The sequence below is a fragment of the Streptomyces sp. NPDC058773 genome (genome assembly GCF_042746015.1).
Classification (GTDB): domain Bacteria; phylum Actinomycetota; class Actinomycetes; order Streptomycetales; family Streptomycetaceae; genus Streptomyces.
In genome coordinates this window covers 1-111366 of sequence record NZ_JBHYPE010000025.1, presented here as the reverse complement: position 1 = coordinate 111366, position 111366 = coordinate 1, and the positions used below count along the sequence as shown (strand labels likewise).

Here is a 111366-nt window from a genome sequence, read left to right as displayed (position 1 = left end):
CCGAAATTGTTCCCGGTGAGGGGCCGTGCAGTAGTGGTGTGCCGCGAAGCGGCGGGATGGTTGTCGCAGAACCCTTCCGGCTCTGTGGCAACTCGGAGAACACTACGGATGGGCCCAGGCCGTGTCAACTCGCGTCAGTCAAGGTCACTCAGACGCCCGTCGGCGTCCGGCTGGGCGTCCTCGACGCGGCGCAGGAGGCGGGTCAACACCTGGCCGAGGAGCTGGCGTTCCTCGCTGGAGAGGTCCTGGAGGAGGTCCTCCTCGAAGACCGACGCCAGGCGCATCGCCTCGAGCCACTTCTCGCGGCCCTCGTGGGTCAGCTCGACGATCACGCGGACGCGGTTGGTCTCATCGCGCTCCCGGGTGACCAGACCCTCGCTGGCCATGCGGTCGATGCGGTGGGTCATGGCCGCCGGCGTGAGGCCCAGGCGCTTGGCGAGTTCGCCGGGGCCCAATTGATAGGGGGCTCCGGAGACGACGAGGGCCTTGAGGACTTCCCATTCGGCGTTGCTCAGGCCGAGTGTGCTGGTCTGTCGTCCGTAGGCGACGTTCATCCGCCGGTTGAGGCGCTGGAGCGCGGAGACGACCTGCTCCACCTGGGGGTCGAGGTCCTGGAATTCGCGCTGGTAGGCGGCGATCTGTTCCTCGAGGCTCGGCTCGGCAGCGTCGGCGGCCGCATCGGAGGGCTCAGGCATGCGGCGCAGTATGGCATGGAAGTCATTGGCGTTGAAGTTCTTCAACGTGTACTCTTTAACTTCGAACTTTAGAGTTGAAGTCTTCAGGGTGAGACTGTCCGGCCTCCGGCCCGGTCTCGCCCTGGTGTCTGTCCCGGCTCCTGGTTCTCCCCTTGTTCGTCTGACGACCTGACCTAGGTAGGTGAGTGTGACCACCGCGATGGGCGCCGCGTTGCGCCGGATCCAGCTCGGGAACGCGCTGAGTGCGTTCGGGAACGGCTTCACCGTTCCGTATCTGTACGTCTACGTGGCGAAGGTGCGGGATCTTGGTGCGAGCACGGCCGGTGTGGTGCTGGCGATGCTGGCGGTGGCCGCACTGGTCGTCCTGCCGCTGACCGGTCGGGCGATCGACCGGCGCGGACCGCTGCCGGTGGCCCTCGTGGGTGCGGTCGCCGCCGCCGTCGGTTCCCTGGGGCTGGGGCTGTCCGCCACGGAGCCGATGGTCATCGCGGCGGCCGTCGCGCTCGGCGCCGGGATCGCGGTGATCCAGCCGGCGCTGGCGACGATGATCGTGTGGTCCTCGACGACGCTGACCCGGTCGCGGGCGTTCGCCACCCAGTTCTTCCTGAACAACCTGGGGCTGGGCGTCGGTGGGCTGGTCGGCGGGCTGCTGGTCGACGAGACGCAGTCGTCGAGCTTTGTGCGGCTGTTCGCCATCGAGGCCGCGATGTTCCTGGTGCTCGGTGCGGCGGTGGCGACCGTACGGCTGCCGCGCGGGCCGAAGGTCGAGGACGCGGTGCCGACCGAGGAGCGGGCGAAGGGCGCCTGGCGGGCCCTGTTCGCCGACCGGCGGATGGTGTGGCTGTGCGTGCTGGGGTTCGTGCTGTTCTTCGCCTGCTACGGGCAGTTCGAGTCGGGGCTGGCGGCGTACGCCACCGAGGTCACCCGGATCGCGCCGGCGAGCCTGGGCATCGCGCTCGCGGCCAATACGGCGGCGATCGTGGCGGCACAGTTCGTGGTGCTCAAGCTGGTCGAGCGGCGGCGCCGTAGCCGGGTGATGGCGCTGGTCGGGATGGTCTGGACGGTGGCGTGGCTCGCCGCGGGGCTGTCCGGCCTGGTGCACGGCGCGCAGACGGTGGCGACGACGCTGCTGATCTCGACGTACGCGCTGTTCGGCATAGGTGAGTCGATGCTGTCCCCGACGCTGGCTCCGCTGGTGGCCGATCTGGCGCCGGCCTCGCTGATCGGCCAGTACAACTCGGCGTTCGCGCTGGTCAAGCAGCTGGCGCTGGCGGTCGGTCCGGCGGTGGGCGCGCTGATGGTGGGGCACGGGATGTACGCGGCGTACATCGGCATGCTGGTGGTCTGCGCGCTGGGGATCACCGGGCTGTCGTGGCGGCTGGGGCGGATGCTGCGGCCGGAGCAGGACAATCCGCACCGTGCGGTGGCGGCGGTGCCCGCGGCGCGGGTGCCGGCCGAGGCGGCCGCGGTGCCCTGCGGGACCTGAGAATCCTGTGGGACCGGCGAGTCCTGAGCGAGCCTGAGGGGCACGGCCCCGGCAGCGGTCCCGTCGGGCCGGTGCCGGGGCCGTTGTCGTACGGCTAGCCGCCCGGCAGTGCGAATTCGCACCAGACGGCCTTGCCCCCGCCCGGGGTGCGGCGGGAGCCCCAGGACGAGGCGATGGTGGCGATGATGGAGATGCCCCGGCCCGCCTCGTCGACGGGCTCGGCGCGGCGGCGGCGCGGGAGGTGGTCGTCGCCGTCGGTGACCTCGACGATCAGCCGGCGGTCCGTACGGCGCAGGCGGAGCCGCATCGGCGGGGTGCCGTGCTGGAGGGAGTTGGCGACCAGTTCGCTGGCGGCCAGGACACCGAGGTCGTGCAGCTCGGGGGAGAAGCGCCAGGAGGCGAGGACGCCGGAGGCGAAGGCGCGGGCGCGCGGGGCCGCTTCCGTGCCGCCGTGGAGTTCCAGGGCGGCGTTGTGGAACAGCTCGGCGTCGTGGCCGGTGCGGGCGGGGTGCTGGAGGACGAGGATGGCGACGTCGTCGTCATGGGTGGCGGTGATGCCCAGGGAGCGCAGCAGCCGGTCGCAGACGATCTCGGGGGCGCCGGCGGCGCCGGCGAAGGCGCGCTCCAGGGCCTCGACGCCGTGGTCGATGTCCTTGTCGCGGCGCTCGACGAGGCCGTCCGTGTAGAGGACGGCGCTGCTGCCGGGGCCGAGCGGCACCGATCCGGAGGTGTGCAGCCAGCCGCCGGTCCCCAGGGGCGGACCGGTCGGCTCGGCGGCGCGGCGGACCGTGCCGTCGGGGTCACGGACGAGGATGGGCAGATGGCCGGCCGAGGAGTAGACCAGGCGGCCCTCGTTGGGGTCGTGGACGGCGTAGACGCAGGTGGCGATCTGGCTGGCGTCGATCTCGGCGGCCAGGCCGTCCAGGAGCTGCAGGACCTCGTGCGGCGGGAGGTCGAGGCGGGCGTAGGCGCGGACGGCGGTGCGCAGCTGGCCCATGACGGCGGCGGCGCGCACCCCGCGGCCCATGACGTCGCCGATGACCAGTGCGGTGCGGCCGGCGCCGAGGGTGATGACGTCGTACCAGTCGCCGCCGACCGCGGCGTCCGTGCCGCCGGGCTGGTAGGTGGCGGCGACGCGGAGGTCGTCGGGCTGCTCCAACTCCTGGGGCAGCAGGGAGCGCTGGAGGGTGACCGCGGCCTCGCGCTGGCGGGCCTCGCTGGCGCGCAGCCGCTCGGCGGACTCGATCTGGTCGGTGACCTCGGCGCCGAAGACCAGGACGCCCTTGTGCGGGGCGACGCAGGCGACCTCGGGGTCGGGGGCCGGGCCGCTGGCGGCGACCTCGATCGGGGTGCAGGTGAAGGTGTAGTAGGCGTCGCGGGTGCGGTCGCCGCCGGCGCCGCCGGGGACCTTGCGGGACTTGACCGTACGGGGTTTGCCGCTGCGCAGGACCTGGTCCATCAGGGGGAGCAGGCCGAGGGCGTCGAGTTCGGGGAGGGCTTCGCGGGCGGTGTGGCCGGCCGGGCGCGGGCCGAAGACGCCGGCGTAGGCGCCGTTGACGTAGGCGAGGCGGTGCTCGGGGCCGTAGACGACGGCGACCAGGGCGGGGATGGTGCCCAGGATGTCGTGGACGGAGAGCGCGTCGACGGTGGGCGGCAGGGTCGCGGGGATGCGGTCCCGGGCGGGGGCCGGATCGGTGTGTTCGGCGCGGGCCGCGGGGACGGAGCCGGTGGTGGCGGCCGTCGGGGCGGACGGGGGTGCCGCGTCCGCCGCCGGGGGCGTGCCGGGCGGCGTCGGGGCGGCCGTGGTCGGGGTGGCCGGCGTGCCGGGTGCGGCGCGGTCGGACCGGGCGGCGGCGCGCCGCTGTGTGCCGGGGAGTTTGGCGCTCCAGCGCGTGAAGATCACGGAGGGGTACCTCTTACTTCGCGTCGTCGCGCGGGATCGGGCCGTCGGCATGGCGGGACCTCCCGGCCGGGTGCCGGGGGACGGTCGGCTGGGGACGCTCTCGGCGCCCTTTTGCGGAATGCAGCAAACGTCCTGAATCCTCGTGATTGTCACTCTTTGCAGATACGAGCCCACCCATGGTCACACGTCCAGTGTGGCCGACCGGACGGACATCCGTCAGACGCCGGGGTGCTGCTGTGGAGTTCCGCGCTCCGGAACATCCGGCCGCTCCAGGGCCGATGGCACGTCAACTCGTGTGGGGGTACGGCGCGTCAACTGGCTTCGTTGTGCCGGCCGGTCCCCGCGGCGAGTTCGAACTCGGCGCGCGGGTTCTCCAGGGAGCCGAGCGAGACGATCTCGCGTTTGAACAGGCCGGCGAGGGTCCATTCGGCGAGCACCCGGGCCTTGCGGTTGAAGGTCGGCACCCGGCTGAGGTGGTAGGCGCGGTGCATGAACCACGCCGGGTAGCCCTTCAGCTTGCGCCCGTAGATGTGCGCGACGCCCTTGTGCAGCCCCAGGGAGGCCACCGAGCCGGCGTATTTGTGCGCGTAGTCCACGATCGGGCCGCCGCGCACCGACGCCGCGATGTTCTCGGCGAGGACCTTGGACTGACGGACGGCGTGCTGGGCATTGGGGGCGCACAGGGGGCGGGGCCCGTCGGAGCCTGCGGGCGGCTCGGCCGTCACGTCGGGGACCGCGGCCGCGTCCCCGGCGGACCAGGCGTGGTCGACGCCGTCCACCTGGAGCGCGGGGGTGCACCGGACGCGGCCGTGCTCGTTGAGCGGCAGCTTGGTCGCGGCCAGGATGGGGTGCGGTTTGACGCCCGCGGTCCACACCAGGGTCCGGGTCGGGAACCGGGAGCCGTCGCTGAGCTGCACGATCCGCTTCTCACAGGACTCCAGCCGGGTCTCCATCCGTACGTCGATGTTGCGGGCCCGCAGCTCCCGTACGGCGTAGCGGCCCATCTCCGGGCCCACTTCGGGCAGGATCCGGTCCGTCGCCTCGACCAGAATCCACTTCATGTCCTCGGGCCGGATGTTGTGGTAGTAGCGGACGGCGTAGCGGGCCATGTCCTCCAGTTCGGCCAGCGCCTCCACGCCCGCGTAGCCTCCGCCGACGAAGACGAAGGTCAGCGCGGCGTCGCGGACGGCGGGATCGCGGGTGGAGGAGGCGATGTCGAGCTGTCCGAGGACGTGGTTGCGCAGGCCGATGGCTTCCTCGACCGTCTTGAAGCCGATGCCGACGTCGGCCAGTCCGGGGACGGGCAGGGTGCGGGAGACCGAGCCCGGCGCGAGGACCAGTTCGTCGTAGACCACCTCGATGGCGCCGTTGCCGGTCTCCTCGGCGGCCAGGGTGGTGATGGTCGCCCGGTGGTCGTCGTGGTCGATGGCGGTGACCTCGCCGATGACGACCGTGCACTGCGGCAGCACCCGGCGCAGCGGTACGACGACATGGCGCGGGGAGATCGAACCGGCCGCGGCCTCGGGCAGGAAGGGCTGGTAGGTCATGTACGGCTCGGGGTCGACCACGACGACCTCGACGGTGCCCTGCCGCAGTTCCTGCTTCAGCTTCCGTTGCAATCGCAGGGCGGTATTCATCCCCACGTAGCCACCGCCGACAACGAGAATGCGCGTCACGTCTTCCGAAGACAGGGTCTTCACAAGCTTCTCCTCGCGGTGTCGACCAGTCCCGGGACGGCACCGAACCGCACGCCGGCCGGCCGCGCGGCGGCTGCGGGTGCCGCGCCCCCGGGAAAGCACAGCACTGTTCCATGACGCACCTCCGGAGCGTCTTTGTCCACAGGCCCGTCGAAATGTATGACCGGGCGCGGCGCCGCCGTCGGAACCGCGCATTCCGCGGATCCGGGGCGAGCTGCGCTGGTCAGGGGGTGCGTGGCGGCGGAAAAGCGGGGGCGGATTCGGGGCGGATCAGACACCTTGGGCCGATCGGGGGGCGCATTGCGCGGAACGCCCCCTTCATTCTTGACCCCGGCTCAACTATGTTCGTATCTCGTTGGGGTGCACCCTCTCGTCGGTACGCCCTGACTGTCAGGGCGGGGAGTCTCCGGGGGGAGACGTCATTACCGGGGGATCACTATGCACATTCAGGGCTCTCAATGGCCGTCCACCGTCGCGGTGGCGCATGCCTCCGACGGCGCCGGGAGCGGCAGCGAGCACCACAGGCCCCACAGCAACGGCACCGCGATGACCAACGGCGCCGGCACGGGGACGGGCGGCCGCAGCACACCGCTGCGGGTGGACGCCCAGCGCAATCTGGAGCACGTACTGCGCGCCGCACGCGAGGTGTTCGGCGAGCTGGGGTACGGCGCGCCCATGGAGGACGTGGCGCGGCGGGCCCGCGTCGGGGTCGGCACGGTCTACCGCCGGTTCCCGAGCAAGGACGTACTGGTCCGCCGGATAGCCGAGGAGGAGACCTCCCGGCTGACGGACCAGGCGCGTACGGCACTGGGCCAGGAGGACGACCCGTGGTCGGCGCTGTCCCGCTTCCTGCGGACGTCGGTGGCCTCGGGGGCCGGGCGGCTGCTGCCGCCGGGCATTCTGCGGGTGAGCGCGGCGGCCGAGGCGTCCGCGCAGCCGGCGGCGGAGGGCGCGGAGGCGCCCCGGGTGCCGGACGGCCTGGGCGACGCCCGGGTGCCGCAGCAGCGCACGGCGCCCGGTACGGACGGGGTGACCGCCGAAGTCCGGCGGGCCGAGCGGCCCGAAGCCCAGGAGGGCGGGCCGGACGGCGCCGAGGGGACGAGCGGGGCGGATGCGCTGCTGGAGGTCGTCGGGCGGCTCGTGGAGCGCGCCCGGGCGGCCGGGGAGCTGCGCGCCGATGTGACGGTCTCGGACATCCTTTTAGTGATCGCCACGGGCGCGCCCACGCTGCCCGGGCCGGGTCAGCAGCAGGCCGCGTCCGCGCGGCTGCTGGAAATTCTGCTGGAGGGGCTGCGTTCGCGCCCGGCCTGATGAGGTCAGGCGGCCGGCTCCGCCCGGGTGGACCCCGTCGACGGGTCCCCGGGGCGGGGCCGGGCCGCCGCGTGCCCCGGTCCGCGGACCGGGGCGTCCGCTGTCCGCGCGCCAAGGGACGCGTACGGACGCCGCGGGCAACAGCGCCCGTACGGGGTCCGCGCACGGTATCGGCCGTCTGCGCGGCATGGCCCGTACGGGTGAACGCCCGTGCGGTCGTCTGCGTGTGCACCCCGGATGAGTGGATGGCGGTCCGTGCCCACAACCGCCGGGGTCCGGTGTGGCACTCTGGCGCGGTATTCCGTTGGGAGAGCTTCGGGAGCCTCGGCGATGGGTGTTGACGGGCGGGACGAGCGGCGCGACGGCGCGGCCGGGGTGGGCGAGCGGGGCGGGACGGAGGCCGCGCAACTGCCCGGCCGGAGCGGGCGCGCGCCCGCCGGGGGTCCGGCGGACCCGGGGCCCAGCGTGCCGTCGCAGCGGGACCCCTCCCGGGGTGCGGGCCCGGCCGGCGGCGCCGGGGACGGCGATCTCCCGCCGTCCGACGCCCAGTTGCTCTCCGCGCTGCGGGCGGGCGACGACAGCGCGTACGAGGAGATGTACCGCCGGCACGCCGCGGCGGTCCGCCGCTATGCCCGCAGCTGCTGCCGGGACGTGCACACCGCGGAGGACCTGACCGGCGAGGTCTTCGCCCGCACGCTCCAGGCGGTGCGCGGCGGGGCGGGGCCGGAGACCGCGGTGCGGGCCTATCTGCTGACGACCGTGCGCCGGGTGGCCGCGGCCTGGGCGCAGACCGCACGGCGGGAGCAACTGGTCGAGGACTTCGCGGTGTTCGCGGTCTCGTCGGCCGGTGCGCCGGGCGACGACGACGCCACTCTGGACCTGGGTGCGGACGTACGCGCCATGCAGGAAGCCGAGCGGTCGATGGCCGTGCGGGCGTTCCGCAGTCTGCCGGAGCGCTATCAGACGGTGCTGTGGCACACCACCGTCGAGGACGAGTCGCCGAGCGAGGTCGCCCCGCTGCTCGGGCTGACCGCGAACGCCACCGCCGTATTGGCGCACCGGGCCCGCGAGGGCCTCAAGCAGGCCTATCTGCAGGCGCATGTCAGCCAGTCGCTGACCTCGGGCGGCGACTGCGCCCGGTACGCGGACCGGCTCGGCGCCTATGCCCGCGGCGGGCTGCGGATGCGGGCCGAGCGGGGGCTGCGCAAGCATCTGGACGGCTGCGCCCGGTGCCGGCTGGCCGCGCTGGAGGTCGCGGACGTCAATCAGCGGATCGGTGCGCTGCTGCCGGTCGCGTTCATCGGCTGGCTCGCCGCCGGGTACGCCGTCAAGACGGCGGTGGCGGGTGCCGCGGGTGTGGCGGCCGGTGCGGCCGCGACAGCCGGGAGCGGCGGTTCCGGTGCGACGGGCAACGCCGGTGCCGCCGTGGGCAAGGGGCTGAGCGGGGTGGTCAAGGCCGGCATCGGGGTCGGCGCCGCGGTGGTGGCGGGCGCGACGCTCTCGCTGGCGCTGACCGCCGCTCCGGAGCCGGCGCCGAAGGCACGGGCCCAGGCCCCGCGGCCGGCCTCGTCCGCGCCGCAGCACCCGGCGCCCGGTGCGTCGCGTCCCGCGCTGCCGCCGGCCGTCGGTGCCGTGCCGGAGCCGGACCCGACGCACCGTCCGGACGCGGACCACGAGCCGGCCCCCCGTCGGACGGCCACGCCGACCGCGGCCCCCCAGGAGCCGACGCCCACCCGGACGCCGCCTGCGGCCCCGGAGCCGACCGGCGAGCCCACCCCGGCGAAGCCCACCCCGGCAGAGCCCACCCCGCCCCGGCCCACCTCACCGGCGCCCACCGCGCCGCACCCCACCGCGCCGCCGCAGCAGCCCGCCCCGACCGCCTACCGGGTCAGCGGGCTCACCCACGACTTCACGGGCGACGGCAGCAAGCCGGAGGTGCGCACCCTGGGGAGCAGCTGGCTGTGGCAGCGGCAGGCGCCGCAGATCGCCGGCCGGACGTATCCGCACGGGGTGAGCGTGCCGGCGCGGTCCTCGGTGACCATCGACCTCAACCGCCCGTGCACCGCTTTTGACGCCGTGGTGGGCGTCGACGACCTCGGAGCGGCGTGGGGCGCGGTGCGCTTCTCGGTCCAGGCCGACGGCGTGGAGCTGTGGCGGTCGCCGGTGGTGCGCGGCGGGGATCCGGCCGTACCGGTCCATGTCCCGCTGACGGGCCACAGGACGCTGCGGCTGGTGACCGACACGGCGGGCCCCATGGGTGCGGCGGCGCCGGCGGACTGGGCGCAGTCGACGATCAACTGCCACTGAGGCGCGGACGGGCTCCCGTGGACGGTGCGGGCGGGGTTCAGCGGTAACGGGCCACGGGCTCAGCCCAGCCTCGCCCGGGGCACCACTCCCCCGGCGACCGCCTTCTGGCGCGGCGCCCCCGCCCCCGTCCAGCACGAGCCCCGCCGGGCCACCAGACGCCGCAACCACAGCTCCGTGGAGACCAGTTCGGCCAGCCCGTCCAGGGGCAGCGGCGCGCCTTCGGCCGCCGACCGCAGTGCCCGGCGGACCACCCGCGCCTCCACCAGGCCCGCGTCGGCCAGCAGTGGCGCGTCGAACAGCCGCACCAGGTCGGCGACGGCGCCGCGCAGCCCCGCGCGTACCGAGGCCGCCTGGGTGAGCTGCGAGGCGGCCCCCCAGCCGGGCGGCAGGTCCCGGACCCCGGCGCCGGCCAGGACGGAGCGCAGCACCGCGGCCCGCGCCCCCGGCTGCACCCGCAGGGTGTCCGGCAGGGCGCGGCAGGCGAGCACCACCTGGTTGTCGAGGAACGGGGCGTGCAGCCGCTGGCTGCGGACCTCGGCGGCCTGCTCGAAGACCCGGTGGTCGGCGGCCTGGCGGGCCAGCGCGGCGCGGGCGCGGCGCTCGCCGGGACGGCCCACCGCGGGCGAGCGGTGCGCCGCATCGCTCAGCCGAACCGATACTTCAGCCAGCGCCTCGCCCGTGAGCCAGCGCGCCGCGGGCCCCGGCCGGCACCAGGCCAGCGCGGCCAGTGAGGCGTCCACGGCCCCGCCGGCCACCGGCTCGTCGGCGAACTGCCGCTCCAGGAGGCGGCGCGCCGTATCGGCGATTCCGGTCGCGTAGGGCATACGGGCGAGCCGGCGGGCCGCACGGTAGACGGTGAACGGCACCAGGACGGACTGCGCCGAGGCGCCGTCCGCTTTGGCCAACGCCGTGACCGGGCGCAGCAGATGGCGTCGGCGGCGGTCCATGAGGAGGTCGGCGAGCCGGGCCGGGTGGGCGTCGAGGACCTGGCGGGCGCCGTGTCCGACGAAGTGGTCCGCGCTGCCGGCCAGCAGCCGCCGGCGGTGGCGGCCCGCGGTGACGAGGGAGGGGCCCGGCTCGTCCGTGAGCGGGCCGCTTTCGAGGTCCGCATACGGGAGGGCCTCTTCGCCGGCCGCGACGACGACATGGTGCAGCCGCGGGTTGTCGGCGAGGGTGCGGGCACGCTCCAACTCGGCGTCCCGGCCGTCCTGTCCGCCCTGGGTGGCACGGTCGTTGAAGGTGACCGCCAGGAGGCGTGCGCCGTGACCGTTGAGCCGTCCTGGCCGGCCGGGGAGGCCGGCGGCCAGCAGGGCGAGGGTTCCGGAGGCGCTTCCTCCGGAGAGGTCGGCGCCGACACCGGGGGCCGGTGCCCCGCGCGCCGCGCGCCGCTCGGCGGGTCCCATCCCGGGCACCGGGCCGGGGTCGAGGCCGTCGAGCGCGTCCGGATCGGGGACGTGCCGGGGCCCGGCCAGCCGGGCGCGGACGGCCTCGACCAGGGCGTCGCGGACGCCCTCCACGGCTTGTTCCGGGGCGAGTTGGGGCGCGGCGACGGCGAGCGAGGCGGTCGGCTCGAAGGAGGTGAGGTCACCGGCGCCGCCGCGCAGCACCAGCGCGTGGCCGGGCGGCACCCGGCGGACCCCTTCGTACGGCGTGCCGTCGCCGAGCGCCTCGGGGACGTCCGGGCAGGCCAGCAGCGCGGCGAGGTGGCCGATGTCGAGACCGGCCTCGACGAGGTCGGCGAGCGGCAGGGCGGCGGTGGCGTACGCGGTGCCGCCGGCCCAGGGCGTGTGGAATACGGGGCGGGCGCCGGCCAGGTCGCCGGTGACGGTGATCCGCCGGCCCACCTGGACGACGGCGGTGTAACTGCCGGGCCAGGCCGTGAGATGCCGCAGGGCGCCGCCGCGCGCCGCGAACAGGCCGACCTTCAGCTGGTCGTCGGTGGCGCCGCAGACGCCGAAGACCGCGAGCCGGGTCTCCGGGTCGGCCTGGACGACGCGGACCTCGTCAGGGCGCCAGTCGCCGACCGCCCAGAGGGGGTCGGGGCCGGGCCAGAGGAGCTGGGCGCCCACGGGGAGGACCGTATGGCTCTCGTCGCCGGCCGCCGGTCCCGTGGCGGCACTGCTCCACCCGACCAACCAGCGCATCGCCGCCTCCACCCGATTCCCCGTGCGCCGGCGCCGACGGCCGCCCGGTCAGCGGACCGCCCGGCCGTCACCGAGCTGTTGTGCGGACCATGCTGCCATGACAGGGGCACGAAGAGGTGCCGGAGCGGGCCTGTATATGGGCAGTTCGCGGGCGGGCGGCCATCAGGGGCCACCGGCGGGCCCATGGGAGGTGTCACGGACCGCCGTGCGGACGGGCCGGGCGCGGCCGGGCGGAGGCGGCGGAGCGCCGGCGGGGCGGCCGCGCGGGCCGGCCCGGCGGCACACCCGCGCGGTGGGCGCGGGCACTCCGCCGCATCGGCCCCGGAAGGCCCCCCGTGTGGCCCCCGGGGCGGCTCCGTGGGGGCGGCGGCGCGAATTCATCGCCCGTCGTTTTTCGGCCAAAGTCCGTTCCATACAGCCCAGTTGACACTTTCCGGCGCCGCGTCAACCGGCGGCCCGGCCGGTCGGCGTCACGTCCGTGCGACGGTCCGGGAGGCGGGCTGCGCCCCCCGGACCGGACCGTCACCCGCGGGGAATTGAGGTGACGGTATCCCCCAGCCCACTGGATCCAGTGCAGCGGGCCGACCCACGCAGAAGCCATGGAAGCGCTCCCGAATGCGGGCGGCCAGCGCGCACGCACGGGCGCACGGGCACACGTACCCGGAGCACATGCCAATTCCCGCACCCCTGTTTGAACACGAATCTCGCCATCCGGGACACCGGCACTTAACGGTCGGGATGCGGCGAACTACTCTGGGTGGACGCATGCCCCGGGGTACCGGGGCGGCCGTCGCTGTGTCGAGGGGTGCGCATGTCCAGGGATATACGCGGGCCGAACGAAAAGCTCGGCACCGTTCTCGCCCTCGCGGGTATCAGCAATGCCGGACTGGCGCGCCGGGTCAACGACCTGGGTGCGCAGCGCGGGCTGACGCTTCGTTATGACAAGACGTCGGTGGCGCGCTGGGTCTCCAAGGGGATGGTGCCCCAGGGCGCCGCGCCCCATCTGATCGCCTCCGCGATCGGCAGCAAGCTCGGCCGTCCGGTCCCGCTGCACGAGATCGGGCTGGCCGATGCGGACCCGGCACCCGAAGTCGGCCTGGCCTTCCCCCGCGACGTGGGCGCCGCGGTGCGGTCCGCGACCGAGCTCTACCGTCTCGATCTGGCCGGGCGGCGGGCCGGCGGTGGCGGCATCTGGCAGAGCCTGGCCGGATCCTTCGCCGTCAGCGCGTACGCCACCCCCGCCTCGCGCTGGCTGATATCCCCGGCCGACAGCTCGGTGGCGCGGGCGGCGGCCGAGGCCCGGGACAAGGACGCCGCGGCGGCCGGCGACGCCGGCATCCCGCAGCACGTGGGCCACAGCGATGTCAGCAAGCTGCGGGAGGCGGCCGAGGACGCGCGCCGCTGGGACTCCAAGTACGGCGGCGGGGACTGGCGTTCGTCGATGGTGCCGGAGTGCCTGCGGGTGGACGCCGCGCCGCTGCTGCTCGCCTCGTACAGCGACGAGGTGGGCCGGGCGCTCTTCGGGGCGACCTCCGAACTCACCCGTCTCGCAGGCTGGATGGCTTTCGACACGGGCCAACAGGAGGCCGCGCAGCGGTACTACATCCAGGCGCTGCGGCTCGCCCGCGCGGCCGCCGACGTCCCGCTGGGCGGCTATGTCCTGGCCTCGATGTCCCTGCAGGCGACCTACCGCGGCTTCGCCGACGAGGGCGTCGACCTCGCCCAGGCCGCCCTGGAACGCAACCGCGGACTGGCCACGGCCCGCACCATGAGCTTCTTCCGCCTGGTGGAGGCGCGGGCACAGGCCAAGGCCGGCGAGGCGCGCGCCTGCGAGGTGGCGCTGAAGGCCTCCGAGGGCTGGCTGGAGCGCTCCCGCGGCGGCGATCCCGACCCCTCGTGGCTGGACTTCTACTCGTACGAACGGTTCGCGGCCGACGCCGCCGAGTGCTACCGCGATCTGCGGCTGCCCCGCCAGGTCCGCCGCTTCACCGAGCAGGCGCTGTCCCGGCCCACCGAGGAGTTCGTCCGCTCGCACGGTCTGCGCCTCGTCGTGTCCGCGGTCGCCGAACTGGAGTCCGGCAATCTGGACGCGGCCTGCGCGGCGGGCACCCGCGCGGTCGAGGTGGCCGGGCGGATCTCCTCAGCCCGCACCACCGAGTACGTCCGCGATCTGCTGCACCGGCTGGAGCCGTACGGCGACGAGCCCCGGGTGGTGGAGCTGCGGGAGCGGGCGAGACCGCTGCTGGCGGCGCCCGCCTAGCGCGGGGGCGTCGGGACGTGGTCGGCAGGCCGGCACGGAGCGGGCCTCCGGCCGCGCGGTCCGCGTACGGGCCCGGCCGGAACCGGCCTCCCCGGCCCGCCCCGATCGGCATTGTCAGTGCCGGGCGTCATGATGGGATACGTCGTCGGCGATGATGCGCAGGTCCGTGGCGACGGGCCGGCCTGCGGTCATGCGGTTGGGGAGGTGCAGTGGCGGCGTACGACTGCGACGTGCTGGTGATCGGTGCCGGCATCGTCGGACTCTCTACGGCCTACGCGATCACGCGTGCCGCGCCCGGTACGCGCGTGGTGGTCCTGGAGAAGGAGTCCGGCCCGGCCCGCCATCAGACCGGGCGCAACAGCGGCGTGATCCACAGCGGCATCTATTACCCGCCCGGTTCGCTCAAGGCCCGCTTCGCCCTCCAGGGCTCGGCCGAGATGGCCAAGTTCTGCACCGAACACGACATTCCGCACGAGGTCACCGGCAAGCTGATCGTCGCCACCGACCGCAGCGAGCTGCCGCGGCTGCACGGCCTCATCCAGCGCGGCCGGGAGCACGGCCTGCCGGTGCGCGAGCTGGGCCCCGCCCAGATAGCCGAGTACGAACCCGAGGTGCGCGGCCTGGCCGCCATCCATGTCGGCACGACCGGCATCTGCGACTTCGGCGCGGTCGCCCGCCGCTTCGCCCACCTCGCCGAGGACGCCGGCGCCCGGATCCGGTACGGCTCCGAGGTGACGGCGATCGGCCGCCGCCCCGGCCGGGTGGCGGTGCGTACGTCCGACGGCACGGTCCACCGCGCCCGCGCCCTGGTCAACTGCGCCGGACTGCACTGCGACCGGATCGCCCGGCTGGCCGGCGACGCCCCGGGCATGCGGATCGTCCCGTTCCGCGGCGAGTACTTCACCCTCGCCCCGGACCGCGCCTCCCTGGTCCGTGGCCTGGTCTACCCGGTCCCCGACCCGGCCTTCCCGTTCCTCGGCGTGCATCTGACCCGCGGCACCGACGGCGCCGTGCACATCGGCCCGAACGCCGTCCCCGCCCTGGCCCGCGAGGGCTACGACTGGCGCACGGTCCACCCCGCCGAGCTGGCCGGCACCCTCGCGTACCCCGGCTCCTGGCGGATAGCCCGGCGCCACTGGCGTTACGGCGCCGGCGAGCTGCACCGCTCGGTCTCCCGGCGCGCCTTCGCCGACGCGGTCCGCCGCCTGCTCCCGGCCGCCCGCGAGGAGGACCTCGTGCCGTCCCCCGCCGGCGTCCGCGCCCAGGCCGTCCTCCCCGACGGCACCCTCGTCGACGACTTCCTGATCGCCGACTCCCCCGGCATGATCCACATCCTCAACGCCCCGTCCCCGGCCGCGACGGCTTCGCTGCCCATCGGGCGGGAGGTGGCGCGGAGGGTGCTGGGGGTGCTGGGGACGGGGCGCGCGTAACGCGGAGCGGCTCCCGGCCTTCCGCATGTCCCGGAGTTCGGGAGGTCGGAGGGCCGGGAGCCGGGAGAGCCGTGGTGTCGGGGACCGTCAGCTGGTCGGTGCCTTGAATGCCTGGATGCTCGACTTGTCGTGGCTGAGCCCCTCGCCCTGGATGAAGAGCGTGTTGGTGTGTCCGTCCCAGGCCAGCGACATGAGGTCCGGGGAGCCCAGGGCGTGCTTCGGGTCGTAGAGCGTGCCCAGCACCTTCTCCTTGCCGTCACGCAGACCGAGCGACACCAGCACCGGATCCCGGCCGGCGGGACCGGTGGCAGGCGCCGTGGCCACCGCGATCAGCCCGTCGGTATCCAGCGCGGCGGCTGCCGCGCCCGACTTCTTCCACAGCAGCTTCCCGGTCTTGAGGTCCATGGCCGCCATGCCGCCCGAACCGTAACCGGACACCAGCACGTTCTCGTCCTCGTCGACGAAGGTGTCGCGGGGCTCCAGGCTCAGGTCCTTCAGTTCGCCTTCGAGTTTGAACGTGTGGTCCGGCTTCCCTTCCTCGGTGTAGGTGGAGAGGGAACCCTCGGCGTCGATCGCGTCGGCCTCGGCGCTCATCCGGATCGTCAGGGGCCGGTCGGACAGAATCTGCCCGACCGCCCGGTCCTCGCCCGACACCGTCGAGTGGATGCCGCTGTACTCCAGGTCCTGGAGGGCCAGCTGCTTCTTCGGCTTCGCGTCGGAACAGACGCTGCCCACGGCCCGGTACTGCGGGCTCAACCCCACAGTGGTGGTGCAGTCATGGCCGCGCGCGGTCAGCTCCCAGACCTTCGCGCCGCCGGTGATGGTGAAACCGGCGTAGGTGTCCCCGATCGCGACGGCGACGACCTTCGAGTTCACCACCATCTGCGGGCTGTCCTCGGTGCTCTCGCCCTTGAGGTTCTTCGACCAGAGCGTCCGGCCGGTGTCCGTGTCGACGACGGAGAGGAAGGAGCAGTCGTCGCCGCCCGCGTCGAAGACCACGGCGCCGACGCCGTCCTCGCTCGGCTCCTTGGACATGGCGCAGAGCTCACCCGCGCCCTTGGGCGTCTTGACCTTCCACTGCTTCTTGCCGGTCTTGCGGTTGTAGGCCCGCACGCCCTCGCCGTCGCCGAGGATGATGTCGTCGTTGTTGAACCACAGCGAGCGCAGGTTGTTCTCGTCCTGTCCCTCGCGCTCGGACACGGGCGACGGCGCTTCCCAGATCCGCGGAATGGCGTTCGCGGGCCGGTCAGCGGCCGGGTCGGCGGAGTCGTCCCCCGACAGGAGGAAGTACCCCCCGACACCGGCCCCGATCAGCACGACCATCGCGATCGCCAGGATGAGCGGCACGGGAGCCCCGCTGCGCGCCGGACCGGGGGACTGGCCCGGCCCTTGCGGGAACGGTCCCGCCGTGGGCCCGCCGGGGAACGGCGCCGGTCCGGGCACCTGCCCCTGATTCTGGGCGTACGGCGGGGGCGGCTGCTGGCCTCCCTGCGGCCCGGCCGGCCCGGGGTAGCCCTGCTGCGGCGGCCCCTGGGGCTGGCCCATGGGCGGGGGGAACTGCGCGGCACCCGGACCCGGCTGAGCGGGCGGAGCGCCGTACGGCCCGGGGGCGCCGTACGCTCCCGGACCGGCGGGCGGCTGGCCGGGCTGTCCCGGGGCGGGATATCCGGGGGCTCCCGCGGGCGGACCGGGCTGCTGGCCCTGGGGCGGGACGGGCGGCGGTGCGGCCTGACCCGGTGTCGGCGGGCCGGCGGGCACCGCCCCCTGGCCGGGCGGCTGTGATCCCTGCGGATTCCCGGTGTATCCCTGGCCGCCCTGCGACACGTTGAACCAACCCCCCTGTTTGTTTTGCCCACGTCAGCCCCGCATCGTATGCGGGGCGCTACACACCGCGCCAACCTCCCTTTCCGCAAAGGGTCCGGCCCGTCCGCCCCGTCCGGCGCCGCGGCTGCTCGGGGGTGAGCCTCGGCCCTCCTCCCGCCGGACCCGCGCCCCGTAGAATCGACGCACTGTGTCCGAGAACCCCGTCACCCCCGCCACCGCCGCCACGGAACCAGACGTTCCGGCGGCCGTCGCCCCGGCCTCCGCCGCGCAGGAACCCACCGCTCCGGAAACCCCCGGCCTCGGGGCCACCGCCGTCTCGGCGGCCACCCCACGGCGCGGGGAGCCGATGTTCCCCGACGGGACAGGTCCCGCGGCCGACCCCGCCGGCTCCCACCACGAGCGGCGGATCCGCTCCTTCCAGCCCCGCCGCAGCCGGGTCTCGCCCAGTCAGGCCGACGCGCTGCGCCGCCGGTGGGCGACCTGGGGGCTGGACATCGACGGGCTCTCCCGGATCGATCTCGACGCCTTCTTCGACGGGCGGCCGGTCGTGCTGGAGATCGGCTTCGGAATGGGCGAGGCCACCGCGCAGATGGCCGCCGCCGACCCGGACACCGGCATCCTCGCCTGTGATGTGCACACCCCCGGGCAGGGCAATCTGCTCGGTCTCGCGGAGCGGAACGGCCTGTCCAACATCCGGGTGGCCAACGGCGACGCAATCATCCTGCTGCGCGAGATGCTGGCCCCCGCCTCCCTCGCCGGCCTGCGCATCTTCTTCCCCGACCCGTGGCCGAAGAAGCGCCACCACAAGCGACGCCTGGTCCAGCCGGAGTTCCTCGCCCTGGCGACCACCCGGCTCGCGCCCGGCGCCCTGGTCCACTGCGCGACCGACTGGGAGCCGTACGCCGAGCAGATGCTCGAAGTGCTCTCCGCCGAGCCGACGCTGGAGAACCTCCACCCCGGTTTCGCACCGCGTCCGGACTTCCGCCCCCTGACCAAGTTCGAGGGCCAGGGCCTGGACAAGGGGCATGTCGTCCACGACCTCCTCTTCCGCCGCCGCGACACGTAAGGGCAGCCCTTAGGGTCGACGGGTGTACCCGTCCCAGCCGCCCCCGCACCCGCCGTACGCGCCCGCCCCTCCCCCGTACACACCGCACACCCCCGGGCACTCCGGCCCGCGGCGCCGCCTGCTGACGGCGCCCTGGCGCAGCAAGACCCTCCGCGCGGTCGCGCTGGTGTCGCTGCTGGCACTCTCCGGCGTGCTCATCGTCGGCATGGTCCGCCAGGAGACCGGCACCGAAGGCTTCCTGGTCGGTCTCGGCCTGGCGGTCTTTCCGGTGCCGCTGCTGGTGGCGGCGTTCTGCTGGCTCGACCGGGTCGAACCGGAGCCCTGGCGCAACCTCGCGTTCGCCTTCACCTGGGGCGCCTGCGCCGCCACCCTGGTCGCGCTCCTCGCCAACGGCTTCGCGACCGACTGGCTGGCCGCCAACATCGCCTCCACCTCGCCCTCCGAGGCCGAGGCCTGGGGCGCCACGGTGATCGCCCCGGTCGTCGAGGAAGTGGTCAAGGCCGCCGCCGTGCTCTTCCTCTACCGCTTCCGGCGGCGCGACTTCGACGGCATCACGGACGGCATCGTCATCGCCGGCATCACCGCCACCGGTTTCGCCTTCACCGAGAACGTGCTCTACCTGGGCAACGCCTTCGGTGAGGATCAGTCCCTGGGCCACTCCGGCCTGGACTCACTCACCGCCGGCACCTTCTTCCTCCGCATCATCGTCTCCCCCTTCGCCCACCCGCTCTTCACCATCCTCACCGGCCTCGCATTCGGCATCGTCGCCACCCGCTACCCCCGCCGCCGCGCCGCCCGCTTCGCCCTCGCCCTCCTCGGCCTGCTGACCGCCGTCCTCCTGCACGCCATCTGGAACGGCGCCTCCGCCCTGGGCGACCTCGGCTTCCTCATCGTCTACGGGCTCTTCATGGTCCCCGTCCTCATCGTCCTGACCTGGCTGGCCATCTGGGCCCGCAACCAGGAACTGCTCTCCCTGCGCGGCTACCTCGCCCCCTACATCACCGCCGGCTGGCTCACCCCCACCGAACCCACCGCCCTCTCCTCCCCCAGAACCCGCGCCCTGGCCCGCACCCTGGCCCGCCGCACCCAGGGCCCCGCCGCCGCCCGCGCCGTCACCGAATACACCACCGTCGCCACCGCCCTCTCCTTCCACCGCCGCCGAGCCCACCTCATGGGGCCCGCCCCGGACTTCGCCCTCCGGGAACGGCATTTGCTGGAGCATTTGCGGGGGTGCCAGGCGTGGGGGCGGGCGGCTTTGGTGGAGGCGTGGCACGACAGCCGACACAGGTAGGAAAGGGGCTGTCCTTGGTGATCGCAGCGGTGTCACGGGGGCTCCCCTGAGAGCCGCAGAGCAGGTCCGGCCACCCCTCACATGCGCCGCGGCCCCCGCTAGGCTCGGAGATGTGCCCGATGACAGTGAATGGACAGCGCCAGAGGGCTCATGGGCCTCGTCGGCTGCACGCCGCCGCAACATGCAGGCGATCCGCAGTCGCGACACCAAGCCTGAGCAGCGGATCCGCCGTCTGGTCCATGCCCAGGGGCTGCGCTACCGCGTCTCTGCCCGCCCGCTGCCGGACCTCCGGCGAACCGCCGACATGGTCTTCCGCCCGGCGAAGGTCGCCGTGTTCATTGACGGCTGTTACTGGCACGGCTGTCCAGAGCATTACGTCCCGCCCAGGACGAATTCCGGTTACTGGTCAGAGAAAGTAACCAGAAATGTCACCCGGGACCGCGATACCGATCAGCAGCTGACCAGCGCGGGCTGGCTCGTACTCCGGTTCTGGGAGCACGAGCCAGCGGAACTATGCGCGGATAAGATCGCCGCGACGGTCATCCAGCGACGCTTCAGCGGGCGCAACTGACACTTCCAGCACCTCGGCAATCTCCGACTGCTGGAAAGCGCGCTTACCCCTCTTCGCGCCCAGCCGCTCGATCTGCAGGCCCTCAAGCAGCTCTTCACGATGCTCGGGCTGCAGCACGGAAGCAATAGCCTGACCAACAGCCTGAGCCACCGGCGGAGGGAAGGCATTCCCCACCTGGCGGTATTGCGCTGTTTTGCCGCCCTGAAATTCCCAGGTCGGCGGGAAGTGCTGGATGAGGGCAGCCTGCTGGACAGTCAACATCGGCCCTTCGGGACGAAGGAATTCGCGCTCAAGATGCTTGTCCCGGTCGATGCGCTTCACGCTGTCGATATCGTCTGCAACCCCCAGGCCATTGACACCCAAGGCGCGCCAGGCAGCCTTAGCCCTGCTCGGCCCCAGGTCAGCGCCACCGTGCTTCTTAGACCCACCGACGAGCGTGGGCGCTACAGCCCCCGGCTGGTCTGCCTTGTCACGCCACGCTTCGTAGGCATCCTTAATCCGGTCGACGTCACCCGGAAATTCTTCGATCAGACGGTCGCGGCGATACTCCATCGTCTTCTCGAGCGCCTCGAAGACATTATCCTTCCGCTCCGTTACACCGACTGGCCACGGGAAGTCATCAAGCCCCAGCCCCGCCCGCTTTCGATCCTCTTCACGAATAGCCACGAAGATCGAACGCGGCCGCAGCTGAGGAACGTTATAGTTGCGCGCCTCAAGGAGATGCCAGCCGCAGAACCAGTAATCCATACCTTCAATGCTCTTGATGATCGAATTGCAGTATTCGTCGAACTTTGCGTCCATGATGCCGCGGACATTTTCGATCATCACGGCTCGGGGCTTGAGGGCATCGATCAGTCCGACCATGCGCGGGAACAAGTCGCGCTCATCGTCGCCGCCGAGCTGCTTCCCGGCCACCGAGAAGGGCGGGCATGGCACCCCTCCGGCCAAGAGGTCAAGCTCATTTTCTTCAAGCCCTCTGCCGCCAAGAGCAGCCATCGCTCGATGGGCATCGAACTCTGATACGAGATCCTCATTCAGCGCCTCACAGCCACCCCACCCTTCGTCCTGAGAAAGGTTCTTCTGAAGGGTGGCGTGCGCGTACTTGTCGATCTCGACTAGGGCAAGGTGCCGGAATCCCGCCCCATGCAAGCCGAGTGCCTGCCCCCCTGCTCCTGCGCAGATCTCGATCGAGGTCAGCGAAGCGCTCTCGTCACGGCTGCTCGCGCCCATGGGCGTCGGTCCTCCTGGTGTGGCTCAAAGCAGATTCTCAAGTGTCGCAGAGTTCTCGGCTGCCGCTCACGAATCGCAGCTGCCCGGTGGTCTGCTGTCAGCACCAGAAGTTTCCCAGCACAGGTCAAGTCCGCTCCTGGCAGGGCCTCCTGCCAGGAGCGGAACTCTCCTGCGACAAAGCGCTAGCCGCGGCCGATGTGCTTGAGCATCGCCCGGATATCCTGCGCGTCCAGGCCTCCGGCCATGGGCGGTGCCTCCTGCAGATCCGCGAGCTGCTGGACGGACGGGTCATCCAGCACCCTGGCCATGAAGTCCAGCTTCTGCTGTAGACGGACCGCCACCACTTCGTCCACCGTCTCCTGGGCCGCGAGAACGGTAACCCGGGTCTCGACACCGGGCTCCAGTCCAAGCCGGTGGATCCGGTCGAGACTCTGCAGATACCGGCCCGCCATGAAATCCCGGTCCACGTAAACGGCGTCATGGCATACCTGGTGCAGGCTGATGCCCTCTCCGAGCGTGGCCGGATTCGACACCAGCACCATGCAGTCCGGGTCCTCACGGAACCGTCGCAACTGCTCCTCGCGATCGGGCGTCCCGCCGTGGACAATCGCCGGCTCGAAGTTCTCCAGCAACCTGCCCAGCGACGTCAGGCTCCGCACAAACGTCGACCACACCAGCGTCTTGCGTCCCTGCGCCGCGTTGGCCGCCACAATCCTCGCGGCTTCCGTGTACTTGGGGGCCAGCTCGTAGCTGGGGAGTTCCTTCAGCAGCTCGTAGAGGGAGTCATCCTGCGGTATCTCCAGCGGGGGAAGGCGGTACTCCACCGGTTCGTGCTTGCTGCTCCCTTCGAGGAGCAGCGCCGGATTGGTCGCCGCCATCAAGAGCCGGAGGGCGGACTTGCCGAGGGCGGCGAAGTCATCAGCGGAGGGCTCGGCCCGCGCCGACATGTCGCCGACAAGCGCCTGGTAAATCTCCCCGTGGAGCGGAGACATCGTTACGGGAACCATCACCGGCTCCAGCGGCGGAAGCTCCAATTCGTGCTTGGTGGTCCGCGTGAAAAGCGGGCGGAGCGCGGAACTCGCATGCGCCAGGTCGCCGTCCGCAACCGCCTGGGCAACGGAGCGCTGTCCATAACCAGGCCAGACGAAGCCCAGGAGGTTCTCCAGATCCTTGGCGCCGTTCGGTGCCGGCGTTCCCGTCAGGATCAGTCGTCGCCTGGCCAGCGGCCCCAGGGTCATGCATGCGGCACCGTACGTGCCCCGTGAGCCAAGCTTCATGCGGTGCGCCTCGTCCAGAATGATCATGGAAGGGGCGTCCTGCAGCCAGGCCGCGAGAAACGGCAGCGAGCGGTCCAGCCGTTCGTAATTGACGATGAGGATCTCGGCCCACTGATCGCGGGCAGACTCCAGAAGCATCGGGCGAGGGCGGTTGCGGAAGCACGCGCCACTTTCGTAAAGCCACGACTCGTAGGCCGACTTCGGACTGACGACCATGAGCCGGCTCACCTCGCCCTGCTCCTTCATCGCGGCGTAGACAGCCAGCCCGACCCGGGTCTTCCCGGCCCCCGGAACGCTGAAGTTGGCGCCATGCCGGAGTGACAGCAGCTTCGCGATGTCCCGCTGCTGGAATTCTGTAAGCGGAGCGGCCCAGTTGCTGCCCAGCAGGTCCGCGACCTCATTCGCGGCCAGCCGCTGCTGGGCGTCCGGCGCTTCCAGCTCCTTCCGTACCGTTTCCGCGTCCTGGATGCTGGAGGCAACTAGGTGCCTGAGCTCTGGTTCCCAGCTGACCCCCTGAGGGTCGGACCAGCTGCCGACGGCGCTGAGATGAGAAAGAAGGTCATCGATCTCAACGATCACAGCGAGGGGGCCGAGCTGGCCGCCCGAGCGAAATCGGGCAGCCAGCTGGACAAGTTCGGAGCGGTAATCTTCAGTCGTCCTCAGGACGACCTTGGTGTGTGACGTATCGAAACCGAGGTGCAGCGAGACGCCGCTGCCCATCTCCGGCATCAGTGACGCCCCGCAGACGCGGCCTCAAGCAACCACCTGACGCCCTCTCCGGGCTCGTGGGAGCCACGGCCGGCCTGCTGCGCCAGCTGCCGAAGGCTGTCCCTCAACTTGAGGGCCGCTTCGTCAAAGGCCGGTTCATCCAGGCTGTGCGAGGCGCGCGCCTTCACCAGCTCGCCCACGCAGAGTTCGATCGCGGCGCAAGCATCCATCAGCCGCTCGGGCGCGATCTGCTTCCGCTTGCGCAGTCGCGCGTGACGTCCGGCCCGGTCGATGGCCTTGTCGAAGGCCGTGTGCACATCATCCTGCAACTGCTGCGCCTCGCGCTTCTCCTCCTCGCTCGTCTCCGACGCCGCAACACACGCCTTGGCCTGGAGGACACGCCTGTTGAGCTCACGTGCAGCGGACACCTTCGAAGAGGCTCCCGGGACAGAAAGACCCAGACCGGGTACCGAAATGCTCTCCTCCTGCTCCGCCTCTGGCACGAGACGAGGAGGAAGCACGGACGACAGATAGTTCTCCTGGAATCCTTCCTCGATGTGCCGGACATCCGTCTTGGAGAACCCCAGGGTGATCGCTGCCATCCGGGTTTCCTTGAGGATTTCCGCCCGGTCAGGATCGGATGCGGCGAGCTTGCTGAAGTCGCGGTGGAGCTCTTTCAGCTTCTCCTGGTGGTCCTCGAAATCGACCAGCCGCAGCGCGGCTGCCCCGCTCTCACTGCGCTCGATCTGATCACGGACCACCCGCAGGATCCACCGCTCCTGGTCGTACGTCTTGACCTGGATCCGGAATGCCTTCGCGATAGCTTCAGGCGTGCGTCCCAGGCTCGCCTGCTCTTCCATGGCCAGGAGCCGGTTGATGTACGAGTAGTCGCGGCGGTGGTCCTTGCGCAGCTGCAATGACAGTTCCACCGCGTTGATGTCAGCCCAGGTGAACGACTCGGGCAGGACGCCCACACGCATGGACGCCTCACCAAGCTCGTTCAGCGCTGCTGCCCGGGTGTTGCCATTGACCAGGATGCCCTGGTGAGTGATCAGCCCCGGGTCGTTCTGCCCGTATTCCTTCAGGCTCTCCTTGAGCTTGTCGAAGGCAGGGTCGCGCCGGGTCGGATCGGCCGGCTCGGCCTTCAGCAGCGTCTCGAGGTACGCCTGCCCGGTCTGGCTCCAGGGCTCGTCCTGAAGCGTCATGTTCTTCTTGGCGTCATGAGTCCGCTGTGCGCGGATTCGATGGGTAGCCGGGTTGTAATAGAGCCCCAAGAGAGGCAGATCGATGACCTCGACGTTGAGCGGCTGACCGTTCCAGTCCACCGTCACGGTCTCCCGCGTACCCCCAGAGTTCTTCACCTCCTCCAGGCGCTTCTTGATCAGGTCGTTGAACTCGGCCGCCTTCGGCGGCGGCGGGAATTCCTGCATGGTGTACCCCAACCCCTCTACTGGCTCTCGCCGCAAACCGCCTGCTTGACGGCTCCCCGTGCCTCCGCCGGCAACGTCCGGTACGTTCCCCACAGCTTCTCAAGCAGGCTGTACGTGCGCTGGTCCGCATCGATCCACTGAGCGAGCACCTTCCGCTCAACAGGGCCGAGGCTCTCCACGCTCCGCATCAAGGCAGCCACGTCAGCTTCGCTGCCCCGGTTCCCCACCCGGCACCGGTTGCATTCAGTGACCAACTGCTGCTCTGCAGAACCATTAACGAGCATTACCTGACGGCGCGCGATGTCCAGCTGAGCGGTTCCGTGGCCATCGCCGAAGGTCTCGCCAGCCCCCACTCCACAGCTGCGGCACAGATAGCTGTCGGCCCTCATCGCATCACTGCGCTGAGTAGCGTTCAGGCGGGCCTGCGGCTTCGCCTTCCCCTTGCCCGGCAACCACACCGGCTCGCCCTCCGCCACGAAGCGATGTTCGTTGCTGTGGAGACTCGGGTCCTCGCGGTTCGTGTCAATCACCCAGCCTGCCTCACGGAGATCGCGCATGCGGCGGTCGATCTGTGCGACGCCGGGAAACGCCTCGCGCATAGCCGCCTTCGTGAACAGCTGCCCCTCACCGACCACTTCTACGAGCCACCGCGCCACACGGATCTTGCTTCCATACGACGTGTCCTGCCAGGACGGCACGTTCATATTGGTCCCACCCTTCTGCTGGCAACAAAGCCCCACTCGACCGCTGCGGAAGAACTACGGCGGCCGGTGCGTGGCTTCCATATCAGCGGCCACGGCCCGCGATTGCGAGCAGACGGCAGAGTTTCCCGGACAAACGCAACAATGGAATTTAGTCTTGCCCCCACTGGCACTACGACGAAGGCGGGGACGCATGGCACGACAGGGGCGTCGTGTGGCTGCGATCGACCCGGGGCTGCCTGCTGGCAACAAGAAGCTCGCTGAAGCGCTCCGGGCAATGCGCCCGATGCTGCCGCCAGGCCTGGAGACCTACACCGCGATCGCCACCCAGGCCGCCAGGGATTGCAACAGCGAACGCTTAAGCAAGACGACCATCTCCCGCTACTTCAGCGGCAAGCTGATAGCGCCCGGATGGTTCATATGCTGGTTACATGCGGCGATACAGCCCGGACAGTCCGGTGGGCGCACTCCTCCCCAGCTCGACGAGCTGCTGGCTCTGCAAAGGTCAGCAAACAATCCAACCGACTGCTCCGGATGCAACAGCCTCATCAGGGAACTCGGCCGCAGCGAGGCGGAACGCCTGACAGCTACGAGCCGGAGATGGCATCTTGAGCGCACCCTCGCCGAATGCCTGGACAGGGGCCGCAGAGCTGTTTCAGGAGCCGGCGACCAAGCCCGTCCGGCCTCACGCCGCAGGCCGCGCATTACCCTGCCGGTCCCCTACCACCGCGCGGACCGGCAGGATGAAGTGAACGACATCCGCGCCGCCGACAACATCACCATGCGTGTATCCGCGCTTGCCAGCCAACAGAATCACCATGAAGCGGCCGCGACACTCAGCAATGCTGCCGCGGCGTTACCGCCAGCGGAGGTAGCAGCCTTGGTTGTCTTCCTGCGCGGCCGGGAAGTCCATGACGAGGCGGAGACCCTCCTCAAGGGGTACGCACGAGATCAGTCCGCCACCGACGTCATCGGCCTCGCCTGCGGCCTGCTGAAGTACGGGCTCTCGTCTGACGCTGAAGTACTGCTCCGCGCGGCGGTCAAGTAGCTGCGGCAGAAGCCGGCCGGCCCGTCTCAGACCGCCAGCGACCCGCGCACAGTCCGCTGGCTAGAGTCGACGGAGTTGCCCTGATGCGGAGGTTGTACCGATGGCCCGGATTCCCACAGCTGCGATTGCCGCCACCGGCCTACTAGGCGGCTACGCCGTAGCCCGCTGGACCAAGAAGCGCCCCCTCGGCGGGGTCGCGCTCGCCGCTGCCGGGGCCGTGGCGGCGCGGGGGTGGCAGCAGAAGGCGGGGAATGCGACGGCGGCTGCGCTGGGTGGGATGTACGTGGCCGCGTTTGCCGGGTCGCATCCGTTGGCGAAGAAGATCGGGGCGTGGCCTTCGGTGTGCGCGGTGGCGGGTGGGATGGCCGCCGCGTCGTGGGCCGTGGTGGATCGTCGGAAGTAGGACGGAGAAGAGGACGGAAAAGGGGAGGGAGGAGGAAGCAGGCCGGCCGTGGAGCCTCGCTTCCTCCCCGTAGGCGCTCGCTTCCTCCCCGTACGTTTACGGGTCAGGCCGAAGCCTCCGCCAGCAGCGTGAGTTCCTTCTCCGTCAGGGTCACCTCGGCCACCGCCATCAGGGCCGGCAGCTGGGCGATCGTGCGGGCGCTGGCGATGGGGGCCGCGACGGTCGGCTGGGCGGCGAGCCAGGCGAGGGCGATGGTGGCCGGCTCGGCGGCGTGGGCGGCGGCGACGGTGTCGAGGGCCTGGAGGACGCGGCGTCCTCGGTCGGTGTCCGCGTAGCCGGCGGCGCGCCCGGAGCGGGCGCTGTCGACGTGGGTGCCGGGGCGGTATTTGCCGGTGAGGAAGCCGGAGGCGAGGGCGTAGTACGGCACCGCGGCCAGGCCGTGGCGGGCGGCCACCTCGGCGAGTTCGCCCTCGTAGGTGTCGCGGGAGACCAGGTTGTAGTGCGGCTGAAGAGCGACATAGCGGGCCAGGCCCTCGCGGGCGGAGCAGGCCAGGGCCTCCTCCAGGCGCTGCGCCGAGATGTTGGAGGCGGCGATCTCACGGACCTTGCCGGCCCGGACGAGGTCGTCGAGGGCGGTGAGGAACTCCGCGACCTCGAGCGACTCGTCGTCGTAGTGGGTGTAGTAGAGGTCGATGTAGTCGGTGCGCAGACGGGTGAGGGAGGCGTCGACCGCGGACTTGATGGTGGCGGGGGACAGGCCTTTGTGGCCGGGGAGGGCGCCGACCTTGGTGGCGATGACGACGTCGGAGCGGTTGCCGCGGGAGGCCAGCCAGTTGCCGATGACGGTCTCGGATTCGCCGCCCTCGTTGCCGGCGACCCAGTACGAGTAGGCGTCGGCGGTGTCGATGAAGTTGCCGCCGCCCGCCACGTACGCGTCGAGCACGGCGAAGGACTCCGCCTCGTCGGCCGTCCAGCCGAAGACATTGCCCCCGAGGGACAGGGGGGAGACGGAGAGCGAGCCGAGGGGCCTACGGGTGCTACCGGTGCTTCGGGCGGTGCCTGGGGTGCTGTGCGTCGCGGTCATGCGTCGTTGCAACGTCGGGGGAGGAGGAGTTATTCCTTCCTCTCATCCCCGACGGCAACGTCCGTCAGTCCCTTACGGGTTGACGGTGAAGAGCATTTCGGGCCCCGGGCCCCCGGTCAGACGCTTCGGGCCCCGGTCAGACATTGAGCCCGTGTTCACGCAGCCAGGGCATCGGGTCGATCGGGTCGCCGGCGTCCGGGCGTACCTCCAGGTGGAGGTGGGGGCCGGTGACGTTGCCGGTGGCGCCGACGCGGCCGATGACGTCGCCGGTGTTGACCTTGCCGGAGGTCTTCACCATCGAGGAGAGGTGGCAGAACCAGAGTTCCGTGCCGTCGTCGAGGGTGAGGACGATGCGGTAGCCGTACGACCCGGCCCAGCCGGCCTGGGTGATGGTGCCGGAGTGCACCGCCTTGACGGGGGTGCCGGTCGGCGCCGCGAAGTCCTGTCCCGTGTGGTCCGCGGCCCAGCGGTCACCGGCCTGGCCGAAGCTGGCGGTGAGCGTGTAGGAGGCGACGGGGGTGATGAAGCTCCTCGCCAGTTTGGCGAGGCGTTCGGCCTCGGCCTTCCTGCGAGCCTCTTCCTCGGCCTTGCGCTTGGCCTCCAACTCGGCCGCCCTCTTGGCTGCTGCGGCCTTCTCGGCCGACTTCTGCTGGGTGGCGGCCTCCGTTGAGGCCTGGTGGACGGCGGCCTCTTCGGCGGCGTCGCGGGCCTCCTGCTCGGCGGCGCCCTGCTGCGCGTCGGCCTGCTGGAGGATGCGGCTGCGCAGCGCCTCGCCGGCGCCCGTGCCGTTGCCCGTGTCCGCACCCGTCGTCTGCGAGAGCGGCCCGGAGACCGCAGGCGCCGCGCCGTCGGCGAGGGCCGAGGCGGTATCGGCGGAACCGGCGTCGTCATCGGATATGAGATCACCGATACCGGGCAGCGACTTGGCGTCCGGCAGCTTCTCGGAGAGGTCGTCGGCCATCCCGCCGACATCGGGCATCGAGATCGGCACCGGCGGACGGCTCTCGGCGGTGGCCATTCCGCTCGCCCCGACGGCCGCGATCACACCGACGCCGAGGACGGTGCCGCTGCGGGCGAGTCCGCCCGAGCGCTGCTTGGCCACGCGGTGCTTGCCACGGGCGGAACGGGTGGACTCCTCGGTGGGATTCCACTCCTCCCACGGTCCGTCGTCGTCACCACCACCGGGACCCGCGAAGGCACCTCGGTCGTCGAGCTCGTAGGGGGACGGGGACTCGGGGGCAGGCCTGTTGGACGCCACGGGGGCGCACTCCTTTCCTTCCTTCTCGCCTACCGGGTTAGCTGACGGGTTCGGAGCAGGAAGGTCTCCTACGGACGCCCACTGGCGGAGGGCGTCCGATTCACCCCAAGGAAGTGGTTCCCCGGTTCCCTTGGTGCCGTTCGAAGTGCTTGGGGGTGCGTGAAAAGCGCGTGCGGGATTCGGCGTCGGCGCGCGGTGCCGCCTCTTGCGACGGCTGGGACGACCGCGCTGCGTTATCGGACAGTAATAGAGATGGCGACTGAATTCCAAGCGTTCCCACGAAACCTTGTCCGCGCAGCACAACCCGCGGCATGGGCCTTTCGGCCACCGTGGCCGTAAACCGGGCGAGTTGACCACCGGCCGCTAAACGATCTCCCGGGGATTGTGCACCAGTCGTTATGCGGAGGGGCGCCTCCCGATTACGGAAAGTGAGAGCGTAACGTCGGATCATGGTCGTCAACGTCGGGAACACCGGGCACGCCGGACGTGCTGCCGGACTTGCGTGGGGAGTGGCGGAGCGGTACCGGGAGTTCTCCTGGCGGGAGGCGCGGGGCCGGTCGGAGGCGCACGAGGAGCTGACCGCGCGGATCAGCCAGGACGCCGAGTTCTGCGATCTGCTCTCCGGCTCGCTGCCCGCCGGCACCAAGCAGCAGCCGGAACTCCTGCTCGCCGCCGTCCGCTATCTCGACGGCCCGCACGCCGATCCGGGCCCGCGCGGCGCCTTCGCGTACGGACGCTGGCGCGAGTGGACGATCCGGCACTGGGACGAGGTCCGCGCGGTGATCATGCAGCGCGCCGTCCGGACCGACGAACCGGCCGGCTGCGCCGCGCTGCTGCCACTGCTCGCCCGTCTGCCGCAGCCACTGGCGCTGCTGGAAGCCGGGACGTCCGCGGGGCTGTGTCTGTACCCCGACCGCTATCGCTACCGCTACGAGGCCGGAGGCCCGGACGGGGCGGGCCACCGCACGGGCGCCCTCCGGGCCGAGCTGGGCGCCCCGGAGAGCCCGCTGCTGATCACCTGCCGTACGGGCGCAGCCGCCGGCGAGCTGCCCGTACAGCTGCCGCGGATCGTCTGGCGGGCCGGCATCGGCCCCGACCCGCTCGACCCGGTCGCCGAACCGGACGATCTGCGCTGGCTGCAGGCGCTCGCCTGGCCGGGCGAAGAGGAGCGGGCGGCGCGGCTGGCCGCGGCGGTCGACGCGGTACGGGCGGCGCCCCGGCCGCGGATGGTGCGCGGTGATCTGCTCGACGAGCTGCCCGCGCTCGCCGCCGAGGCACCGCCCGAGGCGACGCTGGTCATCTTCCACCGCGCGGTGCTGCCCTCTCTCCCGCCCGCCCGCCGCGAGGAGTTCGCCCGTCTCGTACGGTCCGTGCTCGACGGGCGGCCCGGTGGCGGCCACTGGATCGCCGACGAGCACCACTCCGTACTGCCGTCGCGCACCGCGCCCGCGCATCCCGCACACCGCCCGGACGACCCCCTGCTGCTGACCCTCGCACTCGACGGCCGCCCGGTCGCGCTCACCGGCGCGCACGGGCCGAGCCTGCAGGTTCTGGACGGGGCGGGGGACATGCCCCTATAAGCCGGCGGCCCGCCAAGCCCCTTCCGGGCCACGGCCCCTCACGCCCCCATCGGCCGCTGCACCGCCAGCAGCGCCATGTCGTCGGCCGGCCCGCCCCGCGTTCCGTTCGTGTGGCGGGTGACGTCCTCGACGAGGCTGTCCAGGAGGGCGTCCGGGCCGGGGAAGCGGCGGCCGCGCAGACTGTTCGACGGCTGGTAGCTGCGGCCGAGCAGGTCCCGGGCCGCGGTCACCCCGTCGGTGAAGAACAGCAGCAGGGCCCCGGCCGGGAAGAACGTCTCGTCCGGCCGGGTGGCCGGCTCCCCCAGTCCGAGGGGCGGCGCCGGGGTCGCGGGCGCCAGCTCGCGCAGCCCGCCGTCCGGGGTGAGCAGCAGTGGGGGCGGGTGCCCGCGGTTGAGCACCCGCAGCGCGGACTGCCCATTGGCGGAGATCTCGGCCAGCACGGCAGTGGTGAACCCCTCGGCCTGCTCCGTCCCCTCGCCCTGCCCCACGTCCGCGCGCCGCCCGCCCTCCCGTTGCAGCGCCCGCTCCAGCCGGCCCGCCACCGCCCCCAGGGTGCGCTCCTGCTCCGCCGCCTCCCGAAAGGCACCGAGGACGATCACCGCGGTCGCCACCGCGGCGGGCCCCGCGCCCCGTACGTCGCCGACGATCAGCCGTACGCCGTGCGGGGTGTCCTGCACCGCACAGAGCTCACCGCCGGGCCGGACAGCCGCCCGTGCGCCCACATAGCGGGCGGCGAGGGCGAGCCCGGCGAGCCGCTCCGGCGGTGTGGGCAGGACCGCGCGCCGGACCGCCTCCGGGACATCCCGTAAGGGGACCGGGCGGGCACCGGCCGTCCGGACGCCCCGGTTCACGGCAAGCGCCGGCAGGGCGATGACAAGGACCGTCGCGACCTCCGCCACCGCCGCGCCGTGGCCCTGTGCGGCTCCCCGGTAGGTGACGCCCCAGATCTCACCGAGCAGGGCGGCCAGGGCCGTGAGAGCGGTGCCGCGCAGCGAGTAGAGCGCCGCGGCGGCGGGCGGGGCGGCCGCGAAGAAGGGAGCGGCGGTGCAGCCGGGCGGCGCGCCCAGGCCGAGGGCGACCCCGCCGACGATCAGGAGAACGGGCAGCCACCGCACCAGCCGCCACCCGGCCCCGGCCCGCCCGGAGCCGCGCTCCCCCTCGCCCTCACGGGGCGCCGCACCTCGGAGCATCCGCACCGGCCTCTTCCCACTCCCGCCGTCCGAACGGGCACCGCCGCGCCGGTCACCACGCCGTCCCCAGACTTGCCGCTCCGGGCCGGCCCGGCGACTCCTCGGCGGCCGGACGGGTCACGGGGCCGGCCACGTCACGCACACAAACACCCACCGCCGGGACGAAAACGACAACCTCCCCGCCCCGCCCGGCGCCACCCCGTACACCCGCCTCAACCCCGCCCCGCCCAACGACACTTGAGCCGGGCAGCGGACGCGCATACGCCCGAGGGCCCGGACCGCTTTCGGTCCGGGCCCTCGGGGCGCCGTATTCGGCCGGACGGTCTTCCCGTCCGCGTCTGGTGGGCCATCAGGGGCTCGAACCCTGAACCAATGGATTAAAAGACCCGACGAACACGTGACCGACGGTCCCACGTAGTCGGTCGGTATCCGGTTTTGCCTGGTCACAGGACATATGGCTGACGCCAGGTCCAGCCTCCGACCGGCCTGTGTCACGCCGTCCGCTCACGCATCGCTCACGCATGGCGGGCGGCTGACCAGGCATTCGGCGCAGCGCCTTACGCATCGGCGTCGCAAGTCAGACAGCGACGGGTCGCCACTCGCCCGGTGTTGCCCTCGGTGGCTCGCAGCGGCTGCGACTCCGATATGCGGGACCAGGCATCTGGATCGGGGCCGGCCACCCAGCCGAACTTCGGCCCGGCGATTTCGCTGTCGGAGAGGTGGTTGCAGCCAGGCAGGTGAGCGTTCCCCGCGGGCGACACGATGATGGCGTGGGGCGGCTGCCCGTGGCGGCTGGCCTGTTTCGGTGCTTGGCCGCCAACAATGCGAGGAGCCACACCCTCGGACGGGCATGCGCACCCCGCCCCGATGATGAGATCACAGCGATCGCAGCGCTGTTCCGTCACGGCCTGTCGCCCTCCTGTCGGATGCCCGGCTCCTCACCCAAGTCCCGTGAGACGAGAGCTGATGGAGTCGGATCACCATCCCACCTTCCTCAGCCCCAGTCCGGCGATTGCTTCGTGTGCCTCCGGAACCCTCCGCCGACCCCGTAATGACTGGTTGCCAAGCAGCTTTGGCCACGCGACGCGGACCTATCCTGCGGGTGCGGGGCCGGGGTCCGGGCACTGCCCTGAGCTTGGGAATCAACGTGGTGCTCATGCCTGTCGGGTAGTGCCTGACCTGCGTAAACGTGCGCTGGTGGACAGGCTGCGGGGTGCGCTGGGACACCCGTATTGACCGCGGTTTACCCCTTGCTAGGCACGCCGAGAGCATGACCCGGCCGGGCGGCGGTTTGATGTGCTGCCGGGCTGCCCGAGTGGGCGCGGAGATGGGCGCGAGCGTGAATGAATCAATCGCAGTGTGGCTCGCGCAAGGTGCTCGATGGGGCGCTTTCGCCAGCACGCTTCCCAAGTGTTCATTGGCCAGTTCGCCCAGGGGCCGAAGGTGTAGTGACCTGCGGTGGAACAACCTCGACATCTCAGCCCGAACCAGGGGGTGGAGATGAGGGAGTGCCGTGTGGCCCTCACGTCTAGCCTCCTGAGACCACACCAGCATTGCCCTCAGAACGGTTCCCGAGAGTCCGTTGTGAGCTTCCCGGACCGTCTACCAGAGTTGTACGTGTCGCGGACCACCTTGGCAATGCCCTCGACGACTGTGCCTCCGGTGACTGCCTTGAAGCCCCGGCCCTTACCCAGGAGGCTGGCCGGTCCGCCCGCAGACTTGGAGAGCTTCCGCACTAGCGCATCGGAGTCAAGGAAAGGAAACTCGAAAAGGACGGAAGCCACTCCCAGCAGCACGTAACTGTTCGCAGCGTTAGGACTGTTACCCCAAGCATCCGTTACGATCCTCAGCGTCCGCCTGAGGAGCTGTCCTTTCTCCGATGACTTCCCGTAGATCTTTCGTAGGGCGGCGACCGCGATGATGGAGTTGCTGGAACCTGAATCTGAAATGATCCATCCGTGATCATGCGCCGCTCGAGTGATCGCCAGCGCTTCGGGATGCCCTGCGGTAACTTCGGCCATGAATTTGTATAGAGGCTGTACGCGACGGTTGTCGTTGAGTCCCAGGAAAAGCTCGGCTTCTTGCTGCGTGGTCAGTCCGCGGAATACCTTCACTCCAATCTTGGTGTCTCCGTGGTCAGCAGCGACACATAGGGCTCCACGGTTCTGTCCATCAAGCCAGATATAGGTGCCGTCTGGACGGGCGGAAACCTGGGGGACGCCAAGGCGTCCCACGTCGAACCCTTCCCTAAGTTTGCGGGCCACCCAGGCGCTGTCCACCGGTCGGGTGTTTACGTTCCGGTCGGTTGTCACTCGGTTAGGCTCGATAAGTTCAATTTCCACGGTGTGCTGGATCCTGCTACTCATTTCGCATCTTCTCCATTTTCTTCACGTAAACGTGTGACATTCTTCGGGCTTCTTTGAGTGCTTTCAGTACGTATTCGTAATGCTCCGAATCTGTCAGTTCATCGGTGATTACGCAGGATAACCCTTCGAGTGTTCCCGTGACTACATCTGCAGTGCGAATGTAGTCGAATTCCTTTTTTGGGGCGCGGCTCCCGGATCTTGAAATTCGGGCACTCCCGCCTTCTTGATGGCGATTGTCTTTGGCGTTAGTTCCTCCGTTGAGGTATGGGAAGCAAGACTCGAGCGTGTCCGGACAGATCTCCTGCAAAAGCAGCTGGTGGAGCATGCCGACAAGGGATGCCAGTGGGAATTGTGGAGGAGGGTTTTCTACAGCCTCTACCATGAGGGAAAGCGTCTTCCGGGCTTTCTCCTGCATGGCGTTCAGGGGAGGTTGTTCACCTTTTCCGGCCTTCCGGATGGTGGATCTCAGAGCCGCGTAAATCTTAGGCGGCAGTCCTGCGGCGGCGGCAGTGTGCGCGTCTCGCCTGAAGCCGTTCTCCTCCCCGACTGGAGGTGGTAGGCGATGCAGGAGGAAGGCGGCCTCCACGCGCTCAGTAACGTTCATGGGGAGCGAGTAGAGCGGATCTGGATTGTCGAAATGGCGACGCAACTCCAGCGACCCTTCTACGACATTCGAAGGGAAAATAGCGTCCACGAAATATACGTGAGCTCTTTTGCATGCTTCAAAGCGCCTGGCGCCACTCAGGAGTAGGTGATCTTTCTCTGCAACCATTACAGGTTCCCGCAGGCCGGATGTTCTGATCGATGTCGTCAGGCCATCGATGTTCTTGAACCTGGCTGGAGTGAGTTCATCAGTCTTGATGTCGGAAAGCCTGATTTTCGCCTGTTCCAATTATCTCCACCCTCGGTGTATTTGTATTCCGATTCGACCGGGTTGGTTCGTTCGCGATGTGAGGTTAGACCGACTCTTCAGGGAATGTAAATGTCGCCACCCGGATAGCCTAATATTCGTATCGCTCGCGACTTCTGAAGGTGAGCAGAATCGGCAAGCGCTCCGAGTGCGGCCCGGAACATCGGACCCTTGAGGTAATCGGTCACGGAGGCAGGGTCTGCGCAGGTGGGGCTTCTTTGGGGCACCGCAGAGCAGAGGGATAGGCTAATTCTGTCCAGTCGCCCGGCCGAAGGTACTGCACTTGGTAGCAGTCGACATGATCGGCTTCGTATTCGCGGGCGCTTTCCGCAACCGTGAAGAATGCAGACTCAGTCGAAATCTGCCCGGTTCTGGCTGCCTTGCGCCCTACAGCTGGGGGCCTCCCGCCAGTACCGTTGCGTGCTCACGCGATGCGGATACGGGACTTCGGGGGCGTTGCCCAATGGCGGGAAGCGAACTGACACTCGGTAAGACGATCGCCAAGGCGCGCAGGCGCAAGGGATGGCCGCAGCGGGACCTGGCGGCGATGATCGACCGGTCGGAGAGCTGGGTGTCTCAGGTCGAGCGGGATGTCATCCCGGTCAACAGTCTGGATGCACTGCGTCAGATCTCTGATGCCCTGGATGTTCCCCTGTCCGAGCTTCTCGCTGTCGCGCCGTCCGGGCCAGCGCCGACATCGACCCGGCGTAGGCCCACCTCGGCTAGGGTTGATCGCAATCTTGGTCCAGAGGAGGGGGACGACCCCGTGCGACGCCGCGAACTTCTGGCCGCTGCGGCGGTGGTCTTCACCACCCCCCTGGCCGGTGCCTCTCCAGCCGAGGCCAGCACCCTCGCGCCCTTGGAAGATCACCTGCTCTACGGCACTGCCAGCGTGCCGAAGCGCGGCGAGGTGTCACCGGCCGGCGTCGCTGCCGAAGTGAAGGCGTCCCGAGAGGAATTCCGAGCCGCCCGCTACGACGCGCTGGCCCGGAACCTGCCCGGCAGGATCGCGCAAGCTCAGGGCCTGGAGCCGGCGGAGCTGTCGGCCACCGCCGTCGCCGACCTCTACAACATCGCCACTCGGCTGTGCATCAAGCTCGGCGAGGACGGTCTGGTGGCCATCACTGCGGACCGTGCGCTGACCTCTGCGCGGATCGGCGGCGATGCCCTGACGACCGCCGAGGCGCACCGGATGGTGTCCAGTGCCTGGCGCCGCCAAGGCCACCTCGCACGCGCCACTGATATCGCCGTCAGGGCCGCGCAGGACGTGAGGGAGGATCGCAGCACTCCCGAGGCCGCCCGGCTGTCCGCGGGCGTCTCGCTGCTGGCCACTGCCGCGTACACGGCAGCCAAGATGGGCGATCGGCCCACCGCACACGGGCTGATCGGCGAGGCCGCCGAAGCCGCCGAAATCGGCCGGACGAGCCCCGACGCCCGCACGGACACCGGTACCCAGCAGGTGCTGCTGCACCAGCTGTCGGTCCACTACCTGCTCGGTGATGCCGGGCAGGCGATCGATCTGGCCAGGACCATCAACCCTGCGGCCCTGCCGACCGCCGAGCGGCAGGGCCGGTTCTTCACCGACGTGGCCCGGTGCTTCGACCAGTGGGGCAAGCCCGAGCAGTGCTACCGGGCGCTCCTGGCGGCCGAACGGGCCGCACCTCAGGAGATCCGGCGCGGGTCGGTCAAGAACCTGGCCAGCCGTCTGCTCCGGCATGACCGGACCCTTCCGGGCGTCCGGGCGTTCGCCGGCCGTGCGGGCGTGGCCGTCAACTGACCCACCCGCAAAGGGATTACTACCTCGCAACCCGGTTGCGGATCTGCCTGTTGCTCCGGCGGTTGACTCGTACTCAGCCGCCAGGGGCCGTGTAAGGCCGGCCTCTCCTCGCCCCTGGCGGCGGTGACTACCACCACCGTCTTCGAGGAGTTGCACCATGGATGCCACCCGTGCCGATCAGCAGCCGCTGCCGGGTCAGTTGCGCCGGACGGGCACCGACGGCATCGACCAGATCCAGGCGGACATCGCCGCAGCTCTGCGCTCCACCATCGTCCTTCCCCCGTATGACGAAATCCTCCGGCTGATCGACACCCTCAAGGGCCGTCTTGACCCGCTGATCAAACAGGCCGAGGAACACGTCCAAGAGCACCGCCCTGGCGAGGTCGCCTGGTACCGCGAACACGCCCAGATCGACAACGCACAGATCCAGCTGCGATCCGGACCTGGCGACGGGCTGGTGTCGGCCGCGCGTCGCCTTCAGTCGCTGGCCCGCTCCGTCCAGCAGCTGCTCCGCCAGATCCACCACGCACAGGGGGCGTGAGGTGACGTGGTCCGAGCACGGAGCCAGGGGCCGCCACCGCAGCGGGGAGCCGCGGCTGGACGTCTGGCTGGGGCGCCTGTGGCTGCTGGGTGCGTCGGCCACCCTCACGCTCCTGGCCGTCACCGTGCAGCAGGACGCGGACCACACCCTGACAGCCCCGGTCTCCGCACCCGACACCGACCCGGCGCCGCCCGTCTAGGCGTCCACAGATTTCCCACCGGAACCCCGGTGGGAGAACCGAAGAGAAAGGAACATGCGATGAACGACCTGATCGTCTCGAAGCGTTCCGTGCAGGCCGCCCGCAGCCAGGACCGGCTGAGCGACGGCGGCGGCACCGGCAAGGGCGATGGCAACGACTGATCGGAGCCGTAGATGACCGCCATCTCCTCGGCGGTCCGGAGCCTCGGCGGGGACTTCCCCGCCGAGGCGTTCGGCCGCACCTATCGCCTCTGGCCGCGCGTCGGCGACTTCTCGGACCTGTTTACCTGGGACGACCTCAACCAGATCATCGCCCGGCACCGTCTCGAACCCCCACGGCTGCGGCTCTTCAACGACGGCAGCCAGATCCCGCAACACAGCTACGCCCACCCTGTGGTGTCGAAGCGCCACACGGTCTGGCACCGGATCGAGCCGGCCAACCTGCACCACCAGCTGAAGGACGGCGCCTCGCTCGTCCTGGACGCCGTGGACGCACTGCACCCCGGCGTGGAAGACCTCGCGACTGCACTGGAGCGGCACTTCCGCACTGACGTGCAGGTCAACCTCTACGCCTCATGGACTCCGAAGGAAGGCTTCGGCGTCCACTGGGACGACCACGATGTGGTGGTCGTCCAACTCGAAGGCGCCAAGCGGTGGAAGATCTACGGCGCCACCCGGATCGACCCGCTGCGCGTCGACACCGAGGCCCCCGAACCACCAACCGGGGCCCCGGTCGCAGAGATCGTCCTCCAGGCGGGCGACATGCTCTATCTGCCCCGCGGGTGGTGGCACGCCGTTGCCGCCACCGAGGGCAGGTCCCTCCACCTGACCTGCGGCCTCAAGCCCACCACCGGAGCAGACCTCCTGATCTGGCTCGCGGACCAGCTGCGGGTCTCGAACACCGTCCGCGCGAACCTGCCGTACTTCGCCCCGCCGGACGAACGGACCACGTATCTCCAAGCCCTGCACAAGGAGTTCACCGACGCCCTGCACGAGGGCGTGATCGAGGAGTTCATCAACGCCCGGGGGAGCACGGATCCCGGTCGGCCGATGCCGTCACTGCCGTTCGTGGACGGCATCCCCGCGGACGAGAGCCTGAGCGTCCGGCTCACCGCTGCCGGAGCCTGGTACGGCGTGGACGAGGACGGCCACGTCGTGTTCAGCGCCGGCGGCCAGGAGTGGACGTTCAGCCGTCCGGTCCTGGCCGTGATCAAGCTCCTTCTCAACGGAACCACCGCAACCCTGGGCGAGCTGTCGGTAAGCTCCGGTCTTCCCGTCGGCAACGTCGCAGCCCTCGTCTCCGAGCTGGTCGAGGCCGGTGTCGCCGCCGTCAGCCGGAGAAGGTAGCCGACGATGTTCACTGCCCCTGAGCCTGCCGTCAGGGACCGCATGCTCTCCGCCCGCGGCCACGCCTGTGCCCTGATGGGCCTCGCCGACACCAAGGGCGGAGAAGTATGGGGATACGCGGGCAGGACGCTGTCCGGAGCCGTCCGCACGCCCACGGGTGCCGCATGGCTGCGGCTGGTCAGTGACCCCCAGGGGAAGAGCGGCGGGAAGCTGTGGGAAGGCCCCCGGGAGGCGGAACGGTCCCTGTCACCCGCGGTGCCCCGGCCCCGGCTGCTCGGTTTGCGTGACTGGTCGGCCGACGGCTGGGACTACCGGGCCGAGCACTACGAATTCGTCACGAGTCCGCCGGTGGCGAAGAGCCCGGTACTCCACCACCGCGCAGACCTGCCGGACACCTGGTGGCAGGGCCTCCACCGGACCCTGGCGGACATCGCGCTCGTCGGTACGGACCGTCAGGCGGTGCGCGAGCAGTACATCCGCCGCCGCGTACCGGAGTTCACCGGCATCACACCTGGCGAGATCACCTGGGCCACGGCCCACGGCGACCTCCACTGGGCCAACCTCACCGGCCCTGCCCTGACCCTTCTGGACTGGGAGGGCTGGGGCACGGCGCCCCTCGGCTACGACGCCGCGACCCTCTACCTCCACTCCCTGCCGACGCCGGACGTCGCCGAGCGCATCCGCAAGGAATTCGCCCACGTACTGGACACCCCGGCCGGCCGGATCGGTGAACTGACCGCCTGCACGGAAATCCTCCAGGCAGCCGCACGCGTGCCGTTCTACGCCGAACTGGCTGACGGAGTACGGCACCACCTCAGTCGGCTGAAGGACCCACGGCCCGGATCAGCGCCGTCGGGCCGGTGAGCGCTCCGAGGTAGGGAGAGCTGCTGCTGTGGAGGCCAACGCGGTGGGATGCAGCGCGGTGCTACGGGTCATGGCGGCCTGTGCACGAGGACCAGGGGCATGGCGCTGGCCTAGGCGTTGGATGCGCCAGGTTAGTGCGCGGGCGGGGTGGCGGGCGTCGTCCAGGGAGCGCTGGCTGAGCGCCTGGTCGAGAACCGTGGCCGCGTTGTGTCCCCTTGCCTCTGCCTCGGCGAGCACGGTGGCGAGTGCGTCCCAGGCCCGGTCTTCCACAATGCGCTCGGCATGTTCGGGGATGGCCTGCTGGAGGTGGTGGGCGTAGCGGTGCTTGGTCTGCTGGCCGGGAGCACTGCGGGCGAGGTTGCCGAGTACGAGTTCAGCCATTGGTTCGTATGCGGCTTGGAGGTGGACGAGAGCCTGCTGGGCTGCCGCCTCCTGCTGGGCGTGCTGGTGCTTGCGGTGCCAGTGGATCGCGAAGGCCACTGCGGTGAGGGCGGCGTCCAGCAGTATCGCCGGCCCCGACCCGTCGCCCGCCGGGTCGGGATGGCGCCAGATGGCTTGGACGCTGCGGCGCAGGACGCGGGCACTGTCGAGGTCGGCGGTGATGCGGGAGCGGGTGGCGCGCTCGAAGGCAGCTGCGGCCTGCTGCAGTTCGGCCCCCGCCGCGGAAGGGGCGGTGACCGGCAGAAGGTCCAGGGCCGCGCCGAGCGCGACCAGCTGCCCCTGAGCCACGTGGTTATCGCCGAAGGTGAGGTGGCTGGGGATGCGTTCGGTGGCGGCGGTGGCTTGGTGCCACGGATCGCCCGGGCGGACGGCGTTCGGCTCGGGGCGGGTGTCGGTGAGGCGTTGGCGGATCTTGGGCAGGGAGAGGTCGCCGGCGAGGGTGGAGCCGGAGAACCACACCGGCTCGCCATGCTTGTTGACGTCACCGGGCAGGGCGACGCTGTAGCCGAGGATGTCGCCGGAGGGCCCGGCCTTCGGCCGCACGGTCACGCCCGTCGCGTCCAGCAACGCGAAGAACTCGGCCTCGCTGGACGCGGCAGCCACTGCGCGACGTACCCGCAGGCGCAGGACCTCGCGCGCTGTGGCGTCCTGGCCCTGGCGCTTGGCCTTGAAGTGCTCCTTGCTGGTCGGGCGCTTGGCAGCGGTGCCGTCGCCGGGCTTGAGCCGCCTGAGCCCGTAGTCCACTTCGATCTTGCGGGCCTCCTTCTGGACAGCGCGTTGGTCGTAGTCGCGGCGCGGGCGCCGACCGTCCTGGCGCACCAATGTGGCGGCGATGTGGATGTGGTCGTCCGCGTGGCGCACCGCCACCCACCGGCACGCCTCCGCATCCCCGTCAGGCGCGATGCCGGCGGCGGCCACGATCCGGCGCGCCACATCCGCCCACTGCTCGTTGGTCAGGACCGGATCCTCGGGCGCGGCACGGACGGGGCAGTGCCACATGGTGAACTTCGGTGCCTTGTCGCCGAGCATCCGTATGGGCTGGTCGAGCTGTGTGGCGAGCTGGTCCGCCACGTCTTTGGGGTTGCGGTGCGGGCTGCGGCCGGGGTCGGGGGCAAATCCGTTCCAGGAGGCCACCAGGTGGGGGTCGGTGTGCTCGTTGGCTCGGCCCTTGCCGAAGAGGTAGCCAATCGTGCGGCGCGTAGCGTGTGGGCCCTTGCCAAGGATGATCTTGGGTATCACCGGCTCACCGCCCCGTGGTCACACGGTCGATGGCGGTGTCCAGCTCGGCGATCGAAGCTTCGACACGTTCCAGGAGCCGTTGAACGGTGTTGTGGTGGGGCCAGGCGCCGTCCTTGTTGAGGTGCCAGGTGAGCTGGTTGAGGTTGCTGCCGACCATGGCGAGCTGGCGGTTGGCATCCATCAGTGCCTTGACTGCGGCGCGATAGTCGGCGACCGCAGCGGTGGGGTCATCGGAGCGGGCAGCGGCGAGCGACGACTCGGCGACGTAGCCGCCGAGCGCCATGTGGCTCAGGTCAGCGGCTTCCTGGACGAGACCGAACTCGTCGTCGTTGTAGCGGGGGTGCACACGCTTCTCACGCAGCTGCGGCTCTCGCAGACGACGACGAAGGGCAGGTGTCTGCGGTGCGCTCGGCGAAGACTGACTGGCCTCTCCCTCGGTCGGCTCCCCTGGGCCGGCCGACTCCGGCGCCCCCTCGGCACCGGATGCCTCCGCCTCCCCTGGGGCGGAGGCCGGGTAAGGACTCCTTACCCGACAACTTGCTGCGTCTGAAGCTGGGGCGGTGGTCATCCGCTGCTGGGACGAGAGGAGTTCGAGTTCGTCTTTTGCGTCATGCATGTGGGCTCCTGCGAGTGGTGGTGCGTGTGAGGGCCCGCCCCTCTCGTGTTGCTGCGCGGGAGAGGCGGGCAGGGGTGACGTGGGACATGGGGTTCAGCCGGTACCTGTGGCGGCCTGGTCGAGTTCGGCCTGCAGCAGGTTCTTGACGTCATCCAGGCGGCTGCGGGAGATGCCGAATCCCTTGTCGCGGATCGCCTTTTCGATGTTGCGGCGCGAGACGCGCCCGGCCCGGCCGAGGGGGGCTGTGCGGCCGATGTCGATGGCTTCTTCCAGGGAGAGGCTTGGCTGGTTGCCTCCGGGCCTGCCGTGCTGGTGCGCGGCTTCCGCCACGTGCTCGGTGGCCGGTTCGTCCACGGTCTTGGCATTCGTGGCGGGGAGCGGTGCTGTGGCGCTAGCCGTGGTTCCCCTGGCGTGTGTCTGGCTGTTGTTGTGGCGGTGGCCCTCGGTGTCGGGCGCGGTCGGGCGCCGGGCGACGAGAAGGTAGAAGTGGACGGCTCCGGCCAGGGCGAGTGGCGCGATGGCGGAGATGACGCCGACGGTGATGTCGTCGAGGGCGAGCCCTGTGTGGCGGGCTTGCTCGTTGAGGCGGATGGCATGCAGGACGTTGGCCCAGATGCTTGTGGCGGTGGCGATGCCGACCAGCGCCGAGACGTAGAGGCGGGCGGACAGCGGGGCGGTCCGCAGGACGAGCAGGGCACCGATCCCGATGGCGATGAAGCCGTCAATGACGAGCGGGAAGGCGTAGGTGAGCGCCGGGTGGATGTGGCTGGCGGCGGCCATCTGACGCAGGGCGTCGTAGGACAGCGCGAAGGCTGCCACCGCCAGTAGTGCCACACCTGTACGGATCGCTGTGGCCAGTGTCACAGGGGACGCGGACAGGGCGGTGGACGGTGCAGGCAAGGGTGGGGCTCCAGAATGCTGGGCTGACTGATGTGGCCGTGGTCTGGGGGACTCGTCGCGACTCGTTGCACGCCTGGTCAGAGCAGGTACGGGTGCGTCGGTGATGTCGAGTCGACTCGTTGTCGGTCTCCGACTCGTCCCTGCGCTGACCTGCGTGGAGACGAGTCGCGACGAGTCGTGCCGGGTCAGGCGCCGGTCGTGGAATCCGGCGTGGACTCGGGGCAGTAGCGCGCCCAGGAGTCGGCGAACTGCAGTCGAGTGAAGCCCTTGGCCTGGACGCCGCCGTGGAAGCGACGGGTGGCCGAGCTGATCCCGTACTCCTTGAGCAGGATCTGCAGGCCGCGAGGGGTGAGGCCGCTGGCGGTGTGCTCCGGCCAGGGCGTCTCGTCGTCCTGGTTGAGGATGTAGAGGAGACGGCTGGTGCGGATAGCCGGTGGGTTCCCTTCGGTGGCGAAGGCCCGGCGGATGTCGGCCAGAAGGCGGATGCCCAGGCTGCTGCTGTCCTGGTCGTGCTCGGCCTCGTGCTTGGCCGTGACCCGGCAGGCGGTGCGGGCGAGGTCGGGCCACTGGCCTCCCGCGAGGTCGGCGACGCACACCAGCGGCTGCCAGGTATCAGCCGCTCGGTCTTCTACCGGCATGACCGGTGTCAGCTCCATCGCCTCGGCGTGGAGCGGTGCCAGCCATGCGGCGAGCCGGTCGCGGAGTGCGTGGAGGGCCGGGGTGTCGCGGAAGGTACGGAACTCCGCCACCTTCTCGCCCGGCCTGCGGCGGCGCATGCGGATGACAATCGACCTGTCCATGATCGTGTCGGGCAGGTCGCCGATGCCCGCGAGGGCCGCCATCGCGAAGGTGGGGAACTTCGCGACCTCGTGATTGGGGCCGGAGACCCGGAGGGTGGGGCGGTTGCGCTGGTGCCCCGCGTTGAGCAGGCCGCGCATCTCTTCGTTCTTCTCCGCGACCTTCACGGAGCCGAAGAGCGTGTCGGCCTCGTCGACCAACAGGGTCGGTGGGGTATCGGTGATCGACCGAAACACCGCTGCGGCCGAGGCGTTGACCGTGATCAGCGGATCGTGGACGATCTCGGTGATCACGTCGAGGAGCCGCGACTTGCCGCACCGCTTGGCCGGCCCGACGACGGCCAGCCTCGGGGCGTGCTGCCATGCGGTCTGCAGGTGGGTCGCCGCCACCCACAGGGTGACCGCCGTGAGGGCTTCCTCGCTCGGCAGCACGACGTACCGACGGATCTGCTCCCGCAGTTCTGTCAGCACCTGCTCTCCCTCGGAGACCGGGGCGGGGTCGGGTATGACGGTGGGCGGCTCTTCCGGTGACGGCAGAGCATGGGCGTTCGGCTGGCCGGGGACGGCAACAGGCGGCCATACCGGCTTGCCGGAGTCGGGGTCGGAATAGGGCTCGGCTCCCGCATGTTCCACGGGGCAGCTCCTCGTCTGGCGGTGGCGGGCTTGTGCGCCCTTGCCGCCGGGTTGGTTCTTGACGGGCCGTTCGGGGTTGCTGGGGCCTCCGGCGTTGCACCGCCGGGGGCCCGTTCGCGTCTCGCGGGCACCAGGCCATCGCGAGGGAACACGGACCGTACGTTCACACCCGCCAACAGTCCAGCGATTCTGTGTCAGCTCAACGCAGAACCGCCTGCTACGCTGCCGCCCCTTCACGCCGCCAGTCCGAGCAGATCCAGCAGATCCGCGGTCACGACCCGGTAGGCGTTGCCGAGCCGCAGGACCTTGCACGGGTACACGCCCCGCTTCGCCAGCTCGTACCCCTTACTCCGGCCGAGCCCCAGGGCACGGTTGCTGGTTTCCAGGTCAACAGCCACCGGCAGGGCCAGCAGATCCTCCCGGCTCATCCCCTCCGAGCGTCCGGCTGTGCTGTTCTCGCGCATGCGGCGTCCCTTTCGGTACAGCCCTCGGCGAACGCGGCCATCACGTCCGGCTCCAGGCACCTACCAACCAGGATCCTCAAGCTAATGTGTCCACATGACACAGAGCGGTAGGGATGATGAAGCAGACGAAGTTCCGGAGTGGGTGGACCGGATCAAGGCCAATGTGGCCGGCGAGGTCCGACGGAGGAGGAAGGAGATGGGGTGGAGCGCGCAGGAGCTGGCCGACCAGTGCGAGCAGCTCGGGCATCCCATCCCGCGCAACGTGATCGCCAATATGGAATCCGGACGCCGGGCCAGCCTTCCGCTGGTGGACGTCATGGTCCTGGCCGCCGCCCTGGAGACGTACCCGGCCTGCCTGATCTTCCCGGTCGGCTACGTCGACCGAACTCAGGAACTCCCCTTCCACGACCTCGTCCCCACCTGGGACGCCCTGCGGCGCTTCACCGGCGAAGAGGACGTGCCCGGGCACGACGCGGGCCTCGTGCCCGACTTCGAAGCTCACGCCAGCCTCGTACGCACCGCCCTGGCCGCACTCGAAGAAGAAGAACAGGCGCGGTTCGCAGCCAAGACGGCAACCAGCCGCGCCCAGCAGGAAGAAGCCGAACGCAAGCGGACCAAATACGCCGAGCAAGCCGTCTCCGCCAAGTACAACCTCCGCTACCTCCGCAGAGACCTCCGCGAGGACGGAGCCACCCCACCCGACCTCCCACCCGCACTAAATGACGTCGACCCGCCCGAAGCCGACGCCGACACCAACCCGGAGGAACGCCTTTGAAGGGCTCCACGCACCGCCGTTGCTACTGCCGTGACCCGAAGTCCGGCAAGCCGCTCGGCAAGAACTGCCCCAAGCTCACCAGCCGCAAGCACGGCTCGTACTCCATACGCCAGGAGCTCCCGCCCCGCGAGGACGGCACCCGCCGCTCCTTCAGCCGCGCTGGCTACGAGAGCCTCAAGGCCGCTCAGGCCGACCTCGACCACATTCGCGCGCTCCTCGCCCTCGTCGACCAGGACGACCCGGACAGCACTGAGCGGCTGACCGCCATGCTGGAGGAGATCGCCGATGAGAAGGCACCGCTGCCCGAGCCGGAGGAGACCCGCCGCCGACTGAGGGCCGGCCTGGCCCTGCGTGGCACCGTCACCGTCGGGGAGTGGCTCGACTCGTGGTTCGCCTCCAAGAAGCGGCGTAAGACGACGCTCAATGGCTATGCCTCGCACATCCGCGTCCACCTCAAGCCGCGCATCGGGCACATCCGCCTCGACCGTCTCCATGTCGGCCACCTGGTGGAGATGTTCGATGCCATCGCGCTCCAGAACGAGGTGATCGAGGCAGAAAACCAGGCCCGCAGTGAGCAGATCGCGCGCTGCAAGCCGAGCAAGCCGGGGCGGCCCGTGGCCGCCGAGCGAGCGCGATTGGCCGAGGAGCAGCGAAAGCTGGCCGAGATGAAGCCGTTCCGGAAGTTGAACGGCCCCGCCACTCGTCAGGCCATCCGCCGGACTCTGCGCGCTGCGCTCAACGCCGCCATCGCCCAGCAACTCATCACGTTCAACCCGGCGGCCCACGTCGAACTCGAATCCGGCAAGCGGCCGAAGCCTCTGCTCTGGACGGAGGAGCGCGTCCGCCGGTGGCACGAGACCGGCAAGCTGCCGAGTCCCGTCATGGTGTGGACACCGGCGCAGTTCGGTGGCTTCCTCGACGCCGCCGAGGGCGATCGGCTGTATCCGTTCTTCCACATCGTGGGCACACGCGGCCTGCGGCGCGGTGAGGGCGTTGGGCAGGAGTGGGCGGACATCGATCTGGAGGCGGGGCTGATCACTCCCGCCAAGGAGATCGTGGTGGACGGCTGGGCCCCGTACGAGTCCGAGCCCAAGACCGACGGCAGCGCCGGCACGATCGCCCTCGACAGCCTGAATCTGGCCCTTCTGCGGGCTCACAAGACCCAACAGGACGCGGAGCGCCTGGCATGGGGCTCCGCGTGGCAGGACACGGGCAAGGTCTTCACCCAGGAGGACGGCTCGTGCCTGCACCCGGAAACCGTCTCCGAGACGTTCCGCCGCATTCTGGCGACCACGGACCTCCCACCGATCACGCTTCGCGACCTGCGCCACGTCGCAGCCACCCTGACCCACGGAGGCGGCGGGGACATCCACACGGTGAAGGAGGTCCTGCGCCACTCCACCATCGCCCTGACCTCGGACACGTACACGAGCCTGCTGCCCGAACTCGACCGTGAGATAGCCGAGAAGGCGGCGCAGCTCATCCCGAGGGGCCGCCGGAAAGTGCCCGGCGGCGAGGGCCCCGGCGCTCCCGCTCACGCATCGCTCACGCACGGGCCGAAATCGAAACAGCGCCCCGACCGGCCTGAGCCGATGGGAGCGCTGTCTCGCAGGTCAGAGGAGGTTTCCTCGACCGATGACGGTGGGCCATCAGGGGCTCGAACCCTGAACCAATGGATTAAAAGTCCACTGCTCTGCCAATTGAGCTAATGGCCCGCACCGAGCAGCATAGCCCGAGGAGGTGCCGCAGCCCGAAGGCATTACGGATCAAGCCATCCGGCGGGGTGCCGCGGGGCCGTCCGGAGAGGCGCCGCGAGGCCGTTCCACGGGCCCGGCAGGCCGTATCGGTGTCGTACAACACACAGGGCCCGTACGGCACTTGCGTGCGTACGGGCCCCGCGGATCAGCCTCGGTGATCAGCCGTTGCGCTTCCAGCGCGGCTTGTCCTCGCGGCGGCCGAAGGAGCCGGTCGGGGCGCCACGGTGGTCGTCGCGGCGGCCGTAGGGGCGGTCGCCGGAGCGGTGGCCACCGGAGGACGGGCGGCCGCCGGAGCGGTCGTCACGGTTGAACGGGCGGTCGCCGCCACCGGAGCGGTAGCCGCCGGAGGAACGGCCGCCGGAGCGGTCGTCACGGTTGAACGGGCGGCTCGGACGGTCGCCGCGGTCGCGGTTGAAGCCACCCCGGTCGTCACGGCGCTCGAAGGAACGGCCACCGGAACGCTCGTCACGGCGGTCCCGGCCGAAACCGCCCCGGTCGTCACGGCGGTCACGGTCGAAGGAACGGCCACCGGAACGCTCGTCACGGCGGTCCCGGCCGAAGCCACCGCGCTCGTCACGACGGTCGCCGCGGTCGCGGTTGAAGCCGCCCCGGTCGTCACGGCGGTCGAAGGAACGGCCACCGGAACGGTCGTCACGACGGTCCCGGCCGAAGCCACCCCGGTCATCGCGGCGGTCACGGTCGAAGGAACGGCCACCGGAACGCTCGTCACGACGGTCCCGGCGCTCGAAGTTGCCCCGGTCGTCGCGGCGCTCGTCCGACGCGCCTGCCTGGGCCGGCACGGCGGCGGCCTCGGCGACCTCGGCGGCGGCGGTCTCGGCCGCGGCGGCGACCGCCTCGTCCGGGTCCTCACCGCGCTCGCGGGCGGCACGGGCGGTCAGCCGGTCGGCCTCCTCGCGCAGCTCGGTGGCGCGGCGCTGCAGGCGCTCCAGCTCACGGGTGAGCTGGCTCACCTCGCGCTCGGCCTGCTTGGCGCTGTTGTTGGCCGACTCGGCCTGGACCTCGGTGAGCGAGCGCGCACCGGTGATCCGGGCGACGTCCTCGTCGAAGGCACCGGAGCCGCCGACGATGTGGCGCGAGGCGTCCACGCCCGCGTCCTCCATCAGCCGGAAGATCTGCCGGCGCTGGTGCGGCAGCGACAGCGAGACGACGGTGCCGGACTGGCCGGCGCGGGCGGTACGGCCCGAGCGGTGCAGGTAGTCCTTGTGGTCCCCGGCCGGATCGACGTTCAGGACCAGGTCGATGCCGTCGACGTGGATACCTCGGGCGGCGACGTCGGTGGCGACCAGCGCGTTGACGTAGCCGTCCTTGAAGTCCGCGAGCACGCGGGTGCGCGCGCCCTGCGTCATACCGCCGTGCAGCGCGTCGGCCTTCACACCGGACTCGACGAGCTGCTCGGCGATGCGGTCGGCGCCCAGCTGGGTGCGGACGAAGATGATGGTGCGGCCCTTGCGGGCGGCGATGGCGGCGGTGACCGGCGCCTTGTCCTTCGGCTTCACGACCAGGACGTGGTGGGTCATCGTGGTGACGTTGCCCTGGGCGCTGTCGACCTCGTGGCTGACCGGGTTGGTCAGGTAGCGCTTGACCAGGGTGCCGATCTCGTTCTCCATCGTGGCCGAGAACAGCATCCGCTGGCCGCCCTCGGGCACCTGGTCCAGCAGCTCGGTGACCTCGGGCAGGAAGCCCAGGTCGGACATCTGGTCGGCCTCGTCGAGGACCGCGACCTGGACGTTCTCCAGGGAGCAGGCCCCGCGGTTGATGATGTCGCGCAGCCGGCCCGGGGTGGCGACGAGGATGTCGACGCCGCGCTCCAGGGCGTAGATCTGGTTGCCCATGGACGTACCGCCGCAGACGACCTTCATCTTGAGGCCGAGGACGTCGCCGTAGGGCTGGAGGGCGTCGGCGACCTGCATCGCCAGCTCACGGGTCGGGGTGAGGATGACCGCGCGCGGCTTCTTCTTCTCGGTGTGGCCGCCGGCGAGCTGTGCCAGGGTCGGCAGACCGAAGGAGAGGGTCTTGCCGGAGCCGGTGCGGCCGCGGCCGAGGATGTCCTTGCCGGCCAGCGCGTCCGGAATGGTCGCGGCCTGGATCGGGAAGGGGGTGGTGACGCCGTTCTGCGCGAGCTTGCGGACGACGCCCTCGGGCAGTCCGAGGTCGGCGAAGGTGACGGTGTCGGTGGCCGGTGCGTCGTCGGCCGTCGTCACCTCGGGAGCCGTCTGCTCGTCGAGTGCGGGCATGACGGACTGCTCAGTGGAAATGGACATGCGAAATGCGAAACCTTCCGGAGTCTCGGCACGCGCCCAAACTCCGTGTGTTTCACACGACCGCCTCTATGCGGTCAGCCACGGCAAGGGAGAGAACGCGCCACGCGGCGCGCTTCTGTTCTGGCGCCGGGCAAATGGGATCAAACGATCTACCACCATACGCACTCCGCCCCCCGGATGGCAAATGGCCTTCCGACCGGGCCGTCCGCCCCCGCGGACAAACCCACCCGCGCCGCCCGTAATCCCTCACGCCTCCGCGTCGTAGAGCTCCGACTCTTCCGGCTGTGACGCCATCGGCGAGACGGGGGACGGACCCGAGGCGTGGGAACTCGGCGGCGGCGAAGGGCTGCTCGGCGGCGGGGTCGGCTGCGCGGGCGGCGTGCTGGGCACGGAGGAGGCCGGCGGGGTGGCCGGGTGTTCGGGGCGGGGCGGCGAGGGCTCCGTGTGTCCGGGCCGCCCGCCGTGGCCGCCGGAACCACCGTGGCCCCCGGACGAGCCCGGCTCGGGGCCCGACGGCTGTACGGGGCGGGACGGCGTCCCGGGCTCGGACGGCTCCGGCGCCGCGCTCTTCGACGCCTTGCCCGCCTTCTTGCCCTTGCCGCCGGCCGGACGGGACTCGCCGTTGCGGCCCATCCGCCGCGGTCCGTCGCCACGGCCGTCCACGGTCACCCCGTTGGGGCCGGACCCGCCCTCCTTCCCGTCGTGCCGCGCGCTGCGGCCGGCCGGTTTCGGCTCCTCGGGATCGCTCACGTTCATACAGCCGCCCAGGGCCGCGGCCAGCGCGGAGACGGCCACGGCCACGGCGGCGGCCCGGGAGCGGGCCCGGACCGACGGCGGGCGCGACGCGGGGGCAGGGGCAGGGACGGCGGACGACGACGGGGACGGTGTCGGCGTCAGGGACGACGGGCGGTGTGTGCTCGGGCGCACGGCGGGACCTCCGGATCCGGAACGCAGGGACGGCGGCACGGACGCCCTGCCCAACTCCCGCTCCCCACCTGAGGACACGCACCCCGCCCGGCTGATCACAGCGGGCACGCCTTCCGGAGGCGGCCCGCAGCCCCTCCGGCCTCCAGGGCGCGGCTCAGCCGTAGCCCAGCGCGTGCAGCCGCTCGTCGTCGATGCCGAAGTGGTGCGCGATCTCATGAACGACCGTCACCTCGGTCTCCGCGACCACGTCCTCGCGGGTGTCGCACATCCGCAGGGTCGGCCCCCGGTAGACGGTGATCCGGTCCGGCAGCACGCCCGCGTACCACTCCCCCCGGTCGGTCAGCGGCGTCCCCTCGTAGAGCCCGAGCAGCTCGGGGTCTTCGGCGGGGGGTTCGTCCTCGACGAAGACCGCCACGTTGTCCATCAGCCGGGTCAGCTCCGGCGGGATCCGGTCCAGCGCCTCGGCGACCAGTTCCTCGAACTCCTCGCGCGTCATTTCCAGCACACCACCATTCTCCGCCACGCCGCGTCCCCACCGATCGTCGCCGCCCGCCCGTCGCACCGCAGCCCCAACCGGAAGCCGCCACTCCGCGCTTAACGGCGCCACGGTCGGGCATACGGGACCAATGGCCCGCGCAGCGCGCTCCCGGACACCGCACCCCGACCCGCCGCAAAGCCCCCTGCACCGGCTGCTCCATACCGGCCTCGACGGACTGCGCACTCTCCCCGCAGCGGTCCGCCGCGGCCACCGCTCCCGCCGTACGGCCCCCGCCGGCTCTCTGCCCGACGGCGCCCCGCACCGCCCCTGGTCCTCCGCCCTGGGCCTGAGTGCCGTCACCGTCGTGGGCGCCGGGCTGGGACTGCTCCTGATCGGCGGCATCCGGGCCCCCGTCGGCCCCATGGACACCAGCATGGCGCTGCGGCCCTCCCTGACCGGCGGCACCCGGATAGACGTCGCGCCGCTCGGCGACCTGGAACTGAGCAGCCACCACGCGCCCCTGCGGCTCGATGTCGCGGTCGACCGGCTGGACCCGGTGCGCTCCCAGGCGCTGGTCGACCACCCCGAACGGTTCGCCGGGCTGCAGTCCGAGGTCACCCGCGATGTCACCCGCGGCGCCAGGGGGCTCCTGCTGCACTCCGCGGTCGCCGTGGCCTCCGGCGCCACCGCGCTGGCCCTGGCCGTCTACCGCCGCCCGCGCCGCGCCCTGGCCGCCGGCGGTCTGGCGCTCACCCTGCTCACCGCCTCGGCGGGCACCGCGTACGCCACCTGGAACCCCGAGTCCGTACTGGAGCCGAAGTTCTCCGGACTGCTCACCTCGGCCCCGTCCGTGGTCGGCAACGCCCGGAGCATCGTCAGCGAATTCAACGTCTACCAGAAGGAGTTGGCGCGCCTGGTGACCAACGTCACCAAGCTCTACGACGCCACCTCGACGCTGCCCGCCTACCAGCCGGACCCCACCACGATCCGCGTCCTGCACGTCTCCGACGTCCACCTCAACCCCGCCGCCTGGCGGATCATCGCCTCCCTGGTGAAGCAGTACCGGATCAACGTGATCGTCGACACCGGCGACACCATGGACCACGGCTCGGCCGCCGAGAACCACTTCCTGGACCCGGCCTCCGCCCTCGGCGCCCCCTACGTATGGGTGCGCGGCAACCACGATTCACGGGGCACGCAGAAGTACCTGACCGGCCGCCGCCACGTCACCGTCCTCGACCACGGCAAGGTCACCCGGATCGCCGGCGTACGCATCGCGGGCGTCGGCGACCCGCAGTTCACCCCGGACCGCTCCGTGGTGGCGGCCGGCGACCCCGCCGAGCGCACCGCCGGCGGCCGCCTCGCCGACGCGCTGCGCACCCAGCGGCTGGCCGGCACCCCCGTCGACATCGCGCTGGCCCACAACCCCGCCGCCGTGACCGAGGCGGACGGCCTGGCCCCACTGGCCCTGGCCGGCCATGTCCACCACCGGGAGAACACCCTGCTCCCCCGGGGCACCCGGCTGATGGTCGAGGGCTCCACGGGCGGCGGCGGCCTTCGCGCGGTGCAGAACAAGAAGCCCGAGCCGGTCCTCGCGTCGGTGCTCTATCTGGACCGGACGACGAAACGGCTGCAGGCCTGGGACGAGGTCACCCTCGGCGGGCTGGGCCTGTCGCGGGCCGAGGTCAGCCGCCACCTCCCCCACGAGAACCAACCCGGCGCCACGCGTTCCCCGTCCGGCTCCCCGCCCGCCGCTGACCCGTCCGCCCGCCCGCCGTCCACCCCCTCGTCCGGCTCTCCCGGGCCCCCGGCCAGGAGCCCTTCCGACCACCGCCGCTAAACCGTTTTGGCGAACCGTCCTCCCATCCCATATGCTTCTCACGTCCCCGACGGCGCCGGTAACGACGCCAAGGTGGCCACCAGCCCTCATCGTCTAGTGGCCCAGGACGCCGCCCTTTCAAGGCGGTAGCACGGGTTCGAATCCCGTTGGGGGCACGCAACATCGTGTGTGAGAATGGCTTGCGCCGCTTTCGCACAATGCAAGGTCCTGTGGAGCAGTTTGGAGTGCTCGCCACCCTGTCAAGGTGGAGGCCGCGGGTTCAAATCCCGTCAGGACCGCTGCGGCTGGGTAGCTCAGTTGGTACGAGCGATCGCCTGAAAAGCGATAGGTCGCCGGTTCGACCCCGGCCCCAGCCACACCCTTTGAAAGAAGGCCCCGATTCGCCGAATCGGGGCCTTCTTCGTTCCTATGTGACGTCGGCCGCCTCCGGGTGTTCGTGCTTCGGCAGCCAGAAGATCAGCCCGGCACCCCAGGTGATCGCCCCCGTGCTTGCGAGGCCGAGCCCGAAACGCAGCACCCGCGCAGCGCCCTCCCAGTCGTCCGGCGCACCGAAGGCCAGCCATACGTCACAGGCGATGCCGGCGATCATCATCATGACGCCGGCTATCCGTCGCAATCCCTTGTCCATGCGGCCATCCTGACGTACCCGCACAGGCGTTCTCCCCTCTTTTCCCGGTACCGGCGCTGTTTTCCGCCTTTCCCCACCCGGGTTCCCGGCTGCACGGAATGCATGGGTACGCGGCCCTGTTCCCCGGTCCGCTCCACGGCAGGCGCCGCTGCCTGCGCGGGCCACCCGTACAGCGGCACCGCCCCGCCCGGAGGCGCGGGAGACGGGCGCGGCGGCCGGCCGGGGCCCGGCTGTCACGGCGCCCGGCCGCCGCCCGCGCGGGCAAATGGTTCGCCAGTCGTTCAGAGGAGGTGAGATCCTGGGGGACGTATGTCCAGTCAGCCTGCCTCCGCCATGCCCGACGGCTCTGCTCCCGCGCTGCCCGGCACCGCCGCTCCCGGCCTCTCCGACCTGCTGGAACGTCTCCCCGAGCTGATGCTGCGCGATCAGCAGCGGCTGGGGCGCCGGCTCGACGGCGCGCGCCGCATCCGTAAGCCCGAGGCCCGCGCCGCGGTGCTCTCGGAGATCGCCGGTGGTATCGACGAGGCGGAGCTGCGGGTCGAGCAGCGGCGCGCCGCGGTGCCCGAGATCACGTATCCGGAAGAGCTGCCGGTCAGCCAGAAGAAGGACGAGATCCTCGCCGCGATCCGCGACCACCAGGTCGTGATCGTCGCCGGTGAGACCGGCTCCGGCAAGACGACGCAGATCCCCAAGATCTGCCTGGAGCTCGGCCGCGGCGTCCGGGGCCTGATCGGGCACACCCAGCCGCGCCGGATCGCGGCCCGTACCGTCGCCGAGCGGGTGGCCGAGGAGCTGAAGACCCCGCTGGGCGAGGCGGTCGGCTGGAAGGTCCGCTTCACGGACCAGGTCGGCGGGGACACCCTCGTCAAGCTGATGACGGACGGCATCCTGCTCGCCGAGATCCAGACGGACCGGGAGCTGCGCCAGTACGACACGATCATCATCGACGAGGCGCACGAGCGCAGCCTCAACATCGACTTCATCCTCGGCTATCTGGCCCAGCTGCTGCCCCGGCGCCCGGACCTCAAGATCGTCATCACCTCGGCGACCATCGACCCGGAGCGGTTCGCCCGGCACTTCGGCAGCTTCGCGTCCGTAGGGGCGGCGCCCGACCGCGCCGGCTCCCCGGACGCCGCAGACGGCTCCGGGAGCGACGGGGAGACGAAGCCGACCGCGCCGGTCGTCGAGGTCTCCGGCCGGACGTACCCGGTGGAGGTGCGCTACCGCCCACTGCTGGAGGAGGGCGGCCAGGACGCGGACCGCGACCAGATCACCGCGATCTGCGACGCCGTGGACGAGCTGCGGTCCGCCGGGCCCGGCGACATCCTGGTCTTCCTCTCCGGCGAACGGGAGATCCGCGACACCGCGGACGCGCTCAACAAGAAGAACCTCCCGGCCACCGAGGTCCTCCCGCTGTACGCCCGGCTGTCGCACGCCGAGCAGCACCGCGTCTTCCAGCGGCACACGGGCCGGCGGATCGTGCTGGCCACGAACGTCGCCGAGACCTCGCTGACCGTCCCGGGCATCAAGTACGTCATCGACCCGGGCATGGCCCGGATCTCCCGCTACAGCTACCGCACCAAGGTCCAGCGGCTGCCCATCGAGCCGGTCTCGCAGGCCAGCGCCAATCAGCGCAAGGGCCGCTGCGGCCGTACCAGCGACGGCATCTGCATCCGCCTCTATTCAGAGGACGACTTCCTCTCCCGTCCGGAGTTCACCGACGCGGAGATCCTGCGGACGAACCTCGCCTCCGTCATCCTGCAGATGACCGCGGCCGGCCTCGGCGACATCGAGAAGTTTCCCTTCATCGACCCGCCGGACCGCCGCAACATCAAGGACGGCGTCGATCTGCTCAGCGAGCTCGGGGCGCTGGACACCAAGCAGAAGGACCCCAAGAAGCGGCTGACCCCGATGGGCCGCAAGCTGTCCCAGCTGCCGGTCGACCCGCGGCTGGCGCGGATGGTGCTGGAGGCCGACCGCAACGGCTGTGTCCGCGAGGTCATGGTCATCGCGGCGGCGCTGTCCATCCAGGACCCGCGCGAGCGGCCCGCGGACAAGCAGCAGCAGGCCGATCAGCAGCACGCCCGCTTCAAGGACGAGACCTCCGACTTCCTCGCCTTCCTCAACCTCTGGCGTCATATCCGCGAGCAGCAGAAGGAACTGTCCTCCTCGGCCTTCCGCCGGATGTGCCGGAGCGAGTTCCTGAACTACCTCCGGATACGCGAGTGGCAGGACATCTACTCCCAACTGCGGTCGGTCGCCAAGACGATGGGCATCCACCTCAGCGAGGAGGACGCGGCGCCGGACCACATCCACACCTCCCTGCTTTCTGGTTTGCTTTCGCACATCGGCATCAAGGACACCGACGCCAAGAACGAGTATCTGGGCGCCCGCAGCGCCAAGTTCGCGGTCTTCCCCGGCTCCGCGCTCTTCAAGAAGCCGCCGCGCTGGGTGATGTCCGCCGAGCTGGTCGAGACGTCCCGCCTGTGGGCGCGGGTGAACGCCCGGATCGAACCGGAGTGGATCGAGCCGCTCGCCCAGCACCTGGTCAAACGCACGTACAGCGAGCCGCACTGGGAACAGAGGATGGCCGCGGTGATGGCGTACGAGCGGGTGACGCTCTACGGCGTGCCGATCGTCGCCCAACGCAAGATCGCCTACGGCCGGATCGACCCGGAGACCTCGCGGGACCTGTTCATCCGCAACGCCCTGGTCGAGGGCGACTGGCGCACCCACCACCAGTTCTTCCATGACAACCGCAAACTCCTCGGCGAGGTCGAGGAGTTGGAGCACCGCGCCCGGCGCCGCGACATCCTCGTGGACGACGAGACGCTCTTCGACTTCTACGACCGGCGCATCCCCGCGGACGTGGTCTCCGGGGCGCATTTCGACGCCTGGTGGAAGAAGCGGCACCGCGAAGAGCCGGAGCTGCTGAACTTCGAGCACTCGATGCTCATCAACGAGTCCGCCGAGGCCGTCACCAAGGACGACTACCCGGATTCCTGGCGGCAGGGAAAGCTGAAGTTCAAGGTCACCTACCAGTTCGAGCCGGGCGCCGACGCGGACGGCGTGACCGTCCACATCCCCCTCCAGGTCCTCAACCAGGTCTCCTCCGAGGGCTTCGACTGGCAGATCCCGGGCCTGCGCGAGCAGCTGGTGACGGAGCTGATCCGGTCCCTGCCCAAGCCGATCCGGCGCAACTACGTCCCGGCCCCGAATTTCGCGGCCCGCTTCCTGGACTCCACGGTCCCCCTCCAGGGCACCCTGACGACGTCTCTGGCGGCCGGTCTGCAGCGGATGGTGGGCGTCCCCGTCGAGGCCGCGGACTTCGACGCGTCCAAGGTCCCCGACCACCTCAAGATCACCTTCCGGGTGGTCGACGAGCGGCGGCGCAAGCTCGCCGAGGCCAAAGACCTGGAGGCGCTGCGGCTGAAGCTCAAGCCGAAGACCCGGGCGGCCATCTCCAAGGCCTTCGAGCAGGCCGCCGAACGGCCCGGCCGGGACCGCAAGGGCGGCGCGGGCGACGGCGCGACGGCCGGCCCCGAGCAGCGGACCGGGCTGACGTCCTGGACGATCGGCACGCTTCCGCGCACCTTCGAGACCCGGCGGGCGGGCCAGCCGCTGAAGGCCTATCCGGCGCTGGTCGACGAGGGCAGCAGCGTCGCGGTACGCCTCTTCGACACCGAGGCCGAGCAGCTCACCGCGATGTGGGCGGGCACCCGCCGGCTCATCCTGCTGAACATTCCGTCCAACCCTGCCAAGTTCGCCCAGGGCAAGCTGAGCAACCAGCAGAAGCTCGCGCTGTCCCGCAATCCGCACGGCTCCATCCCGGCGCTCTTCGAGGACTGCGTCACCGCCGCGGCGGACCGTCTGATCGCGGCCCGGGGCGGCCCGGCGTGGGACGAGGAGTCCTTCCGCAAGCTGTTCGACGCGGTCCGGGCGGACCTGGTGGACGTCACCCTGAGGACCATCCAGCAGGTCCAGGAGGTGCTGGCCGCCTGGCAGGCGTGCGAGCGCCGGCTGAAGGAGACGACGTTCCCCTCCCTGCTGCCGTCCCTGGCGGACGTCAAGGAGCAGCTTGCGGCGCTGATGAAGCCGGGCTTCGTGACGGCGCACGGCGCCAAGCGGCTGCCGGACCTGATGCGCTATCTGGTCGCCGCCGACCGCCGGCTGCAGCAGCTGCCCACCCACGCCGAGCGGGACCGCACCCGTATGGCGAAGGTGAAGGAGATGCAGGACGAATACGCCTGGCTGCTGGAGCAGTTCCCGCAGGGCCGCCCGGTGCCGCCCGCGGCCCTGGAGATCCGCTGGATGATCGAGGAGCTCCGGGTGAGCTACTTCGCCCATGCGCTGGGGACCGCGTACCCGGTCTCCGACAAGCGCATCGTGAAGGCGGTGGACGCCGCCGCGCCGTAGGAACCCGGCCTGCCGGTAGCGAGTTCGACCGCACCCCCTGACCTGCTGTACAGTCTTGCTCGCAGCCCGCCGCAAGCGGAAAGCGAAACGCAAGGTCCTGTGGAGCAGTTTGGAGTGCTCGCCACCCTGTCAAGGTGGAGGCCGCGGGTTCAAATCCCGTCAGGACCGCATCTCCACGGCCCGCATCCCTCTCGGATGCGGGCCGTTCTGCTGCCTGGACCGGGCCGCGCCCCGTGCGCGGCCACCACCGGCCACCCGACACCCCGTCAGCTCACGCTCCACGGCCACGGTCGGCCACCACCCCGGGCCGCAGCGCCGAAACGGGCCCCGTCGGCCCTCCCCCGCGCCCCGCCACCCAGCAGTCGCACCGCCGTCCGTTTTCGGCCCCGTCGACTGCGGACCGTAGCCGGATTGCCGCCCACTGTATTGACGGGGGCACGTACCGCCGGTACTCACTGAGGAAAGCGTGGGGGCCGGGGAGGTATGCGCAATGACGACTGCGGTACGGCACGAGACCAGGGCACTGCTGCGGGCCCATCTGTCCGCCGCCGCGGGCTATCGCCATGTGATGCGGCACTGCCCCGTCTGCCATCAGCTGCAACGGCTCGCCATGGAGCCGCACACGGGCCGTTCGGGACGTCCGGCGCCCGAATCCGCCACCGCCTCGCCCGCGGCCGTCTGCGAGCCGCCGGCGGACGGGGACGGAAGTCCCGCGAGCCGGTGACCACCAGGCCCCTGCGCCGGCCCTCGCGCGGCGCCGGCCTGTGGGGTGTCGCGGGCGGAGTTCACTATCGCAGCGGAAGTATCGTCTTCAAGCATCGGACCCTGTGACGGGTGTCACCGAACAAGTTTGGCGCGATGCGGAACTTACACCCGCCCTACAACCGGTCAATTTAATATGTGCAATTGCACCACCCCCCAGACGACTTCGGGAAGGGGGCTCGGGGTCTGCGCTGAACGACCCTCACAGGCCCCGTGAAGACCCCCTGGCCGCCGTCCGGAGCGACGTCGGCGCCAGGCCGACCCGACCGCCCTGACGGGCGCTGAAGCGGGCGCACACACAAAAATCGCGCTGGACCCGGCGGAGTCCAGCGCGATCGATGACGTACCCAAGTGGAGCAGGTGAGGGGCCTGTGGGGCAGGCGCCGCGTCATATGAAGCTGTGTGAAGCGGTAGAGCTGTGGCACAAAGCGGGCGCTTTCGGGTTGGGGGCCCCGAAAACGTCCTGGTTATGCGGTTGTTCAGGCCTCGCTGCGCTGCTGCGGAATGCCCGCGAGCAGTGCGCGGACCTCAGCCTCGCGGTAACGCCGGTGTCCTCCGAGCGTGCGGATGGACGTGAGCTTGCCTGCCTTGGCCCAGCGGGTCACCGTCTTCGGGTCCACGCGGAACATCGTGGCGACCTCAGCAGGGGTAAGCAGCGGCTCGGCGTCAGGGGTGCGAGCGGTCATGAGCGGCCTCCTCGGGAGAACCGAACCATCACGGTTCTTTCCTCTAAATTCTGCACCTTGACCCACGTTGCCCGAAATGGCGGACGCGGGCCGAGTCGGTTATAGGACGAACGGCTTGTCCTCGGCACTACAACTACACCATCTGTCCAGCCACGTCGGCCAAACCGATGGAATTGCCCTCTCAGGTGTTCAACCTCGGCGGATGCCGATGGACCGTGCCATAGCGGACAGTCACCCGTCCGTGACGATCAGTCACAGCGTGATCAGCCGCCACGAGACCCCTCAAGGAACGCAATACCGATCTATCCGCCCTTAGTTGGACGGAAGGAGCCCTGGTCGGGCTCCTTGTCCTATTTTGGCACGAGGGTATGGCTTGGGAGCAAGACCCGATGTCAGTGCTTTAGGTCACGCTTGAGGCAATCGCCCGGATCAGGACCTACGTCCTTTACCGGCCGGCCACCGAAAAGCGAAGGGGACGCTTCCGCGCCACGAACCCCCGGCACCACACCACGCCTCAGCTGGAGAACTGACGCTCGCGCACCGCACGCCACCGCTGGGAAAGCTTCTCGTACGCGGCTCCGGCCCGCTCGCCGTCCCCCTCGCGCAGCGCCGCCAGCCCCTCCGCCACCTCGGCGGCGGAACGGTCCTCGGCGAGCTGCCCGTCGGGCACCGCGTGCACCAGCCCTCCGTAATCCAGCTCCACGAGCGAACGCGGATGGAATTCCTCGAGCCAGCGCCCCACATCTACCAGGCCTTCGATCAAGGGCCCCTCTTCCAGGGCGTCCCGCAGCGTGCGCAGGCCACGGGCGACCCGGCGCCGCGCCTGCACCATCGGCGTCCGGTAGCGCAGCACCGGCCCCTGGTCGCTCTTCGTGTACTCCCGCTCGCCGTCGGCGAACAGCACGAACCAGCGGACCGGGACGTGCCAGGCGGCGCCGCGGATCCAGGGCCGGGCGTCCGGGTTGCGCTCCCGCCACTGCTCGTAGTCGGTGGCCGCCTGCCGGCGCACCACCGGGGGCAGCGCCGCGTCCAGCACCGGGGCCGGCAGCAGCTCGTCCAGCGACTCCAGGGCCTGCCAGCCGCGCAGCCGGGTGCGCCAGGGGCAGACGCAGGTGACGTCGTCCACGACGGCGATGAAGGCGTCCGCGCTCTCGTGGACCGGCACGGGAACGGGTGGGGTCGGCAGCAGATCCGCCAGCGCCCGGCGCTGCTCGTCCTGTGCGGTGGGGGTCTTCTCCCGCCTGGCATAGCGTGCCCAGTGGGAGCGTTCCGGCTCCGGGAACGCAGCCAGCGGCTCGTAGACCCGCAGATATGCCATGTACGGGACCTTCACCGACGACGCCAGGGCCACGCCCGCTCCTTCAGAGGGAAGTCCACCGCCGGGAGATCCGGAGGACCCCCGCCGGCCTGCGATACGACCAGATCGTCCCATGCCCGTCCCCCGGGAGAGGGTGATCCTCAGCACCTGGCGGATCAACCGGCCGCGCAGGTCTTACGCTCTTTTCAACCGGCCCTCCCCACCTGTTAGGAGGGCGTCCCTTCGCGACTTATGGGAGTCACCACAGTGACTGACGTACGTCCGGCCTCCGCCGGCACCGACGGCGGCGTTCTGCACACCCTGTTCCGGTCGGAGCAGGGGGGCCATGAGCAGGTCGTTCTCTGCCAGGACCGTGCCAGCGGCCTGAAGGCCGTCATCGCCATCCACAGCACCGCCCTGGGCCCCGCCCTCGGCGGCACCCGCTTCCACGCCTACGCCTCCGAGGAGGAGGCCGTGCTGGACGCCCTGAACCTGGCGCGCGGCATGTCCTACAAGAACGCCCTCGCCGGACTCGATCACGGCGGCGGCAAGGCCGTGATCATTGGTGACCCCGATCTGATCAAGACCGAGGAACTCCTGCTCGCCTACGGCCGGTTCGTGGCCTCCCTCGGGGGCCGCTATGTCACCGCGTGCGACGTCGGTACGTACGTCGCCGACATGGACGTCGTCGCCCGTACGAACAAGTGGACCACCGGCCGCTCCCCCGACAACGGCGGCGCCGGCGACTCCTCCGTGCTGACCGCCTACGGCGTCTTCCAGGGCATGCGCGCCTCGGCCCAGCACGCCTGGGGCGACCCGACGCTGCGCGGCCGCAAGGTGGGCATCGCGGGCGTCGGCAAGGTCGGCCACCTCCTCGTCGAGCACCTCCTCCAGGACGGCGCCGAGGTCGTGATCACCGATGTCCGGGCCGAGTCGGTGGACCGGGTCCGCGCGAAGTTCCCGCAGGTCACCGCCGTCGCGGACACCGAGGCACTGATCCGCACCGAGGGTCTGGACGTCTATGCGCCGTGTGCGCTGGGCGGTGCGCTGAGCGACGAGTCGCTGCCGGTGCTGACCGCAAAGGTGGTGTGCGGCGCGGCCAACAACCAGCTCGCGCACCCCGGCGTCGAGAAGGATCTCTCCGACCGCGGCATCCTCTACGCCCCCGATTACGTCGTGAACTCCGGCGGTGTCATCCAGGTGGCCGACGAGCTGCACGGCTTCGACTTCGACCGCTGCAAGGCCAAGGCGGCGAAGATCTTCGACACCACCCTGGCGATATTCGCTCGTGCGAAGACCGACGGCATTCCGCCGGCCGCGGCCGCCGACCGCCTGGCCGAGCAGCGGATGGCGGAGGGCCGCCGCGGCTGACCGAGGCCGGAAATGCGGCCTTGTCGGCCGGAAAGCGACCCTTGGGCGGCCCGCCACGGGTGATCAGGGAGACATCCCTCACCACCCGTCGGCGGGTCGCCGTACGGGACAGGTTAAAATCGCAGTTGACCAGCGGGGACGGGGCACCTTGCCGGTCGTGCCGAGCGGCGGGTGATGCGGGCGACGTACCGTATGGCCGCGGAAGCAGGTACCGTTAAAGCCCTACGGGCCGGTCTCTCTGTCGAGAGCCCGCTCTGATCCATGAACGCGTGTCAAGACTCTGGGGCCATCGAGCCCCGTCATTGAGGGGGTCGACCCATGGGGCGCGGCCGGGCCAAGGCCAAGCAGACAAAGGTCGCCCGCCAGCTGAAGTACAGCAGCGGTGGGACGGATCTCTCACGACTGGCCGACGAGCTGGGTGCAACACCGTCGAACCAGCAGCCTCCGAACGGAGAGCCGTTCGAGGATGACGAGGACGACGACCCGTACGCACGGTACGCAGAGCTGTACAACGACGACGAAGAGGACGAGGGCGACTCGTCGGACCAGCGTCGTCGCGCTTGAGTCTCTGCGCTCGCGGCACCCATAACAGCATCACGGACCCGGTCCTGGGCTTGCCCGGACCGGGTTCTGTGCTGCCCGGATCGCTGAGCGGATGACCTCGGGTGCGGCCGTCGCGACGACGGCCGCACGGGCCGCCCATGGCCCGGACCACCGGGCCATGGGATAGGCGCGGTCCGTCAGCTCGCGTAGTCACCGGTCAGGGTCACTGCCTCGGCGTGAGCACCGCGCTCGACGATCTCGCCGGTGACCCAGGCGTCCACCCCGCGGTCGGCGAGCGTGGTCAGCGCGGCCTCCACCGATCCCTGCGGGACCACGGCGATCATGCCGACGCCCATGTTGAGGGTCTTCTCCAGCTCCAGGCGCTCGACCGAGCCGGCCGAACCGACCAGGTCGAAGACCGGGCCCGGCGTCCAGGTGGAGCGGTCGACGGTGGCGTGCAGACCGTCCGGGATGACCCGGGCGAGGTTGTTGGCCAGACCGCCGCCGGTGATGTGCGAGAAGGCGTGCACCTCGGTCGTACGGGTCAGCGCCAGGCAGTCCAGCGAGTAGATCTTGGTGGGCTCCAGGAGCTCCTCGCCGAGCGTGCGGCCGAACTCCGGGATCTCCCGGTCCAGGGCCATCCCCGCCCGGTCGAAGAGCACGTGGCGGACCAGCGAGTACCCGTTCGAGTGAAGGCCGGAGGACGCCATGGCGATCACCGCGTCACCCGTACGGATGCGATCCGCGCCCAGGACCCGGTCCGCCTCGACGACACCCGTGCCGGCACCCGCGACATCGAACTCGTCCGCGCCCAGCAGCCCCGGGTGCTCCGCGGTCTCGCCGCCGACCAGCGCGCAGCCGGCCAGCACACAGCCCTCGGCGATGCCCTTGACGATCGCGGCGACCCGCTCCGGGTAGACCTTGCCGACGCAGATGTAGTCGGTCATGAACAGCGGTTCGGCGCCGCAGACGACCAGGTCGTCGACGACCATGCCGACGAGGTCGTGGCCGATGCTGTCGTAGACGCCCATCTTGCGGGCGATGTCGACCTTCGTGCCGACGCCGTCGGTGGCGGAGGCCAGCAGCGGCCGCTCGTACCGCTTCAGCGCCGAGGCGTCGAAGAGGCCGGCGAAGCCGCCGAGCCCGCCGACGACCTCGGGGCGGGTGGCCTTCTTCACCCACTCCTTCATCAGGTCCACGGCGCGGTCGCCGGCTTCGATGTCGACGCCCGCGCTCGCGTAGCTGGCACCGGTGCCCGCGTGCGGAGCACGCTCAGATGATTCAGCGGACATGCTGAGAACTTTCGTGTCGGGTGGATACGAGCTCTACGGGCGACGCAGCGCGTCGGCGCCGCCGACCCCGGCCGTGAGCGTCTGGACGCCGTCCACGTCGGACTTCGCCGCCGCCGCGGTGTCCGACTCCAGGAGGTGCTTGCCCAGCAGCTCCGGGTCGGGCAGCTCCATCGGGTACTCGCCGTCGAAACAGGCGCGGCAGAGGTTCGGCTTGGCGATGGTGGTCGCCTCGATCATGCCGTCGATGGAGATGTACGCGAGCGAATCGGCGCCCAGCGACTTCCCGATCTCCTCCACGCTCAGCCCGTTGGCGATCAGCTCCGCGCGGGTGGCGAAGTCGATGCCGAAGAAGCACGGCCACTTGATCGGCGGGGACGAGATCCGGATGTGGACCTCGGCGGCGCCGGCCTCGCGCAGCATCCGGACCAGGGCGCGCTGGGTGTTGCCGCGGACGATCGAGTCGTCGACGACCACCAGGCGCTTGCCGCGGATGACTTCCTTGAGCGGGTTGAGCTTGAGGCGGATACCGAGCTGGCGGATGGTCTGCGAGGGCTGGATGAAGGTCCGGCCGACGTAGGAGTTCTTAACCAGGCCCGAGCCGTAGGGGATGCCGCTGGCCTCGGCGTACCCGACGGCGGCCGGGGTGCCGGACTCCGGAGTCGCTATCACCAGGTCGGCGTCGGCGGGTGCCTCGGCGGCGAGCTTGCGGCCCATCTCCACCCGGGAGAGGTACACGTTGCGGCCGGCGATGTCGGTGTCCGGGCGGGCCAGGTAGACGTACTCGAAGACACAGCCCTTGGGGCGGGCCTCGGCGAAGCGGCTGCTGCGCAGACCGTCCTCGTCGATGGCGACCATCTCACCGGGCTCGATCTCCCGGATGAAGCTGGCGCCGCAGATGTCGAGGGCGGCGGTCTCGGAGGCCACCACCCAGCCGCGCTCCAGGCGGCCGAGGACCAGCGGGCGGATGCCCTGCGGGTCGCGGGCGGCGTAGAGCGTGTGCTCGTCCATGAAGCAGAGCGAGAAGGCGCCCTTGACCTTCGGCAGGACGCGCGGGGCGGCCTCCTCGACGGTCAGCGGCTTGCCCTCCTCGTCGACCTGGCCGGCCAGCAGGGCGGTCACCAGGTCGGTGTCGTTGGTGGCCGCGACCTGGGTCGCGCGGCCGCCCTCGCGGGGCAGCGCGGTGACCAGATCGGCCAGCTCGGCGGTGTTGACCAGGTTGCCGTTGTGGCCGAGCGCGATCGAGCCGTGCGCGGTCGCACGGAAGGTCGGCTGGGCGTTCTCCCACACCGAGGCACCGGTGGTGGAGTAGCGGGCATGGCCCACGGCGATGTGGCCCTGGAGGGAGCCGAGGGAGGTCTCGTCGAAGACCTGGGAGACCAGGCCCATGTCCTTGAAGACGAGGATCTGGGAGCCGTTGCTCACCGCGATGCCCGCGGACTCCTGTCCACGGTGCTGCAGCGCATACAGCCCGAAATAGGTGAGTTTGGCGACCTCTTCACCCGGAGCCCAGACACCGAAGACGCCGCAAGCGTCCTGGGGGCCCTTCTCGCCGGGGAGCAGGTCGTGGTTGAGTCGTCCGTCACCACGTGGCACGGCACCGAGTCTAGGGCAGGTCGCGCATTCATCCGAACCGGGGATGCACCCGCAACTGGAGAAGTGCATGAATGCGGGGCGGTGGACAGCTGACGTGGTCACGGCAGCTGAGGCGGCGGCCGACGGGCCGGGACGCCGCTTCCGCGGGGCCGGGTGCCGCGCCCGGCGCCGCGCTGAACTGGGTTTTCTTCACCGCCGAGCGGACTGCAGCACTCCGCTTCCCACTCCCCCGCGCGCACCCGTTCCACGGCCAGGGCGTCGCTTTCCGCCGGTTCGCCGCCGCGGCGCCGTCCCGTCCGTGTGAGATACGCGACGCGGCCGTCCGGCGCCGGAAGCGACCCGGCCGGGCCCGGCGCGGGTCAGCTCATGACGGGCAGATATCCGGCGATATCGGCCCGCTCGCCACTGGCGCTGACCCGTGCCGCGGCCACCGCCTCGGCCCAGGTCGTACGGCCCGTGGCCAGCCGTATCCAGGTAAGCGGGTCGGTTTCGACGACATTCGGCGGGGTGCCGCGGGTGTGCCGGGGGCCCTCGACGCACTGCACCACGGCGAACGGCGGGACCCGCACCTCGACGGAGCCGCCGGGCGCGCGGGCCGCCAGCGCATCGGCCAGCAGCCGGGTCGTGGTGGCCAGGGCCTGGCGGTCGAACGGGATCTCCCGGCCGGTCGCCGCCGCCAGGTCGTCGCCGTGCACGACGAGTTCGAGACAGCGGGTGACCAGGAAGTCGGACAGCCGCAGCGCACCGGGGACGGCGGCCACCACCCGGTCGTCGCGCTCGGCGCCGACGCGCTCGGCGAACTCCGCCGCGGTGCGCTCCAGCAGCTCGACGGGGTCATGGGCGGCGGCCAGGGCGCGGGTGCGCTCGTCGACGGAGGCCGCGAGCGGCGCGGACGCGGACGGCCACTCCAGCAGGGTGGCCTCCGGCTGCGGTGGGGCCGGCTGCGCCATGCCCCGCGCCACCGCGCCCAGCGCCATGGACAGATGCGCCACCAGCTCGCGCACCGTCCAGTCGCCGAGCCGGGTCGGCAGCGCGAACTGCTCGGGCGTGAGGCCGCGTACGGCGTCCCGGACATGGCCGAGCTGGACCGTGACGGCTGCGCGGGTCTTCTTCGGGTCGTACTGGCGGGGGCGCGGCTTCCGGGCGACGGGAGGCATGGTGATCAGACTAGGCGGGGCCACTGACAACGTCCCCGGAATGCGGCAACGGCCCGCCCCCTGACCGGGGACGGGCCGTCGGAACCGTCGTACGGGCGGAGTGCACCGCCCGGCCGGACTCAGGCGATCAGGCCCGGGATGGTCGCCTCGTGCGCCGCCTTGAGCTCGCTCAGCGGCAGGCTGAACTGGCCCTGGATGTCGATCGCGTCGCCGTCGACCACACCGATCCGGGTGGCCGGCAGCCCCCGCGCACCGCACATGTCGGTGAAGCGGAGCTCCTCGCTGCGCGGGACGGCGACGACCGCGCGGCCCGCCGACTCGGAGAACAGCAGGACGAAGGGGTCCAGCCCGTCGGGCACGACGAGGCGGGCGCCCTTGCCGCCGCGCAGGCAGGACTCCACCAGCGCCTGGATCAGACCGCCGTCGGAGAGGTCGTGCGCGGCGTCGATCATGCCGTCGCGGGACGCCGAGATCAGCACCTCCGCCAGCAGCCGCTCGCGCTCCAGGTCCACCGCGGGCGGCAGACCGCCGAGGTGGTCGTGCACGACCTGCGACCACGCCGAACCGCCGAGTTCCTCGCGGGTCTCGCCCAGGAGGTAGACCAGCTGGCCCTCCTCCGCGAAGGCGATCGGCGTACGCCGGTTCACGTCGTCGATGACACCGAGCACCGCGACGACCGGGGTCGGGTGGATCGCCACCTCGCCGGTCTGGTTGTACAGCGAGACATTGCCGCCGGTGACGGGCGTGCCCAGGGTCTGGCAGGCATCCGCGAGACCACGCGTGGCCTCGGCGAACTGCCACATCACGGCCGGGTCCTCGGGCGAACCGAAGTTCAGGCAGTCGGAGACCGCCAGCGGCTTGGCACCGGACGCGGCGACATTGCGGTACGCCTCGGCCAGCGCCAGCTGCGCGCCCGTGTAGGGGTCGAGCTTGGCGTAGCGCCCGTTGCCGTCCGTGGCGAGCGCGACACCGAGGTCGGTGTCCTCGTCGATGCGGACCATGCCGGAGTCCTCCGGCTGCGCGAGGACGGTGTTGCCCTGCACGAACCGGTCGTACTGGTCGGTGATCCACGCCTTGGAGGCCTGGTTGGGCGACGCCACCAGCTGGAGCACCTGGGCCCGCAGTTCCTCCGCGGTCGCCGGGCGCGGCAGCTTGGCCGCGTCGTCGGCCTGGAGGGCGTCCTGCCAGTCGGGGCGCGCGTAGGGGCGCTGGTAGACCGGGCCCTCATGGGCGACGGTGCGCGGCGGCACGTCCACGATCTGCTCGCCGTGCCAGAAGATCTCCAGCTGGGAGCCGTCCGTCACCTCACCGATGACGGTCGCGATGACATCCCACTTCTCGCAGATCTCCAGGAAGCGGTCGACCTTCCCGGGTTCGACGATCGCGCACATCCGCTCCTGGGACTCGCTCATGAGGATTTCCTCGGGCGAGAGGGAGGAGTCGCGCAGCGGCACCGTGTCCAGCTCGACGCGCATACCGCCGGAGCCGGCCGAGGCCAGCTCGCTGGTGGCACAGGACAGCCCGGCGCCGCCGAGGTCCTGGATACCGGCGACCAGGTCCGCCTTGAAGATCTCCAGGGTGCACTCGATGAGCAGCTTCTCCTGGAAGGGGTCTCCGACCTGGACGGCGGGGCGCTTGGCCGGCTTGGAGTCGTCGAAGGTCTCCGAGGCCAGCACGGAGACGCCGCCGATGCCGTCGCCGCCGGTGCGGGCGCCGTAGAGGATGACCTTGTTGCCGGCGCCGGACGCCTTGGCGAGGTGGATGTCCTCGTGCTTCATGACGCCGATGCAGCCGGCGTTGACCAGCGGGTTGCCCTGGTAGCAGGCGTCGAAGACGACCTCGCCGCCGATGTTGGGCAGGCCCAGGCAGTTGCCGTAACCGCCGATTCCGGCGACCACGCCCGGCAGCACACGCTTGGTGTCGGGGTGGTCGGCGGCGCCGAACCGCAGCGGGTCGACGACGGCGACCGGGCGGGCGCCCATGGCCAGGATGTCGCGGACGATCCCGCCGACGCCGGTGGCCGCGCCCTGGTAGGGCTCGATGTACGAGGGGTGGTTGTGGGACTCCACCTTGAAAGTGACGGCGTAGCCCTGGCCGACGTCGACGACACCGGCGTTCTCGCCGATGCCGACGAGCAGTGCGTCGTTCTCGGGGGCCTTCTCACCGAACTGCTTCAGATGGACCTTGCTGCTCTTGTAGGAGCAGTGCTCGGACCACATGACCGAGTACATGGCGAGTTCGGCGCCGGTGGGACGGCGGCCGAGAATCTCCCGGATGCGCTGGTACTCGTCCTGCTTCAGGCCGAGTTCGGCCCACGGCTGGTCGGTGTCCGGCGTCTCGGCCGCGTGCTTGACGGTGTCCAGAGTCATGCGTTGACCAGCTTCTTCAGGATCGAGGTGAAGAATCCGAGGCCGTCGGTACGCCCCGTACCGATCAGCGGCTCCACGGCGTGCTCGGGGTGCGGCATGAGGCCGACGACATTGCCCGCCTCATTGGTGATGCCGGCGATATCGCGGAGCGAGCCGTTGGGGTTGCCGTCCAGGTAGCGGAAGGCGACCCGGCCCTCGGCCTCCAGCATGTCCAGCGTGCGCTCGTCGGCGACGTACCGGCCGTCGATGTTCTTCAGCGGAACGCTGATCTCCTGGCCGGACTCGTAGTCCACGGTCCAGGAAGTCTCCGCGTTCTCCACCCGCAGCTTCTGGTCGCGGCAGATGAAGTGCAGATGGTTGTTGCGCAGCATCGCGCCGGGCAGCAGGTGGCTCTCGGTGAGCACCTGGAAGCCATTGCAGATACCCAGGACGGGCATACCGGCCTTGGCCTGCTCGATAACGGTCTCCATCACCGGCGAGAAACGGGAGATGGCCCCGGCCCGCAGATAGTCGCCGTACGAGAAGCCGCCGGGCAGCACCACGGCGTCGACCTGCTTGAGGTCCTTGTCGCGGTGCCACAGCGGCACCGCTTCGGCGCCGGCCACCCGGACCGCGCGCTGGGTGTCCCGGTCGTCGAGCGTGCCGGGGAAGGTAATGACTCCGATCCGCGAGGTCATGAGTCGACCCGCACGGTGAAGTCTTCGATGACGGTGTTGGCGAGGAAGGTCTCGGCCATCTCATGGATGCGAGCGAGGGCGGCGTCGTCGACCGGACCCTCCACCTCAAGTTCGAAACGCTTGCCCTGACGGACGTCGGCGATCCCCTCGAAGCCCAGGCGTGGCAGTGCGCGCTGCACCGCCTGCCCCTGCGGGTCGAGGATCTCCGGCTTGAGCATGACGTCGACTACGACGCGTGCCACTGGCACTCCCGGTGGTGTGGTGCGTAAGGCGGTGTCCTCACAGTACCGTGTTCGAAAATCTACGCGCATAGATATACAGTGCCCCGGATCACGGTCCGGTATCGGCAGGAGTGCACCGCAGGAAAAATCCTCGAAAAGATCCGGGGTCCGGATTGCGGGAAGACACGCTGACGAAATTAACTGGGCTTCACAATGCATTGCCCATCGCTGTACAAATGAAAAAGCATTGATCCCAATCAGCCGGATCCGGAGCATCACCCCATGTCAACAAGGGGTTGCTCCCCGAAAGGACCGATATCCGTGGCGCAGCGCGTAGTAGTAACGCTCTCCGATGACATCGACGGAGGAGAAGCCGCAGAGACGGTCGCCTTCGGATTGGACGGGAAGTCGTACGAGATCGACCTCAATCCCGCCAATGCGAAGAAACTGCGCGGCGCCCTCGCTCCGTTCGTCGAGGCCGGCCGCAAGCGGGCCAAGTCCGGCAAGGCCTACCACCGGACCGCGGTGAACCCCGACCCCGCGGCCGTCCGCGCCTGGGCCCGCTCGAACCAGATGGACGTCCCCCCGCGCGGCCGCATCCCGAAGAAGGTCTACGAGGCCTTCAACGCGGCCAATCGCTGACCGAGTTGCCGGCATCCCTCGGCCAGGGCGCAGCCGACTTGCACAGCACCCCTACTGATCAGCTAGAGTCTGGAGCACGCCGAGGGGCGAGGCCGAAAGGCCGGACCTCACGGAGTCACGCGGGTGTAGCTCAGTAGTAGAGCGCCCCCTTTCCAAGGGGGAGGCGCAGTGTGCAATCCCTGTCACCCGCTCTGACAGCTCAACCTTCCCAAAGGATCAGGTACAGTAGCTGTCGCGCCGCCCGGTGAAAGCCGAGTGGATGCCTGCGGACGTAGCTCAGTTGGTAGAGCGCAACCTTGCCAAGGTTGAGGTCGCGAGTTCGAGCCTCGTCGTCCGCTCAGATAAAGAAGGCCCCGGTCATTGCGACCGGGGCCTTCTTTCTTTTGGCGCCCCGTCGCGCCGCTTCCCCTCCCCTTCCTCTGCACGCGGGCAACTGACATTTGTCATCAGCTGCGATGACAGTCCGCACTGCCCGGAACCGTGATCCGGCGGAACGCTGGTCTCATGAACAACGGGGAAAAAACCGAGGTGGGTGCGGGCCGCGGCAGCGCCGGATACGAAGCCGGTGTGATCGACGTCACCGGGCTGCGCCGGAGTTACGGCGACGAAACCGGCGGCAGGAGCCCGAGCGGGGCGAGGGAACGGAGCGGGCGGAGAGAGCGGAGCGGGCAGGGAAGCTTCGAGGCGGTGCGCGGTATCGACTTCTCCGTCGCGCGCGGGGAGCTTTTCGCGCTGCTGGGGACCAATGGCGCGGGCAAGACCTCCACTCTCGAAGTGCTGGAGGGCCTGGCCCCGCCCACGGCCGGAAAGGTCCGGGTCCTCGGGTGTGATCCCTTCCGGGAGCGCCGCGCGGTGCGGCCCCGGATCGGCGTCATGCTGCAGGAGGGCGGCTTCCCGGCCGAGCTGACGCCCGCGGAGACCGTACGCATGTGGGCGGGGTGCACCAGTGGGGCGCGCCCGGTCGACGAGGCGCTCGGCTCCGTGGGATTGGAGCGGCGCAGGGATGTACGTGTCAAGCAGCTGTCCGGCGGTGAGCGCCGGCGACTGGATCTCGCGCTGGCGCTGCTGGGGCGGCCCGAGGTGCTGTTCCTGGACGAGCCGACGACCGGGCTCGACACCGAAGCGCGCCGTGCCACCTGGGAACTGGTCCGTGAGCTGCGGGACTCCGGGACCACGATCGTGCTGACCACGCACTATCTCGAAGAGGCAGAGGAGCTGGCGGACCGGCTGGCGATCCTGCACGAGGGGCGGATCGCGGCCGCGGGGTATGTCGCGGACGTGGTCGCCGCGCATCCCGCGCACCTCTCTTTCGAGCTGCCCGCCGGATTCCACCCCGGTGATCTCCCGCCGGCGGCAGAGCTGGGCGTCATCGGCCAGGAGACGGACGGGCGGACGGTCCGGCTGCGGACGGACGAACTCCAGCGGGCCGCGACCGGCGTCCTGCTGTGGGCGCAGGACAACGGGATAGCGCTGGGACGCCTGGACGTCAGATCCGCATCCCTGGAAGAGGCTTTTCTGCACATCGCGAAGGGGCTGGAGAACACATGACTGCACAGGTGAGGGCGACCGGCGGCGCCGAGCGCGCCCAGGCACCCGCGGAGAGCGGCACCGCGGCGCGCCTTCTCGCCCTGGCGCGTGCCGAGTTGACCCTTCTCGGCCGCAACAAGGCCGCGCTGTGGACCGCGCTGGTCCTCCCGGTCGCCCTGGCGTTCGCCATGAAGGGGGCGGTCGAGAACCTCGTGTCCGGCACCGGGCTGTCGGCCGGGGCGGTGCTGCTGCCGGCGACCCTCGGTTACGTCCTGCTCTTCGCCGTCTACTCCACCCTCACCGGCGCCTATGTCGCGCGGCGCGAGGAACTGGTCCTGAAGCGGCTGCGTACGGGCGAGCTGCGGGACACGGAGATACTGGCCGGCACCGCGCTTCCGGCGGTGCTGCTGGGGCTGGTGCAGTGTGTCCTGCTCGTGGTCCTGGGCGGCCTGGTCCTGGACGCCGGTCTGCCCGGCGCTCCGCATCTCCTGATCGCCGGTGTGGTGCTCGGCACGGCCGTGGTCGTGGGGGTCGCCGCGGCGTCCTCCGTCTTCGCCAGGTCGGCCGAGGCCGCTCAGCTCACCGTGCTGCCCTTCATGCTGGTGGCGCTGGCCGGGTCCGGGATGGTCGTTCCGCCTTCCCTCCTTCCGGAGCGGGTGGCCGACGTCTGCGAACTGCTTCCGCTGTCACCGGCGATGGAGCTGATACGGGCCGGCTGGACCGGCGGCGAGGGCCTCAAGGAGACACTGGGCCACCTGCTCACCGGCTTGGCCTGGACCGTGCTCGCGTTGTTTGCTGTCCAGCGGTGGTTCCGCTGGGAGCCACGGCGCTAGGGGCGTGGGGCGACGGGGGGCGGACGGCGATGATCGACAAGCTACGGGGGATGTGGCGGCGGCGGGGTCAGATGGCCATGGTCGACGCCTACTTCCGCGGCAGTCTGTATTTCTTTCCCTGGCTTCCCGTGCTCAGCGGGTTGACCCTCGTCATGAGCAACGCGGACCGCAGCGCGTTGTCGGCCACAGTGGCCGTGGTCACCATGGGGCTGATGGTGACTCAGGGCATGCTGGCGGTCTCGCTGTTGAACCGTGCGCTGAACCGCTATCTGGAACGGGGGGCGACACCGTGCACGCTGTTGCTCGCCTCGGGTGTCCTGACCCTCGTCACCGAGTTCGCGCTGTACGCGCTGATCAGGGTCGACGGACCCGTCGACAAGGACGCGTTGAGCGCGGCGGCGCTGGCGATCGGCGCGACCCTCACACCGTTCTTCATGGCCCTCAGCCTGGTGGTGTCCAAGCGGAAGTTCCTGGCCGTGCCGGCCGGCGGGGCGGTGGTGTGCATGACGGCGCGCTATCTGCTCACGGGTTCCTGGCCGGGCGCACTGGGCCTGGCCTCGATGGTGCTCTTCGCCGGTACGTGGAGCTTTGTGCTGGCGCGGCCCACGGGCTGGATGCTTAGCGTGATCGGGAAGCTGGATGCGGCACGGCACACCGAGGCACGGCTCGCGGTCGCCGAGGAGCGGTTGCGGTTCAGCCGGGATCTGCACGACGTGATGGGCCGGAATCTGGCGGTGATCGCCCTCAAGGGGGAGCTGGCGGTCCAGCTGGCGCGCCGGGAGCGGCCGGAGGCCGTGGAGCAGATGGTGGAGGTGCAGCGGATCGCCCAGGAGGCGCAGCGGGAGGTCCGGGAGGTGGTGCGCGGCTACCGGAAGGCCGATCTCCAGTCGGAGTTGGCGGGCGCCCGCTCCGTCCTGCGGGCGGCCGGGGTGGACTGCCGTATCGAGGGCGAGGAGGGCGCACCACTGCCGCCCGAGGTGGAGTCGGCGCTCGGCTGGGTGGTCCGGGAAGGCACCACGAACGTGCTGCGGCATGCCGTGGCGGCGCAGAGCTGTGCGGTGCGGACCCGGATCGATCCGGGTCGCTCGGTACTCGTGATGACGATGGAGAACGACGGTGTCGCCCCGTCACCGGACGAGGCCGCCGGCGGCCCGGGCCCCGGCAACGGTCTCAAGGGGCTGCGGGAGCGTCTGCGCCCCCTGGGCGGGAGCCTGACATCGGGCCTGGTCCCGAACGGCGGCTACCGGCTGACGGTCGAACTCCCGGTGGGGGCGGCGCGTGGTTAGCGGGTGCGGGGCGGGAAGCATGCCGGTGGGGGTGTCCGGGGCGGGTGTCCGGCGCGGGCGGAGAGGTGGGGTGGAAGCGTGCGCGAGGACATGATCCGGGTGCTGCTCGCGGATGATGAGCACCTGATCCGCGGGGCGCTGGCGGCGCTGCTGTCGCTGGAGGACGATCTGCTGGTGGTGGCCGAGGCGGCGTCGGGGCCGGAGGCGCGGGCGATGGCCTGTGCGCACGAGCCGGATGTGGCGGTGCTGGATCTGCAGATGCCAGGGGCCGACGGTGTGGCGGTGGCCACATCTCTGCGGGGTCAGGTGCCGGGCTGCCGGTCGATGATCGTGACGAGTCACGGGCGGCCGGGGCATCTGAAACGGGCGCTGGAAGCCGGGGTGCGGGGGTTCGTGCCGAAGACGGTGTCGGCGCAGCGGCTGGCGGAGATCATCCGCACGGTGCACGCCGGAAACCGTTATGTGGACCCGGAGTTGGCGGCGGACGCGATAAGCGCCGGGGAGTCACCGCTGACCGTCCGGGAAGCGGAGGTGCTGGAATTCGCCGAGTCGGGGGCGCCGGTCACGGAGATCGCGGCGCGGGCTTCGCTGTCGCCGGGGACGGTGCGGAACTACCTCTCGTCGGCGACCGCGAAGCTGGACGCGGAGAACCGTCATGCGGCGGCGCGCCTCGCCCGCGAGCGGGGTTGGCTATAGTGGACCCCGCACCGCGCGGCGGCACCTGAAATTCCAGGAGCTTTGTGCGGGGCATGCGGACGTAGCTCAGTTGGTAGAGCGCAACCTTGCCAAGGTTGAGGTCGCGAGTTCGAGCCTCGTCGTCCGCTCAGTGAGAAAAGACCCCGGTCGGTTGACCGGGGTCTTTTCCGTCAGGCCCAGCTGAGGCCGGTGAGGCGCTGGTAGGCCTCGATGTACTTGGCGCGGGTGCTCTCGACGATCTCCTGCGGGAGGGCGGGCGGCGGCTCCTCGCCCGTACGGTCCCATTCCGCGGCGGGCGAGGTCAGCCAGTCGCGCACGAACTGCTTGTCGAACGACGGCTGGGCGCGGCCCGGCTGCCACAGGTCGGCCGGCCAGAAGCGCGAGGAGTCCGGCGTCAGGACCTCGTCGGCCAGGGTCAGCCGCTCGCCGTCGAAGCCGAACTCGAACTTGGTGTCCGCCAGGATGATGCCGCGCTCGCGGGCGATGTCGCGGGCCCGGCCGTAGACGGCGAGGGTGGTCTGCCGCAGCTCGGCGGCGACCTCGGGGCCGACCTGGTGGGAGACCTCCTCGTACGAGACGTTCTCGTCGTGGTCGCCGACGGCGGCCTTGGTGGCCGGGGTGAAGATCGGGGCGGGCAGCTCGGAGCCGTCGACCAGGCCTTCGGGGAGGGCCAGTCCGCAGACCGTACGGGTCTGCCGGTATTCGGCGAGGCCGGAGCCGGTCAGGTAGCCGCGGGCCACGCACTCCACGGGGACCATGTCCAGCGACTTGCAGACCAGGGTGCGGCCCGCCCAGTCGGCGGGGGCGCCGTCCGGGACGTCGGTGGCGAGGACGTGGTGCGGGACGAGGTCGGTGAGCTGCTCGAACCACCACAGGGAGAGCTGGGTGAGGACGCGGCCCTTGTCCGGGATCTCGGTGGGCAGCACCCAGTCGTAGACCGAGGTCCGGTCGCTGGCGACCATGACCAGGTCACCGGCGGCGTTCCGGTAGAGGTCGCGCACCTTGCCGGTGTGGAGGTGGGTGAGCCCGGGGACCTCCACCGGCTCAGGCTTTTCTACAAAACCGGGCACGCTTCCTCCGCGTAGGTTGATCCAGGAGTCCCCCCGATTCTCCCTCACGCGCGCCGGAGGTGACGGACGGGGGCCCGGGTGCGTCCCGGAACCCGGCACCGGCGTACGGCGGCCGCCGTACGGCAGGCGTGTGCCGCCGGGCTCAGTCGCGTTTGCAGATGCGGTCGAGGAGGTTGGCGGTGGCGCGCTGGATGCGCTGGTCGACATGGCCGGGCCGGTCGAGGGCGGGGGACCAGGCGAAGGTGCCGGAGGCGAAGACCCAGGCGCCGCTGGGGGCGCGGTAGAGGGAGGTCTCCTGATGGCGGAGGGTGCCTTCGCTGTCGCGGTACGGGGAGTGGGCGAGCAGGATGCGTTCGGTGTGCGCGGGGAGGCTGGTGCGCGGGAAGTAGCGGTCGGCCTCGCCGGCGACCAGGCCGGGGAGTTCATCGCCTTCGTGGGCGCCGGTGGCCTCCCACAGCCAGTGGCCGCCGTTGCGGACGACCAGGGGGGCCGGTTCGGGGACCCGGCCGGCGTACTGGATGCCCATCAGCCGCTGTTCGGGATCGCCGTTCTCCCGCCAGAGGGCGGGGCGTCCGGGGCCCTGGCGCTTGCGGCAGTGGAGCAGGGATTCCGGGCCCGAGGGCGCCGGGGAGAGATCGACCTGCCAGTACATGGTGTTGGCGGAGAGGAAGACCAGGGACGTGCCGGTGTCGCGGGCGGCCTCGACCGTACGGCGCATGGGCACCGACCAGTACTCGTCGTGGCCGGGGAAGACCAGGCCGCGGTAGCGGGACGGGTCGACCCGTCCGGCGTGCAGATCGCGGGCGTCGGCGTAGGCGAGGTCGTAGCCGTAGCGCTCGGCCCAGCGGATGAAGTCGTAGGCGTGGCCGACATGGAGGGGCAGGCCGGCGCCGGCGTAGGGGCGGTCGAAGGAGACCGTGGTGGCGGCGTCCGGCTCGCCGAGCAGGGCGCCCTTCTCGTCCCAGGCGTGGTAGAGGCTGGCGCCGGTGCGGCCGTCCTCCGGGTAGAGGTTGTAGGCCTGCCAGGTGATGTCGGGCAGCAGCAGGAGGAGGTCGGCGGGCTCGCTGTCGCGGACCGTGAAGGGGACATGGGAGCGGTAGCGGCCGTCGGCGGTGGTGAGCACGGCGACATAGGCGCCGAGCTTCCAGGACGTGGGGACCTGGAGGCGCCAGGACAGCCACCAGTGGTGGCAGGAGACCGTGCGCTCGGCGGTCAGCGGGGGCGGCTGGACGATGCCGGCCAGCCGCGGGCTGGTGGTGATCTTGGAGGCGCCGGTGCCGCCGTAGTGGCCGATGCGGTAGATGTCGATGCTGAACGGCTGGGGCGGATCGACCGAGACCCGGAAGTCGATCGCCTCGCCGGGTGCCACCGCACCGGGGCCGGCGAAGCCCTTGATCTGGCGGTGCACGTCATCGGCGGTGCGCGGGCCGTTGTGCTTGTGGGGTGCGGGCTCGCTCCGATCGCCCTGGGCGACGGCGGGGTCGACGTACCAGGGGATGATCCGGCCGGAGTCGAAGTAGTTCTCGCTGCCGCGCAGCCAGGGCAGCGGGCCCTGCCCGAACGGGTCCGTGACCGCGTGAGCGAGGGCGCCCGACTCCCAGCGCCTGATCTGATCCGTCGCCACCATCCACTCCCCTCCCACGTCCCCCATCGGCCGCGGCCCCTCGGACCGGTGCGGTGCCGGCGGGACGAGCCCGGCCGGCCGCCCCCAGCACATCACATTACGCACCCACTCCGTCACCCTTCGTCGTGAATTTAGATGCAACCGCCCCCGAAATGCGAACTGGAAGGGAACATTCAGCCGGTCGAGCGGACGGCCCGGCGCGGACGGCGCCCCGCACGCCGCCGTGGGCTCCGGTTCACACCAGCCGCACCGGCTTCTCCGGGCGGACGCCGACCGTCGTCAGCCAGCCGCGGAGCGGCTCCGCGTCGCCGTCGTCGACCAGGCTGAGCACCGGGCGGCCGAGGTCGGCCCGGCGGGCGCCGTCGACCAGCAGCGCCGGGCCGTCGAGCCAGTCCAGACCGGGGGTGGCCCCGGCGGTGTCGACGGCGGCGCAGCAGACCATGGCGGTGACGTGGTCGGCGAGCAGCTCACGGCCCGTACGGGGCGGTTGCAGCGGGAGCAGCGGGAGGCCGCCCTCGGCCAGGCCGTCGTCCCAGGCCACCCCGATCGCGGTGTCCTGCGGTGCGGCGCCGCGGGCGGCCTGGCGGGCCGCCTCCTCGCGCTCCTCGCGCTCGACCTCGGCGCCCAGCCGGGCGGCGACGAGATCGCCCGCGCGCTCGTCATGGGCGAGCCGCTCGATGACCCGGGCCAGCGTCGGGCCGGGGGCCGGTGCGGGCTGCTGCTCCTCGGGGCGGCCGCCGGCGGACGGTTCCAGGGGCGGGCCACCGGTAGCTGGGCCCAGGGACACCTCGTCGGCGGGCGGGCCCTTGGTCGGACCGCCGGTGGACAGGCCCAGGGCCGGACCGTCGGTGGCCAGGGCCACGGGCGGCTCGTCGGCGGGCGGGGGCTCCGGCGGGCCGTGGTGGGACGCTGCGTCGGCGGGGCCGGCGTACGAGAGGGGCGGGGCGGTGGCGGCGGGGCTCTGGGCCGGGGCCGGCGGTGCGGGCGGGGCGGCCGGGAGCGCGGATGCCGGGAGGTTGTCGAGTACGCGGTGGAGGCGGGCGGCCTCCAGGCGCCATTTCCGGTCCACGACCTCCTCCGGGTACTGGTTCCAGCCGACCGGTGACCAGTCGGGTCCCGGCTCGGCCGGGCCGCCGTGGAAGAGGCGGGCGGCCAGCAGCGAGGCGGCGCTGTCGATGGCGCCCGGCTCCTCCAGGAGGTCGCAGGCCGGGCGCTCGCCGAGACGGGAGGCGAAGCCGTCGGCGAGCCGGTCCCGGCGGGAGAGCTCGGTGAGCGCGGAGACCACCCCGGCGTCCAGCCGGGACGGCCAGCGGCCCATTCGCCAGGCGGGCAGCGCGACCCTGGTCAGCAGCCGGTCCCAGCCCGCGTAGGCGAGGCCGACCTGCTCCTGGGCGACGATCCGCAGGCCGTAGTCGACGGTCTGGGCACGCTCGGAGGCGGCGGTCGCGACGGCGCGTTCCATGATCGTGGCGTGTTCGCGGCAGGCCCGCAGCAGCAGCCGCGCCACCCGGCCGACACCGCGCAGCGGGAGGCCCCACAGCGGGCGCCGGGCGCGGGCGGCGACCGCCACGGCGGCGTCCAGACCACGGATGAAACGGCGGGCGGCCGCTATGTCGGGATGGGCGGACGGGCCCGTACCGGCGACGACGGGGGCCAGCAGGGCGCGCAGCTCGGCGACCCGCATCCACCACAGGAACGGCGAGCCGATGACCAGGACCGGCGCCTCGGGCGCCCGGCGCTCCCGGCCGCCCGGCCCCCTGCCGCGCCGCGGCGGCCCGTGGGCGCGGTGCGTACGGTCCTCCAGCCAGCTGTCGCAGTCCGGGGTGAGCGCTATGGCGGAGGGCGCGGGGACCTCCAGGCGGTCGGCGAGATCACGCACCAGGCGGTAGAGATCGGGGGCCGACTTCTCGGAGACCGGGACCGACGGGCTGAGGGCGGGCCGGGCGCGCGTGACGACCACGGCGACCAGCGCGGCCGGCAGCAGGCTGAGCATCGCCAGACCGCCGGCGATCCAGCAGGCGAGCTCCCAGCCGGCGCCGAGCCGGCCGGTCATCCGGCCGACGGACAGCACCACCGCCACCGCCGCGGGCAACAGTGCCACGGCCAGCGCGGTGCTGCGGATCCGCAGCACCGCCAGGGCGCGGGCACGCGCCGCCAGGACGCCTGTTTCCGGACTTGCCACGAGCCTGTACACCCCCTGCTGTCTGATGCAGCCGGACGGAGAGAACACGGGACGGACCTACGAGAATCGCGCGTTGTGCGGAGCGAGCTCACTCCACACCCACTGTGGCACCGGCCACTGACATCGCAATGCCGGTGAGCCACTTGCCGGACGCCGCCGTGATCACCGTGCCGGAATCCGGCACGGCAACCGCAGGACGCTTGCGCGGCACCCTAGTTGGGGGTTTTGGTCCCGTCAGCCGGTTACTTGGTGCGGTCACTCGATGGAATGGCTTTGGGCAAAGCCGGGAACCGGTGCCGACGGCGTATGGGCCGCGGCGGGGCGGCCCGTTCGGCACGCACCGGCCGTACCTGACGCGGCCCGGTCTGCGCCCACAGACCTGAGGCATATGCCACGGTATGTGCCATGTGTCCCAGGGGAGATGTCACCGTCCGCGGTGGGCGCGACGGGTGCGTTCCCGCGCCCGCCGCGCCGTCACCGCTGGGCGCCTTACGCGTCCGCGGCCGCGTCCGCGACCTTGGCGGCGATGTCCGTGCGGTGCTGGGAGCCGTCCAGCGAGATCCGGCCGACGGCGCGGTAGGCGCGCTGCCGGGCGGTGGTGAGGTCGGCGCCGGTGGCGGTGACGGACAGCACCCGGCCGCCCGCGCTGAGCACCGCGCCGGAGTCGTCGCGCTTGGTGCCGGCGTGCAGCACGTACGCCTTCGGCCCGTCCTGCGCCACGACGTCGGCGAGGCCGTCGATCGGGTCACCGGTGCGCGGGGTGCCCGGGTAGTTGTGGGACGCGATGACGACGGTGACCGCCGCGCCGTCGCTCCAGCGCAGCGGCGGGAAGGTGGCGAGGGTGCCGGTGGCCGCGGCGTGCAGCAGACCGGCCAGCGGGGTCTTGAGCCGGGCCAGGACGACCTGGGTCTCCGGGTCACCGAAGCGCGCGTTGAACTCGATCACGCGCACCCCGCGGGAGGTGATCGCCAGACCCGCGTAGAGCAGCCCGGAGAACGGGGTGCCGCGGCGGCGCAGCTCGTCGACGGTGGGCTGGAGGACGGTGGCCATGACCTCGTCGACCAGCTTGGGGTCGGCCCAGGGCAGCGGGCTGTACGCGCCCATACCGCCGGTGTTGGGGCCCTCGTCGCCGTCCAGCGCCCGCTTGAAGTCCTGGGCGGGCTGCAGCGGGACGACGGTCTCGCCGTCGGTGACCGCGAAGAGCGAGACCTCCGGGCCGTCGAGGAACTCCTCGATGACCACGCGGTCGCAGGCCAGCGCATGGGCGCGGGCGGCCGCGACGTCCTCGGTGACGACGACGCCCTTGCCGGCCGCCAGCCCGTCGTCCTTGACGACGTACGGCGCGCCGAAGGCGTCCAGCGCCTCGTCGATCTCTTCCGGGGTGGTGCAGACGTAGCTGCGGGCCGTGGGGACGGCCGCGCTGGCCATCACGTCCTTGGCGAAGGCTTTGGACCCCTCCAGCTCGGCGGCCTGGGCCGACGGGCCGAAGACCGGGATACCGCGGTCGCGTACGGCGTCCGCGACGCCCGCCACCAAGGGGGCTTCGGGACCGACGACGACCAGGTCGGCCTCCAGGCCGGCCGCGAGTTCGGCGACGGCTGCGCCGTCGAGGGCGTTGACCCCGTGCAATTCGGCCACCTCGGCGATGCCGGCGTTGCCGGGAGCGCAGTGCAGCGCGGTGACGTCGGGGTCGAGGGACAGAGAGCGGCACAGGGCGTGTTCGCGGGCGCCGCCGCCGATGACGAGGACCTTCACGGTGGCAGCCTAGACGAGAGCCCCGGACACCCGGACGTCGGCCGGGCCGGGCCGGCGGGCGGCGCCGGAACGGCCGGAAACCGTGCGTCACCGCGTTGGCCACTCTTTCGGGTGAGACGCCCGGTGGCCCTATACCCGATCCCGCACCACTTCCGGGCGGAAAGAGCGTGATCGTGGGGCCGACGCCAGCCGTTCGGCGGTAGGAAGGGGGGCAGTGGGCAACGGCCGTCCCGTATGTCACGCGTGCACCGCACGTATCCGGAGAGAGCGCAGAGAGGGAGTGCACGGGTGAGTCAGCCGGAGATGCAGCCCGAGGGACCCCCTCGGGAGAGCGGCCGCGCCCCACGGGCGCGCGGCGGCCGGGGCGCCGGACGGAGGGATCTCGCCGGACGTGCCTTCCCGCTCGGCGACTGGGGGGAACCGGCCGACCGCCTGGACGCGCTCTATCTCTGGACCGAGGAGGGCGCGCTGCGCGCCGCCGACTGGTATCTGCACGACCGGCTCGCCAAACGCCGCGGCGCGCGGATGCTGCGGCTGGGCGCCGCGGCCGGGGTGACCGTCGGCGGGACGCTGCCGCTGCTGGATCTCGCCGGGGTGTGGAAGGGCGGCGCGTCCTGGGGCTGTCTGTCGCTGCTGCTGGCGGCGGTGTGCGTGGGCGGCGACCGGTACTTCGGGGTGACCGCCGGGTGGATGCGGGACCTGGCGACCGCGCAGGCGATCCACCGGCGACTGGAGGCGCTGCAGTTCGACTGGGCGACGGAGAGCGTACGGGAGGTGCTCGGGCCGGCCGAGGGCACCGCGGGTGAGGCGGCGGAGCGCTGCCTGGGGGTGCTGCGGCGGTTCAACGAGGACCTCGGGGAGCTGGTACGGGCCGAGACGGCGGACTGGGTGGCGGAGTTCCGCGGCGAGTCGCTGCGCTTTGCCGCGGACCACGTTGTCGGGTCGCCCGCCGTGGCGTCGCGGCCGGAGGGGGCGGCGGGGCGGTTCGTGGTGCCGCAGCATCGGGTGCGGCCGAATATGCCTCGGCAGCGTCCGCCGGAGTCGCCTCGCTGAGGCTTCCCACGATTTCGGCTCTGCCGCCGTGGTTGTTGCTCGCCGTTTGTGGCCCGCTGCGCGGTGCGCCGGCGCTGCGCTGTGCCTCGGCGTGCGTTTTCGGCTCTGCCGCCCTGGTTGTTTGCGCGCCGTTTGTAACCCGCTGCGCGGCGCCCCCGCCGTTTCGCTGCGCTGTGGCTCGGCTGATTTTTTCGGCTGACCCGCCGTTGCTCCCCCACTGCCTGAACGGCGTGGGAGGTACCCCCACGCGGCGGGCGGTGTCCGCTGCGCGGGGCTGTCGGGGTGCGGTGACGGGCCTTTGGGGCAGGGGTGGGGGACTGCTTCGCTTTACGTCCCACACCCCTGCCCCTCCGGCCCGTCACCTCCCGTGGGATGGGTGGGAAGGAGGCCGGTGGGGGTTTCGGTGAGTGGTTCGGTGAGGGTGGGTCAGCTGAAGACGATCATGGAGCCTTGGCCGAGGCTTCGGGTGGCGGCGGCGTGGAGGCCCAGCCATACGTGGCGTTCGCGGGCGAAGGGGCTGTCGTCCAGGGGGACGGCGAGCGCGCGTTCCTCCAGGGAGGTGGGGCCGGCCGGTGGGGCGGGGGCGGCCGGGGGATTGGCCGGATCGATGCCCAGGGATGGCGCAACCAGTTCCAGGTCGCGCAGCAGGCCGTGGGAGGAGCCCAGTGGGCCGCCGCCCTCCAGCAGCTCGTCGTTGGCGAGCGGGTGCGGGAAGTCGACCGGGACGTACGCGCCCGCGTGGTCGTAGTGCCACACCAGGTGGGACTGCTGCGCGGTGGCCTCGAACATCTCCAGCAACTGCTCGTAGTCGCCGCCCAGTTCGTCGACCGGTGTGACCTCCAGGCCGCACAGGCGCAGCAGGTAGGCACGGCGCAGGAAGTGCAGGGCGTCGTAGTCGAAGCCGGCGACGGGGGCGACGTCACCGGAGAGGCCGGGCATGTAGCTGAAGACCGGGACCGGTGGCAGGCCCGCTTCCGTCAGGGCCTTGTCGTACGCGGCGATCTCTTCGGAGAACGGGTTGTCGGGGCTGTGGCACAGCACATCGACGAGGGGTACCAGCCACAGGTCACATGCCACGAGTGTGGGCTCGCTTCCGGTCGGGGACGGGGACACCGGCGCACGTACAGGTACGGGTACGGCCCATTACGGCCGATGGTCGGGACAGCGTAGTGCTAGCCGCGCGTTCCGACGAGAGCGAGGGAGTGCTCGTTGTACTCCGCGATCAGCTGCTGAGCGGTGACCAGGTCGTGCTGGATCAGGGCGTCGGCCAGGGCGCTGTGGCCATGCCACAGCAGCCCCTTGAGGTCCGGTTCGCGGCGCAGCAGCGGCACCGCGAACATCCAGGTCTGGACGCGGATGCGGTCGAGGAAGTCGCTGATGTAGGCGTTGTTCACGATGCCGCTCAGCTCGCGCCAGAAGCGCAGGTCGTAGCCGATCAGTACGTCCAGGTCGCCGGCCCGCGCGGCCCGTTCGGCCTCGTCGGCGCGGCGCCGGATGGAGATCAGCACCCCCGCGGCGGTGGCGCGCAGCGCCTGGTCGACGCCGCTGCGGAAGATGCCCTCGATGATCAGGGTGCGGGCCTCGACCATGGCGCGGAAGTCGTCGGCGGTGAAGGCGTGCACCTTGAAGCCGCGGTGCTGTTCGACGTCGAGCAGGCCCTGGGCGCACAGGTCGAGCAGCGCCTCGCGCACCGGGGTGGCGGAGACGCCGTACTGCTCGGCGATCTCCTTGACGGTGAAGGGGTGGCCGCAAGGCAGCCGGCCGGCCAGGACCTCGTCGCGCAGGGCGTCGGCGATCTGCTGGCGCAGGGTGCTGCGTCGTATGACTGAGCTGTCTCCGCCGGCGGCCATCGTCTGCGTCTCCTTCGACGTCCCTGACCGCGCAGGTGGGAGCGGCCCGCGCCCACGATAGGCGAGGGCCGCCCCCGGCCGCTGCCCGAGGTTGCCGTGGGCATGCCCCGCGGCACGCCCGTGACCTGCGGTTCCGGCGACCGCCCGAACGGTCAGACGGTGTGGGCGTCGGCCGCCGTGAGGGCCTCGTCGAGGGCGGCCAGGCCCTCCTTGGCCTCCGCCTCGGTGATCGTGCAGGCCGGGACGACATGCGTCCGGTTCATGTTCACGAAGGGCCACAGACCGCCGCGCTTGCAGGCCGCCGCGAATTCGGCCATCGGAGCGTTGGCGGCGCCCGCGGCGTTGTAGGGGACCAGCGGCTCGCGGGTCTCCTTGTTGCGGACCAGGTCCAGGGCCCAGAAGACGCCCAGGCCGCGGACCTCGCCGACGGACGGGTGGCGGTCGGCGATCTCGCGCAGCGCCGGGCCGATGACCCGCTCGCCGATGTCGGCGGCGTTCTCCACGATGCCCTCCTCGGCCATCGCGTTCATGGTGGCGACGGCGGAGGCGCAGGCCAGCGGGTGGCCGGAGTAGGTCAGGCCGCCCGGGTAGGGGCGCTGGTCGAAGGTGGCGGCGATCTCGGCGCTGATCGCGACGCCGCCGAGCGGGACATAGCCGGAGTTGACGCCCTTGGCGAAGGTCAGCAGGTCGGGGGTGACGCCGAAGTGGTCGGCGGCGAACCAGTGGCCGGTGCGGCCGAAGCCCGCCATGACCTCGTCGAGGATGAAGACGATGCCGTACCGGTCGCAGATCTCGCGGACCCCGGCGAGGTAGCCGGCCGGCGGGACCATGATCCCGGCGGTGCCCGGGACGGTCTCCAGGATGATCGCCGCGATCGACTGCGGGCCCTCGAAGGCGATGGTCTGCTCCAGGTGCGCGAGCGCGCGCTCGCACTCCTGCTGCTCGTTCTCGGCGTGGAAGGGCGACCGGTAGAGGAACGGGCCCCAGAAGTGGACGACACCGGCCGAGGCGGTGTCCGAGGGCCAGCGGCGGGGGTCGCCGGTCAGGTTGATCGCGGTGGCGGTGGCGCCGTGGTACGAGCGGTAGGCGGAGAGCACCTTGGCGCGGCCGGTGTGCAGCCGGGCCATCCGGACCGCGTTCTCCACGGCCTCCGCGCCGCCGTTGGTGAAGAAGATCTTGTCGAGGTCGCCGGGCGTGCGCTCGGCGACCAGCCGGGCGGCCTCGGAGCGGACGTCGACGGCGAAGCCGGGCGCGATGGTGCACAGCTTCGCGGCCTGCTCCTGGATCGCCGCGACGACCTTGGGGTGCTGGTGACCGATGTTGGTGTTGACCAGCTGGGAGGAGAAGTCGAGGTAGCGGTTGCCGTCGTAGTCCCAGAAGTACGACCCCTCGGCACCGGCGATCGGCAGCGGGTCGATCAGGCCCTGCGCGGACCAGGAGTGGAAGACGTGCGCGCGGTCGGCGGCCTTCACAGCTGCCCCGGCAGCGGGATCGGCGGCGGAGGCGGAGGGCGTCGTGGTCACGGTCAGTACCTCGGATCGGGTCGCTCGGGTCCGCCGTGGAACGGTCGCGGCGAACGCTCGCCAGCCTAGGGAGCACGGGCCGGGGGCCGATACCGACAGTGTGTATGGCGCTCACCACGCGCGCGGACAGAGTGTCTACGGGCTGGCGGATGTTCCAGAGGGCGGTCCGGGGTCCGGCCGTGGTGGAGCGGCCGCAGGAAACGCCGTCCCCACCGCGCCAGGCCAGGACCCGCCGACCAGGTCCGGGCGCAGTGCCGTCAGCCCGCCGCAGTACTTGGTGAAGCCGGCGGCCGGTATGCCGAGGCCGGTCAGGAGCCGGTCCGCTGTGGTCGGGGGGCCGGTGGTGCGGGTTGCGACGAGGAGCAGGCCGCCGTCGGTCCGTACGGTCCGGCCGGTCGCCGGGTCCCGGCAGAGCAGTGCCGCGTCGCAGGTGATGCGCTGGCCGTCGGCGACGAAGGTGGCGCGTACGTACTCGGTCTCGACGGTACGGAGCAGGTGGGCGGGGGCCGCGATGCCGTACGAGCGGTCCAGTACGGCGGTGAGGAAGCCGCGTGGGGACGCGTCGAGGGCCGGGGTGTCCGGAAGGAGCGGCTGCCGGTGGGTGACCGTCTCACCGCGCCGTCCGGTCAGTTTGATCTCGAACTGCCGCTCCCCGGTGTCCGCGTAACGCCGTTCGCGGATCCGGTAGCGCCGTGCGCGGCCCTGCCGGGCGTCGTGGAAGGAGCGCAGGTCGGGGGTGTCGTAGTGGACCGAGTGATATCGGAACCAGCGGCGTCCGTTGATGCACAGCGCGGCGAACGGGCCCTCCGGCCCGCGGTGGCCGGTGAGTTCGGCCGCGAAGGCGGTGAAGACCTCGAACGGGACGAGGTAGCTGCGGTCGAAGCGGGCCGGGAGTTCGGCGCGGGCCTGGACCTCGGCGAGCGGCACGGGGCGCGCGGCCATGGCGGCGCGGGCGAGGGCGCGTACGGCGGGGATCACACGGGCTCCTTGGCGGACGGGGACGGGGAGCGTGCGGGAGCGGTGCGCGGGTGTTCGCTGGTGGGGCTCGGTACGCGTTCTACGTTCTGTGCCGTCGGGAAGTTCCGGGACGCGGAAATCGGCATCCGGCGGCGATGCTTCCCGGCCACGGGTCGGCCCGAGGGCGGCCCGGCAGAGTAATTGACAGTATGCTGTCGAAAGCGCAGGATGCTGTCATAGGGACACAGGGAACGGCGGAACGGGATTCCGTCGTCGGCCAAGGAGTTCTCATGACCCGGCGCACCGTGCATCTCGCCGCCTACGACACACTCGCGGACTGGGAGTGCGGCCATGCCGTCGGCCATCTCCGCAGCGGCAGTTACTTCCGCCCGGGGCGCGGGCCGTACGACGTGGTCACCGTCGCGGCCACCGCCGGGCCGCCGGTGACGACCCTGGGCGGGCAGCGGATCGTGCCCGGTCTCGCGCTCGAAGCGCTGCGCCCCGAGGACAGTGCGCTGCTGATCCTGCCGGGTGCCCAACTCTGGGACAGCGGTGTGGAGTTGATGCCGTTCGCCGCCAAGGCCCGGGAGTTCCTGGCCGCCGGGGTGCCGGTCGCGGCGATCTGCGGGGCGACGGCGGGGCTGGCCCGGGAGGGGCTGCTGGACGACCGTCCGCACACCAGCGGCGCCGCCGCGTACCTCGCCGCGCAGCCCGGCTACCGGGGCGGTGCGCACTACCGCGAGGCCGACGCGGTGCGCGCCCGCGGCCTGATCACCGCGGGGCCGACCGAGCCGGTCGCCTTCGCCCGGGAGATCTTCGCCGAACTCGACGTGATGGAGCCGCGGATTCTGGACGCCTGGTACCGCCTGTTCGCCCGCTCCGACGCCGCCGCCTACCCGGTCCTGATGACGGCGGGGGCGGCCTCGGCGGAAGACGGGGCGGACGGCGGATCCGTATGAGTGCGTCCGGCTTCGCACGGGACCCGGCCGACGGCCCCCGGGACCCTGAGCTGCTCAGCCGTACCGCCCTCGCCGTCTTCCGGCTCAACGGGCAGTTCCTCTCGGTCGCGGACGGTCTGGCCGGGCCCGCCGGGCTGACCGCCGCCTGGTGGCAGGTGCTGGGCGCCGTCCTGCCCGAGCCGCTGCCCGTGGCCGGTATCGCCCGTGCGATGGGGATCACCCGTCAGAGCGTGCAGCGCATCGCCGACCTCCTGGTGGACCGCGGTCTGGCCGTCTACCGGCCGAACCCGGCGCACCGCCGCGCCAAGCTCCTCACCCCGACCGAGGAGGGCCGGGCCGCCGTCGCCCGTATCGCCCCCGGCCATGCGGAGTTCGCCGCCCGGCTGCGGGAACAGCTGGGCGGCCGGGACGGGTTCGGGCGGGTCACCACTGCGCTGGAGGAGTTGTCGGCGGCGCTGGACCAGCTGTCCGGCCCGCCGAAGGCCCCGCCGGCCGCGGAGAGGTGAGGTACCGCCGGGCTGCCGGGCCGCGACGGGTGCTCGATATCCTCACCGGGACGAGAAGCCGCGGGCAGCACCGGGTGCACAGGCACCGGCGTCCACTCGTGCACCGGGCGGCTTCGGGGGAAGGGGCGAGGGGATCGTGGAACCGCTGATACGGGCTGAGCAGGGGCGGCCGGGGCACCCGGGGCGGGCCGGAGGGCTGCGGCCGCTGCGTGAGCAGGATCCGGTGCGGATCGGGGACTACCGGCTGCTCGGGCGGCTCGGCGAGGGCGGTATGGGGCGGGTGTTCCTGGCCCGTTCGGACCGCGGCCGTACGGTCGCGGTCAAGCTGGTGCGCAAGGAGCTGGCCGGCGAGGAGGAGTTCCGCGCCCGCTTCCGGCAGGAGGTACGGGCCGCACAGCAGGTCGGCGGGGAGTGGACGGCCCCCGTACTGGACGCGGACACCGAGGCCGAGAACCCCTGGGTCGCCACGGGCTACATCGCGGGCCCCTCCCTGCAGCGGGTCGTCGGCGGCGGCACTCCGCTGCCCGAGCGGAGCGTGCGGATCCTGGCCGCCGGGCTGGCCCGTGCGCTGGGCGCGATCCATGCCGCCGGGATCATCCACCGCGACCTCAAGCCGTCCAATGTGCTGCTCACCATCGACGGACCACGGGTCATCGACTTCGGGATCGCGCGGGCGCTGGAGGCGGTCACCGGCAGCGGGGTGACGCGTACCGGCGCGTCGGTCGGCTCGCCGGGCTTCATGTCGCCGGAGCAGGTACGCGGCGAGCCGCTGACCCCGGCCTGCGACGTCTTCTGCCTCGGGTCCGTACTGGCCTACGCGGCGACCGGGCGGCAGCCGTTCGGCACGGCCGACAGCCTCGCGCCCGCGCTGATGTTCCGCATAGCCCAGGAGGAGCCCGATCTCTCCGCACTGCCGGACGGGCTGCGTGAGCTGGTCTCCGGGTGCCTGGCCAAGGACCCGCAACAGCGGCCCACCCCGACGGAGTTGGTGGCGCAGGCGGAGCGCGGTACCGGGGACGGGCCGGGCGCGGACGACGAGCCCTGGCTGCCGGGGGCGCTGATCGCCCGGCTGGGGCGGCATGCCGTGGAGCTGCTGGAGGCGGAGGACCCACAGGACCGGGCGAACGCGCAGGACGGCGACCGGGGGGCCGACGCACCGCCCGTGGTCCCGTCCCCCGCCGCCGAGGGCCCCGGGATGCAGACGCCGCCCACCGCCATCGCGCACACGCCCCCACCGGGGCCGGCGCCCTGCCCCCCGCATGCTTCCCACGGGCACCACGACCACGCGGCGGCGGCCCCGCCGTACGCCCCGGCCGCGGTGCCGCGCCGCCGTCGTCGCGCCGGTGCCGCCCTGGCCACCACGGTCGCGCTGGCGCTGGCCGGGGCCGGTGCGGCCACCGCGTACGCCGTGCTCAACAACGGCGGTGAGGGCGTACGGACGGAGGACACGACGGGCGGCAAGGACGGCCGCGACGCGGCGCAGTCGGCCGTGCACGGGGGCATTCCCGCGGACTACCTGGGCACCTGGGAGACCACGCTCGGCGGCTCCGCCCTCAACACCCGGCGCCTCACGCTCACCCAGGGCACGACCGGTGACACCGTGCTGACCATGACGGCGACCGGGGCGTCCTACCGCTGCGCCTTCGCGGCCACCCTGACCAGCGCCGGCCCCCCGGTCCGCCTCGGCCCGTCCACCCTGGTCTCCGGGCCGGCCGACAGCTGCCTCCCCGGCGAGCCGAGCACCCTGGAGATGGTGGACGGAAAGCTGCGCCGCGTCTCCGACGACGGGAAGGCGCTGACGTACCGCAGGACGGGGTGACGGCGGGCGGGACGTCGGCAGTTCGGCCGTTCCCCCTGGTCACCCGCCCGTCACCGCTCGCCGGCTCCCCCGTCACCGCTCGATGGTTCTGCCGTCGTCACGCGTTGTCGGCCGTGGTGCGCCCCCGGGCCGCCTAGGCTCGGACACGTCTGAATACCGGACCGTGTCTCCGGTACGGAACGGCACTCGGGGAGGGGGCCCACATGGACGGCCTGCGGGGGCTGGTGGCCGACGATCCGTCGTGGATCGGGGACTACCGGCTGCTCAGCCGCCTCGGCAGCGGTGGGATGGGGCGGGTCTACCTCGCCCGTTCGGAGGGCGGCAGGACGGTCGCCGTCAAGCTGGTGAAGGCCGAACTCGCCGCGGAGGAGGAGTTCCGGGAGCGCTTCCGCGCCGAGGTCGCGGCCGCTCGGCGGGTCGGCGGGCGCTGGACCGCGCCGGTGCTGGACGCCGACACCGAGGCCGCGGTCCCCTGGGTCGCCACCGGATACATCGCGGGCCCCACACTGAGCGAGGTCGTCGGGTCGTACGGGCGCAGGGGCAGCTACGGCCCGCTGCCGGAGGATTCCCTGCGGCGGCTGGCCTACGGGCTGTCCTGCGCACTGCGCGACATCCACGGGGTCGGTCTGGTGCACCGCGATCTCAAACCGTCCAATGTGCTGCTCACCATCGACGGTCCGCGGGTCATCGACTTCGGCATCGCGCGGGCCCTGGACGCGGTCAGGGAGCACACCCTGACCCGGGCCGGCACGGTGCTCGGCTCGCCCAGCTTCATGTCGCCCGAGCAGGTCACGGGGCAGCGCGTCGCCCCGGCCAGCGATGTGTTCTGTGTGGGCTCGGTGCTGGCGTACGCGGCGACCGGGCGGCAGCCCTTCGGCGAGGTCGCTTCGGGCGTGCACGCCGTGATGTTCAAGATCGCGCAGGAGGAGCCGGACGTGACCGGGGCGCCGGACGGTGTCCGCGGCCTGATCCTGGACTGCCTGACCAAGGACCCGGCGGCGCGGCCCACCCCCGGGGAGCTCGCCGAGCGCCTCGGACCGGCGCCCGGCGGCCCGTCGGCCGCGCCCTGGCTGCCGGCCGAACTGATCGCGCGCCTGGGGCAGCACGCCGTGCTCCTCCTAGACACCGACACCCCGCCCGGAGGCCAGCCGCCGACGGTTTCGGCCACCAGGGCCGTGCCCACGGCGCCGCCCCCGGCGCCCACCGCGACCGAGCGGCGCCGCCGCCGTCGATGGCTCCCCCTCGCCGCCACCGCGGTCGTGGCGGCCGCCACAGCCGCCGCCGCGGTGCCGCTGCTGAGCGGCCGTGCGGGCACCGGCGACAGCGCGTCCGACATCCCGGCCGGCTATGTCGGCACCTGGTCGGGCCCGGTGCTGCGGGACGGGACACAGACCGGCCAGCAGCGGCGGTTCGTGATCACCCACGGCAAGGTCGGCGAGGTGGTCGCGAACAGCACCAGCATCGGCGCGGCCTACGAGTGCCGCAGCGACGGCAAGCTGGTGTCCGTCACCCGGCAGGACGGGCACCCGGCGCTGCGGCTGGACACCGAGGTCGTCCGGTCCGTCCCAGCCGGCCGCTGCGCCGCGCTGGGCGAGCACACCCTGGTGGAGAGCGGCGCCGACACTCTGACCTGGGCCGCGGCCGGGCGCACCGCGACCCTGCACCGCGTCGCCCCGGCCGGCGCCACCGTCCCGGCCGGTCTCCTCGGCACCTGGCGGCGGCCGAACGACGACGGCTACGGCAGCCAGCAGCTGACCGTCAGACAGGCCCCGGCGGGCAGCACGGTCCTCACCACCGTCGTCGTGGGCCGCGGCGGCCGCTGCACCGCACACGCCGACCTCTACGCGGCCGAGGACGGCAAGCTGACCGTCGGCCCGTCGGTCGTCGACCACGCGGCGCCCGGCTGCGCACCGAGCAGCACCTCCGTGCTCAGCCTGGGCGGCGACGGCACCCTGCACCGCGCATTCCTCGGCGACGACAAACAGCCGCGCGGCTACTCCAGGGTGAAGTAGCCGCGCGGCTGCCGGTAAGGAGATTCCGGCTCATCTGCGCTCGGGCTGTGTCCCCACGTCTCCCATCCACACACGCCGTCCCAGCTCGTCCAACTCAGCCTTCAGCCGACGGCACTCCGGCAACGCTCTGCCCAACAACCGCCAGTAATCAGGTCCGTGTCCAGCCACCCGGACGTGGGCCAATTCATGAGCGATCACGTAGTCGATGAGATGGATCGGCAGCTGGAAAACGGCCCAGTGCAGTGCCACGCGGCCACCGCCGTCCGGCCCGGCCCGGTAGGTACCCCACCGGTGGCCCAGGTCCCGGACCTCTACGGGCGGCTCAGCCACATCCATACGGGCAGCCCATGGCTGCAACCGCCCCTGCACCCAACGCTGACCTGCTCTGCTGTACCAGGCGGCGATGGCCTTCCGCGCCTGCTGCGGATCTGCGGCCACCGACCGGCTCAGCCGCAGTCGGCCCGCCACCAGACGCACCGACACATCGGAGTGGCCCCGGCCGTCGTGACCGTCGTCCTCCTGGCCCACACCCGCCGACTCGTCCACGAGCAGCAGCTTGTAATCCCGCCCGAGATAGCGGTGGATCTCACCGTCGTACAGCGACCGCACAGGGTGCAACTGCCGCCGTTCTTCGCTCAGCAACACCTTGCTCTCGATCCACCGCCTGTTGTCCCGGACGAACTTTTCGGCTCGGTGAAGACGGCAGTCCTTGGGAGTGCGCAAGGTGAGCGAGGCGTCCCTTTCGACCGTCAGTCCCAGCCGCACACGGCGAGCACTGACCCGCACGTGGAGAGACAGCCCGTCCACGACGAGCGTCTGCCCCTCGGCGAGACAGTCGTCGCCGGAGCCCGTGGCGGCAGGAGCAAACGGCAGAGACACCCAGCTATTGTCGCCTGCCTTCGGCCTGGAAGCCCGCATGCTGCTGTGCGCCGTAACTTGCCAGCAGCTCCGACACGGCCCCGAGCCCGCCACGGCCTCCGCTGACCGTGCGCAGCCCCGCCCGGCGCAGGCACTGCCAGATGTGCGCGTCGAGCTCACTGACGTGCGCGGCCTCCGCTGCAAAGGAGGCCCGGGTGACATGGCCGACGATCACGTCCTTGACCTCGACGACGAGCCGGCGGAGGAGTTCCGGCGCCGGATCATCGAAGCGGGGATCCTGCTCCAGCTTCTCTTTCAACAGCACGTACAGCCGCTGCTCCATCACCGACAGACCGGCGGCCTCGGGGTCGGCTTCTTCCGCTCGGCGGGCGCGCTCGACGAGCGGGCCCACCTCCCGCCTGATGTCCTCCCAGCGCCCTTCGAACTCTTCCAGTACCCGCTCCAGCTCCTCGGAGAGCTGCCGGTACACCGTGCGGCCCTCGTACTCCTGCTCGATCCGCTCCTCCAGGTGGTACCGGAGCGCCTGCACCTGTTCCGCCGCGGCTTCCCGTACCGGCAGCCGGTCCACGACCTCGTCGAAGTCCGGAGCTAGGATCGACACGGGCGCAATGACCTGCTCGATCTGCTGGACCTCCAGATGGTCGGCGATCAGCGCGCGGACCTTCCGCCCGTAGCCCCGCGTCGAGAAGCCACCGCCCGGGGCGTCCCGGTAGTGCCGGCGGACACGCATCTGAAGCACGCTCCAGCGGCGGACGTCCGGGAGGTGGTCCAGCGCCTTCTCGTGCGGCAGTACGCGGTCCACCGCGTTCAGGAACGCACCGAGATGCCGGTCGAACTCGGCCCGCTGACGCGGTTCGTGCAGGGCGAGCATGGCGCGCGAGAGGCCGCTCCGGGTTCCGAGACCGTCCTTGTCGATGCCCGCATCGGCGAAGAACCGAGCGACCTCCTCGGCCGCGTCTTCCATGTGCCCTGTCTCATCGGCCATGTCCCGCAGTGACTCCACCACCGGCGGATCGTTCCGGTACGCGGCGAGGGTGATGCCCAGGTTGTTCAGCACGCCGTAGTAGTCGACGACCAGCCCTTCCTTCTTCTCGGGAGCGGGCCGGTTGACGCGGGCGATCGCCTGCAGGAGCTCGGCGTCCTGGATCGGCCGGTCGAGATACAGGGCCTGCTCGATCGGCGCGTCGAAGCCGGTGAGCAGCATGGACTTCACGATCAGGAAAGCGATCGGGGGCTCGCCGTCCTCCGACCCCCTGTGCGGAGGAAGTTCGCTCCAGGGGTTCATGCTGGCGACCCGCCCGGCGAGCACCGGGTCGGGCTCCGGCACGTGCGTGACCATCCACGGATTGTCCGGCGGCAGCTCAGGGAAGGGCTCCAGGAACCGCTCGATGTGCGTCCGCTGATGCGTTTCGTCGGTCCATTCCCGCCAGGTGCCCGCCTTCCGCTCCGATCCGGCGGAGATGACGGGGACGAAGTCCATCCGCCGCAGCACCTCCTGGTACTGCCAGGCACGCAGCAGCCGCATTTCCTCCTCGGAGTACGACTCGGGGTCTCGCCCGCGCAGCGCCTCGCGCCGGCCGGAGCGGTCGAACTCCTGTACCTCGGCAAGGAGTTGAGCCCGCGCATCCCTCAGCGCGTGCCGGTACCACACCGCCGCACGCCTGCTGACGACGGCCAGCTGTGCCTTGAACCCTCCGGTGAGCGGTCCCGTCACATAGTGCGCGAGCATGTTGTACGCCTTGCTCCGGATCAGCGGCGCCGACTCGGCGACATCCCGGCCCGAAGGCGTTCCGTACGCGTCCCGCACACGCTGCCGTTCCGCTTCGTCCAGCGGCTCGATGAGGTCGGCGAAGCACTCGTCCAGCTTCCGCTTCTCCCGGACTTCGGCCGAGGTGGCGCGCCCCTCGTACCGGACGGGGACGATCACCTTGTCCTTCTCCGCCTCGTCCATCCGGTACGTGTCGAGGAAGGCCGGCTTGCCGCCCGGCTCCCGGCTCGGCTCCAGCCCGAAGATCCGGCCGGTGTCGGACAGCCGCCCCTGCATCAGCGGCGTACCGGTGAAGCCGACGCGGGCAGCATTCGGCAACGCCTTGCGCAGGCAGGCATGCAGGACAGAGGTGTGCGAGCGGTGCGCCTCGTCGACAAGGACCAGCACCTTCACCGAGTCACTGCACTCGGGGAAGATCCGGGCGGCCTTCTTCAGTGTCTTCTCGTCCGGCGACGGATCCGCCACCTCCTCGGGGCTCGCACCGGCGGCGATACCGTCCCGTGCACGTTCGAATTTCACGGTGAGCGACTGCTCCTCACCATCAGTCGTACCCGGAGGCTGCTCCGGCCCGTCCGAAGCCTCCACTCCGACGCCGTCCGCGCCCTCCGTCTCCCGGGGAATCCCCGGCAGGTCTCCGAGAAACTTCTGGATGGTCGCGAAGATCACCGCCCGGCCGCCGTGTTTCCCGGCCCGCCGCAGCATGCCCTCCAGATCCGCCCGTGACGTGGCCTCCCGCACATCGCTGCCGCTCAGCGCGACGGACTTCTTGAGCTGCCGCTGGAGATCCCTGCGGTCGGTGATCGCCACGAGGGTGATCTGGTTCAGCTGCGGATCCCGGCTCATGTGCAGCCGCCGGGCCAGGAACTTCATCGTGAAGCTCTTGCCCGCGCCCTGGGTGTGCCAGATCACGCCACCGCGCTCGTCCCGCACAGCACCCGGGTCCAGCAGGCTACGGCCGGTACGCAGCTTGTGGACGATCTTTTCGGTGGCCCGGTACTGCTGGTGCCGGCAGACCACCTTGGCGGTCTTCGACTTCTGCGTGGAGGTCCCGGCCCCGGCCTTGCCGACCGACCGCGCCCCCGCGCCCTTGCTGCCCTTCCCGCCCTTCCGGCTCTTGAGCGGCATCTCGAAGACATAGTGGCGGATGATGTTCAGCAGGTTCTGCGGCTTCAGCACCATCGCGGTCAACTGGTGCTGAAGCGTGGGCTGTTCCCCGGGTCCGAGCAGCTTCCAGCCGCGCAGCTCCTGCTGGAGCACGTCCAGCTTTTCGTAGTCCGGCTCGGTACTCCGCCACAGTGCGTAGTGCTCCTCCTGGGAGGAGATCGTCCCGAGCACCGCATCCTTGCCGTCGGCGGCCACCAGCAGCTGTACGGGCGCGAAGAACTCCGGAATGCCCCGCGGGACGCTTCCACGCTCCCGTATGTCCTCATCCAGCGGCCGACCCGTGTATCCGCGCAGATCCCGGATGGCCTCGCCCAGCGGATCCTGTCGGTCGGGAGACTTGCACTCGATCACCACGACCGGGATGCCGTTGACGAACAGAACGAGGTCGAGAAACACGTCCCTGCCGTCGGCGTCGCGAACACACAGCTGGTCGACGACGAGAAAGTCGTTCCGCGCCAGCGCGTCTTCCCGACTGCCTTCCAGCGCCTTTGTCCCCCAGTCGGCGAACTGCACCTTCACATCACGCTCGTCGGCCCCCTTCTCCAGCGTGCCGTGCAGCAGCAGCGTGGTGACTTCCTCGTTGGCCTCTTCGAGCGTCCGTGTGGCCACGCTCCGCGCGGCCTGCTTCAGTTGGTCGAGGGAACGGAGCGCGTCGCTCTCGCTCATCCAGCCGCTCGCGGCACCGGGCAGCGTGTTCGTACGCCGCAACGCGGACGTCGTCCGCTTGGCCAGAAAGATGTCGTCGTACGCACGCCCCTCGGCGGCTTGGAGATCCGGCCCGCGGAGATGCCGCCACCCCATCTTCCTGAGGTGCGTCAGAAGCGGCAGCTCCGCCTCGTCCCGCTCGACCGTTCCCCTGACCCCCATGCGTACGCGCCTCTCCCCTGGACCGACTGGTGCCACCCGCCGATCCATTGTGCGCCTTGCCCGCCCGTGCTCGGGGCGCGCAGGGGAATGGCCCGACCGGCCCCGGGGAGGAAGGCGGGGGCCGGACGGGCAGGAGGCGCTTGCGGGATGTCATCGCTTCCCGCCGCCGCCAAAAATTTGGCTTACAAGTGACGTACCCCTTGGCTCTTTTGGACGCTCTTCCGGCAGTCCGGCAGCGGGCCGTCGACGGCCGGGCCGGCTGCACCCGGTCCGCTCCCTGCCACGGTCACCGGCGGTTCGTCGAGCACGTAACACAGCTGCGCGTGCAGGAGTTCCGCCTCGCCCGGCGCGAGCCGCAGCGCGACATCCCCGTCGAACTTTCCGTCCCGCCGGAGCCACAGGTGGATCGCGATCTGCCCGTCGTCCTCACGCTGTACGGGCTTGCTGGGCACGCGGCTGATCCGCAGCCCGCGAAGGGTGCCGGTGGGGCGCGTCGTCGGCCTACGGCTTTCCATCAGGCCGCCACCCCCGCCATGACGGGGCGAGGTGCGCCCGGGACGGAGCGGTACGCGCCCGGGGTACCGACGAGGTGCCCGTGAATGACCCACGGGCCGACGTCAATGCCGTCGAGCGCGAGCGCCAACGCGGCGCGGCGGGCGTGCTGTTCGTGCGCGAGGAGGTAGGGACGGACGAGCGGGCTGGGGTCGTCGAGGGTGGGCTCGTCGGCCGGGGATGCGGCGCGTGGGCGGGGCACGGACGCTCGGCGGTGGGGCGCGGAGGGCGTACGGAGGGGTGTTCGCGGGGTGCGGGCGGGGCGGGGCGGGCGAGTGCCTGGGGCTGCGCGGTGCCTCCCCTCAGCAAGAGGCATGAGCAACAGAAGGACACGGGCAAAGGTTCGCTCTAGAACCGACCAGATACGGTGGGTCACGCAGACGCTCCTTACAAGCGTTGGCCATGCCCCGGGGTGCGGACACACCGCCGGGGCTCCACACTGCAACCAGGCCATTACAGCCTGGAGTTGCGACCCTAGCGCCAATCCTCATCACTCATCAACGTTTGTAACTCGCAAGCGTGGGGTTGGCATATGCCGACACCGTCGGCACCAAAAAGCCCCTCGCCGTCGGGCGTGGGGCTGGACCAGTCGCAGGTGCGACTACATCAAGTCATCGAACTCGCCGGCCTTGGCACCGGCCAGGAACGCACGAAGCTTCTGCTGCGTGGTCCTGACGATCACATCAGGGTGATCGCTCTCCCGCATAAGTATCTCGCCCTCGTGCACGGCTAGTTCAAGGCAGTTGCCACCCTCCGTGTCGTCCGAGAACGAAGACTTCCGCCACTGAATCGCCACTCTTCTCACGCCTTCAGAGCTCCTGTATTGCCTTGCGGATGAAGTCACGCGAACGGTTCGGATCGAGCGAGCGCTCCTCCATACGATCCAGCACTGCACGGTAGTTCGCGAGATGAGTCTCGGCGTGAAGGAACATCGATCCCGCACGCGAGTCGATCTGCACCGTATCGAGCTGGGTCACTGCCCCGTACGCGTAGTGCGCCGAGGCTCCCGCGCTGGGGAACCCACCGGCCGCGAACGGCAGGATGCGAACGGTGACATGATCTCGCTCGGTCTGCTCCAACAGACTCGCCAGCTGCAACTTGGTCACGCGCCTGCCACCGAACAGCATCCGCAGAGCGGTCTCGTGGATCACGAACGTGCACTTCGGGGGCTCAGGACGATCCAGTACGGCACTGCGCCTGATGCGGAACTCAAGCTTGCGCTCAAGGTCGTCCGGCTGGAGAAGTGGCACGGCCTCTGCGAAGACCGCGCGCGTGTAGTCCTCATGCTGAAGAAGCCCAGGCATATGCGTGATCTGCGCGGCGCGAAGCGCTACCGCGTGATGCTCCATCTCGGCGAGGTCCAGGACCGTCGCGACGAGTAGATCCCGGTACTCATCCCACCAGTAGGTGGCAGAAGCGCGCCGCTCCCTTGCCATGTCGGTGAGCGCGTCGATGTACTCGTGATCCGGACAGGCGTAGTTGGCGGCCCAGACCCGCACCCGGTCCGCACTGACGCCGAAGCGGCCGGACTCCGTGTTGCTGATCGTGGTCTTGTCCGTACGGTGCAGCGCGGCAGCCTCGGTCAGCGACAGCCCAACGTGCTCACGCATTTTGCGAAGCTCGGCGCCCAACCGCCGCTGACGCTCGGTTGGGGGCTTCCTTGCCGCCATCAGTCGCTCTCTTCTCCCGCCCCGCCATCTGGGGCCGGTCCCAATGCCGGCCCGTCGGCCTCCCCGCAAAGCAGAAAGGCTGCCTACGCTACTGCGCCGTCTCCCCGCATACTTCCGCTGAGCAGGTCGTCAGCCAAGCCCTGCTTCAAAGTGCGCAGCTTGCTCAACTCGTCATTTTCCTGCGCAATACGCCGGTCGCACGCGGCAAGTCCGGCCGTCAACCGCCGCTGCTCATCGAGATTCTCCGGCAAGTCGATCGAGAGCTCACGGAGACGTGACGGATTAACGTTTACCTGCTGAACAGCAACGGTTGCAATGGACTTCACACGCTGACGAACCACTGGATGCAACAGCCACTCGACCAAGTATTCCGGCGTCAGTCGGCTGGTGTCTGGGTTCAGCCGCACCAGGTATGAAGCGAATGTCGCCTCAGGAAGTTCACCATTCCAGATACCGGCACGGCCCACGTGATCGATGCTGTTGGTGCGATTGAACAGCACGTCCCCCGGCTGCAGGAGGAGCTTCGCCCGCACTGGAGTGGGGCAATAGCGCAGATCACGGAGCTCTGGCAAGCCATCACGCAGGTTGTTCATCCTGAGCGTTGGTACTCCCCGACTGTCCTGGTTCAGCGCCTCTGAGATCCCGTACTCGACCGACGGAACGACTTCCTTTAGCGGCATACGAACCCAGCCCGGTGCGGGTTGGACAGCCGTAACCGACTGCATAGCCGCTGTCAAGATCCCCGTTCGCACCGTGCGCAGCTTTTCACGGGTCGCCTCGGTGGCTCGCTCCGCCTCGGCGGCCTCGTCCAGCACCTCAACGATGCGCCGCTGACTACCCAAGGAGAAAAAGGGAACTTTCAAGCCGGTCACCATGGCTGCCGAGATCTTTACCATGCTCTCCGAGGTGCCTTGAGCTGCAGCCATAATTCCGCGCCGCACAGACGCAGAACGTAGCAACTGCTCCAAAAAACCTGGGAGACAATTCGCAGCTGGACGAAGCCGCATCATGAGGTCGGGATAGATGCAGGGATTCCCAATATCCCGGTATCTACCAGCCAGCCCTACGAGGTCCCGGGTGTTAGCCCGACTCATGAGCAAATCCCCGTCTTTCAGCAAAGCTGCGTGGTCCAGCCCAATTCCAGGGGGAGCATTCTTCAGCTGTCGCGGCTGGAACCCACCAGGTGTCAAACAACCGAGTCCCAACATCTGGATACCAGTCCACTCCGCACTCTCAGGCGGCGAGAATCCGTTGCGAATCGGGCCATCCAGGTAATGGCTGAGTGGCACAGACGTAATCTGGTCAGCCCACATAACCCAGCTCCTTCAAAAACCCATCCAGGCGCTCGGCGGCCTCCACTCGCTGGGCCTCGATATCCCGGAGCGACACCGCATACTTGTCCTCCCAGACGCGATACGCATCGATCAGCTCACGGCGTCGGCGTACGACATGCCCCGCCAGCTTCGAGGCGAGATCGTCCCGGAGAATCCCCAGCACCGTCTCGCGGCGGCCCGTATCACCCAGGCCGTCCCGGGCCCGGTACAAACGGGGATCAGGGGCCTTCCCCTCGTCTCCACCGCTGTTCTCAGCCACGACGATGTCCAGCGTCGTCTGCGCCGCCGCCGCGGCATCGCCCTCGGCCGCCACCGCCCGCTTCCCCTTCGCCGTCGCCTTCTTCGGCTTGGCCGAGCGTCGGCCGCTCTCCAACGGCCAGAAGTCGTCTTCGAGCTCCTTGACGGCCTTTCCGGCCGCCGTGCGGTCCTTCTTCAGTTTCTTCAACTCGGCATCGCTGAGCAGGTTTTCCACCACCGCCGGGTCAAGGGCAGTCGGCACGCCCGCCGCCTCGTCCCCCGCCTCCTCATCCCCGCCCTCGGCAGACACCCCGGCCGCCGCCGCCCGCGCGGCCTCCGCCTCCTCCGCGGCCTTCAGCTTGGCGTCCAGCTCCGCCTTCTTCCGGTCGGCCTCCGCCAGCTCCCGCAGGAAGTCCGGGTCGATCTTGGCGACCACCTTGTGGTCGTACGCCTGACGGCGCTCGGCGGCCGAGCGCTTGCGCGCGCCGCCCGTGCGCGGGTCCGGCTCGGGGGAGAGGAGGGTTTCGACCATCTCCACCCAGCCCTCCACCACGCCACGGAAACCGTTCGTGGAGAGAGCCTTGAGGTCGTTGCGAGCCTCCTGCCACCAGCCCGCCACCGCGCCCGCCAGCGCATGCTCGTCGAGGAGGCCGGCGCTGAGCAAACGGTCCCGGAACGAGGTGATCAAGTCGGCGCGGAGACGGGCCAGCTGGCCGCGCTTCTCGGACTCCGTGCGGTCGTCCTCGTCGTAGGGGGCGAGCGCCTCGATCTGCTCGGTCTCGGACGTCCACCACTTCTCGAAGGCTTCCCAGAGCACCCGCTCCCGGGCCTCGGCCAGCTGAGCGAGCCGGTCGGCGTCGGGGCGTCGCTCCTCCGGCAGAAAGTCGAGATACGCCGGGTCGTCCGCGCGCTCCGAGAAGAGCTCTCCGATGCCTACCGCGTAGGCATCGAGCAGCGGCTTCTTCGCCTCGATCTCCGCACGTGGTACGCCGCCCACCAGATGGGCGCGCACGTCCTGCGGCTCCGGCGGCGGAGTGTTGTCCACGTACCGGCGGATGTTGAGGTTGTAGTCGTTGGCGGCCAGTTCTTCCTTGCTGACCACACGGGAGAAGCGGTCGACCTCGCAGGAGTCGAACGGCAGGTGGAAGGTGGAAACGATCTTCTCCACATGCTCCGGCAGCAGGACGTTCTGCGCCCGCTCGGCGTGGCACTCGCGGTCCGCGTTGATGAAGAGGACCTTGCCGCGGCGCTCCGGCGCCTTCCGCCCGGGAGCGCGCAGCACCAGCACACACGCCGGAATGCCGGTCCCGTAGAAGAGGTTGGGCGCCAGGCCGATCACGGCTTCCAGCAGGTCGTGCTCGATCAGCTTCGACCGGATGGCCTGCTCGGCGCCGCCGCGGAAGAGCACCCCGTGCGGCATGACCGTGAAGACCGAGCCGCCGCGCCCGCCGACCATGTACAGCATGTGCTGGAGGAACATCAGGTCGGCCTTGCCGCGCTCGGAGGTCACGCCGTACGGCATCCGCTCCTCCAGCAGCTGCACCGTCTCATCCGCCGAGTAGTCCATGGAGAACGGCGGGTTGCTCAGGACGATGTCGTACGACCTGTCCAGGTGCTGTGGGTTGCTGAGCGTGTCACCGGTCTTCAGGCTGAAGTGGCGAGCGCTGTGGAAGAGCATGTTCATGGTGGCCATGACCCAGGAACCGCCGTTGGCGTCCTGGCCGGCCAGCTCCAGGTTGTCGGAGTCGCCGCCGTGCTCGTCGATGTACTCCTTGGCGTGGATCAGCATGCCGCCGGAGCCGACGCACGGGTCGTAGACGTGCTGGCCGGCCTTCGGTTGGGCCAGCTCGACCATCATGCGCACGACGGCACGAGGCGTATAGAACTCACCGCCCTTGGCTCCCGCCGAGTCCGCAAAGTCCTTGAGCAGGTACTCGTAAGCCGCGCCGATCATGTCCGGGAACTCGAAGTCCCCGCCGCGCAGCCGCAGGCTGCCGAAGTGCTCGATCAGCGCCGCGAGACGCTTGTCGGCGAGCTTGGCGGCCGAGGCGCCACTGCCACCGCCGCCGCCGATGCGGTTGAAGTTGACGTGGGTGAACAGGCCGCGAAGCCCCTGGTTGTGGGCCTCCAGCTCCGCGAGTGCAGGCTGCAGGTGGCGGGTGGCGACGTCGTCGACAGCGCCCGCGAGCTCGGACCAGCGAGCTTTCTCCGGGACGTACATGACCTTGCGGTACGTGTAGTTCCTGGGTTCCTCGGCATCTTCCGCGGCTTCTTCCTCGGAGCAGCGCTTCTCCCGGGCCTCCGCGATGATCGCCTCACGCGCGGCCTCGTACTCGTCGTTGACCCGCTTGAGGAAGAGAAGGACCAGGATGAAGTCGCGGTATTCGGCGGCGTCCATGGTGCCGCGCAGGATGTCGGCCGCCGCGAAGAGGTGGCGCTCCAGTTGGGCGAGCGTGAGCTTGGCCACGTACGGCTCCCTGTTTCCTTGGTCCGGAGAAGCGGGCGGTCTGGGGGTAAGGCGGGTGGTGGGGGTCCGGCTCGCATGGCGCGTCCGGTGCCGGCGCGCCGAGCAGCCTAGTAGCCGCTGAGCAGCAAGCCGTCCTCCACGAAGCTCCACACATCGGTGTACGGGTCCCAGTTGTTCGGGTTCCCGCCGCTGTGCTGCTTGTTGATCTTCTGGGCGTGCTTCTTGGCGGTGGCGTACCTGCCGTCACCCAGGATCTGCTCCGGCTTCAGGTGTTTCGACTGCTGCTCGGAGACAGTCCTGGCGTTCTTGCCGTACGTCTGCGCGAAGCCGGGCTGCTGGCGCAGCCGACTATTCGCATCGCCGCAGACGCCGCCGAAAGTACTGGTGTAGTTCTGGTAGTGCAGCAGGCGCCAGAGTTCGAAGCAGGGGTGGGAGTACGCGATCCGCACGCCGTGCTCGCCGGCGAGTTTCCTCGCCTCCGGAATGCCCAGGTGGTCGTCACGGTCGAAGAGGACCCACACCTGTGGCCAGTTCCAGTCCTTCTTCTTGTCCAGCCCGGCGTCCCTCGCCTCCCGCTCGACCTTGCGCAGCACGCGTACGGCGTCCTGCACCATGGGAAGGGGCTTGCGGTGCTTGCCCGTGGCCGTGGCGTTCTCGATGTGGTATTCGACGCCCTGCCGGGGATCGGCCCGTTGTCCGTGCTTGACGATGAGGTCGATGTACTGCTTCTCGGTGACCTCCCCCTCGATGAAGACATAGACCTGCCGCGCGCGGTTCTGACGCCCCTTTGCCACGTTCTTGCGGCGGTGGACCTGGTCCCCTCCCTTGGCTCTCGCCATCAGATCTCTTCCGCCTCCAGCTCCGCCGTCTCGTCCGTCTGCAGCAACTGCCGTCCGACCTGGCCCTCCGACACCTTGGGCACACCGCCGAAGGCGCCCGCCAGATAGGACGCCATCAGGTCTTCGTCCTCTCCCGGCTCCCAGTCGGAGACCGGGAACAATTCCGTGGCGCCGCCCGCGTCCTTCTCGGTCAGCCAGAGCTGCCCCGGCTCCAGCAGACGCCCGCCGCCGGGCACCCGCAGCAGCGACGGGTCGTGCGCAGTGAAGATCAGCTGAGCGCCCTTGGGGTTCACCCACGGCGCCTGGAAGAGGCGTACGACCTCGGCCGCGAAGCGGGAGTGCAGGCTGGCGTCCAGCTCGTCGATCAGCAAGACGGCGCCTGTGTCGAGGGCGAGCAGGAGCGGCCCGATCAGGGCGAACCAGGAGCGAGTGCCGAAGGACTCCGCCTCCCAGTCGAGTACGGTCTCCTCGCCGCTGCCGGAGTGGATCAGCCGGACCCTGGGGCGGCCTGCGGAGTCGCGTTCCACCTCGGCCCCCGAGATGCCCAGGTCGGCGACGCGCAGCAGCTCCTCCACCCTCCGCCGCGACTCCTCGCTCTCCAGGAGACGCTGTGCGGTGAACGCCTCACGCTGCCGCCGCTCGGTCTCGGGGGTGACGTCCCAGAGGTTCTGCTTGAACCAGTCGTAGAGGGGGGTGAGCTGCGGATGCCCGTCGTTGGCCGCGCGGGTCAGCAGCAGGGCGTTGGGGCGGGTCATGCGCGCCAGGAGGGCGCGGTCGTGCACCCGCTCGCCGGGGAAGTCGAATTCCTTTTCACGGGAAGCGTCCCGGTCGAACCAGACCTGCCGCCGCCCCTTGGGGTAGGCGAAGAGCCATTCCGCCTCGACCCTGCGCTCGCCCAGTTCGAAGCCGTATGACCAGCGGACCCCGTCCGCCATGACGAAGTCCACCTCGTAGAGGGTGGTCTCCGCCGCCGCCTTGGGATCGAGTGCGAACTCTTCGCGCGGGATGCCCTCGTACGACGTCCAGGCCGCGTACGAACTGAGAACGGCCTCCCGCATCTTCTTCAGGGCAGTGATGACGTTCGACTTGCCGGAGGCATTGGCTCCGAAGACGCCGAGGACGGGGTAGACGGGGAGCTGCTTGCCGTCGGAGAGCGGGAGCAGCTTGGCGGCCGCGCCTTCCTCTTCTTCGGGCACGACGAACGACAGCTCCTGCTCCGCACGCAGGGACCGTACATTTGCCGTCCGGAATCTCAGCAGCATTCCGTCTCCTTCATGGAGCCCAGCGTAACGATGTTGTCCTGTGCCCGCCTGCCTCTTGCGAAGCAGACGGGCACAGGACCGGTGGACAACGGGCCTACGACAGGAACGAGTTGATCTCGATCGTCTCGTCGCGGCCGGGGCCGACGCCGATCGCGGAGATCGGGGCGCCGGACATCTCCTCCAGCGCCTTGACGTACGCCTGGGCGTTCTTCGGCAGGTCGGAGAACGTCTTCGCCTTGGTGATGTCCTCGGACCAGCCGGGGAGCATCTCGTAGACGGGCTTGGCGTGGTGGAAGTCGGTCTGCGAGTACGGCAGTTCCTCGACGCGCTTGCCGTCGATCTCGTACGCGACGCAGACCGGGATCTGCTCCCAGCCGGTGAGCACGTCGAGCTTGGTGAGGAAGAAGTCCGTCAGACCGTTGACGCGGGTGGCGTAGCGGGCGATGACCGCGTCGAACCAGCCGCAGCGGCGGTCCCGTCCGGTGGTGACGCCGCGCTCGCCGCCGATACGGCGCAGCGCCTCGCCGTCCTCGTCGAACAGCTCGGTCGGGAACGGACCGGCGCCCACGCGCGTCGTATAGGCCTTGAGGATGCCGATCACGCGGCTGATCTTCGTGGGACCGACGCCCGCACCGGTGCAGGCACCGCCCGCGGTCGGGTTCGAGGACGTGACGAAGGGGTACGTGCCGTGGTCGATGTCCAGCAGCGTGCCCTGGCCGCCCTCGAAGAGCACGACCTTGTCGTCGTCGAGGGCCTTGTTGAGGATCAGGGTGGTGTCGGCGACATAGCCCTTGATCTGGTCGGCGTAGCCCAGCAGCTCCTCGACGACCTGGCCGGCCTCGATGGCGCGGCGGTTGTAGAGCTTGGTCAGCAGCTGGTTCTTGACCTCAAGGGCCGCCTCGACCTTCTGGATGAGGATCGACTCGTCGTAGAGGTCCTGCACGCGGATACCGACGCGGTTGATCTTGTCGGCGTAGGTCGGGCCGATGCCGCGCCCGGTGGTGCCGATCTTCCGCTTGCCGAGGAACCGTTCCGTCACCTTGTCGACGGTGATGTTGTACGGCGTGATCAGATGCGCGTTACCGCTGAGCAGCAGCTTGGACGTGTCGACGCCGCGCTCGTTGAGTCCGCTCAGCTCGGAGAGCAGGACCGCCGGGTCGACGACGACACCGTTGCCGATGACCGGGGTGCACCCCGGCGAGAGGATTCCGGAAGGGAGGAGGTGCAGTGCGTACTTCTGGTCGCCGACGACGACCGTGTGGCCGGCGTTGTTGCCGCCCTGGTAGCGCACCACATAATCCACGGATCCACCGAGCAGGTCGGTGGCCTTTCCCTTGCCCTCATCACCCCACTGAGCACCGAGCAGCACAAGTGCGGGCACAGGCGTACACCCCTTCCGGGCGGGGCATGTCCAACGTGCGTGGATGGCGCCGGCGTGCCTGTTCACGCGTACGTCATCACTGAAGCCGTCGGACCGGTGCCCCGGAATAGACGAAGCCCCTGGCGCAATAGCGCAAGGGGCTCTTGCACCGAGATGCTACCTGAGGAAGGACCGAGGTGTCGGCGCAGCCTTCTGGGCACTCTCCCGTGGACTCCGTTCGGGGGTACCCCCTGCTCGTGGTCATCGACCCGGTCGCCCGCAGCACGGACGGCGAGTCCGTGCGGATCGCGAAGGATGTCCTGTGCGCGGGCGCGGGAGCGAAAATCTGCCTTCCGGAGGGGCCCGAGGAATTCGCCCGGATTCTCGCCCGGCGCGGGCACCGGCGGCCGGTGGTGATCGGTGACGACCGGACGCTGCTGCAGGTGGTGGGCCTGCTGCACAAGGAGCGGGTGCTGTCCGCGGTGCCGCTGTCGATGGTCCCGGTGGGCGCACCGGCCGCGGTCGCGCTGAGCCGCACGCTGGGCGTCCCCACGGACACGGTGGCCGCCGCGCGGACCGTCCTGGACGGCGGAGAGCGGCCGATGGATCTGCTCACGGACGACAGCGACGGCATCGTGCTGGGCGGGCTGCGCATCCCCTGTGGGAGCGAGGCGACCCGGCCGGCGCACGGGGCGTATGTGCCGGGGGCGGCCCCGCCGCCGGCCGCGGTCGACCCGGCCGAGGCCCTGGGCGGACGCAGCGGCCTGGCGGACGGCCTCGACGGGCCCCGGCCGTGGTGGAAGCCGGCCGCCCGGACCGCCCGTACGGCGCTGGCGCTGCTGGCGGCACCGGCGGCGGGCCTGGGTGCCCGGCGGACCCGGGTACCGGGGCAGCGGCTGCGGATCGAGGCGGACGGGGTGCTGCTGGCCGATCTGGACCGGCCGGTGCGCGGGGTGTCGGTGGTGCCGGGCGGACGGGGCGGGGCCGACGGGCCGAGGCCGGGGGCCGCCGAGGGCCGGGCGCTGGCCGAGGTCGTGGTGCACTGGCCGGGCGGGAAGGGGCCGGTGCGGACCCGGGCGCGGGCGGTGACGGTGTCCGGCGCGGACTTCCACTACCGGGCGGACGCACTGGTCAGCGGGCCGGTCAGGACCCGTACGTGGACCGTGCAGCAGGCCGCCTGGCGGCTCCAGCTCCCGCGGGCCTGAGCGCCGCCTAGGACGCTTCGAGGCCGGCCCGCAGCTGGTCGCGGTGTTCACGCCAGCGCTGCAGCAGCCCGGTGAGTTCCTTCTGGAGGAACTCGAAGAAGATCAGCGTCTCGGCGATCCGGCGGCCCGCCGGGGAGTCCTCGCCGAGGCTGTCGACGCCCTCGCGCAGGGTGCCCTCCCAGCGGGTGAGGACGTTGTCCCGGCGCGCCAGCGCCTCGTACCACTGGTCGCTGTGCACGCGGTAGCGGTCGCGGCGGGAGCCGGGCTCGCGCTCCCGGCTGACCATGTCGACCTGGGAGAGGTAGCGGATCGCGCCGGAGACGGCGGCCGGGCTGACCTGGAGGCGCTCGCCGAGTTCGGCGGACGTCAGCACACCGGAGTCGGAGGCCAGCAGACAGGCGAAGACCCGGGCGGACATCCGCTGCATCCCGGCGTCGACCAGCTGGGAGGCGAACCGCTCGACGAACTGTGAGACCGCCGCGTGATCGCGCTGCTCGTCGCGCGTCTCGTCGCCGCCGTCCTGGCGGGTGGCGTCCGTCCGGTGCGCACTCTGCTGTGGCTGCTCGCTCATATCCGCATCATCTCCCCTGTTCGGAGCCACCCATCCCGAGTTTATACGGTTTCTTAACTTCACAAATTTGTGAAACAAGCGTAGCTTCCAAAGCATGACCACGGCACAGTCTTCCGCCCCCGCGATCCGGGTCGACGGTCTCCACAAGTCCTTCGGCCGCACCCACGCGCTGGACGGCCTCGATCTCCATGTGACGGCCGGCGAGGTGCACGGCTTCCTCGGACCCAACGGCGCCGGCAAGTCCACGACCATCCGCGTCCTGCTCGGCCTGCTGCGCGCCGACCGCGGCACGGCCCGGCTGCTCGGCCGGGACCCCTGGCGGGACGCCGTCGAACTGCACCGCCGGATCGCCTATGTCCCCGGCGATGTGACCCTGTGGCGCAATCTCTCCGGCGGTGAGGTCATCGACCTCTACGGGCGGCTGCATCAAGGCAGCGGCGCGAAGCACCCCCGGTGGGGGCGGTGGCGGGCGACGGGCGGGCTGGACTCCGCGCGCCGGGCCGAGCTGGTGGAGCGGTTCGAGCTGGACCCCACCAAGAAGGGGCGGACGTACTCCAAGGGCAACCGGCAGAAGGTCGCGCTGGTCGCCGCCTTCGCCTCCGATGTGGATCTGCTGATCCTCGACGAGCCGACCTCCGGGCTCGACCCGCTGATGGAGGAGGTCTTCCGGAACTGTGTCGCCGAGGAGCGCGACCGCGGCCGTACGGTCCTGCTCTCCAGCCATGTGCTGTCCGAGGTCGAGGCGCTCTGCGACCGCGTCAGCATCATCCGCAAGGGGCGGACCGTGGAATCCGGCTCGCTGGGTGAGCTGCGGCATCTGACCCGCACCTCGGTCGTCGCCGAACTCACCATCCCGCCCGACGGGCTGGCCGGCCTCCCCGGCATCCACGGCCTCACCACCCAGCCGATCCGGGGGAGCCAGGGGCATCGCGTCCGCTTCCAGGTCGACACCGACAAGCTGGACGCCGTGCTCCGCTCGCTCGGTGGCTCCGGCGTCCGCAGCCTCACCAGCACCCCGCCCACCCTGGAGGAGCTCTTCCTGCGCCACTACCAGGACGACGCCCGTACCGCAGCGGCGGTCGCGCGATGACCGCCGTGGCCGCGGACGCGCCCGTCCGCGCCGTACGCCCCCGTCATCTGGCGGGCACCGGCGCCCTGTTGCGCCTCGCCCTACGGCGCGACCGGCTGATGATCCCGGCCTGGGTGCTCGCCCTGGGGCTGTCCTTCGCCGCCATCGGCGCGTCGTTCGAGGCGGTCTACGACACCGCCGCCCAACGGGCCGGACTGGCCGTCTCGATGAACCACAACGGCTCGATGCGGGCGCTGTACGGACCGGTGTTCAGCGACTCCGTCGGCGGTCTGGTCGCCTGGCGGATGGCCGGCTTCGGCGCCGTCCTCGCCGCGGTGATGAGCCTGCTGATCGTGGTCCGGCACACCCGCGAGGAGGAGGAGTCGGGGCGTCAGGAACTGCTCTCCGCCTGCGTGGTGGGCCGCCGGGCGCCGCTGACCGCGGCTCTGCTGACCGCCCTGCTCGCCGACATCCTGCTCGCGGTGCTGATCGCGGGCGGCCTGGCGCTGTCGGGCCGCCCGGCCGCCGGGTCGCTCGCCCTCGGCCTGGCCGTCGGCGGCACCGGCACGCTCTTCGCCGGCCTGGCCGCCATCGCCGCCCAACTCACCGAGAGCGCACGGCTGGCCAAGGGGCTGACCGGCGCGGTGCTGGGCCTGGCCTTCGCCCTGCGCGCCGCGGGCGACGCCGCGACGGCCGCGGCCGGCTCCCCGCTCACCTGGGCCTCCCCGATCGGCTGGGCCGAGAACCTCCGGCCGTACGCCGGTGAACGCTGGGGGATGCTGCTGCTCTTCGCCGCGGCGACCGCCCTGGCCGGCGCCACCGCCTACGCGCTGACCGCCCGCCGCGACCTCGGGATGAGCTTCCTGCCCGCCCGCCCCGGACCGGCCGTCGCGCCGCGCTCGCTGAGCGGTGCGTTCGGTCTGGCCTGGCGGCTCCAGCGCACCACCCTGCTGGGCTGGACGCTCGGATTCCTGTGCGCCGGCGCGGTCTTCGGCGGGATCGCCGAGGGCGCCGCCGACCTGGTCGGCGGCAACCGGCAGACCCGCGAGATCGTCGCGCGGATGGGCGGCCAACAGGGCCTGACCGAGGCCTTCCTGGCCACCATGGCCGGGATGCTCGGCATGGTCGCGGCGCTCTACGCGGCCGGTGCGGTGCTCCGGCTGCGCTCCGAGGAGACCGCGGAGCGCGCGGAACCCGTGCTGGCCGGCGCGGTGAGCCGGCTCCGCTGGGCCGGCAGCCATCTGGCCGTCGCCTACGGGGGCAGCGCCGTCATCCTGGCCTCCGGCGGCCTGGGCCTGGGCCTGTCCTACGGCCTCTCGGCCGCCGACCTCAGCGGTCAACTGGGGCCCGTGGTGGCCGCGTCGCTCTCCCAGGTCCCGGCGGTCTGGACGCTCACCGGCCTGGCGGTCCTCGTCCTCGGCCTGCTCCCGAAGGCCATCGGCGCCGTCTGGGCGCTCATCGGCGGCTGCCTGGCCATCGGCTGGATCGGGCCCTCACTCGCCTTCCCGGCGTGGGTGATGAAGCTGTCCCCGTACAGCCATCTTCCGAAGCTGCCCGGCGCGGACGTCACCGCCGCCCCCCTCGTCTGGCTGCTTGCGCTCTCCGCGCTCTTCGCGCTCGTGGGCCTGGTGGGGGTGCGGCGGCGCGACATCGGCTGATCCCCGGCGGTCCGGCGCGGACGCCGGCGCCGCCCGCCCCGGAAGACGTGGGGCCCCCGGGGGCGCCGGGGCGGGGCGCGGGGCTAAATAGATGATGGGAAGGCAATAAGAC

At 70.8% G+C, this 111366-nt stretch carries 86 protein-coding genes, 8 tRNA genes, 1 pseudogene and 1 riboswitch; of the genes and pseudogenes, 43 read left to right on the top strand and 52 right to left on the bottom strand.

All coding sequences use genetic code 11. The annotated features are described in order from the left end of the window. Nucleotides 1-134: 134 nt before the first annotated feature. The gene (locus tag ACFW5B_RS22000) at nt 135-695 is read right to left on the bottom strand and encodes a MarR family winged helix-turn-helix transcriptional regulator (protein WP_386442022.1); all 561 of its coding nucleotides are present in this window, start codon (nt 693-695) and stop codon (nt 135-137) included. A gap of 187 nt (nt 696-882) precedes the next feature. Here ACFW5B_RS22000 and ACFW5B_RS21995 point away from each other — a divergent pair, with 187 nt between their 5' ends. Next, nucleotides 883-2181 (top strand): MFS transporter, encoded by a 1299-nt coding sequence (locus ACFW5B_RS21995; protein WP_386442050.1) that lies wholly within the window; start codon nt 883-885, stop codon nt 2179-2181. A 94-nt stretch (nt 2182-2275) separates the two neighbouring features. Here ACFW5B_RS21995 and ACFW5B_RS21990 read toward each other — a convergent pair whose 3' ends face one another. Next, nucleotides 2276-4084 carry a SpoIIE family protein phosphatase gene (locus ACFW5B_RS21990; protein WP_386442019.1) on the bottom strand — a complete coding sequence of 603 codons (1809 nt, stop codon included), beginning with the start codon at nt 4082-4084 and terminating at the stop codon, nt 2276-2278. Between the two features lie 311 nt (nt 4085-4395). Next, nucleotides 4396-5775: an NAD(P)/FAD-dependent oxidoreductase gene (locus tag ACFW5B_RS21985; protein WP_386442047.1), complete on the bottom strand. Its 1380-nt coding sequence runs from the start codon at nt 5773-5775 to the stop codon at nt 4396-4398. 444 nt (nt 5776-6219) lie between these two features. On the opposite strand from ACFW5B_RS21985, the gene ACFW5B_RS21980 reads away from it, so the two are divergent. Together ACFW5B_RS21980 and ACFW5B_RS21975 are read left to right on the top strand one after the other, a co-directional pair. After that, entirely contained in the window at nt 6220-7092 is an 873-nt protein-coding gene (locus tag ACFW5B_RS21980) for a TetR/AcrR family transcriptional regulator (RefSeq protein ID WP_386442016.1), read from the top strand. Nucleotides 7093-7422: 330 nt separating this feature from the next. Further along, the gene (locus ACFW5B_RS21975) at nt 7423-9399 is read left to right on the top strand and encodes a sigma-70 family RNA polymerase sigma factor (protein ID WP_386442013.1); all 1977 of its coding nucleotides are present in this window, start codon (nt 7423-7425) and stop codon (nt 9397-9399) included. Nucleotides 9400-9458: 59 nt separating this feature from the next. Here the strand turns inward: ACFW5B_RS21975 and ACFW5B_RS21970 are convergent, their stop codons facing one another. Beyond that, nucleotides 9459-11543, bottom strand: coding sequence for an asparagine synthase-related protein (locus ACFW5B_RS21970; protein ID WP_386442010.1), 2085 nt, complete (start codon nt 11541-11543; stop codon nt 9459-9461). 811 nt (nt 11544-12354) lie between these two features. Here ACFW5B_RS21970 and ACFW5B_RS21965 point away from each other — a divergent pair. Further along, a complete protein-coding gene (locus ACFW5B_RS21965) occupies nt 12355-13803 on the top strand; it encodes an MFS transporter (RefSeq protein ID WP_386442008.1) in 1449 nt (482 codons plus the stop codon). A gap of 209 nt (nt 13804-14012) precedes the next feature. Then, entirely contained in the window at nt 14013-15233 is a 1221-nt protein-coding gene (lhgO, locus tag ACFW5B_RS21960) for an L-2-hydroxyglutarate oxidase (protein WP_386442005.1), read from the top strand. An 87-nt stretch (nt 15234-15320) separates the two neighbouring features. On the opposite strand, the gene ACFW5B_RS21955 is transcribed toward lhgO, so the two are convergent. Beyond that, a complete protein-coding gene (locus ACFW5B_RS21955) occupies nt 15321-16778 on the bottom strand; it encodes a PQQ-binding-like beta-propeller repeat protein (protein ID WP_386442002.1) in 1458 nt (485 codons plus the stop codon). 466 nt (nt 16779-17244) lie between these two features. Between ACFW5B_RS21955 and trmB the strand changes: the two genes are divergently transcribed. The 3 genes from trmB to ACFW5B_RS21940 all read left to right on the top strand — a co-directional run bounded on the left by trmB (nt 17245) and on the right by ACFW5B_RS21940 (nt 19985). Continuing rightward, nucleotides 17245-18123 (top strand): tRNA (guanosine(46)-N7)-methyltransferase TrmB, encoded by an 879-nt coding sequence (gene trmB / locus ACFW5B_RS21950; protein ID WP_386441999.1) that lies wholly within the window; start codon nt 17245-17247, stop codon nt 18121-18123. Nucleotides 18124-18145: 22 nt separating this feature from the next. Continuing rightward, nucleotides 18146-19414, top strand: coding sequence for a PrsW family intramembrane metalloprotease (locus ACFW5B_RS21945; protein WP_386441996.1), 1269 nt, complete (start codon nt 18146-18148; stop codon nt 19412-19414). Between the two features lie 181 nt (nt 19415-19595). Further along, the gene (locus ACFW5B_RS21940) at nt 19596-19985 is read left to right on the top strand and encodes a very short patch repair endonuclease (RefSeq protein ID WP_386442044.1); all 390 of its coding nucleotides are present in this window, start codon (nt 19596-19598) and stop codon (nt 19983-19985) included. Here ACFW5B_RS21940 and ACFW5B_RS21935 read toward each other — a convergent pair. The 4 genes from ACFW5B_RS21935 to ACFW5B_RS21920 form a co-directional block, all read right to left on the bottom strand. Continuing rightward, nucleotides 19926-21215: a DNA cytosine methyltransferase gene (locus ACFW5B_RS21935; RefSeq protein ID WP_386441993.1), complete on the bottom strand. Its 1290-nt coding sequence runs from the start codon at nt 21213-21215 to the stop codon at nt 19926-19928. The two genes, ACFW5B_RS21940 and ACFW5B_RS21935, sit on opposite strands and share 60 nt — an antisense overlap. Before the next feature lie 182 nt (nt 21216-21397). Continuing rightward, on the bottom strand, nt 21398-23212 hold the full coding sequence (locus ACFW5B_RS21930; protein WP_386442041.1) for a DEAD/DEAH box helicase: 1815 nt from the start codon (nt 23210-23212) through the stop codon (nt 21398-21400). Between the two features lie 8 nt (nt 23213-23220). Then, the gene (locus ACFW5B_RS21925; RefSeq protein ID WP_386441990.1) at nt 23221-24630 is read right to left on the bottom strand and encodes a hypothetical protein; all 1410 of its coding nucleotides are present in this window, start codon (nt 24628-24630) and stop codon (nt 23221-23223) included. A 17-nt stretch (nt 24631-24647) separates the two neighbouring features. Beyond that, the gene (locus tag ACFW5B_RS21920) at nt 24648-25334 is read right to left on the bottom strand and encodes a hypothetical protein (RefSeq protein ID WP_386441987.1); all 687 of its coding nucleotides are present in this window, start codon (nt 25332-25334) and stop codon (nt 24648-24650) included. A gap of 211 nt (nt 25335-25545) precedes the next feature. Between ACFW5B_RS21920 and ACFW5B_RS21915 the strand changes: the two genes are divergently transcribed. Both ACFW5B_RS21915 and ACFW5B_RS21910 read left to right on the top strand, forming a co-directional pair. Continuing rightward, nucleotides 25546-26379, top strand: coding sequence for a hypothetical protein (locus ACFW5B_RS21915; RefSeq protein WP_386441984.1), 834 nt, complete (start codon nt 25546-25548; stop codon nt 26377-26379). A gap of 100 nt (nt 26380-26479) precedes the next feature. Continuing rightward, a complete protein-coding gene (locus ACFW5B_RS21910) occupies nt 26480-26782 on the top strand; it encodes a hypothetical protein (RefSeq protein WP_386441982.1) in 303 nt (100 codons plus the stop codon). 103 nt (nt 26783-26885) lie between these two features. Here the strand turns inward: ACFW5B_RS21910 and ACFW5B_RS21905 are convergent, their stop codons facing one another. After that, on the bottom strand, nt 26886-27866 hold the full coding sequence (locus ACFW5B_RS21905; RefSeq protein WP_386441979.1) for an aldo/keto reductase: 981 nt from the start codon (nt 27864-27866) through the stop codon (nt 26886-26888). Between the two features lie 136 nt (nt 27867-28002). Then, nucleotides 28003-29124, bottom strand: a complete 1122-nt coding sequence (locus tag ACFW5B_RS21900) for a M23 family metallopeptidase (protein WP_386441977.1) — start codon at nt 29122-29124, stop codon at nt 28003-28005. An 11-nt stretch (nt 29125-29135) separates the two neighbouring features. After that, nucleotides 29136-29290: riboswitch (cyclic di-AMP (ydaO/yuaA leader) on the bottom strand. A 283-nt stretch (nt 29291-29573) separates the two neighbouring features. Between ACFW5B_RS21900 and ACFW5B_RS21895 the strand changes: the two genes are divergently transcribed. Then, on the top strand, nt 29574-30704 hold the full coding sequence (locus tag ACFW5B_RS21895) for a DUF2332 family protein (RefSeq protein WP_386441974.1): 1131 nt from the start codon (nt 29574-29576) through the stop codon (nt 30702-30704). Nucleotides 30705-30742: 38 nt separating this feature from the next. On the opposite strand, the gene ACFW5B_RS21890 is transcribed toward ACFW5B_RS21895, so the two are convergent. From ACFW5B_RS21890 to ACFW5B_RS21880, 3 genes are all read right to left on the bottom strand, one after another. Further along, nucleotides 30743-31894, bottom strand: a complete 1152-nt coding sequence (locus ACFW5B_RS21890; RefSeq protein WP_386442038.1) for a PP2C family protein-serine/threonine phosphatase — start codon at nt 31892-31894, stop codon at nt 30743-30745. Between the two features lie 1559 nt (nt 31895-33453). Next, entirely contained in the window at nt 33454-34260 is an 807-nt protein-coding gene (locus tag ACFW5B_RS21885) for a DUF6551 family protein (RefSeq protein ID WP_386441972.1), read from the bottom strand. After that, nucleotides 34253-35152 carry a ParB N-terminal domain-containing protein gene (locus ACFW5B_RS21880; protein WP_386441969.1) on the bottom strand — a complete coding sequence of 300 codons (900 nt, stop codon included), beginning with the start codon at nt 35150-35152 and terminating at the stop codon, nt 34253-34255. The genes ACFW5B_RS21885 and ACFW5B_RS21880 overlap by 8 nt, the downstream gene beginning before the upstream one ends. 481 nt (nt 35153-35633) lie before the next feature. Between ACFW5B_RS21880 and ACFW5B_RS21875 the strand changes: the two genes are divergently transcribed. The 5 genes from ACFW5B_RS21875 to ACFW5B_RS21855 all read left to right on the top strand — a co-directional run bounded on the left by ACFW5B_RS21875 (nt 35634) and on the right by ACFW5B_RS21855 (nt 39897). Further along, nucleotides 35634-36947: a helix-turn-helix domain-containing protein gene (locus ACFW5B_RS21875; protein ID WP_386441966.1), complete on the top strand. Its 1314-nt coding sequence runs from the start codon at nt 35634-35636 to the stop codon at nt 36945-36947. 157 nt (nt 36948-37104) lie between these two features. Further along, nucleotides 37105-37488 carry a DUF6415 family natural product biosynthesis protein gene (locus ACFW5B_RS21870; RefSeq protein WP_386441963.1) on the top strand — a complete coding sequence of 128 codons (384 nt, stop codon included), beginning with the start codon at nt 37105-37107 and terminating at the stop codon, nt 37486-37488. A gap of 1 nt (nt 37489) precedes the next feature. Beyond that, entirely contained in the window at nt 37490-37687 is a 198-nt protein-coding gene (locus ACFW5B_RS21865; protein WP_189101555.1) for a hypothetical protein, read from the top strand. Between the two features lie 173 nt (nt 37688-37860). Then, nucleotides 37861-39033: a cupin domain-containing protein gene (locus ACFW5B_RS21860; protein ID WP_386441960.1), complete on the top strand. Its 1173-nt coding sequence runs from the start codon at nt 37861-37863 to the stop codon at nt 39031-39033. A 6-nt stretch (nt 39034-39039) separates the two neighbouring features. Beyond that, complete coding sequence (locus ACFW5B_RS21855) at nt 39040-39897, top strand: hypothetical protein (RefSeq protein WP_386441958.1); 858 nt, start codon at nt 39040-39042, stop codon at nt 39895-39897. Here ACFW5B_RS21855 and ACFW5B_RS21850 read toward each other — a convergent pair. The 5 genes from ACFW5B_RS21850 to ACFW5B_RS21830 form a co-directional block, all read right to left on the bottom strand. Beyond that, nucleotides 39877-41577, bottom strand: coding sequence for a mobilization protein (locus ACFW5B_RS21850; protein WP_386441955.1), 1701 nt, complete (start codon nt 41575-41577; stop codon nt 39877-39879). The genes ACFW5B_RS21855 and ACFW5B_RS21850 overlap by 21 nt on opposite strands. Nucleotides 41578-41581: 4 nt before the next feature. Further along, entirely contained in the window at nt 41582-41923 is a 342-nt protein-coding gene (mobC, locus tag ACFW5B_RS21845) for a plasmid mobilization relaxosome protein MobC (protein ID WP_386441953.1), read from the bottom strand. Between the two features lie 363 nt (nt 41924-42286). Continuing rightward, nucleotides 42287-43093 carry a DUF2637 domain-containing protein gene (locus ACFW5B_RS21840; protein ID WP_386441950.1) on the bottom strand — a complete coding sequence of 269 codons (807 nt, stop codon included), beginning with the start codon at nt 43091-43093 and terminating at the stop codon, nt 42287-42289. A 185-nt stretch (nt 43094-43278) separates the two neighbouring features. Continuing rightward, a complete protein-coding gene (locus ACFW5B_RS21835; RefSeq protein WP_386441947.1) occupies nt 43279-44523 on the bottom strand; it encodes a DUF3631 domain-containing protein in 1245 nt (414 codons plus the stop codon). Between the two features lie 233 nt (nt 44524-44756). Next, nucleotides 44757-44987 (bottom strand): hypothetical protein, encoded by a 231-nt coding sequence (locus tag ACFW5B_RS21830; protein WP_386441944.1) that lies wholly within the window; start codon nt 44985-44987, stop codon nt 44757-44759. A gap of 94 nt (nt 44988-45081) precedes the next feature. On the opposite strand from ACFW5B_RS21830, the gene ACFW5B_RS21825 reads away from it, so the two are divergent. Together ACFW5B_RS21825 and xerC are read left to right on the top strand one after the other, a co-directional pair. Beyond that, complete coding sequence (locus tag ACFW5B_RS21825) at nt 45082-45762, top strand: transcriptional regulator (protein ID WP_386441941.1); 681 nt, start codon at nt 45082-45084, stop codon at nt 45760-45762. Beyond that, nucleotides 45759-47264 (top strand): annotated as a pseudogene (xerC, locus tag ACFW5B_RS21820) (tyrosine recombinase XerC); the annotation flags it as partial. The gene ACFW5B_RS21825 and the pseudogene xerC, both read left to right, overlap by 4 nt. Before the next feature lie 140 nt (nt 47265-47404). Here xerC and ACFW5B_RS21815 read toward each other — a convergent pair. The 4 genes from ACFW5B_RS21815 to ACFW5B_RS21800 all read right to left on the bottom strand — a co-directional run bounded on the left by ACFW5B_RS21815 (nt 47405) and on the right by ACFW5B_RS21800 (nt 51233). Beyond that, a tRNA-Lys gene (locus ACFW5B_RS21815) sits at nt 47405-47477 on the bottom strand. A gap of 200 nt (nt 47478-47677) precedes the next feature. Continuing rightward, on the bottom strand, nt 47678-49801 hold the full coding sequence (locus tag ACFW5B_RS21810) for a DEAD/DEAH box helicase (RefSeq protein ID WP_386441938.1): 2124 nt from the start codon (nt 49799-49801) through the stop codon (nt 47678-47680). A gap of 246 nt (nt 49802-50047) precedes the next feature. Beyond that, a complete protein-coding gene (locus ACFW5B_RS21805) occupies nt 50048-50728 on the bottom strand; it encodes a hypothetical protein (protein ID WP_386441936.1) in 681 nt (226 codons plus the stop codon). 154 nt (nt 50729-50882) lie between these two features. Beyond that, nucleotides 50883-51233 carry a metallopeptidase family protein gene (locus ACFW5B_RS21800; RefSeq protein WP_386441933.1) on the bottom strand — a complete coding sequence of 117 codons (351 nt, stop codon included), beginning with the start codon at nt 51231-51233 and terminating at the stop codon, nt 50883-50885. Nucleotides 51234-51354: 121 nt separating this feature from the next. Here ACFW5B_RS21800 and ACFW5B_RS21795 point away from each other — a divergent pair, with 121 nt between their 5' ends. The 4 genes from ACFW5B_RS21795 to ACFW5B_RS21780 all read left to right on the top strand — a co-directional run bounded on the left by ACFW5B_RS21795 (nt 51355) and on the right by ACFW5B_RS21780 (nt 53402). Further along, the gene (locus ACFW5B_RS21795; protein WP_386441931.1) at nt 51355-53046 is read left to right on the top strand and encodes a metallophosphoesterase; all 1692 of its coding nucleotides are present in this window, start codon (nt 51355-51357) and stop codon (nt 53044-53046) included. Nucleotides 53047-53128: 82 nt separating this feature from the next. After that, a tRNA-Glu gene (locus ACFW5B_RS21790) sits at nt 53129-53201 on the top strand. 48 nt (nt 53202-53249) lie between these two features. After that, nucleotides 53250-53324, top strand: a tRNA-Asp gene (locus tag ACFW5B_RS21785). Nucleotides 53325-53328: 4 nt separating this feature from the next. After that, nucleotides 53329-53402 (top strand) — tRNA-Phe (locus ACFW5B_RS21780). A 50-nt stretch (nt 53403-53452) separates the two neighbouring features. Here ACFW5B_RS21780 and ACFW5B_RS21775 read toward each other — a convergent pair. After that, entirely contained in the window at nt 53453-53674 is a 222-nt protein-coding gene (locus ACFW5B_RS21775; RefSeq protein ID WP_386441928.1) for a hypothetical protein, read from the bottom strand. A 333-nt stretch (nt 53675-54007) separates the two neighbouring features. On the opposite strand from ACFW5B_RS21775, the gene hrpA reads away from it, so the two are divergent. The 3 genes from hrpA (at nt 54008) to ACFW5B_RS21760 (ending at nt 58814) form a co-directional block, all read left to right on the top strand. Further along, entirely contained in the window at nt 54008-58090 is a 4083-nt protein-coding gene (gene hrpA / locus ACFW5B_RS21770; RefSeq protein WP_386442035.1) for an ATP-dependent RNA helicase HrpA, read from the top strand. A 93-nt stretch (nt 58091-58183) separates the two neighbouring features. Beyond that, nucleotides 58184-58258, top strand: a tRNA-Asp gene (locus ACFW5B_RS21765). A gap of 322 nt (nt 58259-58580) precedes the next feature. Then, nucleotides 58581-58814: a DUF6274 family protein gene (locus ACFW5B_RS21760; protein ID WP_386441925.1), complete on the top strand. Its 234-nt coding sequence runs from the start codon at nt 58581-58583 to the stop codon at nt 58812-58814. Nucleotides 58815-59331: 517 nt separating this feature from the next. Here ACFW5B_RS21760 and bldC read toward each other — a convergent pair. Both bldC and ACFW5B_RS21750 read right to left on the bottom strand, forming a co-directional pair. Next, nucleotides 59332-59538 (bottom strand): developmental transcriptional regulator BldC, encoded by a 207-nt coding sequence (gene bldC, locus ACFW5B_RS21755; RefSeq protein ID WP_003949541.1) that lies wholly within the window; start codon nt 59536-59538, stop codon nt 59332-59334. 514 nt (nt 59539-60052) lie between these two features. Beyond that, entirely contained in the window at nt 60053-60889 is an 837-nt protein-coding gene (locus ACFW5B_RS21750; protein ID WP_386441923.1) for a hypothetical protein, read from the bottom strand. A gap of 198 nt (nt 60890-61087) precedes the next feature. Here ACFW5B_RS21750 and ACFW5B_RS21745 point away from each other — a divergent pair, with 198 nt between their 5' ends. Next, the gene (locus ACFW5B_RS21745; RefSeq protein ID WP_386441920.1) at nt 61088-62206 is read left to right on the top strand and encodes a Leu/Phe/Val dehydrogenase; all 1119 of its coding nucleotides are present in this window, start codon (nt 61088-61090) and stop codon (nt 62204-62206) included. 318 nt (nt 62207-62524) lie between these two features. After that, a complete protein-coding gene (locus tag ACFW5B_RS21740) occupies nt 62525-62770 on the top strand; it encodes a DUF3073 domain-containing protein (RefSeq protein WP_386441917.1) in 246 nt (81 codons plus the stop codon). 176 nt (nt 62771-62946) lie between these two features. Here the strand turns inward: ACFW5B_RS21740 and purM are convergent, their stop codons facing one another. From purM to purS, 6 genes are all read right to left on the bottom strand, one after another. Then, the gene (purM, locus tag ACFW5B_RS21735) at nt 62947-64041 is read right to left on the bottom strand and encodes a phosphoribosylformylglycinamidine cyclo-ligase (protein ID WP_386441914.1); all 1095 of its coding nucleotides are present in this window, start codon (nt 64039-64041) and stop codon (nt 62947-62949) included. Nucleotides 64042-64074: 33 nt separating this feature from the next. After that, nucleotides 64075-65634: an amidophosphoribosyltransferase gene (gene purF, locus ACFW5B_RS21730; RefSeq protein WP_386441911.1), complete on the bottom strand. Its 1560-nt coding sequence runs from the start codon at nt 65632-65634 to the stop codon at nt 64075-64077. A 359-nt stretch (nt 65635-65993) separates the two neighbouring features. Next, complete coding sequence (locus ACFW5B_RS21725) at nt 65994-66791, bottom strand: sterol carrier family protein (protein ID WP_386441908.1); 798 nt, start codon at nt 66789-66791, stop codon at nt 65994-65996. A gap of 119 nt (nt 66792-66910) precedes the next feature. Further along, entirely contained in the window at nt 66911-69160 is a 2250-nt protein-coding gene (purL, locus tag ACFW5B_RS21720) for a phosphoribosylformylglycinamidine synthase subunit PurL (protein WP_386441905.1), read from the bottom strand. Beyond that, nucleotides 69157-69837 (bottom strand): phosphoribosylformylglycinamidine synthase subunit PurQ, encoded by a 681-nt coding sequence (gene purQ / locus ACFW5B_RS21715; protein ID WP_386441902.1) that lies wholly within the window; start codon nt 69835-69837, stop codon nt 69157-69159. The genes purL and purQ overlap by 4 nt, the downstream gene beginning before the upstream one ends. Then, entirely contained in the window at nt 69834-70079 is a 246-nt protein-coding gene (purS, locus tag ACFW5B_RS21710; protein ID WP_006604673.1) for a phosphoribosylformylglycinamidine synthase subunit PurS, read from the bottom strand. Before purS ends, purQ begins: the two co-directional genes overlap by 4 nt. A gap of 300 nt (nt 70080-70379) precedes the next feature. Here purS and ACFW5B_RS21705 point away from each other — a divergent pair, with 300 nt between their 5' ends. The 8 genes from ACFW5B_RS21705 to ACFW5B_RS21670 all read left to right on the top strand — a co-directional run bounded on the left by ACFW5B_RS21705 (nt 70380) and on the right by ACFW5B_RS21670 (nt 75170). After that, the gene (locus tag ACFW5B_RS21705; RefSeq protein WP_386441898.1) at nt 70380-70700 is read left to right on the top strand and encodes an Lsr2 family protein; all 321 of its coding nucleotides are present in this window, start codon (nt 70380-70382) and stop codon (nt 70698-70700) included. A 119-nt stretch (nt 70701-70819) separates the two neighbouring features. After that, nucleotides 70820-70891 (top strand) — tRNA-Gly (locus tag ACFW5B_RS21700). A gap of 74 nt (nt 70892-70965) precedes the next feature. After that, a tRNA-Gly gene (locus ACFW5B_RS21695) sits at nt 70966-71038 on the top strand. A gap of 166 nt (nt 71039-71204) precedes the next feature. Further along, complete coding sequence (locus ACFW5B_RS21690; protein ID WP_386441895.1) at nt 71205-72248, top strand: ABC transporter ATP-binding protein; 1044 nt, start codon at nt 71205-71207, stop codon at nt 72246-72248. Beyond that, nucleotides 72245-73060: an ABC transporter permease gene (locus ACFW5B_RS21685; RefSeq protein ID WP_386441892.1), complete on the top strand. Its 816-nt coding sequence runs from the start codon at nt 72245-72247 to the stop codon at nt 73058-73060. Before ACFW5B_RS21690 ends, ACFW5B_RS21685 begins: the two co-directional genes overlap by 4 nt. Nucleotides 73061-73089: 29 nt before the next feature. Then, nucleotides 73090-74346 carry a sensor histidine kinase gene (locus tag ACFW5B_RS21680; protein ID WP_386441889.1) on the top strand — a complete coding sequence of 419 codons (1257 nt, stop codon included), beginning with the start codon at nt 73090-73092 and terminating at the stop codon, nt 74344-74346. A 90-nt stretch (nt 74347-74436) separates the two neighbouring features. Then, nucleotides 74437-75042, top strand: a complete 606-nt coding sequence (locus ACFW5B_RS21675) for a response regulator transcription factor (protein ID WP_386442033.1) — start codon at nt 74437-74439, stop codon at nt 75040-75042. A gap of 55 nt (nt 75043-75097) precedes the next feature. Further along, nucleotides 75098-75170: transfer RNA gene (locus ACFW5B_RS21670), tRNA-Gly, on the top strand. A 42-nt stretch (nt 75171-75212) separates the two neighbouring features. On the opposite strand, the gene ACFW5B_RS21665 is transcribed toward ACFW5B_RS21670, so the two are convergent. The 4 genes from ACFW5B_RS21665 to purD form a co-directional block, all read right to left on the bottom strand. Beyond that, nucleotides 75213-76112 carry a phosphoribosylaminoimidazolesuccinocarboxamide synthase gene (locus tag ACFW5B_RS21665; RefSeq protein ID WP_386441886.1) on the bottom strand — a complete coding sequence of 300 codons (900 nt, stop codon included), beginning with the start codon at nt 76110-76112 and terminating at the stop codon, nt 75213-75215. Nucleotides 76113-76254: 142 nt separating this feature from the next. Then, nucleotides 76255-77736 carry a N,N-dimethylformamidase beta subunit family domain-containing protein gene (locus ACFW5B_RS21660; RefSeq protein ID WP_386442030.1) on the bottom strand — a complete coding sequence of 494 codons (1482 nt, stop codon included), beginning with the start codon at nt 77734-77736 and terminating at the stop codon, nt 76255-76257. A gap of 235 nt (nt 77737-77971) precedes the next feature. Next, nucleotides 77972-79789 (bottom strand): hypothetical protein, encoded by a 1818-nt coding sequence (locus tag ACFW5B_RS21655; protein ID WP_386442028.1) that lies wholly within the window; start codon nt 79787-79789, stop codon nt 77972-77974. A 618-nt stretch (nt 79790-80407) separates the two neighbouring features. Next, nucleotides 80408-81673, bottom strand: a complete 1266-nt coding sequence (purD, locus tag ACFW5B_RS21650; RefSeq protein WP_386441883.1) for a phosphoribosylamine--glycine ligase — start codon at nt 81671-81673, stop codon at nt 80408-80410. Between the two features lie 288 nt (nt 81674-81961). Between purD and ACFW5B_RS21645 the strand changes: the two genes are divergently transcribed. Next, nucleotides 81962-82726 carry an SLATT domain-containing protein gene (locus tag ACFW5B_RS21645; RefSeq protein WP_386441880.1) on the top strand — a complete coding sequence of 255 codons (765 nt, stop codon included), beginning with the start codon at nt 81962-81964 and terminating at the stop codon, nt 82724-82726. 426 nt (nt 82727-83152) lie between these two features. Here the strand turns inward: ACFW5B_RS21645 and ACFW5B_RS21640 are convergent, their stop codons facing one another. The 4 genes from ACFW5B_RS21640 to ACFW5B_RS21625 all read right to left on the bottom strand — a co-directional run bounded on the left by ACFW5B_RS21640 (nt 83153) and on the right by ACFW5B_RS21625 (nt 87077). Beyond that, nucleotides 83153-83803, bottom strand: a complete 651-nt coding sequence (locus tag ACFW5B_RS21640) for a hypothetical protein (RefSeq protein ID WP_386441878.1) — start codon at nt 83801-83803, stop codon at nt 83153-83155. A gap of 95 nt (nt 83804-83898) precedes the next feature. After that, the gene (locus ACFW5B_RS21635; RefSeq protein WP_386441875.1) at nt 83899-84576 is read right to left on the bottom strand and encodes a GntR family transcriptional regulator; all 678 of its coding nucleotides are present in this window, start codon (nt 84574-84576) and stop codon (nt 83899-83901) included. A gap of 152 nt (nt 84577-84728) precedes the next feature. Continuing rightward, nucleotides 84729-86099 (bottom strand): aspartate aminotransferase family protein, encoded by a 1371-nt coding sequence (locus tag ACFW5B_RS21630; protein WP_386441872.1) that lies wholly within the window; start codon nt 86097-86099, stop codon nt 84729-84731. A 135-nt stretch (nt 86100-86234) separates the two neighbouring features. Continuing rightward, complete coding sequence (locus ACFW5B_RS21625) at nt 86235-87077, bottom strand: VTC domain-containing protein (protein ID WP_386441870.1); 843 nt, start codon at nt 87075-87077, stop codon at nt 86235-86237. Nucleotides 87078-87346: 269 nt separating this feature from the next. Here ACFW5B_RS21625 and ACFW5B_RS21620 point away from each other — a divergent pair, with 269 nt between their 5' ends. The 4 genes from ACFW5B_RS21620 (at nt 87347) to ACFW5B_RS21605 (ending at nt 92352) form a co-directional block, all read left to right on the top strand. Beyond that, the gene (locus ACFW5B_RS21620; RefSeq protein ID WP_386441867.1) at nt 87347-88015 is read left to right on the top strand and encodes a DJ-1/PfpI family protein; all 669 of its coding nucleotides are present in this window, start codon (nt 87347-87349) and stop codon (nt 88013-88015) included. Continuing rightward, nucleotides 88012-88521 (top strand): MarR family winged helix-turn-helix transcriptional regulator, encoded by a 510-nt coding sequence (locus ACFW5B_RS21615; RefSeq protein WP_386441864.1) that lies wholly within the window; start codon nt 88012-88014, stop codon nt 88519-88521. Before ACFW5B_RS21620 ends, ACFW5B_RS21615 begins: the two co-directional genes overlap by 4 nt. A 196-nt stretch (nt 88522-88717) precedes the next feature. Further along, a complete protein-coding gene (locus ACFW5B_RS21610; RefSeq protein ID WP_386442025.1) occupies nt 88718-90340 on the top strand; it encodes a serine/threonine-protein kinase in 1623 nt (540 codons plus the stop codon). A gap of 203 nt (nt 90341-90543) precedes the next feature. After that, nucleotides 90544-92352: a serine/threonine-protein kinase gene (locus ACFW5B_RS21605; RefSeq protein ID WP_386441861.1), complete on the top strand. Its 1809-nt coding sequence runs from the start codon at nt 90544-90546 to the stop codon at nt 92350-92352. 30 nt (nt 92353-92382) lie between these two features. On the opposite strand, the gene ACFW5B_RS21600 is transcribed toward ACFW5B_RS21605, so the two are convergent. The 11 genes from ACFW5B_RS21600 to ACFW5B_RS21550 form a co-directional block, all read right to left on the bottom strand. Further along, nucleotides 92383-93231, bottom strand: coding sequence for a M48 family metallopeptidase (locus tag ACFW5B_RS21600; protein WP_386441858.1), 849 nt, complete (start codon nt 93229-93231; stop codon nt 92383-92385). Nucleotides 93232-93235: 4 nt separating this feature from the next. Beyond that, a complete protein-coding gene (locus tag ACFW5B_RS21595) occupies nt 93236-97030 on the bottom strand; it encodes a type I restriction endonuclease subunit R (protein WP_386441855.1) in 3795 nt (1264 codons plus the stop codon). Between the two features lie 182 nt (nt 97031-97212). Continuing rightward, complete coding sequence (locus ACFW5B_RS21590) at nt 97213-97482, bottom strand: hypothetical protein (protein ID WP_386441852.1); 270 nt, start codon at nt 97480-97482, stop codon at nt 97213-97215. 62 nt (nt 97483-97544) lie between these two features. Then, on the bottom strand, nt 97545-97784 hold the full coding sequence (locus ACFW5B_RS21585; RefSeq protein ID WP_386441849.1) for a hypothetical protein: 240 nt from the start codon (nt 97782-97784) through the stop codon (nt 97545-97547). A 399-nt stretch (nt 97785-98183) separates the two neighbouring features. Further along, complete coding sequence (locus ACFW5B_RS21580; RefSeq protein ID WP_386441847.1) at nt 98184-98378, bottom strand: DUF397 domain-containing protein; 195 nt, start codon at nt 98376-98378, stop codon at nt 98184-98186. 13 nt (nt 98379-98391) lie between these two features. After that, nucleotides 98392-99252, bottom strand: a complete 861-nt coding sequence (locus tag ACFW5B_RS21575; RefSeq protein ID WP_386441844.1) for a Scr1 family TA system antitoxin-like transcriptional regulator — start codon at nt 99250-99252, stop codon at nt 98392-98394. Between the two features lie 83 nt (nt 99253-99335). Continuing rightward, nucleotides 99336-100148, bottom strand: coding sequence for a hypothetical protein (locus ACFW5B_RS21570; protein ID WP_386441841.1), 813 nt, complete (start codon nt 100146-100148; stop codon nt 99336-99338). 406 nt (nt 100149-100554) lie between these two features. Further along, the gene (locus ACFW5B_RS21565; protein ID WP_386441838.1) at nt 100555-103290 is read right to left on the bottom strand and encodes an N-6 DNA methylase; all 2736 of its coding nucleotides are present in this window, start codon (nt 103288-103290) and stop codon (nt 100555-100557) included. Between the two features lie 107 nt (nt 103291-103397). After that, the gene (locus ACFW5B_RS21560) at nt 103398-104129 is read right to left on the bottom strand and encodes an RloB family protein (protein ID WP_386441835.1); all 732 of its coding nucleotides are present in this window, start codon (nt 104127-104129) and stop codon (nt 103398-103400) included. Next, nucleotides 104129-105391: an ATP/GTP-binding protein gene (locus ACFW5B_RS21555; RefSeq protein ID WP_386441831.1), complete on the bottom strand. Its 1263-nt coding sequence runs from the start codon at nt 105389-105391 to the stop codon at nt 104129-104131. The genes ACFW5B_RS21560 and ACFW5B_RS21555 overlap by 1 nt, the downstream gene beginning before the upstream one ends. Nucleotides 105392-105485: 94 nt before the next feature. Then, nucleotides 105486-106772: an adenylosuccinate synthase gene (locus ACFW5B_RS21550; protein WP_386441828.1), complete on the bottom strand. Its 1287-nt coding sequence runs from the start codon at nt 106770-106772 to the stop codon at nt 105486-105488. A 206-nt stretch (nt 106773-106978) separates the two neighbouring features. Between ACFW5B_RS21550 and ACFW5B_RS21545 the strand changes: the two genes are divergently transcribed. Next, nucleotides 106979-107956 carry a diacylglycerol kinase family protein gene (locus ACFW5B_RS21545; RefSeq protein WP_386441825.1) on the top strand — a complete coding sequence of 326 codons (978 nt, stop codon included), beginning with the start codon at nt 106979-106981 and terminating at the stop codon, nt 107954-107956. 7 nt (nt 107957-107963) lie between these two features. Here ACFW5B_RS21545 and ACFW5B_RS21540 read toward each other — a convergent pair whose 3' ends face one another. Continuing rightward, nucleotides 107964-108527: a GbsR/MarR family transcriptional regulator gene (locus tag ACFW5B_RS21540; protein WP_386441822.1), complete on the bottom strand. Its 564-nt coding sequence runs from the start codon at nt 108525-108527 to the stop codon at nt 107964-107966. A gap of 94 nt (nt 108528-108621) precedes the next feature. On the opposite strand from ACFW5B_RS21540, the gene ACFW5B_RS21535 reads away from it, so the two are divergent. Further along, nucleotides 108622-109617, top strand: coding sequence for an ATP-binding cassette domain-containing protein (locus ACFW5B_RS21535; RefSeq protein WP_386441819.1), 996 nt, complete (start codon nt 108622-108624; stop codon nt 109615-109617). Continuing rightward, nucleotides 109614-111254, top strand: coding sequence for an ABC transporter permease (locus ACFW5B_RS21530; protein WP_386441817.1), 1641 nt, complete (start codon nt 109614-109616; stop codon nt 111252-111254). The genes ACFW5B_RS21535 and ACFW5B_RS21530 overlap by 4 nt, the downstream gene beginning before the upstream one ends. Nucleotides 111255-111366 lie beyond the last annotated feature (112 nt).

Bases quoted from the DNA above. Each gene is read 5' to 3' on its own strand.
- ACFW5B_RS22000 (WP_386442022.1), bottom strand. From the start codon at position 695: ATGCCTGAGCCCTCCGATGCGGCCGCCGACGCTGCCGAGCCGAGCCTC.
- ACFW5B_RS21980 (WP_386442016.1), top strand. From the start codon at position 6,220: ATGCACATTCAGGGCTCTCAATGGCCGTCCACCGTCGCGGTGGCGCAT.
- ACFW5B_RS21975 (WP_386442013.1), top strand. From the start codon at position 7,423: ATGGGTGTTGACGGGCGGGACGAGCGGCGCGACGGCGCGGCCGGGGTG.
- ACFW5B_RS21970 (WP_386442010.1), bottom strand. From the start codon at position 11,543: ATGCGCTGGTTGGTCGGGTGGAGCAGTGCCGCCACGGGACCGGCGGCC.
- ACFW5B_RS21965 (WP_386442008.1), top strand. From the start codon at position 12,355: ATGTCCAGGGATATACGCGGGCCGAACGAAAAGCTCGGCACCGTTCTC.
- ACFW5B_RS21955 (WP_386442002.1), bottom strand. From the start codon at position 16,778: ATGGGCCAGCCCCAGGGGCCGCCGCAGCAGGGCTACCCCGGGCCGGCC.
- ACFW5B_RS21940 (WP_386442044.1), top strand. From the start codon at position 19,596: ATGCAGGCGATCCGCAGTCGCGACACCAAGCCTGAGCAGCGGATCCGC.
- ACFW5B_RS21935 (WP_386441993.1), bottom strand. From the start codon at position 21,215: ATGGGCGCGAGCAGCCGTGACGAGAGCGCTTCGCTGACCTCGATCGAG.
- ACFW5B_RS21930 (WP_386442041.1), bottom strand. From the start codon at position 23,212: ATGGGCAGCGGCGTCTCGCTGCACCTCGGTTTCGATACGTCACACACC.
- ACFW5B_RS21925 (WP_386441990.1), bottom strand. From the start codon at position 24,630: ATGCAGGAATTCCCGCCGCCGCCGAAGGCGGCCGAGTTCAACGACCTG.
- ACFW5B_RS21920 (WP_386441987.1), bottom strand. From the start codon at position 25,334: ATGAACGTGCCGTCCTGGCAGGACACGTCGTATGGAAGCAAGATCCGT.
- ACFW5B_RS21910 (WP_386441982.1), top strand. From the start codon at position 26,480: ATGGCCCGGATTCCCACAGCTGCGATTGCCGCCACCGGCCTACTAGGC.
- ACFW5B_RS21905 (WP_386441979.1), bottom strand. From the start codon at position 27,866: ATGACCGCGACGCACAGCACCCCAGGCACCGCCCGAAGCACCGGTAGC.
- ACFW5B_RS21895 (WP_386441974.1), top strand. From the start codon at position 29,574: ATGGTCGTCAACGTCGGGAACACCGGGCACGCCGGACGTGCTGCCGGA.
- ACFW5B_RS21890 (WP_386442038.1), bottom strand. From the start codon at position 31,894: ATGCTCCGAGGTGCGGCGCCCCGTGAGGGCGAGGGGGAGCGCGGCTCC.
- ACFW5B_RS21885 (WP_386441972.1), bottom strand. From the start codon at position 34,260: ATGAGTAGCAGGATCCAGCACACCGTGGAAATTGAACTTATCGAGCCT.
- ACFW5B_RS21875 (WP_386441966.1), top strand. From the start codon at position 35,634: ATGGCGGGAAGCGAACTGACACTCGGTAAGACGATCGCCAAGGCGCGC.
- ACFW5B_RS21870 (WP_386441963.1), top strand. From the start codon at position 37,105: ATGGATGCCACCCGTGCCGATCAGCAGCCGCTGCCGGGTCAGTTGCGC.
- ACFW5B_RS21860 (WP_386441960.1), top strand. From the start codon at position 37,861: ATGACCGCCATCTCCTCGGCGGTCCGGAGCCTCGGCGGGGACTTCCCC.
- ACFW5B_RS21855 (WP_386441958.1), top strand. From the start codon at position 39,040: ATGTTCACTGCCCCTGAGCCTGCCGTCAGGGACCGCATGCTCTCCGCC.
- ACFW5B_RS21830 (WP_386441944.1), bottom strand. From the start codon at position 44,987: ATGCGCGAGAACAGCACAGCCGGACGCTCGGAGGGGATGAGCCGGGAG.
- ACFW5B_RS21825 (WP_386441941.1), top strand. From the start codon at position 45,082: ATGACACAGAGCGGTAGGGATGATGAAGCAGACGAAGTTCCGGAGTGG.
- ACFW5B_RS21810 (WP_386441938.1), bottom strand. From the start codon at position 49,801: ATGTCCATTTCCACTGAGCAGTCCGTCATGCCCGCACTCGACGAGCAG.
- ACFW5B_RS21795 (WP_386441931.1), top strand. From the start codon at position 51,355: ATGGCCCGCGCAGCGCGCTCCCGGACACCGCACCCCGACCCGCCGCAA.
- ACFW5B_RS21775 (WP_386441928.1), bottom strand. From the start codon at position 53,674: ATGGACAAGGGATTGCGACGGATAGCCGGCGTCATGATGATGATCGCC.
- hrpA (WP_386442035.1), top strand. From the start codon at position 54,008: ATGCCCGACGGCTCTGCTCCCGCGCTGCCCGGCACCGCCGCTCCCGGC.
- ACFW5B_RS21760 (WP_386441925.1), top strand. From the start codon at position 58,581: ATGACGACTGCGGTACGGCACGAGACCAGGGCACTGCTGCGGGCCCAT.
- bldC (WP_003949541.1), bottom strand. From the start codon at position 59,538: ATGACCGCTCGCACCCCTGACGCCGAGCCGCTGCTTACCCCTGCTGAG.
- ACFW5B_RS21745 (WP_386441920.1), top strand. From the start codon at position 61,088: ATGGGAGTCACCACAGTGACTGACGTACGTCCGGCCTCCGCCGGCACC.
- ACFW5B_RS21740 (WP_386441917.1), top strand. From the start codon at position 62,525: ATGGGGCGCGGCCGGGCCAAGGCCAAGCAGACAAAGGTCGCCCGCCAG.
- purM (WP_386441914.1), bottom strand. From the start codon at position 64,041: ATGTCCGCTGAATCATCTGAGCGTGCTCCGCACGCGGGCACCGGTGCC.
- ACFW5B_RS21725 (WP_386441908.1), bottom strand. From the start codon at position 66,791: ATGCCTCCCGTCGCCCGGAAGCCGCGCCCCCGCCAGTACGACCCGAAG.
- purL (WP_386441905.1), bottom strand. From the start codon at position 69,160: ATGACTCTGGACACCGTCAAGCACGCGGCCGAGACGCCGGACACCGAC.
- purQ (WP_386441902.1), bottom strand. From the start codon at position 69,837: ATGACCTCGCGGATCGGAGTCATTACCTTCCCCGGCACGCTCGACGAC.
- ACFW5B_RS21690 (WP_386441895.1), top strand. From the start codon at position 71,205: ATGAACAACGGGGAAAAAACCGAGGTGGGTGCGGGCCGCGGCAGCGCC.
- ACFW5B_RS21685 (WP_386441892.1), top strand. From the start codon at position 72,245: ATGACTGCACAGGTGAGGGCGACCGGCGGCGCCGAGCGCGCCCAGGCA.
- ACFW5B_RS21680 (WP_386441889.1), top strand. From the start codon at position 73,090: ATGATCGACAAGCTACGGGGGATGTGGCGGCGGCGGGGTCAGATGGCC.
- ACFW5B_RS21675 (WP_386442033.1), top strand. From the start codon at position 74,437: ATGATCCGGGTGCTGCTCGCGGATGATGAGCACCTGATCCGCGGGGCG.
- ACFW5B_RS21655 (WP_386442028.1), bottom strand. From the start codon at position 79,789: ATGACCGGCCGGCTCGGCGCCGGCTGGGAGCTCGCCTGCTGGATCGCC.
- ACFW5B_RS21635 (WP_386441875.1), bottom strand. From the start codon at position 84,576: ATGGCCGCCGGCGGAGACAGCTCAGTCATACGACGCAGCACCCTGCGC.
- ACFW5B_RS21620 (WP_386441867.1), top strand. From the start codon at position 87,347: ATGACCCGGCGCACCGTGCATCTCGCCGCCTACGACACACTCGCGGAC.
- ACFW5B_RS21615 (WP_386441864.1), top strand. From the start codon at position 88,012: ATGAGTGCGTCCGGCTTCGCACGGGACCCGGCCGACGGCCCCCGGGAC.
- ACFW5B_RS21605 (WP_386441861.1), top strand. From the start codon at position 90,544: ATGGACGGCCTGCGGGGGCTGGTGGCCGACGATCCGTCGTGGATCGGG.
- ACFW5B_RS21595 (WP_386441855.1), bottom strand. From the start codon at position 97,030: ATGGGGGTCAGGGGAACGGTCGAGCGGGACGAGGCGGAGCTGCCGCTT.
- ACFW5B_RS21575 (WP_386441844.1), bottom strand. From the start codon at position 99,252: ATGGCGGCAAGGAAGCCCCCAACCGAGCGTCAGCGGCGGTTGGGCGCC.
- ACFW5B_RS21570 (WP_386441841.1), bottom strand. From the start codon at position 100,148: ATGGTAAAGATCTCGGCAGCCATGGTGACCGGCTTGAAAGTTCCCTTT.
- ACFW5B_RS21560 (WP_386441835.1), bottom strand. From the start codon at position 104,129: ATGGCGAGAGCCAAGGGAGGGGACCAGGTCCACCGCCGCAAGAACGTG.
- ACFW5B_RS21555 (WP_386441831.1), bottom strand. From the start codon at position 105,391: ATGCTGCTGAGATTCCGGACGGCAAATGTACGGTCCCTGCGTGCGGAG.
- ACFW5B_RS21540 (WP_386441822.1), bottom strand. From the start codon at position 108,527: ATGAGCGAGCAGCCACAGCAGAGTGCGCACCGGACGGACGCCACCCGC.
- ACFW5B_RS21535 (WP_386441819.1), top strand. From the start codon at position 108,622: ATGACCACGGCACAGTCTTCCGCCCCCGCGATCCGGGTCGACGGTCTC.
- ACFW5B_RS21530 (WP_386441817.1), top strand. From the start codon at position 109,614: ATGACCGCCGTGGCCGCGGACGCGCCCGTCCGCGCCGTACGCCCCCGT.